This is a genomic window from Micromonospora echinospora (assembly GCF_014203425.1).
Taxonomy (GTDB): Bacteria; Actinomycetota; Actinomycetes; order Mycobacteriales; family Micromonosporaceae; genus Micromonospora; species Micromonospora echinospora_A.
On the sequence record NZ_JACHJC010000001.1, the window covers coordinates 112,387 to 226,452 of the forward strand.

At 72.7% G+C, this 114,066-nt stretch carries 103 protein-coding genes, 3 tRNA genes, 1 other RNA gene and 1 pseudogene (1 of these 108 only partly in view); 51 read left to right on the top strand and 57 right to left on the bottom strand.

Annotated features, from left to right (window positions below; translation table 11 throughout):
• Positions 1-27: 27 nt before the first annotated feature.
• From ftsH to FHU28_RS00555, 3 genes are all read right to left on the bottom strand, one after another.
• Positions 28-2,037 carry an ATP-dependent zinc metalloprotease FtsH gene (gene ftsH, locus FHU28_RS00545; RefSeq protein WP_184679809.1) on the bottom strand — a complete coding sequence of 670 codons (2,010 nt, stop codon included), beginning with the start codon at positions 2,035-2,037 and terminating at the stop codon, positions 28-30.
• Between the two features lie 378 nt (positions 2,038-2,415).
• On the bottom strand, positions 2,416-2,991 hold the full coding sequence (hpt, locus tag FHU28_RS00550) for a hypoxanthine phosphoribosyltransferase (RefSeq protein WP_013288988.1): 576 nt from the start codon (positions 2,989-2,991) through the stop codon (positions 2,416-2,418).
• Between the two features lie 99 nt (positions 2,992-3,090).
• On the bottom strand, positions 3,091-3,228 hold the full coding sequence (locus FHU28_RS00555) for a hypothetical protein (RefSeq protein WP_167435576.1): 138 nt from the start codon (positions 3,226-3,228) through the stop codon (positions 3,091-3,093).
• Between the two features lie 150 nt (positions 3,229-3,378).
• Between FHU28_RS00555 and FHU28_RS00560 the strand changes: the two genes are divergently transcribed.
• Entirely contained in the window at positions 3,379-4,338 is a 960-nt protein-coding gene (locus FHU28_RS00560; RefSeq protein WP_184679810.1) for a GlxA family transcriptional regulator, read from the top strand.
• A 184-nt stretch (positions 4,339-4,522) separates the two neighbouring features.
• Here FHU28_RS00560 and tilS read toward each other — a convergent pair whose 3' ends face one another.
• From tilS to dacB, 3 genes are all read right to left on the bottom strand, one after another.
• Entirely contained in the window at positions 4,523-5,452 is a 930-nt protein-coding gene (gene tilS / locus FHU28_RS00565) for a tRNA lysidine(34) synthetase TilS (protein ID WP_184689060.1), read from the bottom strand.
• 145 nt (positions 5,453-5,597) lie between these two features.
• Entirely contained in the window at positions 5,598-6,665 is a 1,068-nt protein-coding gene (locus FHU28_RS00570) for a zinc-dependent metalloprotease (RefSeq protein WP_073829368.1), read from the bottom strand.
• A gap of 66 nt (positions 6,666-6,731) precedes the next feature.
• Complete coding sequence (dacB, locus tag FHU28_RS00575) at positions 6,732-8,597, bottom strand: D-alanyl-D-alanine carboxypeptidase/D-alanyl-D-alanine endopeptidase (RefSeq protein ID WP_376700567.1); 1,866 nt, start codon at positions 8,595-8,597, stop codon at positions 6,732-6,734.
• A gap of 153 nt (positions 8,598-8,750) precedes the next feature.
• Between dacB and FHU28_RS00580 the strand changes: the two genes are divergently transcribed.
• The gene (locus FHU28_RS00580; RefSeq protein WP_091425759.1) at positions 8,751-9,257 is read left to right on the top strand and encodes an inorganic diphosphatase; all 507 of its coding nucleotides are present in this window, start codon (positions 8,751-8,753) and stop codon (positions 9,255-9,257) included.
• Positions 9,258-9,315: 58 nt separating this feature from the next.
• On the opposite strand, the gene eccD is transcribed toward FHU28_RS00580, so the two are convergent.
• Positions 9,316-10,698 (bottom strand): type VII secretion integral membrane protein EccD, encoded by a 1,383-nt coding sequence (gene eccD, locus FHU28_RS00585; RefSeq protein WP_184679811.1) that lies wholly within the window; start codon positions 10,696-10,698, stop codon positions 9,316-9,318.
• A gap of 104 nt (positions 10,699-10,802) precedes the next feature.
• Here eccD and eccCa point away from each other — a divergent pair, with 104 nt between their 5' ends.
• From eccCa to FHU28_RS00605, 4 genes are all read left to right on the top strand, one after another.
• Positions 10,803-14,741 carry a type VII secretion protein EccCa gene (gene eccCa / locus FHU28_RS00590; protein WP_184679813.1) on the top strand — a complete coding sequence of 1,313 codons (3,939 nt, stop codon included), beginning with the start codon at positions 10,803-10,805 and terminating at the stop codon, positions 14,739-14,741.
• Between the two features lie 109 nt (positions 14,742-14,850).
• Entirely contained in the window at positions 14,851-16,143 is a 1,293-nt protein-coding gene (mycP, locus tag FHU28_RS00595) for a type VII secretion-associated serine protease mycosin (protein WP_184689065.1), read from the top strand.
• Between the two features lie 46 nt (positions 16,144-16,189).
• Positions 16,190-16,987 carry a phosphatase PAP2 family protein gene (locus FHU28_RS00600; RefSeq protein WP_184679815.1) on the top strand — a complete coding sequence of 266 codons (798 nt, stop codon included), beginning with the start codon at positions 16,190-16,192 and terminating at the stop codon, positions 16,985-16,987.
• 30 nt (positions 16,988-17,017) lie between these two features.
• On the top strand, positions 17,018-17,743 hold the full coding sequence (locus tag FHU28_RS00605; protein WP_184679816.1) for a phosphatase PAP2 family protein: 726 nt from the start codon (positions 17,018-17,020) through the stop codon (positions 17,741-17,743).
• A gap of 15 nt (positions 17,744-17,758) precedes the next feature.
• Here the strand turns inward: FHU28_RS00605 and FHU28_RS00610 are convergent, their stop codons facing one another.
• From FHU28_RS00610 to FHU28_RS00635, 6 genes are all read right to left on the bottom strand, one after another.
• Positions 17,759-18,937: a MarP family serine protease gene (locus FHU28_RS00610; RefSeq protein ID WP_184679820.1), complete on the bottom strand. Its 1,179-nt coding sequence runs from the start codon at positions 18,935-18,937 to the stop codon at positions 17,759-17,761.
• 76 nt (positions 18,938-19,013) lie between these two features.
• Positions 19,014-19,706 carry an NUDIX hydrolase gene (locus tag FHU28_RS00615; RefSeq protein ID WP_184679821.1) on the bottom strand — a complete coding sequence of 231 codons (693 nt, stop codon included), beginning with the start codon at positions 19,704-19,706 and terminating at the stop codon, positions 19,014-19,016.
• Positions 19,703-20,308, bottom strand: coding sequence for a TlpA family protein disulfide reductase (locus tag FHU28_RS00620; protein ID WP_184679822.1), 606 nt, complete (start codon positions 20,306-20,308; stop codon positions 19,703-19,705). Before FHU28_RS00620 ends, FHU28_RS00615 begins: the two co-directional genes overlap by 4 nt.
• Entirely contained in the window at positions 20,305-21,084 is a 780-nt protein-coding gene (gene nth / locus FHU28_RS00625) for an endonuclease III (RefSeq protein WP_184679824.1), read from the bottom strand. Before nth ends, FHU28_RS00620 begins: the two co-directional genes overlap by 4 nt.
• A gap of 59 nt (positions 21,085-21,143) precedes the next feature.
• Complete coding sequence (locus FHU28_RS00630; RefSeq protein WP_184689067.1) at positions 21,144-22,283, bottom strand: CapA family protein; 1,140 nt, start codon at positions 22,281-22,283, stop codon at positions 21,144-21,146.
• Between the two features lie 204 nt (positions 22,284-22,487).
• Positions 22,488-23,174 (bottom strand): adenosylcobinamide amidohydrolase, encoded by a 687-nt coding sequence (locus tag FHU28_RS00635; RefSeq protein WP_184679825.1) that lies wholly within the window; start codon positions 23,172-23,174, stop codon positions 22,488-22,490.
• A gap of 220 nt (positions 23,175-23,394) precedes the next feature.
• Here FHU28_RS00635 and FHU28_RS00640 point away from each other — a divergent pair, with 220 nt between their 5' ends.
• From FHU28_RS00640 to FHU28_RS00685, 10 genes are all read left to right on the top strand, one after another.
• On the top strand, positions 23,395-24,072 hold the full coding sequence (locus FHU28_RS00640) for a Crp/Fnr family transcriptional regulator (protein WP_007466162.1): 678 nt from the start codon (positions 23,395-23,397) through the stop codon (positions 24,070-24,072).
• A 219-nt stretch (positions 24,073-24,291) separates the two neighbouring features.
• Complete coding sequence (locus FHU28_RS00645) at positions 24,292-25,035, top strand: metallophosphoesterase family protein (protein ID WP_184679827.1); 744 nt, start codon at positions 24,292-24,294, stop codon at positions 25,033-25,035.
• Positions 25,036-25,140: 105 nt separating this feature from the next.
• Positions 25,141-25,761 (top strand): TetR/AcrR family transcriptional regulator, encoded by a 621-nt coding sequence (locus FHU28_RS00650; RefSeq protein WP_184679829.1) that lies wholly within the window; start codon positions 25,141-25,143, stop codon positions 25,759-25,761.
• Between the two features lie 29 nt (positions 25,762-25,790).
• Complete coding sequence (locus tag FHU28_RS00655; RefSeq protein ID WP_184679831.1) at positions 25,791-26,588, top strand: TIGR03084 family metal-binding protein; 798 nt, start codon at positions 25,791-25,793, stop codon at positions 26,586-26,588.
• Between the two features lie 53 nt (positions 26,589-26,641).
• Positions 26,642-28,318: an acyclic terpene utilization AtuA family protein gene (locus FHU28_RS00660; protein ID WP_184689069.1), complete on the top strand. Its 1,677-nt coding sequence runs from the start codon at positions 26,642-26,644 to the stop codon at positions 28,316-28,318.
• Positions 28,315-29,454 (top strand): acyl-CoA dehydrogenase family protein, encoded by a 1,140-nt coding sequence (locus FHU28_RS00665; RefSeq protein WP_184679833.1) that lies wholly within the window; start codon positions 28,315-28,317, stop codon positions 29,452-29,454. The genes FHU28_RS00660 and FHU28_RS00665 overlap by 4 nt, the downstream gene beginning before the upstream one ends.
• Complete coding sequence (locus FHU28_RS00670; RefSeq protein WP_184679834.1) at positions 29,451-31,058, top strand: acyl-CoA carboxylase subunit beta; 1,608 nt, start codon at positions 29,451-29,453, stop codon at positions 31,056-31,058. The genes FHU28_RS00665 and FHU28_RS00670 overlap by 4 nt, the downstream gene beginning before the upstream one ends.
• Positions 31,059-31,126: 68 nt before the next feature.
• Positions 31,127-33,142, top strand: coding sequence for an acetyl/propionyl/methylcrotonyl-CoA carboxylase subunit alpha (locus tag FHU28_RS00675; protein WP_184679836.1), 2,016 nt, complete (start codon positions 31,127-31,129; stop codon positions 33,140-33,142).
• Positions 33,139-34,302 carry an acyl-CoA dehydrogenase family protein gene (locus FHU28_RS00680; RefSeq protein ID WP_184679838.1) on the top strand — a complete coding sequence of 388 codons (1,164 nt, stop codon included), beginning with the start codon at positions 33,139-33,141 and terminating at the stop codon, positions 34,300-34,302. Before FHU28_RS00675 ends, FHU28_RS00680 begins: the two co-directional genes overlap by 4 nt.
• A gap of 321 nt (positions 34,303-34,623) precedes the next feature.
• The gene (locus FHU28_RS00685; protein ID WP_184679841.1) at positions 34,624-35,076 is read left to right on the top strand and encodes a hypothetical protein; all 453 of its coding nucleotides are present in this window, start codon (positions 34,624-34,626) and stop codon (positions 35,074-35,076) included.
• Here FHU28_RS00685 and FHU28_RS00690 read toward each other — a convergent pair.
• The 7 genes from FHU28_RS00690 to FHU28_RS00720 all read right to left on the bottom strand — a co-directional run bounded on the left by FHU28_RS00690 (position 35,063) and on the right by FHU28_RS00720 (position 42,788).
• On the bottom strand, positions 35,063-36,529 hold the full coding sequence (locus tag FHU28_RS00690) for a serine/threonine-protein kinase (RefSeq protein ID WP_184679843.1): 1,467 nt from the start codon (positions 36,527-36,529) through the stop codon (positions 35,063-35,065). The genes FHU28_RS00685 and FHU28_RS00690 overlap by 14 nt on opposite strands.
• Before the next feature lie 30 nt (positions 36,530-36,559).
• The gene (locus FHU28_RS00695; protein ID WP_116505380.1) at positions 36,560-37,027 is read right to left on the bottom strand and encodes a hypothetical protein; all 468 of its coding nucleotides are present in this window, start codon (positions 37,025-37,027) and stop codon (positions 36,560-36,562) included.
• A gap of 136 nt (positions 37,028-37,163) precedes the next feature.
• Positions 37,164-40,745: an adenylate/guanylate cyclase domain-containing protein gene (locus tag FHU28_RS00700; RefSeq protein ID WP_184679845.1), complete on the bottom strand. Its 3,582-nt coding sequence runs from the start codon at positions 40,743-40,745 to the stop codon at positions 37,164-37,166.
• Positions 40,742-41,536 carry an MBL fold metallo-hydrolase gene (locus FHU28_RS00705; RefSeq protein WP_260412817.1) on the bottom strand — a complete coding sequence of 265 codons (795 nt, stop codon included), beginning with the start codon at positions 41,534-41,536 and terminating at the stop codon, positions 40,742-40,744. The genes FHU28_RS00700 and FHU28_RS00705 overlap by 4 nt, the downstream gene beginning before the upstream one ends.
• Positions 41,537-41,656: 120 nt before the next feature.
• Positions 41,657-42,118: a RidA family protein gene (locus tag FHU28_RS00710; protein ID WP_184679848.1), complete on the bottom strand. Its 462-nt coding sequence runs from the start codon at positions 42,116-42,118 to the stop codon at positions 41,657-41,659.
• 5 nt (positions 42,119-42,123) lie between these two features.
• Complete coding sequence (gene sp36, locus FHU28_RS00715; protein ID WP_013289021.1) at positions 42,124-42,279, bottom strand: Sp36 family protein; 156 nt, start codon at positions 42,277-42,279, stop codon at positions 42,124-42,126.
• A 62-nt stretch (positions 42,280-42,341) separates the two neighbouring features.
• The gene (locus FHU28_RS00720) at positions 42,342-42,788 is read right to left on the bottom strand and encodes a hypothetical protein (protein WP_184679850.1); all 447 of its coding nucleotides are present in this window, start codon (positions 42,786-42,788) and stop codon (positions 42,342-42,344) included.
• Between the two features lie 336 nt (positions 42,789-43,124).
• On the opposite strand from FHU28_RS00720, the gene FHU28_RS00725 reads away from it, so the two are divergent.
• From FHU28_RS00725 to bagB, 3 genes are read left to right on the top strand one after another with little or no spacing between them, the layout of a single operon-like run.
• Positions 43,125-43,712 carry an Rv0361 family membrane protein gene (locus FHU28_RS00725; protein ID WP_184679854.1) on the top strand — a complete coding sequence of 196 codons (588 nt, stop codon included), beginning with the start codon at positions 43,125-43,127 and terminating at the stop codon, positions 43,710-43,712.
• Positions 43,713-43,738: 26 nt separating this feature from the next.
• The gene (bagA, locus tag FHU28_RS00730) at positions 43,739-44,713 is read left to right on the top strand and encodes an ATPase BagA (RefSeq protein ID WP_184679858.1); all 975 of its coding nucleotides are present in this window, start codon (positions 43,739-43,741) and stop codon (positions 44,711-44,713) included.
• Positions 44,714-44,767: 54 nt separating this feature from the next.
• Positions 44,768-45,916, top strand: coding sequence for an ArsA family ATPase (gene bagB, locus FHU28_RS00735; RefSeq protein WP_184679861.1), 1,149 nt, complete (start codon positions 44,768-44,770; stop codon positions 45,914-45,916).
• A gap of 8 nt (positions 45,917-45,924) precedes the next feature.
• Here the strand turns inward: bagB and FHU28_RS00740 are convergent, their stop codons facing one another.
• Complete coding sequence (locus tag FHU28_RS00740) at positions 45,925-46,245, bottom strand: WhiB family transcriptional regulator (RefSeq protein ID WP_043327856.1); 321 nt, start codon at positions 46,243-46,245, stop codon at positions 45,925-45,927.
• Between the two features lie 401 nt (positions 46,246-46,646).
• On the opposite strand from FHU28_RS00740, the gene FHU28_RS00745 reads away from it, so the two are divergent.
• Positions 46,647-49,085 (top strand): transglycosylase domain-containing protein, encoded by a 2,439-nt coding sequence (locus tag FHU28_RS00745; protein ID WP_184679864.1) that lies wholly within the window; start codon positions 46,647-46,649, stop codon positions 49,083-49,085.
• Positions 49,086-49,151: 66 nt separating this feature from the next.
• On the opposite strand, the gene FHU28_RS00750 is transcribed toward FHU28_RS00745, so the two are convergent.
• The gene (locus FHU28_RS00750; protein ID WP_184679867.1) at positions 49,152-49,607 is read right to left on the bottom strand and encodes a GatB/YqeY domain-containing protein; all 456 of its coding nucleotides are present in this window, start codon (positions 49,605-49,607) and stop codon (positions 49,152-49,154) included.
• Between the two features lie 25 nt (positions 49,608-49,632).
• Here FHU28_RS00750 and FHU28_RS00755 point away from each other — a divergent pair, with 25 nt between their 5' ends.
• Together FHU28_RS00755 and FHU28_RS00760 are read left to right on the top strand one after the other, a co-directional pair.
• On the top strand, positions 49,633-50,526 hold the full coding sequence (locus FHU28_RS00755) for a metallophosphoesterase (RefSeq protein WP_184679870.1): 894 nt from the start codon (positions 49,633-49,635) through the stop codon (positions 50,524-50,526).
• Positions 50,527-50,682: 156 nt separating this feature from the next.
• Positions 50,683-50,759, top strand: a tRNA-Pro gene (locus FHU28_RS00760).
• A 37-nt stretch (positions 50,760-50,796) separates the two neighbouring features.
• Here FHU28_RS00760 and FHU28_RS00765 read toward each other — a convergent pair.
• A complete protein-coding gene (locus FHU28_RS00765; protein WP_184679873.1) occupies positions 50,797-51,246 on the bottom strand; it encodes a hypothetical protein in 450 nt (149 codons plus the stop codon).
• A gap of 123 nt (positions 51,247-51,369) precedes the next feature.
• Between FHU28_RS00765 and FHU28_RS00770 the strand changes: the two genes are divergently transcribed.
• Positions 51,370-52,056, top strand: coding sequence for an HAD family hydrolase (locus FHU28_RS00770; RefSeq protein ID WP_184679875.1), 687 nt, complete (start codon positions 51,370-51,372; stop codon positions 52,054-52,056).
• Positions 52,057-52,133: 77 nt separating this feature from the next.
• Positions 52,134-53,237, top strand: a complete 1,104-nt coding sequence (locus FHU28_RS00775) for a calcium:cation antiporter (protein ID WP_221453078.1) — start codon at positions 52,134-52,136, stop codon at positions 53,235-53,237.
• Between the two features lie 52 nt (positions 53,238-53,289).
• Here the strand turns inward: FHU28_RS00775 and FHU28_RS00780 are convergent, their stop codons facing one another.
• Positions 53,290-53,763: a hypothetical protein gene (locus tag FHU28_RS00780; protein WP_184679880.1), complete on the bottom strand. Its 474-nt coding sequence runs from the start codon at positions 53,761-53,763 to the stop codon at positions 53,290-53,292.
• Positions 53,764-53,873: 110 nt separating this feature from the next.
• Between FHU28_RS00780 and FHU28_RS00785 the strand changes: the two genes are divergently transcribed.
• The gene (locus FHU28_RS00785) at positions 53,874-55,163 is read left to right on the top strand and encodes an MFS transporter (protein WP_184679882.1); all 1,290 of its coding nucleotides are present in this window, start codon (positions 53,874-53,876) and stop codon (positions 55,161-55,163) included.
• 96 nt (positions 55,164-55,259) lie between these two features.
• On the opposite strand, the gene FHU28_RS00790 is transcribed toward FHU28_RS00785, so the two are convergent.
• From FHU28_RS00790 to FHU28_RS00800, 3 genes are all read right to left on the bottom strand, one after another.
• A complete protein-coding gene (locus tag FHU28_RS00790; RefSeq protein ID WP_184679884.1) occupies positions 55,260-57,002 on the bottom strand; it encodes a bifunctional metallophosphatase/5'-nucleotidase in 1,743 nt (580 codons plus the stop codon).
• Between the two features lie 315 nt (positions 57,003-57,317).
• Positions 57,318-58,097, bottom strand: coding sequence for a histone deacetylase (locus tag FHU28_RS00795; protein WP_260412818.1), 780 nt, complete (start codon positions 58,095-58,097; stop codon positions 57,318-57,320).
• 11 nt (positions 58,098-58,108) lie between these two features.
• Entirely contained in the window at positions 58,109-58,888 is a 780-nt protein-coding gene (locus FHU28_RS00800) for a phosphodiesterase (protein ID WP_184679886.1), read from the bottom strand.
• 177 nt (positions 58,889-59,065) lie between these two features.
• On the opposite strand from FHU28_RS00800, the gene FHU28_RS00805 reads away from it, so the two are divergent.
• Both FHU28_RS00805 and FHU28_RS00810 read left to right on the top strand, forming a co-directional pair.
• Positions 59,066-60,517 (top strand): GGDEF domain-containing protein, encoded by a 1,452-nt coding sequence (locus FHU28_RS00805; RefSeq protein WP_184679895.1) that lies wholly within the window; start codon positions 59,066-59,068, stop codon positions 60,515-60,517.
• Between the two features lie 80 nt (positions 60,518-60,597).
• Positions 60,598-61,782: a peptidase M23 gene (locus FHU28_RS00810; protein WP_184679897.1), complete on the top strand. Its 1,185-nt coding sequence runs from the start codon at positions 60,598-60,600 to the stop codon at positions 61,780-61,782.
• Positions 61,783-61,815: 33 nt separating this feature from the next.
• Here FHU28_RS00810 and FHU28_RS00815 read toward each other — a convergent pair whose 3' ends face one another.
• Together FHU28_RS00815 and FHU28_RS00820 are read right to left on the bottom strand one after the other, a co-directional pair.
• The gene (locus FHU28_RS00815; RefSeq protein ID WP_184679906.1) at positions 61,816-62,877 is read right to left on the bottom strand and encodes an aspartate-semialdehyde dehydrogenase; all 1,062 of its coding nucleotides are present in this window, start codon (positions 62,875-62,877) and stop codon (positions 61,816-61,818) included.
• 6 nt (positions 62,878-62,883) lie between these two features.
• Entirely contained in the window at positions 62,884-64,149 is a 1,266-nt protein-coding gene (locus tag FHU28_RS00820) for an aspartate kinase (protein WP_030502103.1), read from the bottom strand.
• A 238-nt stretch (positions 64,150-64,387) separates the two neighbouring features.
• Between FHU28_RS00820 and FHU28_RS00825 the strand changes: the two genes are divergently transcribed.
• Entirely contained in the window at positions 64,388-65,146 is a 759-nt protein-coding gene (locus FHU28_RS00825; RefSeq protein ID WP_311773496.1) for a hypothetical protein, read from the top strand.
• A 10-nt stretch (positions 65,147-65,156) separates the two neighbouring features.
• On the opposite strand, the gene FHU28_RS00830 is transcribed toward FHU28_RS00825, so the two are convergent.
• Entirely contained in the window at positions 65,157-66,143 is a 987-nt protein-coding gene (locus tag FHU28_RS00830; protein ID WP_184679908.1) for an ArsR/SmtB family transcription factor, read from the bottom strand.
• A gap of 73 nt (positions 66,144-66,216) precedes the next feature.
• Here FHU28_RS00830 and FHU28_RS00835 point away from each other — a divergent pair, with 73 nt between their 5' ends.
• The gene (locus FHU28_RS00835) at positions 66,217-67,491 is read left to right on the top strand and encodes an MFS transporter (RefSeq protein WP_184679910.1); all 1,275 of its coding nucleotides are present in this window, start codon (positions 66,217-66,219) and stop codon (positions 67,489-67,491) included.
• A 238-nt stretch (positions 67,492-67,729) separates the two neighbouring features.
• The gene (gene leuA, locus FHU28_RS00840; protein ID WP_184679912.1) at positions 67,730-69,475 is read left to right on the top strand and encodes a 2-isopropylmalate synthase; all 1,746 of its coding nucleotides are present in this window, start codon (positions 67,730-67,732) and stop codon (positions 69,473-69,475) included.
• 52 nt (positions 69,476-69,527) lie between these two features.
• Here leuA and FHU28_RS00845 read toward each other — a convergent pair whose 3' ends face one another.
• Positions 69,528-70,952 (bottom strand): MFS transporter, encoded by a 1,425-nt coding sequence (locus FHU28_RS00845; RefSeq protein ID WP_184679914.1) that lies wholly within the window; start codon positions 70,950-70,952, stop codon positions 69,528-69,530.
• Positions 70,953-71,060: 108 nt separating this feature from the next.
• On the opposite strand from FHU28_RS00845, the gene FHU28_RS00850 reads away from it, so the two are divergent.
• Positions 71,061-71,720, top strand: a complete 660-nt coding sequence (locus FHU28_RS00850; RefSeq protein WP_184679916.1) for an HNH endonuclease family protein — start codon at positions 71,061-71,063, stop codon at positions 71,718-71,720.
• Positions 71,702-72,175: a hypothetical protein gene (locus FHU28_RS00855; RefSeq protein ID WP_184679918.1), complete on the top strand. Its 474-nt coding sequence runs from the start codon at positions 71,702-71,704 to the stop codon at positions 72,173-72,175. The genes FHU28_RS00850 and FHU28_RS00855 overlap by 19 nt, the downstream gene beginning before the upstream one ends.
• Before the next feature lie 51 nt (positions 72,176-72,226).
• On the opposite strand, the gene FHU28_RS00860 is transcribed toward FHU28_RS00855, so the two are convergent.
• The 9 genes from FHU28_RS00860 to ffs all read right to left on the bottom strand — a co-directional run bounded on the left by FHU28_RS00860 (position 72,227) and on the right by ffs (position 82,524).
• Positions 72,227-73,330, bottom strand: a complete 1,104-nt coding sequence (locus tag FHU28_RS00860) for an ABC transporter ATP-binding protein (protein ID WP_073829281.1) — start codon at positions 73,328-73,330, stop codon at positions 72,227-72,229.
• The gene (locus FHU28_RS00865; protein WP_184679920.1) at positions 73,327-74,442 is read right to left on the bottom strand and encodes an ABC transporter ATP-binding protein; all 1,116 of its coding nucleotides are present in this window, start codon (positions 74,440-74,442) and stop codon (positions 73,327-73,329) included. The genes FHU28_RS00860 and FHU28_RS00865 overlap by 4 nt, the downstream gene beginning before the upstream one ends.
• Positions 74,443-74,453: 11 nt before the next feature.
• Positions 74,454-75,422: an ABC transporter permease gene (locus FHU28_RS00870; RefSeq protein WP_184679922.1), complete on the bottom strand. Its 969-nt coding sequence runs from the start codon at positions 75,420-75,422 to the stop codon at positions 74,454-74,456.
• Positions 75,419-76,423, bottom strand: a complete 1,005-nt coding sequence (locus FHU28_RS00875) for an ABC transporter permease (RefSeq protein ID WP_184679923.1) — start codon at positions 76,421-76,423, stop codon at positions 75,419-75,421. The genes FHU28_RS00870 and FHU28_RS00875 overlap by 4 nt, the downstream gene beginning before the upstream one ends.
• Positions 76,424-76,501: 78 nt before the next feature.
• A complete protein-coding gene (locus FHU28_RS00880) occupies positions 76,502-78,163 on the bottom strand; it encodes an ABC transporter substrate-binding protein (protein WP_184679924.1) in 1,662 nt (553 codons plus the stop codon).
• A 322-nt stretch (positions 78,164-78,485) separates the two neighbouring features.
• Positions 78,486-79,079, bottom strand: coding sequence for a recombination mediator RecR (gene recR, locus FHU28_RS00885; RefSeq protein ID WP_073829286.1), 594 nt, complete (start codon positions 79,077-79,079; stop codon positions 78,486-78,488).
• Positions 79,080-79,087: 8 nt separating this feature from the next.
• On the bottom strand, positions 79,088-79,396 hold the full coding sequence (locus tag FHU28_RS00890) for a YbaB/EbfC family nucleoid-associated protein (protein WP_221453393.1): 309 nt from the start codon (positions 79,394-79,396) through the stop codon (positions 79,088-79,090).
• Between the two features lie 108 nt (positions 79,397-79,504).
• Positions 79,505-82,327: a DNA polymerase III subunit gamma and tau gene (locus tag FHU28_RS00895; RefSeq protein WP_184679926.1), complete on the bottom strand. Its 2,823-nt coding sequence runs from the start codon at positions 82,325-82,327 to the stop codon at positions 79,505-79,507.
• A gap of 107 nt (positions 82,328-82,434) precedes the next feature.
• Positions 82,435-82,524: signal recognition particle sRNA small type (gene ffs, locus FHU28_RS00900), an RNA gene on the bottom strand.
• Positions 82,525-82,605: 81 nt separating this feature from the next.
• Between ffs and FHU28_RS00905 the strand changes: the two genes are divergently transcribed.
• From FHU28_RS00905 to FHU28_RS00915, 3 genes are all read left to right on the top strand, one after another.
• Positions 82,606-82,690 (top strand) — tRNA-Ser (locus FHU28_RS00905).
• A 128-nt stretch (positions 82,691-82,818) separates the two neighbouring features.
• Complete coding sequence (locus FHU28_RS00910; RefSeq protein WP_184679928.1) at positions 82,819-83,388, top strand: hypothetical protein; 570 nt, start codon at positions 82,819-82,821, stop codon at positions 83,386-83,388.
• Positions 83,385-83,777, top strand: coding sequence for a hypothetical protein (locus tag FHU28_RS00915; protein WP_184679930.1), 393 nt, complete (start codon positions 83,385-83,387; stop codon positions 83,775-83,777). Before FHU28_RS00910 ends, FHU28_RS00915 begins: the two co-directional genes overlap by 4 nt.
• Before the next feature lie 20 nt (positions 83,778-83,797).
• On the opposite strand, the gene FHU28_RS00920 is transcribed toward FHU28_RS00915, so the two are convergent.
• Both FHU28_RS00920 and FHU28_RS00925 read right to left on the bottom strand, forming a co-directional pair.
• Complete coding sequence (locus FHU28_RS00920; protein WP_184679933.1) at positions 83,798-85,018, bottom strand: RNA polymerase sigma factor; 1,221 nt, start codon at positions 85,016-85,018, stop codon at positions 83,798-83,800.
• Positions 85,015-85,347, bottom strand: a complete 333-nt coding sequence (locus FHU28_RS00925) for a YciI family protein (protein ID WP_184679935.1) — start codon at positions 85,345-85,347, stop codon at positions 85,015-85,017. The genes FHU28_RS00920 and FHU28_RS00925 overlap by 4 nt, the downstream gene beginning before the upstream one ends.
• A gap of 198 nt (positions 85,348-85,545) precedes the next feature.
• On the opposite strand from FHU28_RS00925, the gene FHU28_RS00930 reads away from it, so the two are divergent.
• The 6 genes from FHU28_RS00930 (at position 85,546) to FHU28_RS00955 (ending at position 89,729) form a co-directional block, all read left to right on the top strand.
• Positions 85,546-86,883 carry a helix-turn-helix domain-containing protein gene (locus FHU28_RS00930; RefSeq protein ID WP_184679937.1) on the top strand — a complete coding sequence of 446 codons (1,338 nt, stop codon included), beginning with the start codon at positions 85,546-85,548 and terminating at the stop codon, positions 86,881-86,883.
• Between the two features lie 21 nt (positions 86,884-86,904).
• Complete coding sequence (locus tag FHU28_RS00935; protein ID WP_184679939.1) at positions 86,905-87,417, top strand: NUDIX domain-containing protein; 513 nt, start codon at positions 86,905-86,907, stop codon at positions 87,415-87,417.
• 51 nt (positions 87,418-87,468) lie between these two features.
• Positions 87,469-88,083, top strand: coding sequence for a hypothetical protein (locus FHU28_RS00940; protein ID WP_030502123.1), 615 nt, complete (start codon positions 87,469-87,471; stop codon positions 88,081-88,083).
• On the top strand, positions 88,080-88,601 hold the full coding sequence (locus tag FHU28_RS00945; protein ID WP_184679941.1) for a hypothetical protein: 522 nt from the start codon (positions 88,080-88,082) through the stop codon (positions 88,599-88,601). Before FHU28_RS00940 ends, FHU28_RS00945 begins: the two co-directional genes overlap by 4 nt.
• Before the next feature lie 83 nt (positions 88,602-88,684).
• Entirely contained in the window at positions 88,685-89,197 is a 513-nt protein-coding gene (locus FHU28_RS00950; protein WP_184679943.1) for a SigE family RNA polymerase sigma factor, read from the top strand.
• Complete coding sequence (locus FHU28_RS00955) at positions 89,178-89,729, top strand: DUF4362 domain-containing protein (protein WP_184679945.1); 552 nt, start codon at positions 89,178-89,180, stop codon at positions 89,727-89,729. Before FHU28_RS00950 ends, FHU28_RS00955 begins: the two co-directional genes overlap by 20 nt.
• 28 nt (positions 89,730-89,757) lie before the next feature.
• Here the strand turns inward: FHU28_RS00955 and FHU28_RS00960 are convergent, their stop codons facing one another.
• Positions 89,758-90,741 (bottom strand): ABC transporter permease, encoded by a 984-nt coding sequence (locus FHU28_RS00960; protein ID WP_184679947.1) that lies wholly within the window; start codon positions 90,739-90,741, stop codon positions 89,758-89,760.
• A 275-nt stretch (positions 90,742-91,016) separates the two neighbouring features.
• Between FHU28_RS00960 and FHU28_RS00965 the strand changes: the two genes are divergently transcribed.
• Both FHU28_RS00965 and FHU28_RS00970 read left to right on the top strand, forming a co-directional pair.
• Entirely contained in the window at positions 91,017-91,685 is a 669-nt protein-coding gene (locus tag FHU28_RS00965) for a permease-like cell division protein FtsX (protein WP_184679948.1), read from the top strand.
• Complete coding sequence (locus tag FHU28_RS00970; protein WP_311773497.1) at positions 91,682-92,266, top strand: SigE family RNA polymerase sigma factor; 585 nt, start codon at positions 91,682-91,684, stop codon at positions 92,264-92,266. The genes FHU28_RS00965 and FHU28_RS00970 overlap by 4 nt, the downstream gene beginning before the upstream one ends.
• Positions 92,267-92,330: 64 nt before the next feature.
• On the opposite strand, the gene FHU28_RS00975 is transcribed toward FHU28_RS00970, so the two are convergent.
• A tRNA-Ser gene (locus tag FHU28_RS00975) sits at positions 92,331-92,417 on the bottom strand.
• A gap of 75 nt (positions 92,418-92,492) precedes the next feature.
• Here FHU28_RS00975 and deoD point away from each other — a divergent pair.
• The 3 genes from deoD to FHU28_RS00990 all read left to right on the top strand — a co-directional run bounded on the left by deoD (position 92,493) and on the right by FHU28_RS00990 (position 94,416).
• On the top strand, positions 92,493-93,200 hold the full coding sequence (gene deoD / locus FHU28_RS00980) for a purine-nucleoside phosphorylase (RefSeq protein WP_013289061.1): 708 nt from the start codon (positions 92,493-92,495) through the stop codon (positions 93,198-93,200).
• A 113-nt stretch (positions 93,201-93,313) separates the two neighbouring features.
• A complete protein-coding gene (locus tag FHU28_RS00985) occupies positions 93,314-93,952 on the top strand; it encodes a TetR/AcrR family transcriptional regulator (protein ID WP_184679950.1) in 639 nt (212 codons plus the stop codon).
• Positions 93,949-94,416, top strand: coding sequence for an acyl-CoA thioesterase (locus tag FHU28_RS00990; RefSeq protein ID WP_184679951.1), 468 nt, complete (start codon positions 93,949-93,951; stop codon positions 94,414-94,416). Before FHU28_RS00985 ends, FHU28_RS00990 begins: the two co-directional genes overlap by 4 nt.
• A 13-nt stretch (positions 94,417-94,429) precedes the next feature.
• Here FHU28_RS00990 and FHU28_RS00995 read toward each other — a convergent pair whose 3' ends face one another.
• From FHU28_RS00995 to FHU28_RS01010, 4 genes are all read right to left on the bottom strand, one after another.
• On the bottom strand, positions 94,430-94,903 hold the full coding sequence (locus tag FHU28_RS00995; RefSeq protein ID WP_363927069.1) for a nucleoside deaminase: 474 nt from the start codon (positions 94,901-94,903) through the stop codon (positions 94,430-94,432).
• Between the two features lie 148 nt (positions 94,904-95,051).
• Positions 95,052-95,576, bottom strand: coding sequence for a tRNA adenosine deaminase-associated protein (locus FHU28_RS01000; protein WP_184679952.1), 525 nt, complete (start codon positions 95,574-95,576; stop codon positions 95,052-95,054).
• Between the two features lie 122 nt (positions 95,577-95,698).
• Complete coding sequence (locus FHU28_RS01005) at positions 95,699-95,869, bottom strand: hypothetical protein (protein ID WP_184679954.1); 171 nt, start codon at positions 95,867-95,869, stop codon at positions 95,699-95,701.
• Between the two features lie 73 nt (positions 95,870-95,942).
• Entirely contained in the window at positions 95,943-96,338 is a 396-nt protein-coding gene (locus FHU28_RS01010; protein WP_184679955.1) for a hypothetical protein, read from the bottom strand.
• Between the two features lie 110 nt (positions 96,339-96,448).
• On the opposite strand from FHU28_RS01010, the gene FHU28_RS01015 reads away from it, so the two are divergent.
• The gene (locus FHU28_RS01015) at positions 96,449-97,189 is read left to right on the top strand and encodes a M23 family metallopeptidase (protein ID WP_184679956.1); all 741 of its coding nucleotides are present in this window, start codon (positions 96,449-96,451) and stop codon (positions 97,187-97,189) included.
• Positions 97,190-97,246: 57 nt separating this feature from the next.
• Positions 97,247-98,317: a PHP domain-containing protein gene (locus FHU28_RS01020; protein WP_184679957.1), complete on the top strand. Its 1,071-nt coding sequence runs from the start codon at positions 97,247-97,249 to the stop codon at positions 98,315-98,317.
• 3 nt (positions 98,318-98,320) lie between these two features.
• On the opposite strand, the gene FHU28_RS01025 is transcribed toward FHU28_RS01020, so the two are convergent.
• Complete coding sequence (locus FHU28_RS01025) at positions 98,321-99,295, bottom strand: DMT family transporter (protein WP_184679958.1); 975 nt, start codon at positions 99,293-99,295, stop codon at positions 98,321-98,323.
• 72 nt (positions 99,296-99,367) lie between these two features.
• Between FHU28_RS01025 and FHU28_RS01030 the strand changes: the two genes are divergently transcribed.
• Positions 99,368-101,038, top strand: coding sequence for a DUF885 domain-containing protein (locus tag FHU28_RS01030; RefSeq protein ID WP_184679959.1), 1,671 nt, complete (start codon positions 99,368-99,370; stop codon positions 101,036-101,038).
• Positions 101,039-101,083: 45 nt separating this feature from the next.
• Here the strand turns inward: FHU28_RS01030 and FHU28_RS01035 are convergent, their stop codons facing one another.
• Together FHU28_RS01035 and FHU28_RS01040 are read right to left on the bottom strand one after the other, a co-directional pair.
• Complete coding sequence (locus FHU28_RS01035; RefSeq protein ID WP_184679960.1) at positions 101,084-102,682, bottom strand: DUF6114 domain-containing protein; 1,599 nt, start codon at positions 102,680-102,682, stop codon at positions 101,084-101,086.
• A gap of 77 nt (positions 102,683-102,759) precedes the next feature.
• Positions 102,760-103,383 (bottom strand): DUF6230 family protein, encoded by a 624-nt coding sequence (locus FHU28_RS01040; protein ID WP_184679961.1) that lies wholly within the window; start codon positions 103,381-103,383, stop codon positions 102,760-102,762.
• 415 nt (positions 103,384-103,798) lie between these two features.
• On the opposite strand from FHU28_RS01040, the gene FHU28_RS01045 reads away from it, so the two are divergent.
• Entirely contained in the window at positions 103,799-104,533 is a 735-nt protein-coding gene (locus tag FHU28_RS01045; protein ID WP_184679962.1) for a class I SAM-dependent methyltransferase, read from the top strand.
• Positions 104,534-104,618: 85 nt separating this feature from the next.
• On the opposite strand, the gene pgfA is transcribed toward FHU28_RS01045, so the two are convergent.
• Positions 104,619-105,659: a cell envelope lipid trafficking protein PgfA gene (pgfA, locus tag FHU28_RS01050; RefSeq protein ID WP_184679964.1), complete on the bottom strand. Its 1,041-nt coding sequence runs from the start codon at positions 105,657-105,659 to the stop codon at positions 104,619-104,621.
• Positions 105,660-105,794: 135 nt separating this feature from the next.
• On the opposite strand from pgfA, the gene FHU28_RS33200 reads away from it, so the two are divergent.
• The gene (locus FHU28_RS33200; RefSeq protein WP_376700855.1) at positions 105,795-107,261 is read left to right on the top strand and encodes an acyltransferase family protein; all 1,467 of its coding nucleotides are present in this window, start codon (positions 105,795-105,797) and stop codon (positions 107,259-107,261) included.
• An 879-nt stretch (positions 107,262-108,140) separates the two neighbouring features.
• Here the strand turns inward: FHU28_RS33200 and FHU28_RS33315 are convergent.
• From FHU28_RS33315 to FHU28_RS01075, 5 genes and pseudogenes are all read right to left on the bottom strand, one after another.
• Positions 108,141-111,362 (bottom strand): annotated as a pseudogene (locus FHU28_RS33315) (alpha-(1->3)-arabinofuranosyltransferase domain-containing protein); the annotation flags it as partial.
• Positions 111,356-112,804 carry a glycosyltransferase family 4 protein gene (locus tag FHU28_RS01060; protein ID WP_221453081.1) on the bottom strand — a complete coding sequence of 483 codons (1,449 nt, stop codon included), beginning with the start codon at positions 112,802-112,804 and terminating at the stop codon, positions 111,356-111,358. The gene FHU28_RS01060 and the pseudogene FHU28_RS33315, both read right to left, overlap by 7 nt.
• Positions 112,801-113,625, bottom strand: a complete 825-nt coding sequence (locus FHU28_RS01065) for a glycosyltransferase (protein WP_184679966.1) — start codon at positions 113,623-113,625, stop codon at positions 112,801-112,803. The genes FHU28_RS01060 and FHU28_RS01065 overlap by 4 nt, the downstream gene beginning before the upstream one ends.
• 9 nt (positions 113,626-113,634) lie before the next feature.
• Entirely contained in the window at positions 113,635-113,796 is a 162-nt protein-coding gene (locus FHU28_RS01070; RefSeq protein WP_184679967.1) for a hypothetical protein, read from the bottom strand.
• 41 nt (positions 113,797-113,837) lie between these two features.
• Positions 113,838-114,066: the 3' portion of an MmpA family trehalose lipid delivery protein gene (locus tag FHU28_RS01075; RefSeq protein WP_184679968.1), read on the bottom strand. 1,499 nt of this gene lie beyond the right edge of the window; the window shows 229 of its 1,728 coding nt (coding positions 1,500-1,728); its start codon lies beyond the right edge, outside the window; the stop codon is at positions 113,838-113,840.

The window sequence follows — 114,066 nt, forward strand, 5'->3', positions numbered from 1 at the left end:
GGGAGCCGGCCGTCGTCGGATCGCTGTTCAGTGCGTGCCGTCCGAGTTGTTGCTGGCCCCGCCGACGGAGGCGCCGTCAGCCTGGGCCTGCGCCTTCAGCGCCTCCTTCTCGGCCGGAGTGAGCACCGGCGGCTCGGTGGAGGGCAGACGCTTGCCGAAGCCGTGGTACGGCGCCATCGGCGGACGCTTCACGACGCGCGCGCAGATCCGGGCCATGTCGGCGGTGGAGAGCGTCTCCTTCTCCATCAGCTCCAGGACCATGTTGTCCAGGACGTCCCGGTATTCCACCAGGATCTCCCAGGCCTCGTCGTGGGCCAGCTCGATCAGCGCACGCATCTCGCCGTCGATCTCGGCGGCCACCACGTCGGAGTAGTCCCGCTCGTGGCCCATGTTGCGGCCGAGGAACGGCTCGTCGCCGCTGGTGCCGTACTTGATCGCACCGAGCTTGGAGCTCATGCCGTACTGCGTGATCATCGCGCGGGCCAACTGGGTGGCCTTCTCGATGTCGTTGCCGGCGCCGGTGGTCGGCTCGTGGAACACCAGTTCCTCGGCCGCCCGGCCACCCAGCGCGTACGCCAGGGTGTCGATCATCTCGGCCCGGGTCTGGGTGTACTTGTCCTCGGTCGGGAGGACGAGCGTGTGACCCAGCGAGCGACCCCGGGACAGGATGGTCACCTTGTGCACCGGCGCGGCGTGCGGCAGCGCCCAGGCGACCAGCGCGTGCCCACCCTCGTGGTACGCGGTGATCTTCTTCTCCTGGTCGCTCATCACCCGGGTCCGGCGCTGCGGACCGGCGATCACCCGGTCGATCGACTCCTCCAGGGAGTCGTTGGAGATCGCCCGCTGCTCCTTACGAGCGGTGAGCAGCGCGGCCTCGTTGATCACGTTGGCCAGGTCGGCGCCGCTGAAGCCCGGGGTACGCCGGGCGACCGCGTCGAGGTCGACGTCGGGCGTGAACGGCTTGCCCTTGGCGTGCACCCGCAGGATCGCCTTGCGGCCCTCCATGTCGGGGGCGTCGACCGGGATCTGCCTGTCGAACCGGCCCGGGCGCAGCAGCGCCGGGTCGAGGATGTCCGGCCGGTTGGTGGCGGCGATCAGGATCACGCCGCCCTTGGTGTCGAAGCCGTCCATCTCGACCAGGAGCTGGTTGAGCGTCTGCTCCCGCTCGTCGTGGCCGCCGCCCATGCCGGCGCCGCGGTGCCGGCCGACCGCGTCGATCTCGTCGACGAAGACGATCGCCGGAGCGTTCGACTTGGCCTGCTCGAACAGGTCGCGGACCCGGCTGGCGCCGACACCGACGAACATCTCCACGAAGTCGGAGCCGGAGATGGAGTAGAAGGGCACCCCGGCCTCGCCGGCCACCGCGCGGGCGAGCAGCGTCTTACCGGTTCCGGGCGGGCCGAACAGCAGCACGCCCTTCGGGATCTTGGCGCCGAGAGCCTGGTACTTCGCCGGGTTCTGCAGGAAGTCCTTGATCTCGTGCAGTTCCTCGACGGCCTCCTCGGCCCCGGCCACGTCGGCGAAGGTGGTCTTCGGCGTGTCCTTGGTGATCATCTTCGCCTTGGACTTGCCGAAGTTGAGCACCCGCGAGCCGCCACCCTGCATCTGCGACATGAAGAACAGCAGCAGGAGCACGAGAAGCGCGATGGGAAGCAGGTTGACCAGCAGGCTGACCCAGATGCTGTCCGACGACACCTTGGTGTCGACCGGGCCGGTGATCCGGTCCGCCGCCTCGGCCTCGCGGACCTGGTTCCAGACCTGGCCGCCGACCTCGTACGGGAACTGCGCCTCGATCTTGTCGGTGGTGGTGTCGTCGCCGAACTTGGCCTTGTCCTTCAGGTCGAGCTGGAGCGTCTGCTCCTTGTCCTGGAAGACGACCTTCTCGATGCCGCCCTTGTTGAGCTGGTCGAGCGCGACGGAAGTGTCCACCCGGTGGTAGCTGGGACCAGCGGTGAACAGTTGACTGAGCACGACGGCGCCGAGGATGACCAGGATGATCCAGACCACCGGTCGGCGGAAGAAACGCGTACGTTCCATGCTGTTGTCGGGTGCCGAGGCGCCCGCATCCTCCTGATCGACGTCCTGACCGTCTGAATGGTGTCGCCGCCTTGAGCGGCGGCCGGGGCCGCCGTGCGGGCCGGCCCGACCCCCGGGGCACGCAAACTGCCGCACCACGGTCATTCGACGGTACACCGTACGCGCGACGAGTGAGCTTGCGAGCCCGGCACTTACGCGTAGGGCGAACCCGGGTTTGGGGCCGGCGTGGCGGGGAGCTCCGCACCCGGCCCACCCACACCGCACGGTCAGCGGCTCGGGGGGTCGGGCGTGGAGGGTGCCTCCACGTCACCGGCCCCTACCGTAGACCGAAAGGCTGAGAGCCCGCTGAATGTCCGCTGACGAAGGGCTCGGCGGGCTTCACGCCCGGGCGTACACCTCGGGCTTGAGCACCCCGACGTAGGGCACCTCGCGGTAGCGCTCGCCGAAGTCGAGGCCGTAGCCCACGACGAACTCGGTCGGGATGTCGAATCCGACGTACTTGACCGGGACCTGCACCTTGACCGCGTCCGGCTTGCGGAACAGCGCGACCACCTCGACGCTCGCCGCGGAGCGCGACTCCAGGTAGCGCAGCAGCCAGGACAGCGTCAGGCCGGAGTCGACGATGTCCTCGACCACCACCACGTGCCGGCCGGCGATGTCCCGGTCCAGGTCCTTGAGGATGCGGACCACGCCGGACGAGGTGGTGCCCTGGCCGTAGGAGGAGACGGCCATGAACTCCAGCTCGGCGGGCGGACCCTGGCGACCCAGCGCGCGGGCGAAGTCGGCCATGAACATGACCGCGCCCTTCAGCACACAGACGAGCAGGAGGCCGTCCTCGACGTGCGCGTAGTCCGCTGACACCTGCTTGGCCAGCTCCGCGGTCTTGTCGCGGATCTGGGCCTCCGAAATGATCACGTGGTCGATGTCGGCGTCGTACCAGGAGCCGTCAGCCATGCTCCTAGCCTGCCGTACGCCCCACGGCCGCCGTCGGCGGGGCCGCCCCTTTTGGCGCGGTCCCGCCGGGGATTTTCGGCGCGATCTGAACAAATCACCTCAGCAGGTACGGGAGCGCCAGCGCTGCCCGTCGTCGCTCGGCTTCCAGTCGGCCGAGTCGCGGGTGTCGGCGGTGAGCCCGAAGGCGCTGGCACCGACGAGGAGAAGCAGGAAGAGCAGGAACAACAGAACGGTCATGGCGGCGCTCACTTTCGCATGGTTGAGACCTTTTTCGCCGCCGGTGCGCACCGGACACCATTGATTCTGCGAGCCATCGACCGATGGGGACAGTGGCAGGAATGTCATTGGGCATCGATTTCCTGCCACCTGTCGGGTTACCCTCGTCACATGCTCCGCTCGGTCGCCGTCATCGTCATGGACCAGGTCGCCGCGTTCGAGCTCGGCGTGCTCGCCGAGGTCTTCGGCACCGACCGCACCGCCGACGGCTTCCCCAGCTACCGGTTCGACGTCTGCACCGCCGACGGCAGCCCCGCCCGCAGCCGCTCCGGGTTCCTGCTCACCCCCACCGCCGACCTCACAGTGGTCGAGGACGCCGACCTGGTGGCGGTGCCCGCACACGCCGACGGCACCCCGATGCCCGAACCGGTCCTCGCCGCGCTGCGTCGCGCCGCCGACCGGGGCGCATGGCTGCTCAGCGTCTGCGCCGGCGCGTTCGTCCTCGGCGAGGCCGGCGTGCTCGACGGACGGGACTGCACCACCCACTGGCGGTACACCGACGAGCTCCAGCGGCGCTTCCCGGCCGCCAGGGTGCAGTGCGACTCGCTCTACGTGCAGGACGGCCGGCTGCTCACCAGCGCCGGCACCGCCGCCGGCATCGACGCCTGCCTGCACCTGGTACGCCAGGAGCACGGCTCGGCCGTGGCGACCCGGCTGGCCCGCCGGATGGTCGTCCCGCCGCACCGCGACGGCGGCCAGTCGCAGTACGTCGAGGCGCCGATCCCGGAGGCGCCCGAGGCGCCCACCCTGGAACCGGTGCTGGAGTGGCTGATGGGACACCTCCGCCGCCCGGTGACAGTCGACGAGCTGGCCGCACGCGCCGGAATGGCCCCGCGCACGTTCGCCCGCCGGTTCCGCGCCGAGACCGGCACCACCCCGCACGACTGGGTGACCAACCAGCGGGTGCTGCTGGCCCGGCACCTGCTGGAGGACACCACGCTGAGCGTGGAGGGCGTCGCCGAGCAGGCCGGCTTCGGCGACGCGGCGGCGCTGCGCCACCACTTCACCCGCCGGGTCGGCACCACCCCGCTCGCCTACCGCACCACCTTCCGCGAACGCACAACCGCCTGACCCCCGCTCCCCGCCCGCCCCTGACCCACCCGCCCTTGACCCGCCCGGCCCGGCGATCATGAGGTTGACCGTGCATTCCGTCCGTTTCCAGAGCGGGCCGCCAGGTCGCCGGAGTGGCGGCATCAGGGCGTGGTCGATACCGCCACCTCCCCGAAGTGGCGGCGCGAAACAGCCAGATCACCGGTCAGGGCAGGAGGTGACCGGCCTGGCGGCGTACCTGGTGGCCGCCGGGGAGGTACACCGGGCCCTGCCCCCGCCAGGCCGTGACCAGGGCGTCCAGCGCTGCCACGTGCGTGTGGGACAGCGCGGCCGGCGCCGCGCCCAGCTCGCGGGCCCAGGCGTGCAACACCCGGGTACGCACGGCGGCCGGCAACTCGGCGAGCCCGGCTACGGACAGCCCGCCACCCTCGGTCCGGACGTCGGCGAGCGCGGTGTCGGCGAGCGCGTCGAGCGCGGCGTTGTCGGCCGCGAGCAGTCCGGCAGTCCGGGCCAGGTTCGCCACCACCCCCGGCCCGAGCGCGTCGACGAGTGCCGGCAGCGCGTCGGCTCGGACCCGGGCCCGGGCGTACGCGGGATCGACGTTGTGCGGGTCCGCCCACGGGTCGAGCCCGAGCGCGGCGCAGGCGGCCCGGGTGTCGGCGCGCGCGAGGTCGAGCAGCGGACGCAACAGGGGTACCCCGTCGACGTCGCGCCGCTCCGGCATGCCGGACAGCCCTCGCGGTCCGGCGCCCCGGGCCAGCGCCAGCAGGACAGTCTCGGCCTGGTCGTCGCGCGTGTGCCCGAGCAGCACCCCGGCCGCGTGGTGCCGGCGGGCGGCCGCGACCAGCGCCTCGTACCGGGCCTCACGGGCGGCGGACTCGGGGCCGCCGGGCCGGCCGTCCACGCGTACCGGAAGCACCTCGACCGGGTCGAGCCCTGTGACACGGGCCCAGGCGGCGACCGCCTCGGCCTGCTCGGCGGACCCGGGTTGCAGGCCGTGATCGACGGTCACCAGGCCCGCCGGGCGGCCGAGGCGGGGAGCCACGAACGCGGTGGCGGCGGCGAGCGCGAGCGAGTCCGCGCCACCGGAGCAGGCCACCAGCACCGGCTCGGTGCCGGGCAGGCCGGTCAGCATCCGGCGCACGGCGAGCCGCACGGCGGCGACGGCGGGAGCGGGCGACGGGGAGCGGCGCGATCGAGCGCCGGAGTCAGCCCAGCCAGGGCGATCCACCGAGCAGACCGGATCAGCCGAGCCCAGCGGACCAGCCGGGCCGGGCGGGTCAGCCGACGGGCGGGGTGGCACCGGCGGGCCCGTGTACGCGGTTCACCCAGGCGTCCGGGTCGCCCAGTTCGTCCAGGCGGGGCAGCGTCAGCGGAGACGAGAAGATCTTGTTGAAGCCGGCCATGCCGACCCGGTCCACCACGCCGTGCACGAACTTGCGGCCCTCCGCGTACTGGCGCATCTTGACCTCGATGCCGAGCAGCCGCCGGATCGCCTTCTCCAGCGGGTTGCCGGACTCGCGGCGGCGGTTGAACGCCGCCCGGATCGACTCGACGCTGGGGATGACCTGCGGGCCCACGCCGTCCATCACGAACTCGGCGTGCCCCTCCAGCAGCGTCATCAGCGCGGTCAGCCGGTCCAGCACGGCGCGCTGCGCCGGGGTCTGCACGATGTCCAGCACGCTGGCCCGGCTCTCCGGGTCCTTGATCGCGTCGGAGAGCGTCGCCACGCCGCGGCGCAGTCGCTCCAGCAGGTGCTCGCCGCCCTGGGAGGCGTCCACGAACGCCTGCACCTCGCCGAGGAAGTACGCGCGCATCCACGGCACGGCGGTGAACTGGGTGCGGTGGGTGACCTCGTGCAGACACACCCAGAGCCGGAAGTCGCGCGAGTTCGCGCCGAGTTTCCGCTCGACCTCGAGGATGTTCGGGGCCACCAGCAGCAGCTGGCCGGGGTCACCGGCGAAGACCTCGTACTGGCCGAGCACGCGGCCGCTCAGGTACGCCAGCACGGTCCCGGCCTGCACACCCGTCACGCGGGAACCGATCGCCTCGGTGAGCGCGCCCGGCCGCTTGTCGCCGGAGAGGCGCTCGACGAGCGGGGACACCACCTCACGCAGCCCGGCGATGTTCGCCGCGGCCCAGTCCCGGCGGTCGACCACGCGTACCGGCGGGTGGGCGACCTGCGCGCGCAGGCCGGTGTAGTCGGCGACGTGCCCGGCCGCCTCGTCGGTCAGCCGACGCAGGTCGCCGACGACGTCGGTGGCCTCGGCGTACGACACCCGAGGGCCCGACTTGCTCAGCGCCCCCGCTGTCGCGGCGGCCAGATCCCAGTCCACGAACTGCGCCATGAACCCACCGTACCCGCGCCGGAACACCCCTACCCGGGCTCGCGCCCGCCGATCGACGCCCGTCGGTCAGCGGCAGCCGCACCCGGCCAGCGCGGAGGTGATCCGGTCCAGGGCCGCCCGGGTCTCGTCCAGCGAGCCCTGGGTCCGGTCGGTGAGCACGGCGAACGTGAGCAGCCGGCCGTCGGCGGTGGTGACCGTGCCGGCGATGGCGTTGACCCCGCTCAGCGTGCCGGTCTTGGCCCGCACCACGCCCGCGCCCGCACTTGTCGCCGCCGCCCGGTAGCGCTCGTCGAGCGTGCCGGACCAGCCGCCGACCGGCAGGCCGCCGAAGATCGCGGCGAGTTCGGGGTGACTGCCGTTGCCGGCGAGCGTGATCAGGTCGGTGAGCAGCGAAGGGCTGATCCGGTTGGTGCGGGACAGGCCGCTGCCGTCGGCCAGGCTGATCTCGCCGGCCGGCAGGCCCAGTTCGCCGAGCACCTGGCCGGTGGCCGCCGCGCCGCCGACGAACGAGCCAGGCTTGCCCTTGGCGAGCGCCACCTGGCGGGCCATCGCCTCGGCGATCACGTTGTCACTGTCGCTGATCATGATGTCGACCAGCCGGATCATCGGCAGCGACTCGACAGTGCCCAGTTCGGCGCCGGGGGCCGTACCCGTGGCGCCGGACGCGGCCGGCGCAGCGCCGCGGGTCACCTGCGCGGCGCCGCCGGTGAGCCCGAGCAGCTTGGCGAACTGCCGGCCGGCGGTCAGGTCGGGCTGGGGCACCCGTTCGGCGGCGTGGTTGGTCTGCTCGGCGGTGCGTCGCGCCTCCGCCGGGTTCTTCCGGGCACCGTCGGTCATCAGCGCGGTGATCGCCGCGCCGAACCCGCCGGTGGGGATGTCCGAGTCCCAGCCGGGCTCGAAGACCGGGCCGGTGAACAGCGACGAGTCGACGATCACCTTGGTCGGCGCGGTGCCGCCGAGCGCGTTCCGCACCTGGGCGGCGAGGTCGTCCAGCCGGGCCGCGCCCGGGTAGAAGCCGTCCTTGTCCACGGCGAGCGTGGGGTCACCGCCGCCGACCAGGACCACCTCGCCCGGGTTCGCGCCGGCCACCGCCTTCGTCGGAATCCGGTAGGCCGGGCCGCGCGCCGCGAGCACCGCCACGCCGGTCGCCAGCTTGGTCACCGAGGCGGGCACCGTGGGGGTGTCCTGGCCGCTGCCGTAGAGCGCCTGGCCGGTGCTCACGTCGGCCACCGACAGGTGGACCCGGTCGCCGAGCGCGGCGGCGCGTACCAGCGGGTCCAGGGCGGCGCGGATCCCGGCCTCGGTGGGCAGCGGGGCGTTGCCGTCCGGCCCGGCCAGCACGGCCGGCGGGGTGGGTTCGGGCGGTGCGGCGACCGCCGTACCCGAAGCGTCGTCGTCGCCCAGCCAGCCCGCGACCGGACCGGGCCGGAACACGGCCAGCCCGGCGACCGCCAGGGCCAGCACCAGCACGCACGCGAGCGCCGCGACCAGCCGGGAGCGACGGCGCGGTGAGGCCGGGGGTGGGGAGGGCGGAGGCGGCGCGGTGCCGGCCGGCGGGACGGGCGGGCTCACCGGGATCGGACCCGGCGCACCGGGCCAGCTCACCGGCGTCGCGGGATCGTGCGCCGGGCCGACGCGGGCCGACCCGGTCGCGGGATCGTGCGCTTGGCCGGCACGGGCCGACCCGGTCGCGCCGCCGGGGCCGTCGTGCGGCTGCCCGAAGCGGGCGCCGTGCTGCGGTGGACCGAAGCGAGCCTGGCCGGGCCCGTCGTGCGGGCGGCCGACGGGGGCGGAGCCGGTGGCCGGAGCCGGACGGTGGGGGACGTTCGCACCCGGGACGGACACCCGGCCGGTGGCGCCACCGGAACCGGGACCCCCGGAACCGGACCCGTCAACCCTCTCGGGGCGGTAGTGTGAATCTTCCCTCCCCACGGCCCCCTCCTCCCCGCTCGAAATCGCCTTGGGCGACACTACTTCGGTCCGAACACTATGCGGCGGCCGAGGCCGACGGGGGCGTTCCCCCCGCGCCGGGGGTGAGCCGCTGGTTTCCGTTAGCCAGCGTGGGCAAACGAGGGAGCGTGGAAGATGGATTTCGACGTCACGGTTGAGATCCCCAAGGGTCACCGCAACAAGTACGAGGTAGACCACGCGACCGGCCGCATCCGGCTGGACCGCACCCTCTTCACCTCCACGCAGTACCCGGCTGACTACGGCTTCATCGAGGGCACCCTCGGCGAGGACGGCGACCCGCTGGACGCGCTGGTGCTGGTGCCCGAGCCGACCTTCCCCGGCTGCCTGATCCGTTGCCGCACCATCGGCATGTTCCGGATGACGGACGAGAAGGGCGGCGACGACAAGGTCCTCTGCGTGCCCTACGAGGACCCGCGCCAGGAGCACCTGCGCGACATCCACCACCTGGGCGAGTTCGACCGGCTGGAGATCCAGCACTTCTTCGAGGTCTACAAGGACCTGGAGCCGGGCAAGTCGGTCGAGGGCGCGACCTGGGTCGGCCGCGTCGAGGCCGAGGCGGAGATCGTCGCCTCGTACCGGCGGGCCAAGGAGGCCGAGGAGCGCGGCGAGACGCTGCACTGACGCCCACGCTTTCGCCGGAGGCCCGGGTCGCGCGTCGCGACCCGGGCCTCCGCGTGTCTCAGGCGAGCAGGTCGCGGGCCCGGTCGTAGAGGCCCAGCACCGCGCAGGCCACCGGCACCACCGCGACCACCAGCGCGGTGTCGGTCAGGTCGGCCAGCCGGCCGAGGTACGGGGAGACCGGTCGCCGGGCGTACGTGGCGCCCGCGGTGACCGCCGCCAGGGCCAGCGCCAGCCCGCCCACGGCCAGCGCGAACCGGCCGGCCGGACCGGCGCGTTCGGCCAGCACCGCGCCGAGCAGGGCGTACCCGGCGAGCCCGGCGACGATCGCGGGCACCCGGTGGCGTACCGCCACGAAGAGCCGGGAGCGCAGCAGCAGCACCCCGGCGGCGACGGCGGCCAGCAGCAACCCGGCGGTCCGGCCGGCGGCGACGAGCACCGCGACGGCGGCGACCGCGAGCAGCGCGTGGCCGAGCAGCATCCCGGTCAGCACCTCCTCGGCGCGGGCCACCGCGGCGTGCACCTGCCCCCGGTCCGGCAGGTCCCGGGCACCGGCCGGGACGGGCAGCGTGAGCGGCGGCAGCGGCAGCTTGCCGACCCGGATGGCCAGCAACGGCAGCCCGCCGAGCGCGAACACCAGCACGGCGAGCAGGACGGCGGCGGCCCCGGCCGGGTCGAGCAGCAGTCCGCCGAGCGCGGACGCCACGCCGGTCACGCCCACTGTCACCCCGGCCACGAAGACACGGGACCGGCTGGCCACGCCGAGCAGGCCGAGCACCGCCACCAGCAGCAGCGCCACCGAGCCGACGAGCAGTTCCGGGGCGCCCACCCAGCGCAGGCCGGGGATCGGGCCGACCGGATCGCCGGAGGCGACGGCGAGCGCGCCGGCCGTCGCCGCCCAGGGCAGCGCGTATCCGCCGAGGGCGGCGCCGACAGGGCCGTCACCGTACGCCCGGGAGGCCGCGGTGGCGGTGAGCACCAGGATCAGGGCGACCGCGGCGGCGACCGGCCAGCCACGTTCGCCCGGACCGGCCGCGACCACGGCGACCAGCCCGACGGCCAGGGGTACGGCGGCGCCGCCCAGCGCGGCGGCCCGGGTGGCGCGGGCCGACCAGGCGGCGCCCCGGCGCCGGGCTCCGTCGACGATCGCCTCGACCACGTCGTCGTACTCCAGTTCGGGCCACTCGGCACGGGCCGGCACGAGGTGCAGCACCTCGCCGTCGCGGACGCCCTGCGGCAGCAGCGCCTGCGCGGTGGCGAGCACCCCGCCGTCGGTACGGCGCAGCACCCACCCGCCGTGCCGTTCACCGTCGTCTGCCAGCCCTTCCCCGGCGTGCCGGAGCACCTCGGGCAGCAGCTCGGCCAGGGGGACCTGCTCCGGCAGGGCCACGTCGACCCGCCGCCGGGGCGCGCTGATGGTGACCCGGGCGAGCCCGCTTGTCATCGAGGTATCTCCATATCGAGCGGGAACAGTGGGCTGACGGACGAGAGGACTTTACCTACGATGAGCCAGGCTCGGGTTACCCAGAGCCACTTCGGGGAGGGCGAGTGTCCACTGTCGTCATCAAGCGGCCGCCACGCCGCGCGGCACCGGAGATCCCGGTCGGCGAGCTGCCGGTCGAGGCGCCGCCGGAGATCCCCGCGGCGACCGGCGGGCGCTGGCAGCAGGCGCTGATGGTGCTGCCGATGCTCGGCGGGACGGTGGCCATGGCGATGATGTTCGGCCGGGGCGGCGGTGCCTACTCGTACGTGGTGGGCGGCATGTTCGGCCTCTCCTCGCTGGCGATGCTGGTGACCACCTGGGGCAGTGCCGGGCCGAAGAAGTCCGAGCTGATGGCCGCCCGCCGGGAGTACCTGCGGCACCTGGCCACGCTGCGCCGCCGGGCGCGGGAGACCGCCGGCGCGCAGCGGGCCGGGCTGTCCTACCGACACCCCGATCCGGGCCGGCTCTGGTCCACTGTCGACAGTCACCGGGTCTGGGAGCGGCGGCCCGGCGACGCGGACTTCGCCGTGGTCCGGGTCGGTGTCGGGCCGCAGGCGCTCGCCACCCCGCTGGTCCCGCCGGTCACCCGCCCGCTGGAGGAGCTGGAGCCGATGACGGCCGGGGCGCTGCGGCGCTTCCTGGACGCGTACTCGGTGGTGCCGGACCTGCCGGTGGCGCTGTCGCTGCGCAGTTTCGCCCGGGTCTTCGTGCGCGGCCCGGCGGGCCCGGTTCGCGGCGCCGGATCGCCCGCCGCGCAGGCGCTGGCCCGCGCGGTGCTCACCCAGCTCGCTGTCTTCCACGCCCCGGACGAGCTGCTGATCGCGGTCTGCTCCGGGCCGGAACGCCGGGCCGCCTGGGAGTGGGTCAAGTGGCTGCCGCACGTCCACCACCCGAGCCGTACCGACGCGCTCGGGCCGGTGCGACTGGTCACCAGCTCCGCCGCCGACCTGGAACGGCTGCTCCACGACGTACTCGGCGCCCGGTCGCGGTTCAGTCCGCACGGCGTGGCCACGGACGGGCCGCAGGTCGTGGTGGTGCTCGACGGCGGCGACCTGACCGGGGCCACCGACCTGGCCGGCGACGGCGGCATCGACGCGGTCACCGTGCTCGACCTGGACACCCCGCCGCCCCGGCTGCTCGACCGGTACGCACTCCTGCTCGACCTGGTCGACGGCCGGCTGCACTCGCATTCCGCCGAGGGGCACGCCGAGGTGGGCGCCGCCGACGCGCTGGCGACCGCCGACGCCGAGGCGGTCGCCCGGCGGCTCGCGCCGCTGCGGCTCGCCGGCCCGGTACGCGGGCCGGACGCGCCGCCCGGCGCCGAGCCCGGGCTGCCCGAGCTGCTCGGGCTCGGGGACCCGGACAGCTTCACCGCCGAGCAGGGCTGGGCGCCCCGGGCCGCCCGGGACCGGCTGCGGATGCCGATCGGGGTGGGCGCCGACGGCGGGGCGATCGACCTCGATCTGAAGGAGTCGGCGCAGGACGGCATGGGCCCGCACGGCCTGCTGATCGGCGCGACCGGCTCGGGCAAGTCGGAGCTGCTGCGCACGCTCGTGCTCGGCCTGGCCGCCACGCACAGCTCGGAGCAGCTCAACTTCGTGCTCGTCGACTTCAAGGGCGGCGCCACGTTCGCGCCGTTCGAGCGGCTGCCGCACACCGCCGCGGTGATCACCAACCTGGCCGACGCGCTGCCGCTGGTGGACCGGATGGTGGACGCGATAAACGGCGAGCTGATGCGCCGGCAGGAGCTGCTGCGCCGGGCGGGCAACTTCGCGAGCGTGCGCGACTACGAGCGCGCCCGGGCGGCCGGCTCCCCGCTGGCCCCGCTGCCGTCACTGCTGCTGATCTGCGACGAGTTCTCCGAGCTGCTGTCGGCCAAGCCCGACTTCATCGACCTGTTCGTGCAGATCGGCCGCCTGGGCCGGTCGCTCGGGGTGCACCTGCTGCTGGCCAGCCAGCGGCTGGAGGAGGGGCGGTTGCGCGGGCTGGACACGCACCTGTCGTACCGGATCGGGTTGCGCACGTTCTCGGCGCTGGAGTCCCGGACGGTGCTCGGCGTGCCGGACGCGCACGAGCTGCCGCGCAGTCCGGGGCACGGCTACCTGCGTTCCGGCACCGACCCCCTGGTGCGGTTCAAGGCCGCGTACGTCTCCGGCGCGGTCCGCCGCCGCGGCGGGCCGGCGGGCGCGCCCGGCGCCGGTGAGGCACGCGTGCTCGCCTTCTCCACCCATCTGGTGCCGGTGCCCGAGCCGGCCACGCCCGCCGCGCTCCCCGCCGAGGACGACAGCGGCGAGACGCTGCTCGACCTGCTTGTGGACCGGCTGGCCGGGCAGGGCCCGCCGGCGCACCAGGTGTGGCTGCCCCCGCTGGACTCCTCGCCCGCCCTGGACGAGCTGCTCGGTCCGGTCGGCGTCGACCCGGTACGCGGGCTCGCCGTCGCCAACCCGGAGCTGCACGGGGCGCTCCAGGTGCCGGTGGCGGTGGTGGACAAGCCGTTCGAGCAGCGGCGCGACCTGCTCTGGCTGGCCCTGGACGGCGCGGCCGGGCACGTCGCGGTGGTCGGCACCACCCGCAGCGGCCGGTCCGGCCTGCTGCGCACCCTGGTCTGCGCGCTCGCGCTCACCCACACTCCGGCCGAGGTGCAGGTCTACTGCCTCGACTTCGGCAGCGGGACGCTCGGCGCGCTGCGCGACCTGCCCCACGTGGGCGGCGTCAGCGGACGCTCCGACGGCACCTCCGTGCGCCGTACCGTCGGCGAGGTCGCCGGCCTGCTCGCCGAGCGGGAGCGGCGCTTCGCCGAGGCGGGCGTGGAGTCGATGGCCGCGTGGCGACGGCGCCGGGCGGCGGGCGCGACCGACGCCTTCGGCGACGTGTTCCTGGTAGTGGACGGCTGGAACACGTTGCGAGGTGAGTACGAGGACCTGGAACCGCTCGTCACCGAACTCGCCACCCGGGGCCTGGCGTACGGGGTGCACGTGGTGGCGAGCGCGCTGCGCTGGTCGGACTTCCGCCCGGCGATCCGCGACCTGTTCGGCTCCCGGCTGGAGTTGCGCCTGGGCGACCCGGCCGACTCGGTGGTGGTCAAGCGCGCGCTGGCGGCGACGGTGCCGGAGGAGCGGCCGGGGCGGGGCATCACCGCCGGCGGGTTGCACTTCCTCACCGCCGTACCCCGGGTGGACGCGCTCGGCGGTGAGACCGCCGATCTGGTGAAGGCGGTCGCCGGGGCGTGGACCGGTCCGGTGGCGCCCCGGGTACGGCTGCTGCCACCGGTGCTGCCGTACGCCGAGCTGGACCAGAGCGCGACGACCGGGCTGGCGTTCCCGATCGGCATTGCGGAGGCGGACCTCGCCCCGGTGGTGCTGGACTTCGCCACCGAGCCGAACTTCGTGGTCTTCGGCGACGCCGAGTGCGGCAAGTCGACGTTCCTGCGCGCGCTCGCCACGTCGATCGTCAGCCGGTTCAGCCCGGAGCAGGCCCGGGTGATCCTGGTGGACTACCGGCGCAGCCTGATGGGCACGATCGAGTCTGCGCACCTGATCGGGTACGGCACGGCGGCGCCGCACACCGCCGAGCTGATCGAGTCGGCCGCCAGCTACCTCGCAGGGCGGCAGCCCGGGCCGGAGGTGACCCCGGCCCAACTGCGCAGCCGGTCCTGGTGGAAGGGACCGGAACTGTTCGTGCTGGTGGACGACTACGACCTGGTGGCCGGTGGGCCGACCAACCCGCTGCGCGCGCTGGAGGAGCACCTGCCGCACGCCCGGGACGTCGGGCTGCATCTGGTGCTGGCACGGCGGACCGGCGGGGCGGGACGGACCGCGTACGAGCCGATCGTGCAGCGGTTGCGGGAGTTGTCCACGGCCGGGCTGGTGATGTCGGGCGGCCCGGAGGAGGGCGCGCTCGTCGGTCAGGTCAAGGCCGGTCCGCTGCCGCCGGGCCGGGCCCGTCTGGTCACCCGTCGTGAGGGGGTGCGCCTGGTGCAGTTGGCGCATCTCCCGCCCGGGTGATCCGAGGCGCGGAGTTGACCCGTGACGGCCGGGGCAACCGGTAATCTCCGAGCAGCATGTGTCTGACGCGACGGAACGGCTGGGGAATGTGACAGGGGATCGGCAGGGCCTGCCCGGTGCGCCGCCCCGGTGTCTCGCCCGACGCGCGTTGCTCGCGGTCGCGTCGGCGCTGGTCGTCGTCGCCGGTCCGCTGACGCTGCCGGCCCAGGCCGCGCCGTCCGTCCGGGTCGCCGCGCAGCAGCAGTGGGCGGCTCCCGACCATGCGCTCCGTGGCGACCACGTCCGCGACGAGCAGTGGCAGTTGGAGAAGCTGCGGGCGAAGACCGCCTGGCGCACCTCGACCGGGCGTGGCGTCGTGGTCGCGGTGATCGATTCCGGTGTGGACGCATCGCATCCCGACCTGGCCGGTCAGGTCCTGCCCGGTCTCGACCTGGTGACGCCCGACGGTTCGGACGGGCCCGATCCGGTGGGGCACGGCACCACTGTGGCCGGACTGATCGCCGGGCGGGCCGACGACGACCGGGGCGTGGTGGGGCTCGCGCCGGACGCCAAGATCCTCCCGGTCCGGGTGCTCGACGCCGAGAACCGCTACGACGACGCGCTCATCATCGCCAAGGCGGTGCGCTGGGCGGTGGACAACGGCGCCCAGGTGGTCAACCTGTCGCTCGGTGGCAGCAGCGACAGCGCGGCTCTTGCCGCGGCGCTCGACTACGCCTTCGCCCGGGACGTGGTGGTGGTCGCCTGCACCGGCAACCTGGCCACCTCGACGACCACCAAGGTCTGGTACCCGGCCCGGGAGCCCGGCGTGCTGGCGGTCGCCGGGCTGGAACGCTCCGGCGAGAACCTCTGGTCCGGCTCGATCACCGGCCACGAGACGGTCCTCAGCGCACCTGCCACCGCGCTCTACGGCGCGCGGCCGGAGGGCTACTGGCGGGTGCAGGGGACGAGCTTCGCCGCGCCGCTCGTGGCCGCGACTGCCGCCCTGGTCCGGTCGAGGTACCCGAAGATGTCCGCCGGGGACGTCGTCAACCGGCTGATCAGCACGGCCCGGGACCTCGGCCCGACCGGGCGCGACGACCGGTTCGGCTACGGCCTGGTGGACCCGGTGGCGGCACTCACCGCCGACGTGCCGTCGGTGGGTCACAACCCGCTGGACGACAACGATTCCCCCGGCGTAGTGGGCTTCGGGCCGGCCCCGGGCGACGGGCGGGACACCCGGGCCGCGGCGGCGGGCCGCGGCGGCGACCCGCTGGGGCGTGCGCCGGAGGACTGGTCGGCGCTGCCGGCGGGGCAGACCGTCGTCGGCGCCCCGGAGCGGCTCTGGAGCGGCCTGGCCCTGTTCGTCGCGCTGATCACCGGCAGCGCGCTGATGGTGCGCCGGTTCCGCCAGGTCCGTCGCTGACGAACGCGGCGGTCTGACCGAGCCCTTCCCTGGGTAGGGAAGCCCCATGGACGACACCACCGGGGCGACTGTCACGCGGCGCCGGTCGTGGCGGGGCCGCCGCCTCGACCCGGAGCACTCACTGGGTCTGCGGCTCTCCGTGGCCACCGCCGCCGCGTTCCTGGTGCTGATCCCGTTCGCACTGCTCGCGCTGCTGGTGCTCGGCGCCTGGCCGCCCCTGCTCCGGCTGGACGCCTCGGTCACCGAGGCGTTCCACGGGTACGCGCAGGACCATCCCGCCTGGGTCGGCGTGATGACGGTCTGGACGCACCTCTTCGGGCCCGGGCCGCTGCGGGTGGCCGCCGCGGTGGTGGCGGTGTGGCTGTTCCGGCGCGGCGCGTCCCGGCTCGCGGCCTGGGTGGTGGTCACCATGATCGCCGGTGGGCTGATCGGCGCGCTGCTCAAGCTGCTGGTCGGGCGGGACCGGCCGGACCTGCTCGAACCGGTGGCCCGGGCGGCCGGTTACTCCTTCCCGTCCGGTCACGCGCTCAACGCGGCGCTGGCGGCCGGGGTGCTGTTGCTGGTGTTCCTGCCGTTCGCCCGGGACAGCCGTCCCGGCCGGATCACGCTGTGGACCGCCGCGCTGCTGGTCACGGTGGTGACCGGGCTCAGCCGGATCGCGCTGGGCGTGCACTGGACCAGCGACGTCGTGGGTGGCTGGGTGCTCGGGGCGGCCGTGGTGGCCGCCACCTCGGCCGGGTTCGTCACCTGGCGTACCGGGACCGGGCGGCCGTCCACCCGCCCGCTACGGGAGGGGGCCGAGCCGGAACTGGCCGAGCCGGGCGCACAGGACGGCCGGGCGTAACCGGACCGTCGCCGGGGTACAGGCGAGCCCATGTCCGACGTCGTGATCCGAGTCACCCGGCGCGTCCTGCTGCCGCTGGTCCTGCTCTTCGCGCTGATGGTGGGTCTGGGCCTGCTGGTGACCCGGGTGCTGGCCCGCACCTGGCCGTTCACCGTGGAGGACACGGTCAACCGCGAGCTGGCCGGCGATCGCACGCCGGGCTGGAACGACGTCTCGCTCGTCTTCAGCACGCTCGCCAGCACCCAGATGATCGTCGTGGTCACCGTGCTGGCGGCGCTGGTGCTGCGACTGGTGCTGCACCGCTGGCGGGAGCCGCTCTTCCTGTGCGCGGCGGTGACCGCGCAGGCACTGATCTTCCTGTTCACCACTATGGTGATCGACCGGAACCGCCCGGCCGTCGAGCACATGGACGCCTCCCCGCCGACGTCCAGCTTCCCGTCCGGGCACACCTCGGCGGCCACCGCTCTCTACGTCGGTCTCGCGGTGCTGCTGGCGCTGCGGGCCCGCAGCACTCCCGCGAAGGTGGGCTGGTGGGCGCTGCTGGTGCTGGTGCCGGTGGGCGTGGCGCTCACCCGGATGTACCGGGGCATGCACCACCCCAGCGACGTGGTCGCCTCGTTCCTCAACGGCGGCGCCTGCGTGGCGATCATGGCGCGGACGGTGCTCGACCGCACGCTCACCTGGGGTCGCATCCGGCTGCCGCTGTCCCGCTCCGGCGACGACGTGACACCGGCGAGAGCACCGGCGGGCGGCTGAGCGCCGCCGGCCGGCTCAGGTGCACTCGCCGGTGGCCACTCCCCGGGTACGCTCCGCGCCCGCCAACGCCACCGGCCGTGCCTCGGCTGCGGTCACCGCGAAGCCGGTGTTTGGGTCGTCGGCCGCCGCCGCGAAGATCACGCCGAGCACCAGCCCGTTCGAGGAGACGAGCGGGCCACCGGAGTTGCCGCTGCGGACCAGCGCCCGGATCGTGTAGATCTCCCGGGTGACGTCCCCGGCCGAGTAGATGTCCGGACCGGTGATCCGGTCGACGTCCCGGATCCGGGCCGGCCGTGCGTCGTACGGGCCGTCGAGCGGGAAGCCGAGCACGATCGCGTCCGCGCCGGTGGCGGCCTGGCCGGCGGCGAAGCGCAGCGACGGCCCGGGCAGCCCGGGTACGTAGAGCACGGCGAGGTCCCGGTCCGGGTCGTAGACCACCACCTCGCCGTCGTAGCGCTCGCCGCGCATCTCCACAGCCACCGAACGGGTGCCTGCGACCACGTGCGCGTTCGTCATCACCCGGTCGTCGGCGTACACGAAGCCGGAGCCCTCGATGCGGCGCGAGCAGCTCGGCGCGGAGCCCAGCACCTTCACCACCGACCGCCTGCTGTTCTGCACCACCTGCGAGTTGGCCAGCGCCGGGTCGGGCGGGGCGACCTGCCGGGCCCGGGTCGGCGCGAGGTCGCCGAACACGTCCGGGAAGCCGTTGGTGTCGACGGTGTCGCGCAGCGCGGTGGACAGGTCCTGCGCCTTGTCCGGCAGCACCTGGTCGACGACGGTGAGCAGCGCGCTGTTGCGGACCGAGGAGGCCAGCCACGGCACCGAGGAGGAGCCGAGCGGCACGGCGACCAGCCAGGCCACCAGCATGACCGCGATGACCGAGATGAACGCGCCGCCGACGTCGTCGACCTTCCGCCCGGCCGGCCCGGTGATGGCCGCCCGCAGGTTGGAGCCGAGCCAGCCGGCCAGCGCCTGCCCGAGCACCGCGAGCCCGAAGATCGCCACCAGGGAGACCAGCACGCGTGTGCCGCTCGCCGTGAACTGCTGGGCGATCAGCGGCCCGACCTGGAGGCCGAGCAGCGCGCCCAGGAAGAAGCCGGAGAACGACAGGGCCCCGATGACGAAACCCTGACGGTATCCGCTGATCGCGAACACGAGCATGAGCAGGAGAAGGACGAGATCCACGGCGGACACGCCCCAAGGGTACGGGCACCGGGCACGTGCTCGGCTCAGCGCTCGCGGAACGTGACCTGAGGATGCGTACCGGTGATCAACGCACGGGGGTCTCGTCGGCAGGTTCGGTGCCCGCCGACGGCGCGGGTGTGGCGTCGACCGGCGGCAGCTCCACCACGCGCGAGCGCGGCCACGGCCGGGACCAGCCGCCCATCTCCAGCAACCGGTCGATCACGCCGGCGGTGAAGCCCCAGACCAGCATGCCGCGCACGGAGAACGCCGGGCCGATCCAGCCGCTCGGATGGCGGACCCGCATCCGGTTGTCCGGGTCGATCAGCTCGGTGACCGGGAGCCGGGCCACGTGCGCGACCTCGGCCGGCTCGCGCGGGTGCACCGGGTGCGGGTCGTGCCACCAGGCGAGCACCGGGGTGACCACGAAGTCGCTGACCGGGATCCAGAGCCGGGGCAGCTCGGCCAGCACCGTGACGCTGCCGGGGTCGAGGCCGACCTCCTCGTTCGCCTCGCGCAACGCGGTGGCGCGGGCGTCGGCGTCCTCCGGGTCGGCGGCGCCGCCGGGAAACGCCGGCTGACCGGCGTGGTTGCGCAGCGTCGCGGCGCGCTGGAGGACCAGCACGTCCGGCCCGGCGTCCGGCTCCTCGCCGAGCAGCACCAGCACGGCGCTCTCCCGACCGCCGCTGGACGGCGTGACGATCCGGGTGAAGTCCTCCGCCCGTGCGGTGCCGAGCCGGCCCAGCAGCGGGTCGAACCACCCCGGCGGCCGTCGGGTCATACCCGCACCCCGAGGTGGCGCTGGAGCAGCGCGGCGAGGCGGGCGTCGTCGAGCGCGCCGGTGGCGTCGGTGTGCCGGATCCGCCCGTCGGCGTCGACGAGCACTGTGAGCGGGAACGCGTTGCGTTCCAGGGCGCGCTGGAACGCGTCGCCCTGGTCGAGCAGCATCGGGAAGTCGACGCCGTAGTCCTCGCCGATCGACTGCGCGCCGCCGCGGCTGTCCCGGCTGTTCACGCCGATCACCTGGAACCGGCCGTCGGCCCGCTCACTGAGCCGCTGGAACGCGGGCAGCTCCTTGCGGCACGGCGGACACCAGGACGCCCACACGTTGATCACCGCCGGGCCCTTGACGTCGCGCAGCTTCACCGGCGCGCCGCCGGTGAAGCAGTTGAGCGTCAGGTCGGGCAGTTGATCCCCGGCCTTCCCTGCGGGCGCCGGGGACGCCGAGGTGGGCGCGACAGTCAGCGGGGCGCAGTCGGCGAACGGCGAGGGACGCTCGGCCCGGGCCGGCGGCGCGGGCCGCTCCGGTTCCTCGGCCGTGGCGGTGCAGCCTGCCGCCGCGAGCAGCAGCGGGACGAGCAGGTACGCGAGCCGGCGCATCATGGCACGTCCGCCGCGGCGGCCTGCTGCGGCACGAGGTCGGGGTCGAGGCCGACGGCCACCGCCAGGTCACGGGCCCGGGGGCCCTTGAGCAGCTTGGCCGCGGCGGCCGGCTCGGTCGGCCCGGTGCCGTACGCGGGGCAGAGCTTCGCCAGCGTGCACGCGCCGCAGGCGGGCTTGCGGGCGTGACAGACCCGGCGGCCGTGGAAGATGACCCGGTGCGACAGCATCGTCCAGTCGCGCTTCGGGTAGAGCGCGCCGATCGCGTGCTCGATCTTCACTGGGTCGGTCTCGGTGGTGAGCGCCCACCGCTGCACCAGCCGCTGGAAGTGCGTGTCGACGGTGATGCCGGGGACGCCGAAGGCGTTGCCGAGGATGACGTTCGCGGTCTTGCGGCCGATCCCGGGCAGCGTCACCAGGTCGTCGAGCCGGCCGGGCACCTCGCCGTCGTACCGCTCGCAGAGCGCCCGGCCGAGGTTGATCAGGGAGCTGGTCTTGTTGCGGTAGAACCCGGTGGGCCGGATCAGCTCCTCCAGCTCGGCGCGGTCCGCCCCCGCGTAGTCGGCGGCGCTGCGGTAGCGGGCGAACAGCTTCGGCGTGACCTCGTTGACCTTCTTGTCGGTGCACTGGGCGGACAGGATCGTCGCGACCGCGAGCTCCAGCGCGTCGGAGTGGTCGAGTTCACAGTGCGCGTCGGGGTGCGTCTCGGTCAGCACTCGGCCGATGCGCCGGGCGCGGCGCGTACGACCGAGATCGGTCTCGGGGGAGCGCGTGGTCACGTGGGCCAGCCTACGTCGCGGGGCCGACGCTCCGGCCGTGCGGCGCGGTGGTCGTGCGCTCAGCCACCCGCCGGTGCGGTGATCCTGCCGGTCGCGTCGAGCTTCGCGCCGGTGTCCGGGAAGTCGGCCCGGTTCAGCTCGCGGACCAGCCCGAGGCCGCGGTTCTGCCGGTCGACCGACGGGCGTCCCACGCCGTTCATCACCGTGGAGGTGAACGTGCCGCCGACGAACTTCCCCTCGGCGGTGAGCGAGACCTTGAGCACGCCGCCCCAGCCGAGCCGCCCGGAGCTGTTCAGCGACTTCCCGCCACCGGCGAAGTTGCCCAGGCTGTACGCGATCAGCCGCCCCTTGTAGAACTCCATCCCGCGCAGCACGTGCGGGCCGTGGCCGATGACCAGGTCGGCCCCGGCGTCGATGACGGTGCGGGAGAAGCGGATCGGGTCGCCCCGGTTCTCGCCGAAAAACATCTCGGTGCCCGGCTTCACCCGGGTCTTGTCCGACCCCTCGGCGCCCATGTGCACCTGCACCACGACGAGCTGGGCCGCCTCCTTGGCCATCTCGATCACCTGCTTGGCGGCGCCGAGGTCGACCAGGCTGTTCGACCAGGGGTACGACGAGAAGCCCACCACGGCGACCTTGATGCCCTTGACGTCCACCACGGTGATCTCGCCGGGCGCGCCGGTGTGCTTGAGGCCGTGCGCCTCCAGCGCCGACTGGGTGTTCTCGTAGCCCTGCCGCCCGTAGTCGTAGCCGTGGTTGTTGGCCTGGTTGAGCAGCTGGAACCCGGCCGAGCGCAGGTGCGCGGCGTAGCCGGGCGGCGCCCGGAACTGGTAGCAGTTCTTCGGCTGCGGGCCGCACTTGCCGGCGCCGGTGTCGTCGGTGAGCGGCTCCTCCAGGTTGCCCATCACCAGGTCGCCCTTGAGCGCCGACTTCACGTCGTCGAAGAAGCCCTTGCCGCCGTTGGGCGGCAGCCGGTCCGGGGCGTTGCCCATGATCACGTCGCCGGTCGCGGTCAGCGAGATCGACGGCTCGTCGGCGTCGTCCGGCGCCGCGGGCTGGTCACCGGTGGCGGGTCCGGCCGCGCCGGTCGACCCGCCGCCCTGCCCGGCCTGCCACCTCGCGTCGGCGCCGGTCCCACCGGCGTCACCGGCGCAACCGGTGACGAACAGGACGGCGGCGAGCGCGGCGAGCGCGACCAGGCGCCGCCCGAGGGCGCCGCGACGTGGTCCGGGGAAGGCGGGGCGCGGCGCGGGGGCGGTGTGCGGCGCGGCGACGGCGGCGCGGCGGGCACTGGGCACAGAACGGGCGGGAGCGTACATCGTCGGCGACGCTACCGTCCCCGGGACGCGGCGACGAGGGCCGATCGGTCGGAAAACCGGGGCCGCCGGAAATGCCACAGCACGTCAGCCCGCAACCCGGTCGGACCAGGGCACGACGGTTCCGGCGCCACCGGAGCGGACGGCGGCGTGCACGGCCCGGGCCAGCGGCGCGCCCCAGGCCGACCGGGGGCCGCCGTACGGGGCCGGGTCGCCGTCGGCCGGGCAGAGCACCGTCACCGCGTCGGTGGGGGTGCCGGTGGCCGGCAGTCCCAGCTCCCAGATCGCCTGCGCCTTCGCCTCGGTGGCGGTGGCCACGGCGTTGACCAGGGCGGCGTCGCCGAGCCGCTCCGGCACGTACGCGACGATGTTGACTGTGCCGACGCGCTGCGCGGGCGGCGCGGGCTCGGGCGCGGCGGGCGGGGCCGGCTCGGGGGCGGCGGCCCACACCGGCGTGCCCAGGCCGACAGTCGCCCAGACCCGGACGCCGCCGTCGGTGCGGCGCACCACCTCGGTCACGTCCACGCCGGTCAGCAGCCCGACGCCGGGTCCGCCGAGGTCGAGGCCGTCCGCCAGCTCGGCCAGGTGCGCGGCGGGGTCGTCCCGGTGGTACGACATGGGCACTGTCGCGTTCAGCACCCACCCGCGGACGCCGATGCCGCCGCCCAGCGGGGCGGAGCCGACCGCCAGCAGGGGTCTCTCGGCCCGCCAGACCAGCAGGGGGATGTCCCACCCGGCTTCGGACCGGGTGGTCAGGAACGGCTCACACAGCACGCCGGTCACCCTACGATCACAGGTGGGAACGGGTGGCGCCGGCCCGGACCGGAAGCGGGATCTTAGCTGCTCACCGGGTCGGGCGGGTTACGCCCAACGATCAAGATTCCAGGGGTGCACCTCTGATTCCTACTCATGTGCGCCTAGACTGGCGGCGCGCGAGGGGATCAGCGGACGGCGGACCCGGCCGACGGACGGCACGCGCAGGCGGAGGTGCGCGATGGACGAGGTACTGGCCCGCAGCGGGATCTTCCAGGGTGTCGACCCGGAGGCTGCCGAGGCGCTCGCCAAGGAGATGGAGACGATCGAGGTCCGCAAGGGCGAAATCGTCTTCAACGAGGGCGAACCCGGCGACAGTCTCTACATCCTCCTGTCCGGCAAGATCAAGGTGGGTCGCCGCGCGGCGGACGGCCGGCAGAACCTGATCGCCGTGATGGGCCCGTCGGACATGGTCGGTGAGCTGTCGCTCTTCGACCCCGGTCCGCGTACGGCGACCGCCACCGCGGTCACCGACACCCGGCTCGTACGCCTACGCAAGCAGGCGCTGCGGCCGTGGCTGAACAACCGGCCCGAGATCGCCGAGCAGCTGCTGCGGGTGCTGGCCCGCCGGCTGCGCCGGACCAACGACTCGCTCGCCGACCTGATCTTCACGGACGTGCCGGGCCGGGTCGCCAAGAACCTGCTCCAGATGGCCGGTCGCTTCGGCACCCGCGACGGCGGCGTGCTGCGCGTGACGCACGACCTCACCCAGGAGGAGATCGCCCAGCTCGTCGGCGCTTCCCGGGAGACCGTCAACAAGGCGCTCGCCGACTTCGCCTCGCGCGGCTGGCTGCGACTGGACGGCAAGAGCATCATAATCCTCGACCCGGAGCGCCTGGCCCGCCGCGCGCGGGTCTGACCTCCGTACCGGCTTCCCGGCCCGGCCCGCCACCGCGCGGAGCCGGGCCGATGCCGTCTTCTGCGCAGGCCAGGCCGATGCCGTCTTCTGCGCGGGCCAGGGCGGTGCCGCCTTCTGCGCGGGCCAGGCCGGTGCCGTCGCTGACCGGGCCGACCGCCGCCGTCTCTGCCCGCCGCAGAATCGTTTGATCCTCCGGGCCGGTGCCGCCAGGCTGGGGCGATGCCCGATCTTGTCGCCGTCCTATCCGACATCCATGGTGTGCTGCCCGCGCTGGAAGCAGTGCTGGCCGAGCCGGACGTGGCCGCCGCCGATCTGATCGTCCTCACCGGTGACCTGGCGGCCGGCCCGCAGCCGGTCGAGACGCTGGACCGGCTGGCCGCGCTCGGTGACCGGGCCTGCTGGGTCGGCGGGAACGCCGACCGGGAGCTGGTGCAGGCGCGCGCCGGCAAACCCACCCCGATCGCCGTCTCGAGCTGGGGCGCCGGGCAGCTCCGCGACGACCAGGTGGCCCGGCTGGCCGCGTTGCCACCGCACGTCACGCTGCCGGTCACCGGGCTGGGTCAGGTGCTGTTCTGCCACGCGACCCCGCGCGACGACGAGGAGGTCGTGCTCGTCGACTCGCGGCTCGACCGCTGGGCCGAGGTCTTCGCCGACCTCCCGCCCGAGGTCGGCACGGTGGTCTGCGGGCACACACACATGCCGTTCACCCGGCTGGTCGACCGTCGCCTGGTGGTGAACCCGGGCAGCGTCGGCATGCCGTACGGGGGCACGGGCGCCTGGTGGGCGCTGCTCGGACCGGGCGTGCAACTGCGCCGCACGCGCTTCGACGTGGACGCCGCGTGCGCCCGGATCGCCGCCGAGTCCGCGTTCCCGGACGCCGCGGCCTGGGCCGACGAGTACGTCCGCTCCCGCCACTCGGACGCCGACGCGCTCACGGTCTTCGCCCCGCGCGACGGCCGCTGAGGCGTTAACAGGGGGCCCTTCCTCTACCGGAGGCGTTAAGAAGGGGCCCCTCCTTTCAAAAAAGTCAGGCTTGACTGTTTGTTTTGTGGGCGGCAGGCTATTGGCGTGTCCACCGCACCGAGCCGCGTCCCGCAGCAGGAGCGCAGCCGCGCCACCCAGGCCCGGCTGCTGGAGGCGACCGTCGACTGCCTGGTGGAGCACGGCTGGTCCGGCACCACCACGACAGTCGTAGCGGCCCGTGCCGGCGTCTCCCGGGGCGCCCAGCTGCACCACTACCCCACCAAGACCGCCCTGGTCACCGCCGCCGTCACCCACCTGACCGAGCGCCGGGCGGCCGAGCTGCGCGCCGAGGCGGCGGCCCTGCCCTCCGGCCCGCAGCGGCTCGACGGGGTGGTCGACCTGCTCGCCGCCTCCTTCACCGGCCCGCTCTTCGTCGCCGCGCTGGAGCTGTGGGTGGCCGCCCGTACCGACGCCGAGCTGCGGGCCGCGCTGGTGCCGCTGGAGGCGCGGATCGGCCGCGAGATGCACCGGCTCACCGTCGAGCTGCTCGGCGTGGACGAACGCAAGCCGGGCGTACGCGAGTCGGTGCAGGCCACGCTCGACCTGCTCCGCGGCCTCGGCGTGGCCAACCTGCTCAGCGACGACTCGCCCCGCCGCGCCGCCCTGCTGCAGACCTGGAAACGCCAGCTCGCCGCGTTGCTCACCCCCGAGAGCGAGCGGCACTGATCCCCTGACCCACCCCGCCCGGAGGCACAATGGTCGACCTGACAGCCCTGCTCGCGGATCTGGCCGCCGAGTCCGAACAGCTCGACGCGCTCGTCGCGGACCTGCCGCCGGACGGATGGGAGCGGCCGACGCCGGCCCCGGGCTGGACCGTCGCACACCAGATCGCGCACCTGGCCTGGACCGACCACGTCGCCTACCTGGCGGCCACGGACGAGGCCGCGTTCTTCGCCTCGGTGATGGCCGCGCCGGACCCGTCGCGCCTGGTCGAGGACGGCGCCGAGTCCTTCCTCGCGCCCCCGGCCGCGCTGCTGGCCCGCTGGCGCGCGGGCCGGTCCGCGCTCGCCGGGGCGGTCGCCGCCGTTCCGGCCGGGCAGAAGATCCCCTGGTACGGCACCAGCATGTCGCCCACCTCGATGGTGACCGCCCGGCTGATGGAGACGTGGGCGCACGGCGAGGACGTGGCCGACGCGCTCGGCGTCAGCCGTACCCCGACCGAGCGCCTGCGGCACATCGCGCACCTCGGCTTCCGTACCCTCGGGCACGGCTTCGCGGCCCACGGCCGTGCGGTGCCCACGGCGCCGGTGCGGGTCGAGCTGACGGCACCCGCGGGCGGCGACGTGTGGGAGTTCGGGCCGGCCGACGCGGCCGACCGGGTGACCGGCCCGGCGCTCGACTTCTGCCTGCTCGTCACCCAGCGCCGGCACCGCGCAGACCTGGCCCTGACGGCCACCGGGCCGGTGGCCGACGAGTGGCTGGACGTGGCCCAGGCGTTCGCCGGCCCGGCCGGCGACAAGCGGGAGCCCGCGAGTCGGGGAGAGCCGGCATGAGCGAACGCACCGAGCGAAGCGAGGGCCGTGAGCGCATGCCCGATCAGCACAGCATGAGCGTGCTGCGGATCGGGAACGCGTCGGGCTTCTACGGCGACCGCTTCGCCGCCTGGCGGGAGATGCTCGACGGCGGCGATCTGGACGTGCTGACCGGTGACTACCTGGCCGAGCTGACCATGCTCATCCTCGGCCGCGACCGGATGCGCGACCCGTCGCTGGGCTACGCGAAGACGTTCCTGCGCCAGTTGGAGGGCGTGCTCGGCACCGCGCTGGAGCGCGGCGTCACGCTCGTCACCAACGCGGGCGGCCTCAACCCGGCCGGGCTGGCCGACGCGATCCGGTCGCTCGCCGAACGGCTCGGCGTCCAGGTGCGGGTCGGGTACGTCGAAGGCGACGCGATCCAGCGGCCGGACGCGCTGACCGCCAACGCGTACCTGGGCGCGTTCGGGATCGCGGCCTGCCTCGACGCGGGTGCGGACGTGGTGGTCACCGGGCGGGTCACCGACGCCTCGCTGGCTGTCGGCCCGGCAATCGCCCGCTTCGGCTGGACCCGCGAGGACCTGGACGCGCTGGCCGGGGCCACGGTGGCGGGGCACCTGATCGAGTGCGGCGCGCAGGTCACCGGCGGCAACTTCAGCTTCTTCACCGAGCTGCCGGACGGCGGGCGCCGCCCCGGTTTCCCGATCGCCGAGCTGCACGCGGACGGCTCGTCGGTGCTCACCAAGCACCCCGGCACCGGCGGCGCGGTAACAGTCGAGACGGTCACCGCCCAGCTGCTGTACGAGGTGGGCGGGCCGGACTACCTCGGGCCGGACGTGGTGACCCGGCTGGACACGGTACGGCTGGAGCAGGAGGGCCCGGACCGGGTACGCGTGTCCGGGGTACGCGGCACGCCGCCACCGGACACGCTCAAGGTGGGCGTCAACAACCTGGGCGGCTTCCGCAACTCGATGACGTTCGTGCTGTGCGGGCTGGACATCCCGGCCAAGGCGGCACTGGTCCGCGCCCAGATCGAGGAGTCGGTCGGCACGGAAGGGCTGGAGTTCACGCTGGCCCGTACCGACCACCCGGACACCGACGACACCGAGGCGGCGAGCGCGCTGCTGCACGTACACATGCGTGACGGCGACAAGTCGCGGGCCGGGCGGGCGTTCTCGGCGGCGGCGGTGGAGCTGGCGCTGGCCTCCTACCCGGGCTGCACGCTGACCACGCTGCCCGGCGACGCGACGCCGTACGGGGTGTTCACCGCCGACGCGATTGCGCAGGACGAGGTCGAGCACGTGGCGGTGCTGCCCTCCGGCGAGCGGGTGCCGATCCCGCCGCCGACGGTGACGAGCGGTTTGCAGGGGGCCCCTGTACAACACGAGGCGTTAACAGGGGGCCCTTCCTTACCCGCAACCCGGCGGGGGCCGCTCGGCGAGCTGGTCGGCGCACGGTCCGGCGACAAGGGCGGCGACGCCAACCTCGGCGTCTGGGCCCGCACCGACGCCACCTGGCCCTGGCTGCGCGACTGGCTCACAGTGGACCGGCTGGCGGAGCTGCTGCCGGAGACGGCGGCGCTCACCGTCGAGCGGTACGAGCTGCCGAACCTGCGCGCGGTCAACTTCGTGATCCGAGGGCTGCTCGGGCAGGGTGTGGCCGCCTCCACCCGGTTCGACCCCCAGGCCAAGGCGCTCGGCGAGCTGCTGCGCTCGCGAGTGGTCGATCTTCCGGCGGAGGTTCCGGCATGACCATCGTGGACACGCCGGAACGCCGGCAACTACGCGAGCTGACCCGCTCGTTCGTCACCCGGGAGGTGCTGCCGCACCTGTCCGACTGGGAGCGGGCCGGCGAGCTGCCCCGGTGGTTGCACGAGACCGCCGCGAAGGTCGGCCTGCTGGGCATCGGCTTCCCGGAGTCGGTCGGCGGCAGCGGCGGTGACCTGCTCGACTCGATGGTGGTCACCGAGGAGATCATCCGCTCGGGCGGTTCGTCGGGGCTGATCGCCGCGCTGTTCACGCACGGGATCGCGCTGCCGCACATGGTTCAGGCACAGGACGAGACGCTCATCGAGCGGTACGTCCGGCCGGCGCTCGCCGGGACGATGATCGGCGCGCTGGCGATCACCGAGCCGGACGGCGGCTCGGACGTGGCGGGCATCCGCACCTGCGCGGTACGCGACGGCGACCACTACGTGGTGAACGGCGCCAAGACGTACATCACCAGTGGGGTCCGGGCCGACTTCGTCACCACGGCGGTCTGCACTGATTTCCCCGGTTCGGGCTCGCTCAGCCTGCTCGTGATCGACAAGGGCACACCGGGGTTCACCGTGGGCCGGCGGCTGGAGAAGCTGGGCTGGCACTGCTCGGACACCGCCGAACTGTCCTTCGTCGACGTCCGGGTGCCGGTGAGCAACCGGGTCGGCCCGGAGGACACCGGCTTCCTCGCCATCATGCAGCAGTTCGCCGCCGAGCGGCTCTCGCTCGCCACGCAGGCGTACGCCACGGCGCAGCGCTGCGTGGACCTGGCCGTGCGGTGGTGCCGGGACCGCCAGACGTTCGGCCGGCCGCTCGTCGCGCGGCAGGTCGTCCGGCACCGGCTGGCCGAGATGCACTCCCGCACCGAGGCGGCCCGGGCGTACGTGCACGAGGTCGCCGAGCGGGTCGCCGCCGGGCAGCCGGTGGTGACCGAGGTGGCGATCGCGAAGAACGTGGCGGTGTCCGCGTGCGACTTCGTCGTCGACGCCGCGCTGCAACTGCACGGCGGTTTCGGCTACATGCGGGACGCCGAGGTGGAGCGGCACTACCGCGACGCCCGGCTGCTCGGCATCGGCGGCGGCGCCACCGAGATCATGAACGAGATCATCGCGAAGGGCATGGGCCTGTGAGCACGACAGTTCTGCAGAGCACGATCGACCCGTCCGCGCCCGCCTTCACCGCCAACCGGGAGGCGCTGCTGGAACGCCTCGCCGAACTGGAGGAGGCGCTCGACCAGGCCAGGGGCGGTGGCGGCGAGAAGTACGTGACCCGCCACCACGGTCGCGGCAAGCTGCTCCCCCGCGAGCGGATCGAGCTGCTGCTCGACCCGGACAGCCCGTTCCTGGAGCTGTCGTCGGTGGCCGCGTTCGGCACCGACTTCCCGGTCGGCGCCAGCACCGTGACCGGCATCGGCGTGGTCGAGGGCGTGGAGTGCCTGATCGTGGCGAACGACCCGACGGTACGCGGCGGCGCGATCAACCCGTGGTCGCTGGCGAAGACCCGGCGGGCGGGTGAGATCGCGGCTGCCAACCGGCTGCCGATGGTGAACCTGGTCGAGTCGGCCGGCGCGGACCTGCCCACCCAGGCGGAGATCTTCATTCCCGGCGGCCGGGTGTTCCGGGACCTGACACGGCTCTCCGCGCAGCGGATCCCGACAGTGAGCGTGGTCTTCGGCAACGCCACCGCCGGCGGCGCGTACGTACCAGGCATGTCGGACTTCACCATCATGATCCGGGACCGTTCGCAGGTCTACCTGGCCGGGCCGCCGCTGGTGAAGATGGCCACCGGCGAGGTCACCGACGACGAGTCGCTCGGTGGCGCGGCGATGCACGCCACCACGTCCGGCCTGGCCGACTTCCTCGCCGAGGACGAGCGTGACGGTATCCGGCTGGCCCGGCAGTGCGTCCGCCGGCTCAACTGGCGCAAGCACGGCCCGCCGCCGCGCAACCCTCACCCGTTGCCACCCCGGTACGACCCGGAGGAGCTGCTCGGCATCGCCAGCGCGGACCTGAAGGTGCCGTTCGACCCGCGCGAGGTGCTGGCCCGGGTGCTCGACGACAGCGCGTTCGACGAGTTCAAGCCCGGCTACGGCACCGCCCTGGTCACCGGCTGGGGTGAGCTGCACGGCTACCCGGTCGGTGTGCTGGCGAACGCCCGGGGCGTGCTGTTCAGCGAGGAGGCGCAGAAGGCGGCGCAGTTCATCCAGCTCGCCAACGCGGCGGACACACCGCTGGTCTTCCTGCAGAACACCACCGGCTACATGGTCGGCACCGAGTACGAGCAGCGCGGCATCATCAAGCACGGCGCTCTGATGATCAACGCGGTGTCGAACTCGAAGGTGCCGCACCTGACCGTCAACCTGGGCGCCTCCTACGGCGCCGGCAACTACGGCATGTGCGGCCGGGCGTACGAGCCGCGGTTCCTGTTCACCTGGCCGAACTCGAAGTCGGCGGTGATGGGCCCGGCGCAGCTCGCCGGGGTGCTGTCCATCGTGGCCCGGCAGGCCGCCGCCGCCCGGGGACACGAGTACGACGAGGACACCGACGCCGCCATGCGGATGATGGTCGAGCAGCAGATCGAGTCGCAGTCCGGCGCGCTGTTCCTGTCCGGGCGGCTCTACGACGACGGGGTGATCGACCCGCGGGACACCCGTACCGTCCTCGGGCTGTGCCTGTCGGCTATCCACAACGGACCGGTGAAGGGCGCCGACGGTTTCGGCGTCTTCCGGATGTGACCTGTGAGCGCGAGGAACGCAGCGAAGCGGAGTCCCGCAGTCGCGAACGAAAGGCAGGCTCAGCGCCTATGATCACGAAGCTCTTGGTTGCGAACCGCGGCGAGATCGCCCGCCGGGTCTTCGCCACCTGCCGCGCCCTCGGCGTGGCCACCGTCGCCGTGCACTCCGACGCGGACGCCGACGCGCCGTTCGTGGCCGACGCCGACCAGGCGGTACGGCTGCCGGGTAACACGCCGGCCGAGACGTACCTGCGCATCGACGCCGTCCTGGACGCGGCCCGCCGGTCCGGCGCTGACGCCGTCCACCCCGGTTACGGCTTCCTGGCCGAGAACGCCGAGTTCGCGGCGGCGGTGACCGACGCGGGCCTGACCTGGGTCGGTCCGTCCGCGAAGGCGATCGCGGCGATGGGCGACAAGATGGCCGCCAAGGCGCTGCTCGCCGACGCGGGCGTCCCGATGCTGCCGACCTGGACCGACCCGGCCGAGGTGACCGCCTTCCCGGTGCTGGTCAAGGCCGCGGCGGGCGGCGGCGGCCGGGGCATGCGGATCGTCCGCGACGCGGCCGGGCTGGCCGAGGCCGTCGCTGGCGCGCGCCGCGAGGCGGCGGCGGCGTTCGGCGACGGCACCGTCTTCATCGAGCGGTACGTGGAACGCGGCCGGCACGTCGAGGTGCAGATCTTCGGCGACACCCACGGCACCGTCGTGGCGCTCGGGGTACGTGACTGCTCCATCCAGCGCCGCCACCAGAAGATCGTCGAGGAGGCGCCCGGCGTGCTGCCCGACGACGTGCGCGCGGAGCTGCACGAGGCGGCGGTGGCGGCCGGGCGGGCTGTCGACTACGTCGGCGCGGGAACTGTGGAGTTCCTGCTCGCGCCGGACGGGCAGGTGCACTTCCTGGAGATGAACACCCGCCTCCAGGTGGAGCACCCGGTCACCGAGCTGACCACCGGGCTGGACCTGGTCCGGCTGCAACTGCTCGCCGCCGAGGGCGAGCCGCTGCCGGTCGCCACCACACCGCCGGCCGACGGCCACGCCATCGAGGTACGGCTGTGCGCCGAGGAGCCGGCCCAGGGCTTCCGCCCGGCCACCGGCACGCTGCACCGGTTCGCGATCCCCGGGGTGGCCGCCGAGTTCGGTCCGGCCCGTGGCCTGCGTCTGGACTCCGGGGTGGTGGACGGCTCGACGGTGAGCGTGCACTACGACTCGATGCTCGCGAAGCTCGTCGCCTGGGCGCCCACCCGCGCCGAGGCGGCCCGCGCGCTCGCCGGCGCGCTGGCCCGCGCCGAACTGCACGGCGTGGCCACCAACCGGGATCTGCTGGTGCGCGTGCTGCGCAGCCCGGAGTTCGCCGCCATGGACGTGGACACCGGCTTCCTGGACCGGCACCCGGAGGTGTTCGAGCCGCTGCTGCCGGCCGAGCAACTTCCGGTGGCGGCACTGGCGGCGGCGCTGGCCGGCGCCGCCGCGCGCCGGGCCGCCGCCCCGGTGCTGGCCGGGCTGCCGTCGGGCTGGCGCAACGTGCCGTCCTTCCCGCAGGTCACCAGCTTCTCCGTCGGCGACGGCGCGGAGATCGAAATCCACTACCGGCTCGACCGCACCGGCGGCCTCGCCGAGTGGGGAAGGAAGGGCCCCTTCTTAACGGATCCGGTAGTGGAAGGGTCCCCTGTTAACAGCGAGCTCCCGCAGGTCGAGCTGGTGACAGCCGCCCCGGGCCGGGTGGTGCTCGACGTCGACGGGGTGCGGCGGGCGTTCCGCGTACACCGGGTGGGGTCGTCGGTCTTCGTGGATGGCCCGGACGGGGCGGCGAGCCTCACCGAGCTGCCCCGCCTGCCCCTGCCCACCGCGGAGCTGGCGGCCGGGTCGCTGCTCGCGCCGCTGCCCGGAGCGGTGACCCGGGTGCACGTCGAGGTCGGTCAGCGGGTCGCCGCCGGTGACCTGCTGCTGACGCTGGAAGCGATGAAGCTCGAACATCCCGTGCTCGCCCCCGCCGACGGCGTGGTGACGGAACTGCCGGTGCCCGCCGGCGGTCAGGTCGAGACGGGTGCCGTACTGGCCGTGGTGGACCCCGAGGAGGACCCGCAGTGAATTTCGACCTCACCCCCGAACAGGATCAGCTCCGCGACGCGGTACGGGAGCTGGGACGCAAGTACGGCCATTCCTACTTCGTGTCGAAAGCCAAGTCCGGCGAGCACACCACCGAGCTGTGGCACGAGGCCGGCCGGCTGGGCTACCTGGGCGTCAACATCCCCACCGAGTACGGCGGCGGGGGCGGCGGCATCACCGACCTGACGCTGGTGTGCGAGGAGTTGGCCGCGACCGGCTGCCCGCTGCTGCTCCTGGTGGTCTCCCCCGCCATCGCCGCCACGATCATCGGCAAGCACGGTACGGAGGAGCAGCGCAAGAAGCACCTCCCCGGCCTCGCCGACGGCTCCGAGAAGATCGTCTTCGCGATCACCGAGCCGGACGCCGGTTCGAACTTCCACCGTCTCTCCACAGTGGCCCGCCGTGACGGCGACGACTGGCTGCTCACCGGCCGGAAGATCTACATCTCCGGCGTCGACGAGGCCGGGCACGTGCTCGTGGTCGCGCGCACCGAGGACGCGTCCACCGGCAAGCTCAAGCCCGCGCTGTTCATCGTGCCGACCGACGCGCCCGGTCTGGAAAAGTCCAAGCTGGACATGGAGATCCTGTCGCCGGAGAACCAGTTCCTGCTCTTCCTGGACGACGTCCGGCTCCCCGCCGACGCGCTCGTCGGCGAGTCACTCGACGCCGGGCTGCCGGCGCTGTTCGCCGGACTCAACCCGGAGCGCATCACGGTGGCCGCGATGGGCGTGGGCACCGGCCGGTACGCGATCGACAGGGCGAGCGACTACACCGCCACCCGCAAGGTGTGGGGCGGGAACTCGATCGGCTCGCACCAGGGCGTGGCGCACCCGCTCGCGCACGCGGCCGTGCAGGTCGAGCTGGCCCGACTGATGATCTACAAGGCGGCGGCGCTCTACGACGCGGGTCGCGACCTGGAAGCGGGCATCTCCGGCAACATGGCCAAGTACGCGGCCGGTGAGGCCGCCGCGCTCGCCGTCGACACCGCCGTCCAGGCGCTCGGCGGTGCCGGCATGACCACCGAGTACGGCGTGTCGACGCTGCTCGGCGCGGTACGCGCCGGCCGGATCGCCCCGGTCAGCCGCGAGATGATCCTCAACTTCGTCGCCCAGCACGTCCTGGGCCAGGACAAGTCCTACTGACCCGCAGCGTTCGCGCGTGCCCGCCGTGCGGGGACCACGCGGCGAGCGGGCGGCCCGGGGTACGGCGGGTGCCCGATCACCCGCCGTACCCCGGGGGTCCGTCAGTGGGCGGTGTGGTCGAGGAGACCTCGGCCCTCGCCACTCCCAGGATCGACGCTCACGGTAGCGGCTCCCCGACGCGCAGCGATACGGCAGACAGCCAAAGGATGTAACGATTTTTATTCGATCAGCGCTTCTGGCACTCCGAAGTGGAAGGTCACTGACGGGAAACCGTCTCAGCCCGCAGGTTGACAGGTCGCCGCGCTGGGCCATGCTTGTCGGGTGAGATCGTTCCCGAAGCCCGATGCGCGGGCGAAGGCCGTCGTCGCGTCCATGGCGACGGTGGCGGCTGTGGTGGCTCTCGCGGTGTGGCGCCCGCCCGGCATCCTGTCGGTCGTGCTGGCCCTGGTCTGCGTCGTGCTGGGCATGATCGCCGGGGTAACGATCACCGCGGCCCGCCAGCCCGACGGCGGTGGTGAACACCCCCCGTCGTCCGAGAACTGGCTCCCCGAGGCCGGGTACGGAGTGGACGCCGACACGCTCGAGGCGATCGACCCCCGGGCCGTGCGGAACCTGCGCGCCCCGGGCGGCCATCCGGTCGACGCGGACACACTCCAGGCGCTGGACCCGCGGGCGGTACGCGGCCTGCGGACGCAGACCGCGGTGGACGCGGACACGCTGGAGACGCTCGACCCGCGGGCGGTGCGGCAGGGCCGAGGGGTCAGCGACCGGTGAGGGTGGGCCCGGCGAGCGCGTTCACGCCCCGGCCGGCCAGGCACCGGTAGGTGCGGTCGGCGTCGGTCTCCGGCGGCAGCACCTCGAGATTCCAGCCGTTCGCCGGATCGGCGCCACTGACCACCCGGAACGTGTCCGGGTTGCACACCTTGCCGACGACCGGATCGGCGGCGACCGCGTCGTGCTCGGCGCCGGCGAGACCGGCCGGCAGGTCACCCGCGGCGTAGGTCTCCCACGTGTGCTGGCCGTCGCAGGGCACCCGGCTCGCCTCGGCCCGGTCGCGGCGCAGCCGTACCGGACCGAAGCACTCCAGCTCGGAGGCGCACCGCGCGCCGGCCGGGAGCCGCACGTCGGCGGACGCGCAGCCGGGCACCGGCCCCCCGGCCACGCCACTTGCCACCGGGATCGGCGGAGCGGCCGGCGCGTGACCGGCGGCCAGCCAGCCGCCACCTGCCGAGGCCGCCAGCGCGAGCACCCCGGCGCCGCCGAGGAACCAGCGCTTGGGCCAGCGCCGGGCCCGCGACGCCACGGTCGGGTGGTCGTCGTCGGCGGGCGGGCGCGGGTTCGGGCCCCCGCTGCGGCGGTAGCGCTCGCCGCCGTCGTAGAGCACGCCGCCGGCCGGGGCGCCGTCCAGCGGCAGCCCGGCGAGCAGGCCGCGCAGCTCGACCGCGGAGGGACGCTCGCCCGGGTCGTTGGACATCCCCAACCGGAGTACGTCGATCAGCTCGCCGGGGACCCCGGGCAGCCCGGGGATGGGCTGCTGGAACATCTCCAGCACGGTGACCAGACTCGGGTTGCGTTCCGAGTGCCAGCGCGGCGGCCGGCCGTACATCACCGCGTAGAGGGTGGCGCACAGCGAGTAGACGTCGACGGCCGGAGTGGGCGGGCTGTGGTTGAACGTCTCCGGCGGCGCGTACGCCGGCGTGAGCGCCTCCAGCATGACCGAGGAGTCACGGAACTCGGCGAGCACCGCCAGGCCGAAATCGGCGAGCACCGCCGAGTTGAACTCGGAGTGCAGGATGTTGGCCGGCTTGACGTCCCGGTGCAGCACGCCCGCCGCGTGCGAGTGGACCAGCGCGTCGGCGATCTTCACGCCGAGGTCGCGGGTCTCCTCCGGGCCCAGCGGCGAGGTGCGCATCCGCTCCGCGTACGAGCCGTCGCACAGCTCCATGATGAGGTAGGGGTGCTGGTCGACGGTGACCCCGACGTCGAAAAGGTCCACCACGTGGGGGTGCGACGACATCCGTCCGGCCGCGCGGGCCTCGCGCAGGAAGCGGGCCTGGTCGCGTTCGCTGTCCAGCGTCCGGTTCTCAATCTTGACCGCCACCTCGCGTCCCACCGAGATCTGGGTGGCCCGGTAGATGGTGGCGTAGCCGCCCCGGGCGAACACCCGCAGATCGGTCAGACCGGGCACGATTGGCAGCCGCACGGCGCCGGGCGGGGTCTCGGTCACGGTTCGAAAATACCCAACTGGTCCGGCCGGTCAGCGGGCCGCGTCAGTGGCCGGCACCGGATCCGGCGCGGAGTCGCCGGGCCCGGCCGTACCGGGAGCCGCTCGGCGCGCGTCCCACCACAGGCCGACAGCTGTCGCGACCGCGCCCAACCCTTCCCACGCGGCGACCGCGAAGAAACGGTCCGGCGCGACGTCGGACAGCACCGCGATGGTGAATACGGTGAACGTGACCAGGCGGAACCAGACCGTGAACCGGTAGAACGGCCGCCACTCGGTCGCGACGGCGAGCAGGTAGTAGACCCCCATGTTGAACGAGGCCATCGACGACGCGGTGAGGAACGTGCCGGTGTAGTCGCCCGGGGCGCGTTCGGCCGGCACCTCGAAGCCGAGCAGGCGAAGCTGTGTCTCCGGCCAGATCAACCCGAGCGCGCCGAGCAGCAGCGCGAGGAGCCCGAAGACCGCGATCGTCCAGCCGGCGCCCGAGCGCGGCAGCCTCATCGTCCCTCCCCAGCATGGTCCGCCGGTTACGCGCGCGCGTAACCGGTGTGCGACAGTCGATCCACGACGGACGCCGCCCCACGCTAACCGGCCCCACCGACGAGCACATCCCCGGAACCGGTAGAACAACAGCCGATCAGCCGCCGGAGAGACGGACCCGCAACGCGTCGGCCACCATCCGCTCACTGCGCTGTTCGGTGGCGTACGCGAGTCGTACCGCCTCCTCCGCGCTGGCGAGCGCCTCGGCCCGGCGGCCACAGGCGTCGAGCGCCTCGGCCAGCACCAGCCGCGCCACCACCTGGCTGCGCACGTCCTCGGCCGGCGCGGTGATCGACCGCTGCGCCCAGTCGAGGGCCTGTTCGCGCTGGCCGTGGGCGAGCAGCGCGGCGGCGTACCGGGCCATCGTCTGCCGCCGGGAGAACAGCAGCGAGGGCGCGTTCGCCGGGCCGGTGGCGACCGGAGCGAGCAGCCCGACGGCGGTGCCCGCGTCACCGGCCGCGAGCCGGGCCATGGCGAGCAGCACCCGCGGCGCGACCTGGGCCGGCGCCTGCGGGTTGTGCGGCTCCACCCGGGTCAGCACCGACCGCGCCTCCCGCTCGGCGGTCTCGTGGTCGCCCATGTCCAGCGCGACGAAGCCGCGCAGCGTGCCGGCCATGCCGGTGAGCAACGGGTGGTTGGTCCGGTCGGCGTACTCGAGCGCGTCGGTGAACAGGTCGGCCGCGTGTTCCGGCTCGCCCAGCCCGCGCGCCACCACCCCGCGCACCACGAGCGCGAAGCCCTGCCCCCAGTCGTCGCCCACCTCGGCGAAGTCCCGGTACGCGCGCCGCGCCGCCCGGTCCGCCTCGGCCAGGTCGCCCAGCTCGGCGGTGGCGTACGCCTCGACCGCGCGCAGCGTACCGACCGCCCACGCCTCGCCGACCCGCTCCCCGAACGGCAGGAACACCCGCGCCATCCGGCACGCCTCCCGCAGCCGTCCGGCGAGCAGCCGGGCGAACGCGGTGGTGCCGCGCAGCCAGGCCCTCCCGTACGGGTCCTTCAGCTCGGCGAAGAGCCGGGCGGCCCGGCCGAGCACCGCGTCGGTGCCGGCGAAGTCACCCCGGGTGGTGGTCACCCAGGCCAGGTTCTGCAACGACCAGGCCTGCCCGCGCGGATCCCGCGCGGCCAGGCTGACCTGATAGGACGCGGCCAGCCGGCTGCTCGCCTGCCCGAGCCGGCCGGCGATGAAGTCGGCCATGCCGAGCCGCCGCATCGCCGACGCCCGCATGGTGGGCAGGTCGGCGTCGGTGGCCACCTGCAACGCCTCCCGCCAGCTGCGCTCGGCCCGCTCGGCGTCACCCAGCGTCTGCTGGGCCTGTCCGGCCAGCAGCAACGCGGCGGTCCGGGTGACCGGGTCACCGGTGTTCGCGGCGATCTTCTCGGCGAACGCGAGCGCGTCGGCCGGGCGGCCGATCTGGAGCAGCGCCCGGGCGTGCGTCACCCGGTCGGCCGGCGGTACGCCGTCGCGGGCCAGCTCGGCCGCACGCTCGGCGTACTCGACCGCGAGAGCCGGCTCCCCCGAGCGCAGTGACCGGCGGGCGGCCCGGCCCAGCGCGGCCACGCCCAGCGGGGTGACGGCCCGGGCCGGCGCGTCCGGGCGCAGCTTGACCGCGTCGGCGAGCGCTGTCGCCCGCTCGACGTGCTCGGCGACGAAGTCGTCCCGGGCGGCCTCGGTGAAGGCGCCCGCCGGGGCGCTGCCCGTCTCGGCCACGCTCTCCGGCGCGGCCCAGCGGGCCAGCGCCGCGTGCCGTTCGGCCAGCTCGGCCTTGCTCACCCCGGCGTACGCGGCCTCCCGCATGAGCGGAGTGGCGAAGGCGAACCCGGTACGGGTGCGGTGCAGCATGCGGCGTTGCAGCAGCTCCTCCACGGCCCGGTCCAGCTCGACGGCGGCGACCGCGGCGGGCCGGCCGTCCTGCCCGAGCCGCTGCTCCCGCAGCGCCTCCAGCGCGCCGGCGGGCACGGTGTCGCCCACCACCGCGGCGTCACGCAGCGCCGAGCGGGCATCCGGCGGCAGCGCGTCGATACGCGCGGCGAGCACCGCGGCGAGGTCCCGGGAGAGCAGCCGGCTGCCGAGCGAGCCGGGGGCGAGCCGCCAGCCGACGTCCGCGCCCCGGCCCGGTCCGGCGGTCAACGCGCCGCGCTCCATCAGCAGCGTCACGAGTTCGGCCAGGTAGAACGGGTTGCCCTGAGCGGTGGCGAGCAGCCGGTCCGCGTCGGCCTGGGGCATGCGGCCACCGACGAGATAGCTGGTGAGCAGCCGGGAGGCGTCCGCGCCGCGCAGCGGCGGCAGCGCGTGCACCTCGGCGTCCGCGACCCGGGTCAGCGCGCCGGCGGTCCGCACCAGTTCGGGGCGGCCGAGCAGCAGCACGAGCACCGGCCCGCTGAGCCGGTTGAGGGTCAGCGCCAGCGCCTTGAGCGTCTCGGCCGTGGCGTCGTGCAGGTCGTCCACCACGATCACCAGCGGCGCCTCCACGGCGAGCGCGGTGAGCAGGTCGGCGACAGCGGTGGGCACGGCTTCGTCGTCCGGCGGCGGTCCGGCCGCGTTCCACTCGCCGTTCTCCGTGGCGGGCGGCAGTTCGGCGTACCCGAGCAGGGCCAGAAGCTGGTCCACGGCGATCGGCGGCGGGTCGCCGGGGAGCCGGGACAGGCGCTGGCCGAGCCGGCGCAGCCGCTCCTCGACGGCCGGGCGGGTGACTGCGGTGGCCGCGTCGCCGGGCAGGCCGACGGCGGCGCGGACCAGGTCGGCGAGCGGGGCCAGGCGGCGGCGCTCACCGAACGCGGCGCACCGCACCGAGAGCACCCGGGCGCCGGTGTGGGCCGCGTACCGGCCGGCCCCGACGTCGTATCCGGCGGCCAGGCGTTCCACCTCGGCTGCGAACCGGGACTTGCCGATCCCCGCCTCGGCGGTCATCAGCAGCACCCGGGGCTCGCCCCGGTCGATCACCTCGGCGAGCCGGCCGGCGACCCGGCCGATCTCCGTCTCCCGGCCCACGAACGGCGCCTCGTCGCCGAGACCGGACCGGGTGCCGGGCGCGTCCAGCAGGCCCAGCAGCTCGTACGCCTCGACCGGCTCCCGCTTGCCCTTGAGCCGCAGCGGGCGCAGCGCCCGCCAGGAGGCGACGTGCCGGGTGGCCGCCGACGTCCGGGCCCCGGCGTAGACCGCGCCGACCGCGGCGGCGTCGGCCAGGCGCGCGGCGGTGTTCACCGTGTCGCCGATGACCGTGTACTCGATCGCGGCCTGGATGCCGGCGATCACGTCGCCGGTGTTGAGGCCGACGCGCAGGCCCAGCGGCGCGCCGCCGCCCCGCTCGTCGTCGAGCACCCGCCGGACGGCCCGCTGCATGGACAACGCCGCGCGCACCGCGCGCTCGGCGTCGTCCTCGTGCGCGACCGGCGCGCCGAAGACCGCCATGATCCCGTCGCCGGTGAGCTTGTCGACGTGCCCGCCGAACGTCTTGACCGCACCGGCCAGCGCGGCGAGCACCCGGTCGGTGACCGCGCCGACCCGTTCCGGGTCCAGGTCCTCCGACCAGGAGGTGAAGTCGGACAGGTCGCCGAAGAGCACTGTCACCACGCGGCGCTCCGCGGCGGGCAGCGTGGCGGCGGCCGGCAGCGCCGCGCCGCAGTTGTGACAGAACCGCGCCCCGGGTACCGCTACCGTCCCGCACACCGGGCAGGTCACGGCTGCTTCACCCCGAGGTGTTCGAGCTGGGCGCGGACGGACCACTCGGCGGCCCACCACAGCGACCTGTCGACGTCGGCGTAGACCACGGCGACCACCTCGGGCGCGGTGGTGGCGCCCGCGGCCACGGCGGCGCGCACCTGGTCCAGCCGGGCCCGCCGGTGGGCCAGGTAGAAGTCGGCCGCGACGCCGCAGTCGGCGAGCGCCGGGCCGTGGCCCGGCAGCACCGGGATCTCCCGGTACGTGGAGAGCAGTTCCAGGCTCGACAGGTAGTCCCCGAGGTGCCCGTCGGGGTGGGCGACCACCGTGGTGCCCCGGCCGAGGATCGTGTCGCCGGTCAGCACCACCCGATCGCCGTCGTGCTCCGCCAGGAGGCAGACCGAGTCGGCGGTGTGCCCGGGGGTGGGCAGCAGCCGCAGGCCGAGCCCCAGGTCGAGGCGCGTGTCGGCGGTGAGCGGCTCACCCCCGGCGGTGTGTGCCGGGTCGGCGGCCAGCACCGGCACGTCGCCGAGCAGCTCACGCAGCCGGGGCGCGCCGTCGGTGTGGTCGGGGTGCCCGTGCGTGATCAGCACGCACCCGATGCCCCCCTGCGCCGCGATCGCGGCCAGGTGCCCCTCGTCGGCCGGTCCCGGGTCGACCACCAGGGCCGGCGCGTCCGGCCCGGCCCGCAGCACCCACGTGTTGGTGCCGTCGAGCGTCATCGGCCCCGGGTTCGGCGCGCGCAACAGCGTCACCCACCCCGGCAGTTCCTCCGCAAGCGCCCCCGCGGCCCCGGACATACGCCCACCCATGGCAGCGATCGTACGACTCCCCCGGCCACTCCCCGCGATCTTGCAGCTCCCGCCGCTGGTTTGTCCCCGTCTGGGGCTTCTTTCAGGGCGGCAACCGCAAGATCGCGGGCTGGCGTGGGGTCAGGCGACCTCGACGATCAGCTCTACCTCGACCGGGGCGTCGAGGGGGAGTTCGGCCACGCCCACCGCGCTGCGGGCGTGGCGGCCGGCCTCGCCGAACACGGCGCCGAACAGGTCCGAGGCCCCGTTGATCACGCCGGGCTGGCCGGTGAAGCCGGACGCGCTGGCCACGAATCCGGTCAGCTTCACGACCTTCACCACGTTCTCCAGCCCGACCAGCGCGTCGATCGCGGCGAGCGCGTTCAGCGCGCACCGCTGCGCCAGGTCCTTCGCCTGCTCGGCGGAGACGCCGTTGCCGACCTTGCCGGTGGCGAGCAGCTTGCCCTCGGCCATCGGAAGCTGGCCGGAGACGTAGACGTGCTGCCCGGACTGGACGGCCGGCACGTAGCTGGCCACCGGCGGCACCACCTCGGGCAGTTCGAGGCCGAGCTCGGCGAGCTTCGCGTGGGGTCCGTTGCTCATGCGGCTCAGCCCTTCGGGCGCTTCAGGTACGCGACGAGCTGCTCCGGGTTCGGGCCGGGCACCACCGAGACCAGTTCCCAGCCGTCCTCGCCCCAGTTGTCGAGGATCTGCTTGGTCGCGTGGACCAGCAGCGGCACCGTGGCGTATTCCCACTTCTGCATCGGAGGAGGGCTCCCTTGCCTGACTTGGACTTCGGTCAGGCACAGCCTACGGTCCGCCGTCGTCACCGGGACGCGGGACGCGGCTCCGGCGCGGACGGCGGCTCGCCGCACGGGCCCTCGTGCTCGAAGCGCTGCGGACACCGGCTGCGGTCGGGCAGCAGCAGGTCGCAGAAGACCCGGTGCCTGTTGTTCTGGTCGTCGGTGGTGGAGACGGTGGTCTCGCCCGCGTCCAGCTCCACCAGGAAGCCCAGCGAGGTGGCCACGGTGCCGGCGAGCGCGGTGGCCGCGGCGAGGTCGGGCACCCGGACCGGCAGGTGGATGACGTAGCCGGGCTCGTCCTCCTCCCGCCCCTTAGCGCCGGGGCGGGACAGCGTCCGGACCACCTCGACCGGAAGGCGGTACGACCGCTCGTTGAACGAGGCGCCCTCGCCGGGCGCATCGGCGTCGCCGGGCCGTCCGGACCGGTCACCGGGGAACTGGGCTCGGGGGGTGTTCTCCGCGTCGCGCATGCGTCGCCTCCGGGCGTCGTACCTGTTCACTGACACCGCCATCCGCCTCGGCGTCGTCCGGCGGGTCCGGCTCTCCGTGTCGGGACGAACGTAGGACCTCCAACCAGTCCCGGCAACGGGACGCGCACGCTTCGTCACGCCCAGTCACATATGCGACACAAGCCTGGTCCGGAACGCGACGGCGAACTCACCTCCGGCGGGTGTGTACGCGGGGCTGGCAAGCGCCCCGCCGACCGCTACCCTTCCGGACTGGGCACGCGCGGACGCGCGCCCGACCACCTCGACCCGTGCCCGTCGCCTGGGGCGGCGACGGGAGCCGCAACCCGGGGGAGACAGATGACCCAACCGCCCGCCGGTGGCGACACCGGCATACCCGGCGACCCGCATTCACAGTCACCGCCCGACGGCGGCACACCGTCGGGCTCCCTTCCCGCCGCCGGGCCACCGGGCCATCCGCCCGGTCCGCCGGGCGGCCAGCCACGCAAGCGATCGGCCCTGCTGATCGCCTCCCTGGTGCTGGCCGCCGCGGTCCTGCTCTGCGGCGGTGGGGGCACTGCCGCGTTCCTCGTCCTGCGCGACACCGAGGACGGCCAGGGAGCGAAGGAGCCGCAGGTCGCGGTGGACGGTTTCCTCAAGGCCGTCTATCAGGAGCGGGACGCCGAGAAGGCGGCCACGTTCGTCTGCTCGGCCGCACGCGACGACGAGAAGATCATCGCCAAGGTCGCCGAGGTCCAGAAGTACGCCGGGCAGTACCAGAACCCCCGGTTCCGCTGGAGCAACCCGACCGTCGACAACCAGACCGGGGACCGGGCCACGGTCTCCGCCCGGGTGACCATGACCACCGCCGACGAGAAGGTCGCCGAGCAGTCCCTGCGCTTCACGGTGGTGCGGAAGACGGGATGGTGGGTCTGCGAGGTCGGCTGATCCGGCCGGCTGGTTAGGCTCGACGGGTGGCAGCGAGTGAGCAGCCGGCCGAGTCCGCCGGCAGATGGCCGGCCCGCCTGCATGTGGTGACCGGCAAGGGCGGCACAGGCAAGACCAGCGTGGCCGCCGCGCTGGCCCTCGGCTTGGCCACCGAGGGCCGGCGCACCCTGCTGGTCGAGGTGGAGGGCCGGCAGGGCATCGCCCAGCTCTTCGGCACCGACCCGCTGCCGTACGAGGAACGGCACCTCGCCGACGCGCCCGGCGGCGGTGAGGTGCGGGCGCTGGCGGTCGACGCCGAGGCGGCGCTCCTCGAATACCTGGACATGTTCTACAAGCTCGGCGCGGCCGGCCGGGCGCTGCGCAAGCTCGGCGCGATCGACTTCGCCACCACGATCGCGCCGGGCCTGCGCGACGTGCTGCTCACCGGCAAGGTCAAGGAGGCGACCACCCGCACGAGCGGCTCGCGCCGGACGTACGACGCGGTCGTGCTGGACGCGCCGCCGACCGGACGCATCGGCCGCTTCCTGAACGTGACAGCGGAGACCGCCCGGCTGGCCAAGGTCGGCCCGATCAAGACCCAGAGCGAGGGCGTCTCCGCGCTGCTCCGGTCGCCGATGACAGCTGTGCACGTGGTCACGCTGCTGGAGGAGATGCCCGTCCAGGAGACGCTCGACGCGGTCGCTGAGCTGACCCAGCTCGGCTTTCCGGTCGGCCGGGTGATCGTGAACGGCGTCCGCCCGCCGGTGCCGGCCGGCCGGGCCGTGACCGCGGCCGAGCTGAAGCGCGGGCTGGCCGCCGCCGGCCTGCCGACCGACGGCCCGACCGTGGCCGGGCTCGTCGAGGAGGCCAACGACCAGCGGGTACGCCGGGAGCTGGAGGACTCGCTCCGGGGCGACCTGGTGGAGCTGGGCCTGCCCATGATCGAACTGCCGCTGCTGCCCGGAGGAGTCGACCGGGCCGGGTTGGAGACGTTCGCCGAGACCCTCGTCCGGGCGGATTGACTCACACCTGCGACCGGCACGGAGCAGAGTGCCCCTCGGGACCGATACGCTCGATTGGTGCCTTCCGAAGACGCGGCGCCTCCGCTTGACGTCGACCAGATCCTCGCCGACGACGGCGTACGGATCGTGGTCTGCTGCGGGGCGGGCGGCGTAGGCAAGACGACCACCGCGGCGGCGCTGGCGCTGCGCGCGGCCGAGCGGCACGGCCGCCGGACCGTGGTGCTCACCATCGACCCGGCCCGCCGGCTGGCGCAGTCGCTCGGCCTGACCGAGCTGGACAACACACCCCGCCAGGTCAAGGGCATCGACGTCGAGGCCAGCGGCGGTGAACTGCACGCCATGATGCTCGACATGAAGCGCACGTTCGACGACGTGGTGCTCCAGCACACCGACCCGGCGAAGGCGGCGGAGATCTTCGCCAACCCGTTCTACCAGGCCATGAGTTCCACCTTCGCCGGCACGCAGGAGTACATGGCGATGGAGAAGCTGGGCCAGTTGCACGCCCGGGGCGAGTGGGACCTGATCGTCGTGGACACGCCCCCGTCGCGGTCCGCGCTCGACTTCCTGGACGCTCCGGCCCGCCTGTCCCGGTTCCTGGACGGCCGCATGCTGCGGCTGCTGCTGGCCCCGGCGCGCAGCGGCGGGCGCAGCATGTTCAACCTGGTGACGGCGAGCTTCGGGATGTTCTCCAAGGTGGTGCAGAAGGTGCTCGGCGCCCAACTGCTCACCGACCTGTCCGGCTTCGTCGCGGCCCTCGACTCGATGTTCGGCGGGTTCCGGCAGCGGGCCGAGCAGACGTACCGGATCCTGCAGGCCCGGGAGACGGCGTTCCTGCTGGTCGCGGCACCGGAGCCGGACGCGGTCCGGGAGGCCGCGTACTTCGCTGGTCGCCTGCGGGAAGAGCAGATGCCGCTGGCCGGGCTGGTGCTCAACCGGGTGCACCGGCCGACGGCGGACCTGTCCGCGGCGGAGAGCCTGGCCGCCGCGGAGCGGCTGGCCGCGGAGGGCGGGCACGAGGGCACCGTCGAGGTGCTGCGCGCGCACGCCGCGCTGGCCCAGCAGGCGGTACGCGAGGAGCAGGTGGCGGCCCGGTTCACCGAGGCGTTCCCGGCGGTGCCGGCGGTGTCGGTGGCCGCGCAGCCCGCCGACGTGCACGACGTCGACGGGCTGCGGACGATCGGCGAGGCGATCAGCCGGCGCTGACCGGGCGGTCAGGTGGCAGTGGTCACCAGGACCTTGTCCTTACCGGCCTTCTCCTTGGCGTTCTTCTTCATGGCCGCCTCGAACATCTTGCGCCAGCTGGTCACCTGCGGGTGACGGCGCAGCAACGCACGGCGCTCGCGTTCGGTCATGCCACCCCACACACCGAACTCGATCCGGTTGTCGAGCGCGTCGGCCAGGCACTCGTACCGAACTGGGCAGCTCCGGCAGATCCTCTTCGCCACGTTCTGTTCGGCGCCCTGTACGAACAACGCGTCCGGGTCTCCGTTCTGACATGCCGCCAGTGACGGCCAGTCAGTGATCATGCCCATCTGTACACGTCCCCCCTTGCAGTACCTACCGACTTCGTGCGAGCAGCCCTCGAACTCCCCCCGGTCGTTCGCGCCGGCCTCCCCAGGGCGGCACAAACGACGCATGGCTGCCTTCGCCGCCACCATCATGCTGTGTAGTCGCCCGATTACGCAACGTTGTCGGCGAAATCCATCATTCCGGACACTCCCGGCTTCCCGGGCTTTCGCCCGCGTCTACCCCGCCCGGGTACGTGAAAACGCTGCGCCCCTCCCAGACTTCGGACAGACTTCCGCCGGATCTCACGCAACCTCGGACCAGGGCTCGTGCGTTTAGCACAACGAGGCCGGCGCATGCAGGAAATGGGGAAAGTTCCCCGCGCGCCCGCCGATCCCTGCTCGCGTACCCTGTCGAGGTGACCTGGATGCGGAAACGTGACCACAACGTGCTGACCAACGCCGCATCGCTGCTGATCTGCGGCCTGTTGGCCGGAGTGGTGGTCGCTGCGGCGGCCTTCCCCGCGGTGGCGATGACCGGACTGGCCGCGAAGGCCGGCTCGGAGACATTCGGCGCGCTGCCCAAGGAGCTGACCGTCGCCCGGTCCCCGCAGATCACCAGGCTGCTCGCGGCCGACGGCAGGACCGTGCTGGCCACGATGTACGACGAGAACCGCAAGGACGTCAAGCTCAAGGACATCTCGCCGCACATGCAGAAGGCCATCATCGCGGCCGAGGACCACGACTTCTACAAGCACAACGGCGTGGACCTCAACGGTGTGGCACGGGCGTTCGTCAACAACCAGGCCGCCGGCTCCTCGCGGCAGGGTGCGTCGACGCTGACCATGCAGTACGTCCGGCTGGCCATCTCCTACTCGGCCACCCACCCGGCCGACGTGGTCGCCGCCACCGAGGACACCAGCGCCCGCAAGCTGCGTGAGATGAGCCTGGCGCTGCAGATCGACAAGGAGCTCTCCAAGGACGAGATCCTGGAGCGCTACCTGAACATCGCCGCGTTCGGCAACGGCGCGTACGGCATCTGGGCGGCCAGCCAGGTCTACTTCAACAAGCCGCCGAGCAAGCTGGACATCCAGGAGTCGGCGATGCTCGCCGGCATGGTGAAGGCGCCCACCGCGTTCGACCCGACCACCCCCGCGGGCTACCCCGAGGCGGTCGGCCGGCGCGACTACGTCATCGGCAACATGGTGCAGATCGGCGCGATCACCCAGCAGGAGGCGGACGCCGCCAAGAAGATCAAGCTCGTCGTCAAGGGCAAGCGCACCCCGAACGGCTGCACCCAGACCACCACCCGCTCCTGGGGCTTCTTCTGCGACTACCTCTACCGCTGGTGGCTGCAGCAGGAGACGTTCGGCGCCACCTCGTACGACCGGGAGCGGCGGCTCAAGAGCGGCGGCTACACCATCGTCTCCACGCTCGACGTGCAGGCGCAGAAGGCCGCCGACAAGGCCGTCCGCAAGAACCTGGGCGAGAGCAGCAAGGCGGCCCGGATGGTGGCCGCTGTCGAGCCCGGCACCGGCCGGGTGCGCGCCGTCGCGGTGAACCGCAACTTCAAGCTCGACGACCCGGACGACCCGCAGAACAAGATCTCCAGCGACCCGAAGAAGGCCAAGAAGAAGATCCGGGGCAACTACCCCAACACGGTGAACCCGCTGATCACCGGTGGCCCCGGCATCGCCGGTTACCAGGCGGGCTCGACCTTCAAGATCTTCACGCTGGTGGCCGCGCTGGAGAAGGGCTACCCGCTCAGCTACCCGATCAACGCGCAGCCGGTGTTCAAGTCGAACTACCCGGTCGAGTTCAACTCGCCGGCCGCCTGCCCGGGCACCAACAAGTACTGCCCGAAGAACGCCAACGCCTCGATGGCCGGCATGCACAACATGTGGAGCGGCTTCGGCTTCTCGGTGAACACGTTCTTCATCGACCTGCAGCAGCGGGTCGGCGCGGAGAACGTGGTGAAGGCGGCGCAGAAGCTCGGCATCTCGTTCCGCTCGTCCGGCGACGCGCTGCTCGCCGCCAACCCGCACCAGTGGGGCGCGTTCAGCCTCGGCGTCTCGCAGACCACGCCGCTGGAGCTGGCGAACGCGTACGCGACGCTCGGCGCCGACGGCAAGTACTGCGAGCCGATCCCGGTGCAGGAGATCCGCGGCCCGGAGGGCGAGAAGCTCGACGTCGCGAACCCGCGCTGCGAGCAGCGGGTCAGCACCGAGGTGGCCCGGGCCGCCGTGGACGCCGCCCGCTGCCCGGTGGGTGACCGCTCCTCGACCACCAAGTGCGGCACCGCCACCGCCGGCAACGTCCGCAACATCGTCAAGGCGCCGGTGGCCGGCAAGTCCGGCACCACCGACTCGGAGAAGACCTCCTCGCTGGTAGCGATGACCAAGCAGTACGCGGTGGCCGGCATCATGGCCGACCCGGACTGGCCGCAGACCAATCAGAAGATGGGTCACGACGTGCCCACCGGCATCAACCCGGCGGTCTACGAGACGCTGCGGGACGCCATGGCGGGCAAGGACCGGAAGAACTTCACCCCGCCCAGCGGCAAGATCGTCCTGGGTGACCAGCGGTCCATCCCGGATGTGAAGTGCGCGTCCATCGAGAGCGCGAAGTCCCGGCTGAAGGGTGCCGGCTTCGAGCCGGTGGTCTCCAGCAACAAGGTGGCGTCGGAGTGCCCGGCGGGCACCGCGGCCGGCACCAGCCCGGACGGGCGCACCATCAAGGGCGGCGTCGTCATGATCGAGGTCAGCTCCGGCAAGGGCGACTCGGACCAGGGCGGCACCGCGACGCCGGACCGACCAGGTGGCCCGGGCGGACCGGGTAACGGCCGACCAGGACGACCAGGCAACTGATCCCAGACAGAGCGACGGCCACCTCCGTGAAGGAGGTGGCCGTCGCTTGTCAGGTCTACGGGACGCTCAGAGACCGAGCTGGCGGCGTACCTCGGCAGCCACCCGGCCCCCCTCGGCGCGGCCGGCCACCGCGGCCTGAGCGGCCTTCATGGCCGGGCCCATCTGCGCCTTGCCGGTGAAGCCGCCCGCGGCGAGCGCCCCCGAGACCAGCTCGGCCAGTTCCTCGTCGGGGAGCTGCTTGGGCAGGTAGCGCTCCAGCACCTCACCCTCGGCGGTCTCCTTGCCGGCCTGCTCGGCGCGCCCGGCGTCGGCGAACGCCACGGCCGCCTCGCGGCGCTTCTTCGCCTCCTTGGTCAGCACCGCGAGCACCTCGTCGTCGCTGAGCTCGCGCTTTTCCCGACCGGCGACCTCGGCGTTGCCCACGGCTGCGAGGGCCATGCGAAGCGTGGAGGTGGTCAGTTCGTCGCGCGCCTTGAGGGCGGCGCGCATGTCGGCGGTGAGGCGGTCCTTCAGCGTGCTCATGGACGGTGAAACTACCCTGAACGCCATGCGAAAGCGCACACTATTCCGTCTCGCGGCCGGAACCGTCGCCGCCGGGGCGGCCACCCTCGCGTACGCGTCGCTCATCGAGCGCAACATGTTCACCCTGCGCCGGTACGACGTGCCGGTGCTCCCGACCGACGCCGAACCGTTGCGGGTGCTGCACCTTTCGGACCTGCACATGATGCCTGGCCAGCAACGTAAGCAGGACTGGGTGGCCTCGCTGGCCGCGCTCGACCCGGACCTGGTGGTGGTCACCGGCGACAACATGGCCCACCCGGAGTCGGTGGCCGGCGTGCTGCGCGCGCTGCAACCGCTGCTCGACCTGCCCGGCGCGTTCGTCTTCGGCTCCAACGACTACACCGGCCCTGTCCTCAAGAACCCCTTCACCTACTTCCTGCCCGACCGGGAGTACACCGAGGGCGTGCCGCTGCCGTACGAGGAGCTGCGCGACATCCTCACCGGCGCCGGCTGGGTGGACATGAACAACGCGCGCACCTCGCTCAAGGCCGGCGGGCGGGAGATCGAGTTGATCGGCGTGGACGACCCGCACATCGAACGCGACGACTACGACGCCGTGGCCGGACCGGTCAGCGGCGACGCGGCGCTGTCCATCGCGCTGTCCCACTCCCCCGAGCCCGCGGTGCTGGACCGGATGGCGGCCGACGGCTTCGGCCTGCTGCTCGCCGGGCACACCCACGGCGGCCAGGTGTGCGTGCCCGGGTACGGCGCGCTGGTCACCAACTGCGGGCTGCCCCGCTCGATGGCGCGCGGGTTGCACCGCTGGCCCGGCTCGGACTCCTGGCTGCACGTCTCCGCCGGCCTCGGCACCCACCCCACCGCCCCGATCCGCTTCGCCTGCCCGCCCGAGGCCAGCATCCTCACGCTGATCTCCCGCTGACCGCTCCTCGCCGCAGATCTTGGTACGCGCCCGCCCCTCGGAGGGCTGTTCAGTCCCTCGGAGGGCCGGTTCGTACCAAGATCTGCCGCCCGCACGGGGCGGGGGGTACCGAGTTTGACCGTGCGGGCGGGTGGGCTACTATTTGTCGGCACGCCTCGGGGTGTGGCGCAGCTTGGTAGCGCGCTTCGTTCGGGACGAAGAGGTCGTCGGTTCGAATCCGGCCACCCCGACCAGAGGTAAGAGGGCACATCCGATCGATGGATGTGCCCTCTAGTGCTTCCAGAGGTCCTCCGTGCGGAAGTATTTGGCGGTGAACTCCTCTTCCAGGGAGCCGGTGTCCGTCTCGTCTGTCCACCAACCTGGCCAGACATCGACACCGGAGGGCGCACTGATGGCCGTCAGGACGGCGGAGCACCGATGGCAGCGCCGAGGAGCCGAGTCCCGGAACCGCCCGCCACAGTCGCACCGTCGTAGTCGCGCTTCAAGTGCGTCCATCAGCGTGGAACGGGTGCCGTCTCGGGCAGGAAGCGCATCCACGATGGCGATACAGGTGCTGTCGTAGCAACTGATATCCACCCGCATCGGGCAGCCGTCGCAATAGAAGAAGTAGCAGTGCAGCAGCGGTGAGTGATCGAGACGGTAAAGGCGTTCGTGGCACGCCGAACAGGTGATCTCCTCGCCGTTGAGCCAGTTGTCGTCGAGTTCGTCCGCGTGACCCACATCATGATGATCCCACTGTCGAGGCACTGCGCCGGTCGAGCGTCCTCAGGTCGTGGCCTGGCCGGCCTCAGTTCCGCTTCAACGATTTCCCAGCCCTGGTCACCGTCGCAGTAGGATCCCGGCATGCCACGGCCGGTGGTCTTCGACCTCTTCCACACCCTGGTTCACGGTGCCGACGACGAGCGGGACCGGGTGGTCGGCGAGATGGCGCTCCTGGTCGGGGTGGCTCCGGCGGCGCTCGTCGCCGCGTACCACGCGACCTGGCGGGACCGCCTCGTCCGCTGGAGCGCGGAGGAGACCGTCCGCACCCTCGCCGGACGCCTCGGCGGCGCGCCGACGGACGAGCAGGTGACACTGGCCGCCGCGCACCGGCGTGACCTTGCCCGCCGCGTGCTGAACCGCGTCCCGACCGGCACCCTGGAGGTGCTCGACGCGCTGCGTCAGCGCGGGCACCGGCTGGCTCTGATCAGCAATGCCACCTCCGAGACCGCCGAGGCGTGGGCGGCCGGCCCACTCGCCCGGCGCTTCGACGTCGCGGTCTTCTCCTGTGCCGTCGGGCTGGCCAAGCCGGATCCGGCGATCTACCGCACCGCAGCCGAGCGGCTGGGCGTCGCGCCGGCGGAATGCGTCTACGTGGGGGACGGCGCGGACGGCGAGCTGGCCGGCGCGGCGGTGGTGGGCATGACGGTGCTACGGACCACGGAGCACCAGGACACCGATCCGGGCTGGGCCGGTCCGGTCATCACCGCCCTCCGCGACCTGCCGGCCCGCCTGGCGGAACCGACCTATTTCCCCGGCACGGCCGAATAGATCGACAGGACTGCCCGAAGCCACCCCGCCACGCGGCGTTGACGCTGCCTCCTGGCAAAGTTATGCGCATGCCGCCGATGATCCGATCCCGCCTGACCGATTGGACCACCGTCGCGCCCCTGGTCGCCGTGCTCGTGCTCGTGATGACCTGGGGACGGGAGCTGCCCGGCTCGCTCATCTTCGTGGTGGCGGCCCTGCTCGCGGCGGCTGTGCTGGCGGCCGTGCACCACGCCGAGGTGGTCGCGCACAAGGTCGGTGAGCCGTACGGGTCACTCGTGCTGGCGGTGGCTGTCACGGTGATCGAAGTCGGTCTGATCGTGACGCTGATGATCAGCGGTGGGGAGAAGACGCAGGCGCTGGCGCGGGACACCGTCTTCGCCGCCGTCATGATCACCTGTAACGGCATCCTCGGTCTGTCGCTGCTGCTCGGCGCGCTGCGCCGGCAGGTGGCGGTGTTCAATCCGGAGGGCACCGGCGGGGCGCTGGCGACAGTGGCGACGCTCGCCACGCTCAGCATGGTGGTGCCGACGTTCACCACGAGCCGGCCGGGCCCGGAGTTCTCCCCCGCCCAGCTCGCCTTCGCGGCGGTCGCCTCGCTGGCCCTCTACCTGCTGTTCGTCATGGTGCAGACCGGTCGGCACCGCGACTACTTCCTCCCGGTCACCCAGGAGGGCAGCATCCTCGCTGAGGACAAGACCGGCGACGGGCACGCCGAGCCGCCGTCCACGCGTACCGCCCTGGCCAGCCTGGCCCTGCTGGTGGTGGCGCTCGTCGCGGTGGTCGGTGACGCGAAGACGATCTCCCCGGCGATCGAGACCGCGGTCAGCGCCGCCAATCTGCCGCAGGCGTTCGTCGGCGTGGTCATCGCGCTGCTGGTGCTGCTGCCGGAGACGCTCGCCGCCGCCCGGGCGGCACGGCGGGACCGCGTGCAGATCAGCCTCAATCTCGCGCTCGGCTCGGCCATGGCCAGCATCGGCCTGACCATCCCGGCCATCGCGATCGCCTCGATCTGGCTGGAAGGGCCGCTGATGCTGGGCCTGGGCGGCACCCAGATGACGCTGCTGGCGCTGACCGCCGTGACAGCGGTGCTCACCGTGGTGCCGGGTCGGGCCACAGTGCTCCAGGGCGGCGTGCACCTGGTGCTGCTCGCCGCGTTCGTGTTCCTGGCCGCGAGCCCGTAGGCAAGGCCACCGCCGCCAGCCCGTAAGCAGGCCATCGCCGCCGGCCGAACCGTCAGTCGTGCGTCTCCGTGCGCGCCACCTCGGCGAACGCGGCGGTCAGGTACTCGGCGAACGGTCGTCCGGTGACCGCCAGCAGGTCGGTCACGAGCAGCGGCGCGTGCCGGGCGATCGCCGCCTGGTCGGGCGGGTTGTCGTCGTCACCGGGGTCGTAGACGCCGAGCGCGCCGGCCAGCAGCACCAGCAGCACGTGCGGGTCGACGTGGGGCCACCAGGACGCGGCCGACCGTACGCACTGTTCCAGCACCTGGCGTACGTCGTCGCCGTCCAGCCCGTCCGGATGCCCCTCCTCCAGCAGCAGCCGGACCACGCCGCCGAGCACCAGCCCGGACCGGTCGGCGGCGGCCAGCCGCTCGACGGCCGGGGCGTACGCCTCGGCGTCGCGGACGCGGGCGGCAGCGACCGCGTCAGTGGCCGTCTCGGCGATCTCGCGGGCCGGTGCGGGCAGGTGCCGCCAGGTCGTCGTCACCGGGTCAGCATGGCAGAGCGCGTGCGCTCGCTCACCTTCCGGCCCGGCGCCCGCGCCGGTAAGGGGTAAACGGGTCGCGGTAGTCGTACCCACCGCACAGAATCCCTGCCATGCTGCGCCGCGCCCTGCCCGCCCGTCCCGAAGCCCGCCGGATCCTCCTCGGCACCCTGTTCTCCGCTGTCGGGCGCGGCCTCACGCTGCCGTTCCTGTTCATCTATCTCACCGACGTACGCGGCCTGACCGACACCCGGGCCGGGCTGGTGATCGGCTGGTTCGGCGCGGTCACGCTGGCCCTCTCGCCGCTGGCCGGCACGTTCATCGACCGGTTCGGCGCGCGCCGGGTCGTGTTGCCGTGCCTGGTGATCGAGGCGATCGGCACCGGCTCGCTGGCGCTCGTCGACTCGACCGCCTCGGCGTTCGGCGTGATGACGCTGGTCGCTGTGGGCAGCTCGGCGATCTGGGCGGGGCAGAACACGATCCTCGCCTCGCTCACCGGTGACGGCGAGCGGCAGCGCGTCTTCGGCCTCAACTTCGCGCTGCTCAACCTCGGCATCGGCACGGGCGGCCTGATCTCCGGCGCGGTGGTCGACGTGGCCCGTCCGATCACGTTCGAGGCGATCTACCTGCTGGACGCGGTGAGCTACCTGACGCCGGCCCTGATCCTGCTGACGCTGCCGCACGTGGGGCGCCGGCCGGTCGCGGCCGCGGGGGCGACGGCCGCCGACCGGAGGACCGGCGGCTATCTCACGGTGCTGCGGGACCGGCCGTTCCGCCGCCTTGTCATCTTCGGCCTGGTGCTCACCACCTGCGGGTACGCGCAGATCGAGGTGGGCTTCGCGGCGTACTCGGTGCGGGTGGTCGAGGTGACGCCCCGGGTGGTGGCGTGGGCGCTCGCGGCGAACACCGTGATGATCGTGCTCTCCCAGCTGCTGGTGATCCGGCGGCTGGAAGGGCGCAGCCGGACCGGCGCGCTGGCCGCTGTGGGCGCGGTCTTCGCCGGTGCCTGGCTGGTGCTCGGCGCGGCGGGCGTGGTGGGCAGCGGCAACGCGCTGCTCGCGGCGCTCGGCGTGGTGGCCTGCTCGGCGATCTTCGGGTTCGGCGAGACGATGCTGTCGCCGGTCATGCCCGCCCTGACGAACGCGCTCGCCACCGACGAGCTGCGCGGCCGGTACAACGCGATGAGTTCGATGATCTTCGGGATCAGCGGCGTCGTCGGCCCGGTCACCGCCGGTCCGCTGATCGGGGCGGCGCACGGCCGGGTGTGGGTGGCCGTGGTGGTGGGCGGCTGCCTGGCCGCCTCGGTGCTCGCGCTGTCGCTGCGTCCGCTGCTCACCGCCGCGCAGGACGGCCGCCTGACGGCCGTCGCGACGCCGGAGCCCGAGCCCGCCCGGACGACCTGAGACGAAGAGCAGGCGGCCCGAGAACGAAGCAGGCTGCCTGAGAACGAACAGGCCCCGGAGCGTCGCTCCGGGGCCCGTCGGCGGTGCGGTCGGCCGTCAGCCGGCGGCGACCTCGGTGGTGGTGCGGATCCGGTCCAGCGCCGGCGGGGACACCGGCGACTTCTCGGTCAGGTACGCGGTGAAGGCGTCCAGGTCGATCTGGCCGGTCACCGCGTTGGTGCCGCCGGTCAGGACGCTGAAGCCGTCGCCGCCACCGGCGAGGAAGTTGTTCACGGTGACCCGGTAGGTGGCGGTGTCAGTCACCGGAGTGCCGTTGATGGTGAGGCTGCCCCGGACCACCCGGGTGCCCGCGCACGGCGTGCCGGCCGGCGCGGTGGTGCCGTTGACGTCCACGACGTAGTTGACGGTCGAGGACGCATAGAGCACGCGCGCCACTGTGAACTGCTGCTCCAGCATGCAGTAGAGCTGCGCGCCGGTCAGGTTGAGCGTCACCAGGTTGTTGGCGAACGGCTGCACGGTGAACGCCTCGGCGTAGGTGACCGGGCCGGCGTCGAGGTCGGCGCGGACACCACCGGGGTTCATGAACGCGGCGACCGCGTTCTGCTCGGTGTCGGTGGCGGCGAGCTGGGCGTCGGCGATCAGGTTGCCCAGCGGCGACTCACCGGTCTGGTACGTCGGATTGCCGTTGGCATCGACCCCGGTCTGGTACAGGTTCTCCTGGGTCTTGGTGATCGCGGCGGTGGTCTCGCCGACCACCCGGTCGGCCACCGGGCCGAGCGCGGTCTTGTACCGGTTGATCAGCGCGGTCGAGGCCGGGTCCTTCTCGACGTCCCGGGTGACCACCACGTTGTTCGCGGACGCGGTGACCACGTCCCGGGTACGCGGGTCGATCTTCAGGTCGATCTGGGTGACCAGGCGGCCGAACGAGCTGGCGCTGGTGACCAGCTTGCCGTTGATGTTGCAGTTGTACGCGGCGTGGGTGTGCCCGCTGACGATCACGTCGATGGACGGGTCCATCCGGTTGGCGATGTCGACGATCGGGCCGCTGAACCCGGTGCAGTCGTTGATGCCGCCGCCGTTCTGCACGCCACCCTCGTGCAGCAGCACGACGATGCTCTTCACCCCGAGCAGGCGCAGGATCTTGGCGTACTTGTTGGCGGTGTCGGCCTCGTCGGTGAACCGCAGCCCGGCGACGCCCTGCTGGCTGACGATGTTCGGGGTGCCCTCGAGGGTCATCCCGATGAAGCCGATCGGCACGCCCTTGACGATCTTGATGCCGAACGGCTGCATCAGCGGCAGGCCGGTGGAGGTCTTGAACGCGTTCGCCGAGAGGTACTTGAACTTGGCGCCACCGAACGGCGTGCCGTCGGCGCAGCCGTCCACCGGGTGGCAGCCGCCGCGCTGCATGCGCAGCAGCTCGGCCGCGCCCTCGTCGAACTCGTGGTTGCCGACGCTCGCGAACTCCAGCCCGGCGAGGTTCATCTCCTCGATGGTCGGCTCGTCGTGGAACGCGGCGGAGAGCAGCGGGGACGCGCCGATCAGGTCACCCGCGGCCACGGTGACGGTGCCCTTGCCCTGATTCTTGGCGGCGGCGCGCATCGCCTTCAGGTGGCTGGCCAGGTATTCCGCGCCACCGGCCGGCTGGCCGTCGATGGTGCCGCTGGACCCGCTCGGCGGCTCCAGGTTGCCGTGGAAGTCGTTGATCGCGAGCAACTGGACGTCGACCGGCTTCGGGCGCGCCTCGGCCTGGTCGGGGGTGACGGCGACAGCGGTGAACGCGGTCGCGGCGAGTGCGGCCAGGCCGACTACGGCCCGGCGTCGCATCCCGGTGACGGACATGGAACTCCTCGTGAGATACCGATGCTGGTGTCCGGGCGATGGTTCGCCCGGTGGCCCTGGTCCGTGCCATGACAGGGGTCGATCGTGGGAGGCGGCAATCGGGGGGCGCCACCCCGCTCCGGGGTAGCTTCTCATCCACCGGCCCTCAGGTCGACCGGGGCCGCATTCGGAATCGTCGACGTCGTGAGCGAGCCGCACCGGTCCGCCGGACGAGTCGGACATGCCGGTCTGGTGAATTTCCGCGCGGCGCACGCTGTCGATGCCTGGCGTCGTGAAGGGCGCCGGCTCCCAGGGACAGGGAGCCGGCGCCGACGCTCATGTCACGCGGAATTCCTTGCGCTGGCAACCGTCCTCACCGGAATCCGCACCTGGCGGACACCCATCGTGAGCCGAACGGTCGTTCACGTCCGACGGATCGACATCCGCAGCGGACTGTCCGAATTCGACCGGAGCCCCGGAGGGCCGGTTCGACGGCCCGGTGTGCGTGGCGCCGACGAGCCCGCGCAGCGCCCGCCGGGTCCACCGCCCGGCGACTCCCGGACGGCCCGCCAGATAGCCGACGATCCGCGCGGAGTCCCAGCCGTGCGCCTCCCGCAGACCGCGCGCCAGCATCCCGAGATAGAGCGGGGCGGGCCGGGTCCACGGCACCTCCACCGCGCGGTGCGGCGCGGTGAACGTGAGCATCGGCAGCCCGTCCCGGACGCCGACCCGCAGCAACGTCTCGTAGCGGCCCGGCCCGAGCTTCGCCCGCCCGGTCTCGGCCGCCACGCGGATCCCGGCCAGGTCGGCGCCGGGCGGCCGGTACATCTCCTGCGCGGCGATGTCGGCGAACTGCTCGACGGTCACCAGGTAGCCGCGCGCCGCCGCCCGGCCGGGCAGTTGCGGGTCGTAGAACGCCATGCCGCCGGTCCAGGCCCGCGACTCGCCCGCGAAGTAGACCCCGCCGGGGATCAGCGCCGGAACCGTCCGGCGCGGTGGCCGGCAGTCCCGGCAGCCGGGGTACGTGCGCAGCCCGCCCGGTGGGCGCCCGCCACGCAGGTACCAGTCGAGCCGGGCGGCGTGCAGGTTCGAGCCGTACGCGACGTACCAGAGCATCGGCGTCGCCGTCAGAACCAGCAGGTGCGCCCGGCGGCGTGGCTGACCTGGACGGTGTGTGTCACGCAGCCGCCGTCGGCGATCACGTGCAGCAGGAAGGCGGTCGGCTCGGCGACGAACCCGGGCTCCTCCTCGTCGGTCATGGTCAGGCTCACCTGGATCCAGGTGCTCGGCGCGGTGGTCAGCACCGTACCGGCGAACGCGCTCGTCACCGGGCGGTGCAGGTGCCCCGCGGCGACGCGTACGACATGGGGGTGACGGCTGACCACGGCGGCGAGCGCGTCGGCGTCGGCGAGACCCATCGCGTCCATGCCCGGTACGCCCACCGCGACCGGCGGATGGTGCAGGCACACGACGGCGGGCGCGTCGGTACGCCCGGCGAGCACGCCGTCGAGCCAGGCGAGCTGCTCGTCGCCGAGCCGTCCGCCGGGGCTGCCCGGGGTGAGCGAGTCGAGCACCACGAGCGTCGCGTCCGGCAGGTCGACGTGGTAGTGCGCCGAGAAGCCGCCGGCCAGGTAGGGGGTGCCGCCGAACGTGTCGAGCAGCGACTCGCGGTCGTCGTGGTTGCCGGTGGCCAGGTGCACCGGCAGCGGGAAGGCGCCGACGATCTCGCGCAGCGCGAGGTATTCGTCCGGCCGGCCGTTGGCGGTCAGATCGCCGGTGATCACCACGCAGTCGGGCCGGGGACGCAGCGCGAGCACCGCGCCGAGCGCCCGGTGCAACCCCGACGCCGGAGCGGCCGCGAGCGGGCCGGTGGTCACGTGCGGGTCGCTGAGCTGGGCGATGAGCATCGCGCGCCTCCTCGGGTTCCCGGGCCCTCACGCTATCGCCGCGCGCCCTCCTCGCGCAGGTCCGATCCCGCCCACAGGCTTCGTCCACAGCCTGTGGATAGCACATGTGTACGAAGGTCGGTGGCGGTCGCGCTGAGTACGCTTGATCGCGACCTACCCCCTCCGAGCAGGAACGACGTGGATCACGAGCGAGTCCTCCGCGACATCACGGTGCGCCTGCCCACGGCGTCCACCGTCCCGGAGGCGTGCCAGTGGACCGTCGCCGCGCTCGCCCGGCACACCCCGGCGACCGCTGCCGTCCTGCTCCGGGTCCACGACCGTCTGCGCTGCGTCGCCGCCACCGGCGCGTGGCAGGTCTTCTCGCACGTCCCGGCGACCGTTGACGCGCCCGCCCGCCACCGCCCCGAACCCTCGGTGGTGCGGCGGGTCTACGCCTCCGGCGTGACAGCCGTCGTGCCCGACGTGAGCGCCGACCCCGACTACCTGCCGGTCCGGCCGGACGTCACAGCGGAACTCTGCGTGCCGGTACGCGACCCGGCCGGCCGGCCCATCGGCGTGCTCGACCTGCAGTGGAGCGAGCCCGTCCCGCTCGCGGCGTGGCGGGAGACCGCCGAGCTGGTGGCCGACCGCCTCGGCGGGCGGATCGCCGCGCTCGGCGGGTCACCGGCCGAGAGCCGCAGCGAGAAGCTGCTCCGGCACGCCGCCGCGTTCACCGCCGCCCCGACCGACTGGGACCTGATGACCGCCGCGCTCGCCGCAGCCCGGGACGTGTCCGAACTCTCCGCCGCCGTGCTGGTCCTCACCGGCCGGAGCGGCCCACGCCTCGGCGCGCCCACCGACACCCCCGGCGAGCTGGAGACACGCATCCGCGCCGAGCTGGCCGAGGCCGGCCCGGCCGCGCTGGACCGCGTGATCGACCGGGCCCACCGGTACGGCTCGGCGTACACGCTGGGCGAGGCGGGGCACCCGCCGACCGAGGAGTACCTGCCGCTGACCCGGGCGGGCGCGCGCACCCTGGTGGCGGTGCCGGTCGGCACGGTGGCCGCCGGTGGCGTGCTGCTCGTCGCCGACGAGCGGCTGCTGCGCCCCGACCCGACCACTGTCAACCTGATCGAACTGCTCGCCGGGCAGGCATGGACCTGCCTGGACCGGCTGCGTACGCTCGCCCGGCTGCGCGAGCAGGCCAGCTCCGACCCGCTCACCGGGCTGCGGCACACCGGCCCGTTCGGGCAGCGGATCGCCACCGCCACGCCGGGGCGTACCGCGCTGCTGGCGATCGACGTGGACGGGTTCAAGGACGTCAACGACACGTACGGCCACCAGGCCGGCGACCGGCTGCTGGTGGGGCTGGCCCGGGCCCTCGAAGGCGCGCTGCGCCAGGGCGACGAGCTGTACCGGACCGGCGGGGACGAGTTCGTGGCGGTGATCGAGGTGAGCCGCCCGGAGGAGGCGGTCCGGATCGCCGAACGGCTCACCGAGGCGGCCCGCCGGACCGGCCGGACGATCAGCGTCGGCATCGCGCTGCCGAGGCCCGGCGAGTCCCCCGAGCGCACCCTGCACCGAGCCGACCAGGCGCTGTACGCGGTCAAGCGCCACGGCCGAGACGGCGTCCACCTCTCCGCCGCCTGACAAAATATAGACACGTGTAAATCAGTCGGATATCGTCCGTCGGACATGCATCAGCCTCTCGACCCCCCCTGGGAGAGGACATGATCGATACGCGACGCCGACTCGGCACCGCCACCGCGATCCTGCTCGTTGCCGCAGTGATCGGCACCGTGCCGGACGGCGCCCAGGCCGCACCGGCCGACGACGTCACCACCGTCGTACGACACAAGCTGATCGAGGAAGCCGTGGTCGCGGCCGACCAGGAGATGCGCGCTGCCGGGTTGGCGGACACCCGGGTGACAGTCACCCGCCGCGACGGCCGGGCCTGGGCCTTCGGCACCGCCGTGCTCGTCGCCCCGCAGAAGGAAGGGCTGCACCCGTCCGGCTGGATCTTCATCGCCCGCCAGCAACGCGGCGACTGGCAGGTCGCTCTGGAGGGCGAGGCCACCTTCGCCGACCTGGCCGCGGCAGCCCCCGCGTCCGTCCTCGCCCGTGGAGAGCGGGACGCGTTCACCACCCGTGGCACGCTGTCCGCCAACGGGGACTACCGCACCGGCATGCGCCTGCCGTTCGCCCTCGGCCAGTCGTGGACCCTCAGGGGTGGCCCACACGGCTGGTCCGGCTCCCCGCGACCGTTCAGCTCGATCGACCTGTTCGGCGGTGACCAGCGAGTGCTGGCCGTGCGTGCCGGCACCGCGTACACGATGTGCAAGGGCTGGATCCGGGTGGTCCACGACAGGGGCTACACCACCGACTACTACCACCTGTGGAACAACATCAACGTCGACGGGGCGTCGGTCAGCGCGGGCTCCTACCTCGGCGACACCGGCACCGACATCACCTGCGGCGGCTCCGCCAGCAGCCGGCACGTGCACCTGGGATTCCGGCAGAACGGCGCGTACGTGGCGATCGCCACCCACAATCTGGGCAAGTGGGTGCCGAGAGAGGGCAGCACGGCCTACGAGGGCTACGCGCTGCACGGCTCGAAACGGGTCAACGTCGGCGGATCGCTGTACAACTACGGGGCGCTCGGATTCACCGAGGGCATCGTCGACAGCTACGGGGGCACGTCGGTCAGCCGGCGGTCCGGGCCGGGCACCGGGTACGGGGTCGTCGGCTCGATCGCGGACGGCGCCACGGCGGCCATCGCCTGCTCGTCGAGCGGCACCTCCGTGACCGGCCGATGGGGCGCCAGCACGCTGTGGAACAAGCTCACCGACGGCACCTGGATCCCCGACGCGTACCTGTACACCGGATCGGCCAACCCGGTCAACGGTTCGTGCTGACGCATCGCGCCGGTCGCCGCGAACGGACACCGCTCAGGGGCGCGTCAGATCCTTGGCCAGCAGTTCGGCGATCTGGGCGGTGTTGAGGGCGGCGCCCTTGCGGAGGTTGTCGCCGGTCACGAAGAGGTCCAGGGCGCGGGGGTCGTCCACCGAGCGTCGGATGCGGCCCACCCAGGAGGGGTCGGTGCCGACCGCGTCGATCGGCATCGGGAACTCCCCGGACGCCGGGTCGTCGACCAGGATCACGCCCGGCGCGTTGCGCACCACCTCCCGGGCGCTCTCGGCGTCCACCTCGGTGGCGAAGACGGCGTGCACGGCGACCGAGTGGCCGGTCACCACCGGCACCCGTACGCAGGTGGCGGAGACCTTGAGGTCGGGCAGCCCGAGGATCTTGCGGGACTCGTTGCGGAGCTTCATCTCCTCGGTGGACCAGCCGTCGTCGGCCAGCGAGCCCGCCCACGGTACGACGTTGAGCGCCAACGGCGCCGGGAACGGACCCAGCTCGTCACCGACGGCCTGGCGCACGTCACCGGCGCGGGAGCCGAGCACCCGATCCCCGGCGATCTTGCCGAGCTGCAGGTGCAGCGCGTCCACGCCGGCCTGCCCCGCCCCGGACACCGCCTGGTACGACGCGAGCACCAGCTCGCGCAGGCCGTACTCGCGATGCAGCGGGGCGATCGCCACGATCATCGCCAGCGTCGTGCAGTTGGCGTTGGCGATGATGCCCCGGGGCCGGTTGCGTACCTGGTCGGGGTTGATCTCGGGGACGACGAGCGGCACGTCGCGGTCCATCCGGAACGCGCCGGAGTTGTCGACGACCACCGCGCCGCGCGAGACCGCGACCGGGGCCCACTGCGCCGATACGTCGTCCGGCACATCGAACATGGCCACGTCGACGCCGTCGAGGGCGTCGGCGGTGAGGGCCTGGACGGTCAGCTCCTCGCCCCGGCACTGCACGCGCCGGCCGGCCGAGCGCTCGGAGGCGAGCAGCCGGATCTCGCCCCAGACGTTGCGCCGGGAGGAGAGGATCTGGCACATCACCGTGCCGACGGCACCTGTCGCCCCGACCACGGCGAGGGTGGGCAGCGACGCCACGGCGCGTTACCGCCCGGTGCCGGCGTAGACGACGGCTTCGGTGTCACCACCCAGCTCGAAGGCGTCGTGGATGGCGCGGACCGCCTTGTCCAGATCGGTGTCCCGGCAGACCACGGAGACCCGGATCTCCGAGGTGGAGATCATCTCGATGTTGACGCCGGCCGCGCCGAGGGCGGCGAAGAAGCCGGCGGCCACGCCCGGGTGCGAGCGCATGCCGGCGCCGATCAGGCTGACCTTGCCGACGTGGTCGTCGTAGAGCAGGCCCTTGAACTTGACCGTCTCCTGGATCTTGCTGAGCGCGGTCATCGCGGTCGGGCCGTCCGCCTTGGGCAGCGTGAACGAGATGTCGGTGCGGCCGGTGCCCTCGGTGGACACGTTCTGCACGATCATGTCGATGTTGATCTCCGCGCCGGCGACCGTGTCGAAGATGCGCGCGGCGGCGCCCGGCTCGTCGGGCACGCCGACGATCGTGATCTTCGCTTCGCTGCGGTCGTGGGCGACGCCGGTGATCAGTGCCTGTTCCACAGGAAGGTCCTCCATCGATCCGGTGACCATCGTGCCGGTGTTGGTCGAGTATGACGAACGGACGTGGATCGGCAAGCCCGCGCGCCGTGCGTACTCGACGCTGCGCAGATGCAGCACCTTCGCGCCGCAGGCGGCCAGTTCCAGCATCTCCTCGTAGGTGATCCGGGTGATGTGCCGGGCGTTCGGCACGATCCGCGGGTCGGCGGTGAAGATGCCGTCCACGTCGGTGTAGATCTCGCAGACGTCCGCCTCCAGCGCGGCGGCGAGCGCCACGGCGGTGGTGTCCGAGCCGCCCCGCCCGAGCGTGGTGACGTCCTTGGTGTCCTGCGAGACGCCCTGGAAGCCGGCGACGATGACCACCGCGCCCTCGTCCAGCGCGCCCTTGAGCCGCCCCGGGGTCACGTCGATGATCCGGGCCCGGCCGTGCACCGAGGTGGTGATCACGCCCGCCTGGGAACCGGTGAACGAGCGGGCCTCGTACCCCAGGTTGTGGATGGCCATGGCGAGCAGCGCCATGGAGATCCGCTCCCCGGCGGTGAGCAGCATGTCCAGCTCGCGGCCGGGCGGCAGCGGGCTGACCTGGTTGGCGAGGTCGAGCAGCTCGTCGGTGGTGTCGCCCATGGCGGACACCACCACGACCACGTCGTCGCCGGCCTTGCGCGCGGCCACGATGCGCTCGGCCACCCGCTTGATCCGCTCGGCGTTGGCGACGGAGGACCCGCCGTACTTCTGCACCACGAGTGCCACGACGGTGCACTCCCTCCCAGCGACGACCCTGAGCGTGCCGACGCCGCCGGGTTTCTCGGTCCGGCGGCGCGTGTCAGACCGCCTCAGCCTATCGGGCGGGCCACGACGCCGGGTCGGGTGATCCCACCATCCGGCCCCGGCGTGGGGCGGCTCACCAGCCCGGGAGTACGCGACACGCCAAGCGGTACAGCCGTACGGTGGGCTGTCCGCAACCGTCCGCACGACGGAGAATGAGTCGGTGCACGCTCATCGTCGCGCGGCCCGCCGGGTGACCGGCGCGCTCGCGCTCATCCTGCCGACGCTGCTGGCCGCCTGTGTGAACGACAGTCCCGAGGCGGCGCCCACCGGCGCCGCCGACCCGGTGCCGGTGCAGGTGGACGCCGCCCGCGACGAGCTCGCCGGGCTGGCCGCCGCCGCGCAGGACCGGCACCACACCGCCGCGTACTCCTTCACCCCGGCCGAAGGCGCTCCCCGCACGGTGGCGGTGACCAGCGCCAACGACGGCAGCTGGCGGGTCGACGTGCCCGGCTGGGGACGGGACGGCACGGTGGACGTCTCGCTCGCCGCCACCTCCGACGGGCTGTTCCAGTGCGCGCTGCCCTCGGCCGGCTGGACGCAGGCGGCGAGCTGTGTCCGGCTCGGCGACGCCGACGACGCGGTACCCCGACGGCTCGACCCCCGCGTGCAGCACCCGTTCACCGACTGGCTGGAGGTGCTGACCGACAGGCGCGCGCCGCTCGCGGTCTCCCCCGCCGCGCCGCTGCCCGGCGTCACCGGCCGGTGCTACTCCGTCGACACGACCTCCGCCTCGCTGAACGCCCCGCTGGACGTGGGCATCTACTGCTTCCGGGAGGACGGCACACCGGCGGCGGTCCGGGCCGGCTTCGGCACGCTGACGCTGACCGGCGAGCCCGGCGCCGCGCCCGGCACCGTCGAACTCGCGGGCGCGGTGACCGAGGGCGACCCGGTGGGGCAGGACGCGCCGCCGACCTCGTGACGCCGCGCGCTCAGCCGCCCCGTGCCGCGCGGAGCAGCGCGGCGCCGACCTCGGTGTTGCGGTAGAGCACGTGCCGCCCCACCCGGGAGCGGGTGACGAGACCGGCGGCATGCAGCGCGGAGAGGTGCTGGGACACGGCCCCGGCGGACAGCCCGGTGAGCCGGGCGAGGTCCGTGGTGGTGCACGCCGCGTCCAGCAGGCGCAGCAACGCGGCCCGGCCGCCGCCGACCACCCGGGCCAGCGCGTCGCCGGCCGGTTCGGCTCCGCGCTCCCACAGCGTCCCGACCGCCCGCACCGGGTACGCCCCGACGGGTGGCGAATCCTCCAGCAGGTTCCACAGCACCCGCCGGTCGCTGAACACGCTCGGGCTCAGCGCCAGTCCCCGCCCCCGCAGGTCGAAGTCCCGCTCGAACGGGTCGTCGCTGACCACCCGGTCACCGAGCCACCGCAGGCTGGGGTGGAGCCGCTCGAACAGCTGCCCCGCGCCGCCCTCGGCGAGCTGGGCCGCCCGGTACGCCACGTCGGCGTCGAGCAGCGCCCGCATGCGCGGCCAGTCGGGAGCGATCGCCTCGTCGTACCAGACCCGCACCGCCTCGACGAGCTGCGGCAGCAGCCCGGCCGGGTCGGCGAGCAACGCCTGCCCGTACCGGCCCAGCGGCCGGCGCGGGACGGTCGCCAGCAGGTCCTCGACCACCACGTCCGGCGGCGTCGCCGCGATCCGGTCGAGCTGGCCGTCCATCTCCACCCCGGGCCGGGCGGCGGGGGTGAGGAAGTCCGGCAGCCAGCGGCGCGGCCAGGCCAGCTCCACGAGCGGGCGGACCCGCTCGGCCACCTCCGGGCGGCGCAGCGTCGTCCGGGCCCGGTCGATCCACCCCAGGTGCACCGGGTAGCGGGCCGGGTCGGCGAGCGCCCACATGCTCATCACCGTCTCGTTTGCAGGCGAGACACCGAACCGCACGCCCGCGACGTCGGCCGGCGTGAACCGCAACTCGGACATCGCACCCCCCCGGGATTCGGCTCAGACTAAAAGGTTCGACCGGCGCGTGGGGAACACGATGTGCTCACCGGTCATGGGGGCCAGAGAGAGCATCCGCACCGCCGTCCGTCACGTCGTACCGCCGGCCGGCCTGACCCGCGCCCTGGCCGTGCAGGCCATGGTGTTCGCCGTCGGTCACGGCGTCTTCCTGGCCGGCAGCACCGTCTTCTTCACCCGCGCGCTCGGGCTGAGTCCGGCCCAGGTGGGGCTCGGCCTGTCACTCGCCGCCGGGGCGTCCCTGCTCGGCACCGTGCCGCTGGGCGGGCTCACCGACCGGTACGGGCCGCAGCGGGTGTGGGTCGTCTGCCTGCTGCTCGACGCCGGGCTGTTCGCGGCGTACCCGTTCGCCGGCGGCTTCGCCGGGTTCCTCGCCGTGGTGATGGCGCTGGCCGTGACGGGCGCGGCGACCGGCGTGGCCCGCCAGGTCTACTCGATCAACGTGCTGCGGCCGGAGGAACGGGTCACCGCGATGGCCTACCAGCGCTCCTCGAAGAACGTCGGCTTCGGGATGGGCGCGCTGATCAGCGGCCTGGTGCTGGCCGTCGACACGATCTGGGCGTACCGCGGGATGGTCTGGTTCATCGCCGTGGTCCTGCTGGTGACCGCCGTCTTCGTGCGCCGGCTGCCGCGGCTGCCGGAGGTGACCCGCCCGACCGAGCCGACGAGCCGGCTCGCGGTGCTGCGGGACCGGCCGTTCATGACTGTCGCGCTGCTGTCCGGGCTGCTCAGCGCGCACCAGACGCTCTACGTGACGGTGCTGCCGCTGTGGATCCTCACCCGTACCGACGCGCCGAAGGCGATCATCGCCGCGCTGGTGCTGCTCAACACCGTACTGATCGTGCTGTTCCAGGTGCGGGCCAGCCGGGGCGCGGACACCGCGCCGGGCGCGGCCCGGGCCTCCCGCCGGGGCGCGGTGCTGATCGCCGCGTTCTGCGTGGTCCTGCCGGTCTCCGGCGCGACCCGGGGAGCGCTCACCGTGGTGGCGCTGGTGGCCGCCGCGACGGTGCTCATCCTGGCCGAGATGATCGAGTCGGCGGGCACCTGGGGACTCACCGCCACGCTGCCGCCCGCCGCCCACCGCGGCGCGTACGTCGGCGCGTTCGGGCTCGGCTCCCAGGTGCAGCTCCTGATCGCGCCGGCCGGGCTGACCGCGCTCGGCGTGAGCACCGGCGGCTGGGGCTGGTACCCGGCCGCGGCGATCTTCACCCTGGTCGGACTGGTGATCGTGCCCGCGGTGGCCCGGGTGGAACGGACCCCCCGGCTACCGGCAGTGGCGACGTCCACCGGATCAGTGACACTGGTCCCATAGTCCGGACCATCCTTCCCGCCGCCCGTCCCACCACGTAGGGTGACCTTGTCATGTGGCGCGCGTACCTTCTCCTTGGCTGCCGCGACGAGGCCTGACCGGCCGGCACCTCGTCGCGGAGTCGCTACGCGCCGTCCAGCACATCCGATCTTCTTCTCGGCACCGCCGCGCACCGTCGCCCGGCATCTGGCCGACACCTTTCCGATCTGCTGACGCCACATGTTCCAGGGAGCACTCCGAGATGGCTCAACCTGTCACTGAGACCGATCCGTTCGCCCGCCAGCGCCCCAGCCGGATGCCGGTCCACCGCTACGTCCCGTACGACAGGCAGTTCGACATCGACCTGCCGGACCGCTCCTGGCCGACCCGCCGCGTCGAGGCCGCGCCCCGCTGGTGCGCCGTCGACCTCCGCGACGGCAACCAGGCGCTGATCGACCCGATGTCGCCCGAGCGCAAGCGGCGGATGTTCCAGCTCCTGGTGCAGATGGGCTACAAGGAGATCGAGGTCGGCTTCCCGTCGGCGAGCCAGACCGACTACGACTTCGTACGGCAGCTGATCGAGCAGGACCTGATTCCCGAGGACGTCACCATCCAGGTGCTGACCCAGTGCCGGGAGCACCTGATCGAGCGGACCTTCGAGTCGCTGCGCGGCGCCCGCCGGGCCATCGTGCACTTCTACAACTCCACCTCGACGCTGCAGCGCCGGGTGGTCTTCGGCCTGGACCGCGACGGCATCACCGACATCGCCACCCAGGGCGCGCGGCTGTGCCAGAAGTACGCGGAGATCCACACGCCGGACACCGACATCCACTACGAGTACTCGCCGGAGTCCTACACGGGCACCGAGCTGGAGTACGCGCTGGAGGTCTGCTCGGCGGTGATCGACGTGATCGACCCGACGCCGGACCGCAAGCTGATCATCAACCTGCCCGCCACCGTCGAGATGGCGATGCCGAACGTCTACGCCGACTCCATCGAGTGGATGCACCGGCGCCTGCCCCGGCGGGACAGCCTGGTGCTGAGCCTGCACCCGCACAACGACCGGGGCACCGGCGTGGCCGCCGCCGAGCTGGGCCTGCTGGCCGGCGCCGACCGGATCGAGGGCTGCCTGTTCGGCAACGGTGAGCGCACCGGCAACGTCGACCTGGTCACGCTGGGCCTGAACATGTTCTCCCAGGGCATCGACCCGATGATCGACTTCTCGAACATCGACGAGATCAAGCGCGCCGTCGAATACTGCAACCAGCTGCCGGTGCACGAGCGCCACCCGTACGCGGGCGACCTGGTCTACACCGCGTTCTCCGGCTCCCACCAGGACGCGATCAACAAGGGCTTCGCCGCGCTGAACGCCGACGCGACGGCGGCCGGCGTACCGGTCGACGACTTCACCTGGGCGGTGCCCTACCTGCCGATCGACCCGAAGGACCTGGGCCGCACCTACGAGGCGGTCATCCGGGTCAACTCGCAGTCCGGCAAGGGCGGCGTCGCGTACATCATGAAGACCGAGCACCAGTTCGACCTGCCGCGCCGCCTCCAGATCGAGTTCTCCGGCGTGGTGCAGCAGGTCACCGACCACGACGGCGGCGAGGTCGAGCCCGGCGCGATGTGGGAGATCTTCGCCCGCAACTACCTGGTCGACCACCAGGTGGACCCGGCCGTGAAGCTGGCCGAGTACACGATCGGCACCGTCGACGGCAAGGTCGAGATCGACGCCCGCGTCGGCTTCGGCGGCGAGACCCGCGCGCTCACCGCCGTCGGCAACGGCCCGATCGACGCGTACGTCAACGCGTTGCAGTCCCTGGGCGTGGCGGTACGGGTGCTCGACTACCACGAGCACGCGCTGTCCTCCGGTGGGGACGCGCAGGCCGCCGCGTACGTGGAGTGCGAGGTGGACGGTCGTACGGTGTGGGGCGTCGGGGTGGACGCGAACATCGTCACCGCCTCGATCAAGGCGGTAACGAGCGCGGTGAACCGCACCCGCGCCTGAGGTGTAAGGAAGGGCCCCTTCTTAACGCATTCTGCATAGGAGGGGGCCCTTCTTAACGCCCGCGCCGGGGGCGGTGGATGAGCACGGCGGCGAGCACCGCGCCTGCCAGCAGCAGCCCCGCGCACCACGCCAACGCCCCCCGGTACGCGTCGGCCAGCGCGCCCTTCTGCTCGTACCCGGTGCCCGACAGCCCGACCAGCAGCGGCAGCGCGGCCACCGCGAGCAGGCCGCCGGCCCGGGACGCGGCGTTGTTGAAGCCGCTCGCCACCCCGGCGAACCGGTCGGAGACCGCGCCGAGCACCGACGTGGTCAGCGGCGCCACCACGAGCGTGAGCCCGGCGCCGAACAGCGCCACGCCCGGCAGCACGTCCACCCAGTACGACGCGCCCGGCCCGACCCGGCGCAGCAACAGCAGACCCACGGCGGCGAGCACCGGACCGACGGTGAGCGGCAGCCGGGGGCCGATGCGGGCCGACAGCGCGCCCGCGTGCGGCGAGCCGACCAGCAGCAGCACCGTCATCGGCACCGTGGCCAGGCCGGTGAGCAGCGCCGACCAGCCGACCACGTTCTGCAGGTAGACGGCGAGGAAGAAGGTGAACCCGCCGAGCGCGGCGTACACGACCACCGTGAAGATGTTCAGCACGGAGAACAGCCGGCTGGAGAACAGCCCGGTGGGCAGCATCGCGGTGTCGCCGCGCCGCCGCTCGACCAGCACGAAGGCCACCACGGCGACCACCCCGAGCACCGCCGCGACCAGCACCGCCGGGGAGGCGCCCTGCGCCGGGGCGTCGATCAGCGCATACGTGACTCCGCCGAGCGCGAGCGCGCCGAGCAGCGCCCCGGTCACGTCGAACCGCCGACCGCCTCCGGTACGCGAGATCTCCTCGTCGCGGCTCTCCGGCACCCAGCGCAGCGCGGCGAGCACCACGCCGACCGCCAGCGGCAGGTTGACGAAGAAGATCCACCGCCAGGAGAGCGTGTCGATGAGCCAGCCGCCGAGCAGCGGACCGAGCGCTGTGGACACCCCGGACAGTCCGGACCAGGTGCCGATGGCCCGGCCCCGGTCGTCCGGGTGGAAGCTGGCCTGGAGCACCGACAGCGACCCGGGGGTGAGCAGCGCGCCGCCCGCGCCCTGGAGGAACCGGGCGGCGACGAGCCAGCCGGTGTCCTGGGCCAGCCCGCAGAGTACCGACGCCACCGCGAACCAGACCACGCCGAGCAGGAAGATCCGCCGCCGGCCGAACCGGTCCCCGAGCGCGCCGCCGAGCAGCACGAACGCGGCCAGCATGAGCAGGTAGCCGTTCACGGTCCACTGGAGACCGGCGACTGTGGCGTCCAGCTCGGCGCCGAGGCGTGGCAGCGCGACGTTGACGACCGTGCTGTCCAGGAACACCATGCCGGAGGCGAGGATCGCGGCGAGCAGCGTGCCGCGTCCGGCGGCGGAGCCGGTGCGCAGCGCGGGAGCGGGTGCGGTCACGTCTCACCACTCTGCCCGCCGCCCATCCTCGACGCCACGAATCGCAGAAACCGCCGCCGGGTACTGTGCGGACTCGCCCGGAGCACGCAAGCTGGAGAGGTGTCGTCTGTGCGTACGAGATCAGGAGCCCGAGCCGGGCTGGCCGCCGCGCTGAGCGCGGTGCTCGCCCTCGGCGTGGCCGGCTGCGAGGTGTCGGTCACCGAGCCGGAGGCGACGCCGAGCGCCTCCGGGAACATCAACAAGCAGCTCGGTGAGCTGACCGTGGCATCCGCCGGGTCGATGAAGGGCTACAGCCGCTCACGCTTCCCGCACTGGCGGGGCACCGGCAAGAACTGCGACGTACGCGACAGCGTGCTGCAGCGCGACGGCGAGGGCATCAAGCTGTCCGGCTGCAACGTGGTGGGCGGCCGATGGGAGAGCGTCTACGACGGGGTGGTGCTGACCGACCCGTCGGGCGTGGACATCGACCACACTGTGCCGCTGGCCGCCGCGTGGCGTTCCGGGGCGGAGGAGTGGGACGACTCGAAGCGCGGCGACTTCGCCAACGACCTGACCCGGCCGCAGCTCATCGCGGTTTCGGCGCGGTCCAACCGGGCAAAGGGTGACCAGGATCCGTCCCAGTGGAAGCCACCGAACCGGTCGTCCTGGTGCCAGTACGCGGCGGACTGGGTGACGGTCAAGCACTACTGGCGGCTGACTGTGACAAGTGCCGAGAAGGCCGCTCTCACCGACATGCTGGAGGGCTGCACATGGGCGAGCAAACCGTGACCGGGCCGGACGCGACACCGGCGCCGGAGGCGGCCGCGGCACCGGCCCCGGAGCCGGGCGCCACGCCGGCCCCGGAGGCGGCGGCCGGCCCGGCCTCGGCCGGGATGACGGCGGACGGCCGGCAGCCGGAGCCCGCCGACGTCGCCGGGGCGGGCATGACCGCCGACGCGGTGCCGGGAGCACCGGCCGGGGGCGCGCCGGCCGGACCGGCGGACCGGACCACCGACATCGTCCCCGGTCCGGGTGGGGTCATGACCGACGAGGTGGGCGTGGTGACCGGCGAGCTGACGCTGCGCACCGAGCACGCCGACGGCCGGGTGACGCTGCGGGTGCAGTACAAGGACGCCGACGAGTGGTACGCGGTCACCGGCGGTTCCGCGCCGCTGGCCGACCCGGCCGCGCTGGACGCGGTGCACACGATCGCGGTGGGCCTGCTCAACCGCCCCGAGGGCTGACCGACGTACAAGCGCGTCCCCACCCGGTCCGGTGGGGACGCGCTTGTCGTGTCAGACGTACGAGCCGGGCTCGCTGGGCGCGGAGACCACGCCGGGCTCCTCGCCCTCGCCCTCCGGCCGGGTGATCTTCGCGGTGACCTCGTGCGGGCGCAGCTCACCGGCGGCGATCTGCTCGGCCCAGTGGCAGGCCACCCGGCTGGCGCCGATCTGGCGCAGTTCCGGCCGCTCGTCGGCGCAGCGGGTCGGCTGCGCCCAGGGGCAGCGGGTGTGGAACCGGCAGCCCGACGGCGGGTTGGCCGGCGACGGCAGGTCCCCGGCGAGCAGGATCCGCTCGCGCCGGTCCTCCACGTCCGGGTCCGGCACCGGGACCGCCGACATCAGCGCCCGGGTGTACGGGTGCAGCGGCTCGGTGTAGAGCCGGTCGCTCGGGGCCTCCTCGACCAGCGCGCCCAGGTACATCACGCCGACGATGTCGGAGATGTGCCGCACCACCGCCAGGTCGTGCGCGATGACCAGGTAGGTCAGGCCGAGGCTCTCCTGGAGTTCGTCCAGCAGGTTCACCACCTGCGCCTGGATCGACACGTCGAGCGCGGAGACCGGTTCGTCGGCGACGATCAGCTCCGGGCCGAGGACCACCGCGCGGGCGATGCCGATGCGCTGGCGCTGGCCGCCGGAGAACTCGTGCGGGTAGCGGGACAGCGCCCACTTCGGCAGGCCCACCGCGTCCAGCGTCTCGCCGATGATCCGTCGCCGGTCGTCGCGGTTGGCGCCGATGCCGTGCGTCTGGAGGCCCTCGGTGAGGATCGACTCGACGTTCTGCCGGGGGTCCAGGCTGGACATCGGGTCCTGGAAGATCATCTGCATCCGGCGGCGCATCGTCCGCAGCTTGCCGGCCGGCAGCGTGGTCAGCTCGACGCCGTCGAACTTCACCTCACCGGCGGTCGGCGGGGTGAGCTGGAGCAGCGCCCGGCCGAGCGTGGACTTGCCGCAGCCCGACTCGCCCACCAGCCCGTACGTCTTGCCGCGCGGGATGCTCAGGTCGACCCCGTCGACGGCCTTGACGTGCCCGACGGTCCGGTCGAAGAACACGCCCCGCCGGATCGGGAAGTGCACCTTCAGGTCGCGGACCTCGACGAGGATGTCGTTGTCGCTCATGGGGTCTCCTCCTCGCGCGGAGCCGGTCCGAAGCCGGGCACCGCGGGCGGGTCGGCCGGCTCGGCCTGGGCCGGCACCGTACCCGGCTCGGCCGTCGTCGGCTCTGTGGCGCGGACGTCCGCCTCCGGGGTCAGGCCGGGGATCGGCACCGGGTTGACGCAGCGGTAGCTGCGCGCGTCGTGGGTGAGCACCAGCTCCGGCGGCTCGCCCACGCACTCGTCGACGCGGCGGGCGCAGCGCGGGGCGAACGCGCAGCCGTCCGGCCAGGGCAGCACGTCGCGTACCGAGCCGGGGATGGGGTTGAGCCGTTCGCCGCGGCCGGCGTCCAGGCGGGGCACCGAACCGAGCAGACCTTCGGTGTACGGGTGCCGGGGCTGGCGGAACAGCGGACGGCGGGTGGCCGTCTCCACCACCCGGCCGGCGTAGAGCACGTTGATGGTGTCGCACATGCCGGCCACCACGCCGAGGTCGTGGGTGATCATCACCAGCGCGGTGCCGGAGTCGCGGACCAGGTCCTTCAGCAGTTCCAGGATCTGCGCCTGGATGGTGACGTCGAGCGCGGTGGTCGGCTCGTCGGCGATCAGCAGCCGGGGCTGGCAGGCGACCGCCATGGCGATCAGCGCCCGCTGCCGCATGCCGCCGGAGAGCTGGTGCGGGTACTCCTTGAGCCGGCGGCGCGGGTCCGGGATGCCCACCCGGTCGAGCAGCGCGGCGGCTTCCTTGGTGGCCGCCTCGCCCTTCATTCCCCGGTGGCGGGTCAGCACCTCGGTCACCTGGAGCCCGATCGGGATGACCGGGTTCAGCGAGGAGAGCGGATCCTGGAAGATCATCGCCACGTCCCGGCCGCGGATGTCGCGGCGGGACCGGTCGTCGAGCTGGAGCAGGTCGGTGCCGTCGAAGACCGCCTTGCCGCCGACCCGCAGGCCCGGCTGCTTGGGCAGCAGCCCCATGATCGCCAGCGACGTGACGCTCTTGCCGCAGCCGGACTCGCCGACCAGGCCGACCACCTCGCCGGCGTCGACCGAGAAGGACACCCCGTCCACCGCGTGCACGGTGCGCTGCCCACGCCGGGCGAACGTGACGGAGAGGTCGTCCACTTCGAGCAGTGCCATGACTGACTGACCTACTTCCGCAGCTTCGGGTCGAGGGCCTCGCGCATCGCCTCGCCGAGCAGGGTGAAGCCGAGCGCGGTGATGATGATGCCGAGCGCCGGGTAGATGGCCAGGCCGGGCCGGATGCCCAGGTACGGCTGCGCGTCGGCGAGCATGACGCCCCACTCCGGGATGGCCGAGTCGGGGTTGCCGAGGCCGAGGAAGGAGAGCGCGGCGGCCTCGATGATCGCGGTCGCCAGCGTCAGCGTGGCCTGGACGATGACCGGGGCGATCGAGTTCGGCACCACGTGGGTGAGGGCGATCTTCGACCGCTTCACGCCGAGCGCCGTCGCCGCCAGCACGTAGTCGCTGTTGGACTGCGCGATCATCGAGCCGCGCAGCAGCCGGGCGAAGATCGGCACGGACACCACACCGACAGCGATCATCACGGTGGTGAGGCTGGCGCCGAGCAGCGCCGCGATGCTCACCGCGAGCAGCAGGCTCGGCATGGCCAGCAGCATGTCGATGAAGCGCATCAGGGTGGTGTCGATCCAGCGGCCCCAGCGTCCGCCCAGCCCGGCCGCCGCGCCGGCGACGCCACCGATCAGCGCGCCGACCGCGAGACCGATCAGGGTGGAGACCACGCCGACGAGCAGCGTCTGCCGGGCCCCGACGATCAGCCGGCTGAACTCGTCCCGGCCCTGGTGGTCGAAGCCCAGCCAGTGGTCGGCGGAGACGCCCGGGATGATGCCCTGGCCGGACTTGACCAGCCCTTCGCGGATGCCGATCGAGTCCGTCGGGCTGTACGGGACGAAGAACGGCCCGACCACCGCGACCAGGACGAAGATCGCCAGGATGACCACGCCGATGATGGCCGCCGGGTTGCGCCGCAGGCGGCGGAACGCCTCCTTCCAGAGGCTCACGCCCTGCTCGTCCTCGCGGGCGGACAGCTCGGCGAGCCGGTCGATCTTCTCGCGCTTCTTGCCACCGGTGATGGTCATCGCACCCTCACCCTCGGGTCGATCACGCTGTAGGAGAGGTCGACCAGGAGATTCACCAGCACGTACACCACCGCAATGATCATGATGAAGCCCATCAGCACCGGGTAGTCGCGCTGACTGATCGACTCGGCGACGAACGCGCCGATGCCGCTGAAGGCGAACACGGTCTCGGTGAGCACCGCGCCGGAGAGCAGGAGACCGGCCTGCAGACCGATCGAGGTGGCCACCGGCAGCATGGCGTTACGCAGCACGTGCCGGCGACGGACGGTCCGCTCGGTCAGGCCCTTGGCCTCGGCGGTCCGGACGAAGTCCTCGTTGAGCACCTCCAGGACGCTGGCCCGGGTGATCCGGACGATGATCGCGAGCGGGATGCTCGCCAGCGCGATGCCCGGCAGCACGAGGTGCCAGAGCGCGTCGGCGGCGGCGTCCCACTCGCGGGTCATGATCCCGTCGAGGACGAAGAAGTTGGTGACCCGGGTCGCCCCGATGGTCGGGTCCTGCCGGCCGCTGGAGGGGAACCAGCCCAGGTTCTCGGCGAAGATCGCCTTGAGCACGTACGCCAGGAAGAAGACCGGGATGCAGATGCCGATGAGCGATCCGCCGACGGAGGCGTGGTCGAGGAACTGGCCGCGGCGGCGTGCGGCGAGGTAGCCGAGCGGGATCCCGATGCCGACCGCCAGCACCAGGGCCATGACGGTCAGCTCGACGGTGCCGGGGAACCGCTCCACGAACTCTGTGGTGACAGCCCGCTTCGTGCCGGTCGAGGTGCCCAGGTCGAGCCGGATCATCCGCCGCAGGAAGCGGGCGTACTGGACCAGGATCGGCTCGTCGAGGCCGAGGTTGCGCCGGATCGCGGCGCGCGTCTCGGGCGTGCCCCGTTCACCGAGGATCGCGGTCTCGGGTCCGCCGGGAAGCCGGCGGAGCCAGATGAACAGCAGGACGGAGAGCCCCAACAGCGTTGGTATCAGCTGTAGCAGGCGTCTGACGATGAACCGGAACACGGGCGCCTCGGAGGGTGTGCGGAGGGGTGCGGGCGGGCGCTGTGGTCACAGCGCCCGCCCGCGTACGGTGCCTTCAGATCACTTGAACTCTGCGCTCGAGTACCGCTCGTCGGTGAGCGGGCTCGCCTTGACCCCGGTCACGTCCTTGCCGAACACGATCGCCGGCGGGGAGTGCGAGATCGGCACACCTGGCAGGAAGTCCATGATCGTCTTGTTCAGCGCCTTGTACTTCTCCGTCCGGGCCGCCACGTCGGCGGTGGTGTCGGCGTCCTTGAACTGCGTGAAGAGCGCGGGGTTGTTGAAGCCCCACTCGTCCTTCTGGCGGTCGAAGAAGGTCCCGATGAAGTTGTACGCGTCGCCGTAGTCACCGGTCCAGCCGAGGAAGTGCAGGTCGTGCTTGTTGCCGGAGGTGGTGGCGTTCAGGTAGTCCGGGCTCCACTTCAGCGGGATGGCCTGGACGTTGATGCCGACCGCCTTGAGGTCCGCCGAGAGCAGCTCGAAGATGTCCTTCGGGTTCGGCATGTACGGCCGGGTGACCTCGGTCGGGTAGTGGAACCGCAGCGTCAGGTTCGACGCGCCCGCCTCGGCCAGCAGAGCCTTGGCCTTGGCCGGGTCGTAGTCGTACTTGGTGACGTCGCCGTTCCAGCCCTCGACGGTGTCCGGGAAGAAGTTCATCGCGACCTTGGCGCCCGGGGGCAGCTTCGAGTCGACGAGCGCCTGCCGGTTCAGCGCGTGCGCGATGGCCTGCCGGACCTTCAGGTCGGCCAGCTTCGGGTTCCCCTTCTGGTTGATCGCCAGGTAGAGGATGTTGAAGGCGGGCCGGGTGAGGACGTTGAAGCCCTCCTTCTTCAGCGGCTCCACGTCCGCCGGGCCGACCAGGTCGTAGCCCTGGATGTCACCCGAGCGGAGCGCCTGCTTGCGGGCGTTCTCGTCCGAGATCGTCTTGAAGATGATGGTCTTCAGCTTGGCCTTGTCGCCGTGGTAGTCGTCGTTGCGCTCGATGGTGAGCGTCTTGTTCGCGATGTCCCACGCCTTGAACTTGAACGGACCGGTGCCGGTCGGGTGCTCCATCGCGTACGCCGGGTACTTGATGTCCTCGGCGGTGCCGGTCACGTTGCTGGCGTCGTACTGCTCCATCGCCTTGGGGCTCTGGATCGAGAACGACGGCAGCATCAGCGCGGCCGGGATCTTGCTGGAGACCCGGGTGAACGCGAGGTCCACAGTGGTGGCGTCCTTGGCGGTGCAGGACTTGAAGAGGCTCGGCCCCAGCTCCGGGTCCTCGTTCTTGGCGAACCCGCCCATGACGTCCTGCCAGTACGCGGTCACGTCCGGGCTCTGCATGAGGCCCTTGGCGTTGTACCAGCGGTCGAAGTTGGCGCAGACGGCCTCGGCGTTGAAGTCGGTGCCGTCGTGGAACTTCACGCCCGAGCGGAGCTTGAAGGTCCAGGTGGTGCCCGCCGCGTCCGGGGTCCAGGACTCCGCGAGACCCGGCGTCACCTTGGTGCCGCCCTCCTCCGGACGGACCAGCGTCTCGAAGACCTGGCGCGCCACGCGCAGCGACTCACCGTCGCTGGCGAAGCTGGGGTCGAGCACCTTCGGGTCTCCGGCGACGCCGAAGACGAGGGTGTCCTTCTTGCTATCTCCGGAGCCACTCTCACGGTCGCTCTCGGCGCAGCCTGCAACCGCGAGGGCCGCGACCGCGATGGCCGCGATTGCGACCTTCGGCCTGGATGCACGCATGGTGCTTCACCTCGTCCTTGGGGGTACGAACAACGTGGTGACAGGGTCACCGATGTGCGCAGACCTTAGCCCTCGGTTGGACGGCGCGGAAACGGGCGGGGGGCGGGTTGGTATCGAATCGTGTCTGTTCTGGAGCGAGGCAATCGATTCGAAGGAGAACACTGTCCCGTACCGAACTTTCGTCGGTTTGAAGGCCGAATTTGTTACGTCGATCCGGTCCCGGACGCACGTTCGTGTCAGATCGGCGGGCGCCCGGGTCCGGCGTGGAAACGCGTCCGGCGGGCACCCCGCAGGGCACCCGCCGGAAGCGACGCGGCACAACTCAGACGGCTCGGCGCCCCTCGAAGGCCCGGCCCAGCGTGATCTCGTCGGCGTACTCCAGATCGCCGCCGACCGGCAACCCACTCGCCAGCCGGGTCACCGCGATCCCCATCGGCTTGACCATCAGCGCCAGATAGGTGGCGGTCGCCTCGCCCTCGGTGTTCGGGTCGGTGGCGAGGATCAGCTCACGCACCGAACCACTGCCGAGGCGGGTCATCAGCTCACGGATCCGCAGGTTGTCCGGGCCGATGCCCTCCAGCGGATTGATCGCGCCACCGAGCACGTGGTAGCGCCCGCGGAACTCGCCGGTCCGCTCGATCGCCACCACGTCCTTGGGCTCCTCGACCACGCAGAGCACCTCGTCGGTACGCCGGGCGTCGCGGCAGATCCGGCACTGCTCCGACTCGGCCACGTTGTAGCAGGTCGTGCAGAACCGGACCAGGTCCTTGACCTTGCGCAGCGCACCGGCCAGCCGGTTCACGTCGGCCGGATCCGCCGACAGGACGTGGAACGCGATCCGCTGGGCGCTCTTCGGGCCCACGCCCGGCAGCCGGCCCAGTTCGTCGATCAGATCCTGGATGGCACCCTCGTACATCTGCCGGCTCAGAACCCGGGCAGGCCGAGGCCGCCCATGCCGCCCGCGAGCGGGCCCATCTTCTTCTCGGTCAGCTCGCGGGCCGCCTCGGCCGCGTTGTGCATGGCGGCGACGACCAGGTCCTCAAGCGTCTCCACGTCCTCCGGGTCGACCGCCTTCGGGTCGATCTTGATCGCCTTCAGCTCACCGGTGCCGGCGACTGTCGCGGTGACCAGGCCACCGCCGGCGGTGCCGGTCAGCTCCGCCTCGGCCAGCTCGGCCTGGGCCTTGGCGATCTGCTGCTGCATCTTCTGCGCCTGCTTCAGCATCTGCTGCATGTTCGGCTGTCCACCTGGGCGCACGGACCGCTCCTTCTTCCACTCGTCTGCTCGGCCGCGCCCAGCCTAGTCGGGCCGCGGCGCCGCTTCCTCACGGTCGGCGCGCGCTCAGCGCGCGTCCACCTCGTCGATCTTCTCGGCCCCGAACGTCTCACGCAGCAGCTGAACCGCCTGCTCCTCGCTCGACTGCCGGGCCGTCCGCTCGTCGATCACGTCGTCAAGCGGCTCGTCGCCCGGGTCGAACCCCTCGTAGGCCGGCGCCGCGGCGGGCGCCCGCCCGCCCCGCACCGGGCCGTCGAAGTCCGGGTCGTAGGGCGGCTCGCCCGCCCACTCGGCATCGGCCGTCTTCCGCGCCGGCTGCGCCGCGCGCGACCCCTTGCCGGGGCCGCCGCCCGCAGCAGCCGCCGCCGCAGCCGCACGCGCCGCCGCGATCGCGCTGTTCTTCGGCCCGCCGCCCGCCGGCCTCGCCCCACCGGCCGGCGCCGTCGCGGGTGCAGCAGGCTTGGGTACGACGACAGGGGCGGTTGCGGTGGCTGTGCCCCCGCCCGGACGCGCCGCCGCCGGCCAGTCCTCCCCGTCCACGGCCGTCGCCGCCGAAGCGGCACTGGTGGCCGCGCCACCGGGGCGGACCGGCTCCGGCCAGTCGTCCTCGTCGGCCTGCCCGCTCGCGACCTGGCTCCCGGTGGTTCGGTTGCCCGTGGCACCGGCCGAGCCGGTCCCGGCCCGGCCCGCCGGTCCCCCGCCCTGGCTCCCGGTGGCCTGGCTTCCCGCGCCCTGACTCCCGCTGGTCCGGTCGGCCGTGGCATCCGCCGAGCCGGACAGCGGCTGCCCCGGGGCGTCACCGAGACCGGCGGATGCCGGACGACCGGCAGCACCGGAGTCGGGACGGCCCGGTCCGGCGTCCGCCGAGCCGGGACGGCTCGCGTCGGGTGCGGTCGAGTGGGAGAAGTCGGCCGCGCTGCCGGAATCGGAGCGCGCCTGAGCGGTGCCGGCCGCGCCGGAGTCCGGTCGGCCGGACGCCGAACCCGTCGGATCGGACGCCGGGCGGGCCGGGGCCCGGTCGGGCGCGGAATCGCTTGGCCGCGCCGTGCCGGACGGGCGGGACGGGCCACCGAGCGAGGCTGCGCCACGCTCGCCCGCCACCTCGCAGCGGATCTGCCAGCGACCGCCGAACTCCTCGTAGAGCGCGTCGGTCAGCACGGCGGCGTGGTCGGCCATCATCTTCGCCAGCACCGTCGACTTCACGGTCAGCACGAGCGTGTCGCCGTCCAGGTCACGCACCACCGCGTCACGCATCAGCGCGGCGATCCGCTTGTTGCTCCGGTTCACCTTGCCGACCACCTCGGGCCAGACCCGGCGCACCGCCACCGCGTCGAGCGCCCCCGGATTCGCCGCGCCGGGGCGGGGCGGCTCGGGCGTGGCCGGATCCGGCATCACCGCGGACGGCGGCACCGGGCGGCGGGCGGGGGCGTCCGAGGCGACGGCCGGGTCGTCGACGGTAGCCCGATCGGGCACGGCCGGTGCCGGGGAACCTGCTGGTTCCGCCACTGCGGGGGCCGGACGGGAACCGGGTGCGGCGCTGCGGGAACCGGCGGCAGCGGCGCGGGCGGCAGCGGCACCAGTCGGGGCACCGGGAGCCGCCGGCATGCCGGCGGTGTCCGCGTGGATCGCGGCGGCAGCCGCGCCCGGGGCGGGAGGCGCCGGGCGTACCTCAGAGGTCGGGGTGGGGTGTGCGGAGTCGGCGGCGGCCGGCGGCAGCTCGGCGCCGCCCAGCGTCAGCCGGCGTTCCATCCGCTCCAGGCGCTGGAGCAGGCCGCCGGACGAGTCGTCCGCGCCGGGCAGGAGCATGCGGGCGCAGATCAGCTCCAGCAGCAGCCGGGGCGCTGTGGTGCCGCGCATCTCGACCAGGCCGTTGTGCACGATGTCCGCGCAGCGGGACAGCGTGGCCGGGCCGAGGCGCTGCGCCTGCGCGGCCATCCGCTCGATCTGGTCGGCCGGGCCGTCGATGAGGCCCTTGGCGGCGGCATCCGGCACCTGCTGGAGCACGATCAGGTCGCGCAGGCGTTCCAGCAGGTCGGAGGCGAAGCGGCGCGGGTCGTGGCCGGCCTCGGCGACCCGGTCGACTGTGGCGTACGCGGCGGCGCCGTCACCGGCGGCGAGCGCGTCGCACATCTCGTCGATCAGCGCGGAGTCGGTGACGCCGAGCAGCGCGGCGGCCCGCGCGTAGCCGACACCCTCCGGGCCGGCGCCGGCGATGAGCTGGTCGAGTACGGAGAGGCTGTCCCGGGCGCTGCCGCCACCGGCACGGACCACCAGCGGGAAGACGGCCGGGTCGACAGTGACGCCCTCGGCCTCGCACAGCTGCTCAAGATAGGGGCGGAGCACCTTCGGCGGGATCAGCCGGAACGGGTAGTGGTGGGTCCGCGACTTGATCGTGCCGAGGACCTTCTCCGGCTCGGTGGTGGCGAAGATGAACTTGACGTACTCCGGGGGCTCCTCGACCAGCTTGAGCAGCGCGTTGAAGCCGGCCGACGAGACCATGTGCGCCTCGTCGATGACGTAGATCTTGAAGCGGCTGCGGGCCGGCGCGAAGAACGCCTTCTCCCGCAGCTCACGGGCGTCGTCCACACCACCGTGGCTGGCCGCGTCGATCTCGATCACGTCGATCGAGCCGGCGCCGTCGGTGGCCAGCTCGCGGCAGGAATCGCACTGCCCGCACGGCTCGGGGGTGGGGCCCTGCTCACAGTTGAGCGAGCGGGCCAGGATCCGGGCGCTGGAGGTCTTGCCGCAGCCCCGAGGGCCGGAGAAGAGGTACGCGTGATTCAGCCGGCCGCTGCGCAGCGCCTGCGACAACGGCTCGGTGACGTGGTCCTGGCCGATGATCTCGGCGAACGTCCGCGGCCGGTACTTGCGGTAAAGGGCCAGTGCCACCCGTCCCGCCTCCTCTCGACCGAGCCATTCTGCGCCGGTCGGCCCCGGGTGACCACCCACCACCCCGTGACCCGACCCGCAGCGACGTTACCCGGCCCGGGAGACAGAAAGGCCTCCCGTGCACCCGGCAGAGCTCGCTTATCCTTGCTGCCTTCCGGCCCTGGGGAGGTTCACGAGGTACCGCCGCACGGGAGGTGACGCCAAGCCTACCCGAAGCCTTGTGGATCTTCCGGGAGGGTGGGGTGGCCCGCCGTCGGGAGACCTGTATCCTGGCTCGCGGAGGATTCGCCTAGAGGCCTAGGGCGCACGCTTGGAAAGCGTGTTGGGTTTACACCCTCACGAGTTCGAATCTCGTATCCTCCGCTCGCTTGAGCAGCACGTACGCGAGGGCCGGCCCCGTCAGGGACCGGCCCTTCGTCATCTCTGCGGTCGTTCCGGCTCGCCGCCCTGTCCTCAGCGCTGCCCAGAAGCCAGGCTGATACGTTCCGTCGATGGGGCAGAGCCTGGATGGGATTGTCCGGTCAACCTTCCGCCGCACCATCGAGTTCATGCCCGGCGAACTCCGACGGGCGCCGCTGGCCAGCTGGAACGAGTCGGTCTTTCGCTATTTCTTCTGCCGGCATGTGCCTGGCGTCGACGAGGGCGTGGAGCCGTTCGTGGAGTGCGAACGAATCGACCTCGTCTTGCATAGCGGCGACGAGAAGGCGTTCGTCGAGTTCAAGTTCTACGTGCACCCGCAGCGGTTTGACCCCTATACGGGCGTCTCGTCCGGCTTCAAGGGTGGTCCCAGCCTCCAGAACCTGCACGAGTTCCAGAGGTGCGTTCAGCAACTCCACGATCGAAAGTCGGTCCCAGGGCTGTCCAAGTACGTCGTCCTCGCCTACGCCGACCCTGTCGTTGCGGGCGCCCCAGGGAAGCGTTACTCGGATTACTACGACGACTACCGGCACTCGGACGAGAAAATCGCTCTCGACGTCCAAGAATCCGTCGGACCCTTCGACATTCTCAAGGATCGAATTCAAGCCAAGCTCTTCACCGTCCGGACACCAGGCGAGGGTTGAGCGAGATCGGCGGTCATGAGGTCGCACAGACAGCCTTGCGGCCCCGGCTCACCACTCACCTGGTCGGTTCATACGAACACAAGGCATGGAAAGAGGAGCTGCGGGAACTGCTGGCGGCGCGTGTCGTTCCGGCCGACCCCGGCCCGGTATGGATGCAGCTAAGTCTCACCACCGGCCCTGGTCGCACCTGGACCAACCTCTGGAAGCCGTTGCTCGACTCCTTCGGTCCAGTGTTGGGGGCAGACCTCGCCAATCCGTTCAGCCCACACGACGATCGCATCGTCGACCTTGGCCTGCACCACACCGTGGATGCCGGCCTGGGGCACGGTGTCAGCATCGAGGCATGGTGGGGCGTGCACGGCTTACCGCATGCCAAGGAACTCGGCTAGAAGCCGTTCGCGCAGGGCGCTCACCAGCCGCCCAACTGGTCCCGCCGCCGCCTCAAATACGCCGTCTCCGCGCTGTTTCCCGCCAACTCGATCGCCCGGTCGTACGCCTCCCGCGCCTCCCCGCCCCGCCCCATCCTCCGCAGCAGCTCGGCCCGCGTGGCGTGGTACGCGTGATAGCCGTCCAGCGGCAACCCCTCCACCTCGGCGAGCGCGACCTGCGGCCCGTCCAGTTCGGCGACCGCCACCGCCCGGTTGAGTCGCACGATCGGCGACGGGTCGACGCGTACCAGATGGTCGTAGAGCGCGGCGACCTGCGACCAGTCGGTGTCCCGCGCGTCGCGGGCGTCGGTGTGTACGGCGTTTATCGCGGCCAGGATCTGGTAGCGGCCCGGCGGCCGGCCGGTGGCGATGCACGCGCGGACCAGGGCGTGCCCCTCGGCGATGAGGTCGCGGTCCCAGGCGCTGCGGTCCTGCTCGGCGAGGACGACGAGTTCGCCGGTCGCGGAGACCCGGGCGGGCCGGCGGGCCTCGGTCAGCAGCATCAGCGCCAGGAGCCCGGTGACCTCGTGGTCGTCGGGCAGCAGCGTGCGGACCAGCCGGGTGAGCCGGATCGCCTCGCCGGTCAGGTCGGCACGCACCGCCTCCTTGGCGGGGTCGGAGGTGAGGTAGCCCTCGTTGAAGATCAGGTAGAGGACGGCGAGCACGCCGGTGATCCGGGCCGGCAGGTCGTCGCGGGACGGCACCCGGTACGGGATGCCGGCCGCCTTGATCTTCGTCTTGGCCCTGGTGATCCGCCTGCTCATGGCGGCTTCCTGGACCAGGTACGCCCGGGCGATCTCCGGCACGGTGAGTCCGCCGACCAGGCGCAGCGTCAGCGCCACCCGCGCTTCCACGGCCAGCGCCGGGTGGCAGCAGGTGAAGATCAGGCGGAGCCGGTCGTCGTCGATGACACCGAGCGGTTCCGGGGTGTCGGCCAGCATCAGCGCCTCCCGGTGCTTCTCCTCCCGCCGGCTCTCGCGCCGGATCCGGTCGACGGCCCGGCGGTACGCGGTGGTGGTGAGCCACGCTCCGGGGTTCGGCGGTACGCCGTCGGCCGTCCAGCGTTCGACCGCGGCGGCGAACGCCTCGGCGGTCATCTCCTCGGCGACGTCGAGGTCGCCGATGCGCCGGGCGAGCGTGGCGACCACCCGGGCCCACTCCTCGCGGTGGACCCGGGTGAGCACCTCGCGGACGTCGGTCACGCGCTCAGGAACGGCCGCAGCTCGACCCGCCTGTTGCACCGCTGCGACGCCAGCGCGGCGAGTGGGAGCGCCACGTCGAAGTCCGGCGCCTCGATGATCCAGAACCCGCCGACGTACTCCTTCGTCTCCAGGTAGGGGCCGTCGGTGAACACCGGGTTCCCGTCCCGCGCGTCCACGACTGTGGCCGTCTCGGGTGCCGCGAGGCCACCCGCGAAGACCCAGTGGCCGCCGGCGCGCAACCGCTCGTTGAACTCACCGATCGCGGCCATCTCCGCCTCGGTGGCCGAGCCGGTCGTGTCGTCGAGTACGGAGATCAGATACTGCGCCATCGATTCCTCTTTCGCCTTCCGGGCCGCCGCTCGGGCCACTGTCACTCCTGCTACGAACGCCGCCGCCCCGATACGACAGCCTCCGACGAGGTCGATCACGCGATTCTCGTACGTGGGACGTCAGAGCTCTCGTCGTAGTCATGACCGGTTATGCGTTGTACGTATAACCGACAGTCACGGAACGGGTTGAATAAGCGAGTGACCGCCGCGTCGAAGCGAACCAGTTGTACTCGCTGCGGAGCCAGCCTGGCCGCCGACAACGACTCGGGACGGTGCGCTCCCTGTCAACGAGCGGAGCGGGACCGCATCGTCGCCGCCCCTGACGTTCCACGCAGCTTCTGGTCCCACGAACCGCTTCACCAGGCGCTTGCGGATCGTCACCTCGGTCGCGTTGTCCGCGCCTACCGTCACCACCCTTACCACGGGCGACAGCCGCTGCCGCAGGCCACGGTCGCCGGCTGGTTCGGGATGACACAGGCGCAACTGAGCCGTATCGAGAACGGACCAGCGGTGGTGCACCTCGACCGACTGGCACATTGGGCCCGCGTGCTGCGGATACCCGTGCACACCTTGTGGTTCCGACTACCGGCCACGCCGGGCGACGCCTCGGCGCCGGCCGATGTCGTGGAGGTGGGTCCTCACCTGATCCGCGCACTCCGGTCCGCAGATCGTCAGGTTGGCGGCAAGAACCTCTACAGCACCGTACTGGCGCACCTCGCCCTCTTCTCCGTGCCGGCGGGTCGCCCTCCTGCCGTCTCCCCGCAGGTGCTCATGGCGACCGCTGCCCTCCACGAGATGGCCGGTTGGATGGCTCACGATTCCGGGGACAGCACGACGAGTAGACGGCACTTCCTCGACGCCTTGGCGCTCGCCGTCGACAGCAGAGACGCGCTGTTGGTGGCGCAGGTGCACGGAAGCCTGAGCCACCTCGCCTGCCACGGCGGAAACGCGGAGGCCGCGATCTCACACGCCAGGGACGGGCTCGGGGCCATCGCTCAAGAGGACGCCGGTGCTCTGATACGCGCCCGTCTTCTCGCCTTGCAGGCGCGCGGCCTCGCCGCAGCAGGTCTCACCGCCGACTGCCACGCTTCCCTTCACCGGGCTGAGGCCGCCTTCGCGGAGGCGGCACCTCCACCCACCGAATGGCTGAGTCCGTTCGACCGCACCTCATTCGAGATCGAGTCGGCGCGGTGTCTGCTTCGCCTCGGTGACGTCACGGCCGCTCTCGGAATCCTCAACGGCAGCGCCGCCGACCGGCCGGCCCACCGCGTGCGGAGTCAGGCGCTCGCCCGGATGCTCCTGGCCACCGCGCTTGTCGGACAGGCACGGATCGAGGAAGCGTGCGACCTGACACACCAGACCGTCGAACTCACCCATGGTCTGGGCTCGGCAGTCGTCCTCGACCAGCTCAGACATCTCGCACTGCTGCTGCGGTCGCATGCCGTCGGGTGCCCGGACGTGCCACGGCTTCTGGACCGGCTTCGCGACACCATCCGGGAGCGGCGATGGGTGGCGCTGCCGCTGCCGACGGCGTGAGGACGGCCGACAATCGTCGGTATGGCCGACGAGCGTCCCCTGTACGAGCGAGATCCAGCAGCCTGGCAGGTCCACCTCGCCGAGGGCAACGCGCGGCAGCCCCGGAAGCGGGTGGGAGCCGACGTACTGCTGCGCAACGGTGACGGCGACGTCCTGTTGGTAGATCCGCGCTACAAGCCGGACTGGGACCTGCCGGGCGGCATGGCGGAGGCGAACGAGCCGCCGCACCTGGCCGCCGAGCGGGAGGTGCGCGAGGAGTTGGGTCTCGAACTGCGCGTCGGACCGTTGCTGGTGGTGGACTGGGTCTCACCGCACGGCCCGTGGGACGACAGCCTGATGTTCATCTTCGACGGCGGTGCACCGCCTCCCGCCGAGCCGTTGAAACCGGCTGACGGCGAACTGGCCGACGCACGATTCGTTGCGCTCGATGATGCGCAGGCGCTGCTTCGCCCGTACGTTTGGCATCGGCTGCGTCACGCGGTGGCCGCGCTGAGCGACGGACGCCCGAGGTATCTGACCAACGGAACCACCTGAGACCGTCGTACACATGTTCCATCCACAGCCTGTGGACGCCGAGAGGACCGGATGAGTTACCAGCTCAGCGCCGTGGTCGCCGACGTCGAGCTGCTTCGCGAGCAGACCGCCGACCTGGACCACGCGGTGCTCGCCGCACTCCGCCAGGACTTCGCGCTGCTGCCTGTGACCCCGCAACTGGTGCAGGAGCTGACCGGCGGGCTGCCGGACTTCGCCACCGACGAGCCGCGCGCCGAGCGTCCGTTCCGGCTGGTGCTCTCGCCGCCGCTGGCGGAGGTGCTGGCCCGCTGGTCGACCAGCGGCCCGGTGGCGTACCTGGAGGCGGAGTTCGCGGGCGGGCTGGGCCACCAGTCGGCGGTGGTGTGGCTGGGCGGCGAGGTGAGCTGGGGGCCACGGTACGACGCCGCGCTGGACCGGCCGCGTGCCGAGTGGCCGATCAACACGGCGCTGGCCAGGCTGGGCGCGGAGCCGGGCGCGTGGATCGACCCGTTCGCCGAGCTGGGCCTGCACCTGGAGCGCGACACCGACGGCTGGCTGACGCACGGCCGGCGCGGGCTGTCTGCCGACTACTGGGACGAGCTGGCCGAAGAGTGGGAACTTCGCCAATCCGGCCAGCACCAGCAACCTCATCGCCCCGGTCCCGTTGGTGACTGGGGGATTGCATGAAATTACGACAATTCGGCTTTATCGCCGCACTGCTTGCTGCCGCGTCCGTGGCGGGCAGCGGCGTTCATCCACAGTGGCCGGCCCGGCCCGTCGGCGCCACCCAGGTGGTCAGCCTGGAGGGCCTGCGCGACGCGGAGTTCGGCGCCACCGAGGCGGACCTGACCCGCCGCGGCGTGCTGCGCGCCGACGAGGAAGCATGCGGCCACGCGCTCGTCGGGCACGGGGCGGTCAGCCCGATCTTCGTCGACGACCGGCTCGTCCTGCTCTGGCTGGACGACCCGATGAGCACACCCGAGGGCATCAGCGCCGGCACACCGATCGGCGAGGTCCGCGCCGCGTACCCCGGCGCCACCGACCTGCCGGCGCCGCCCGGCAGTCACCGCTTCGCCGGGCTGCTCGCCCGCGACGGCGACCGCGCGTACCTCTTCCTGCACGACGGCGTCACCGTCCGCGAGATCATCGCCGGGTACGCGGACTGGGCCCGCCGCCTCTTCGACGAGGGCTACGGCCCCTGCTGACATTCGGCTCGACCACCTGGCTGTAACCGGTGGCCCCCTGGCGGTGTGTGTATGTGTGACGGCCAGGGAGAGGGACGGTGCGAATGGGCACGAGCGACGACTTCGACGCCTTCTACGCGGCGACCTCGGCCCGGGTCCTGCACCAGGTCTACGCGGTCTGCGGCGATCTCGGCGAGGCACAGGACGTCGTGCAGGAGGCGTATGCACGCGCCTGGACCCGCTGGTCGTCGCTGTCGAGTTACGACTCGCCCGAAGCCTGGGTACGGACGGTTGCGTGGCGGCTGGCCGCCAACCGGTGGCGCAGCGTCCGGCGCTGGCTCACCGCCCGGGCGAGACTCGGCCCGCCGCCCGAAGCTCCGGAGCCGTCGCCGGACCGGGTCGCGGTGCTGGCGGCGCTGCGGCGGCTGCCGGAGTCGCAGCGGCGGGTGGTGGTCCTGCACTACCTCTCCGACCTGCCGATCAGCGAGATCGCCGAGACCACCGGAATGCCCGCCGGCACCGTCAAGGTCTACCTGTCCCGCGCGCGAACGGCGCTCGCCCCGCTGCTCGCCGCCGACGACGAGCGGAAGGATTCCGATGTCAGCACGCATCCGTGAGGCCATCGCGGCGCTGGAGGACGACACCGCCGCCCTGAACCTGGCACCGCCCGAGCGGGTCCGCGCCCGCGGCGAGCGCCTGCGCCGACGACGGACGGCAGGTGGCGTGGCGCTCGTCGCGGTCCTGACAGTGGCGACAGTGTCAGCCGGCGTGGCCGCGACGAACAACGGCGGTACGGACGCCCCGTCCCCCGTCGGCGCGGGAGCCACAGCGAACTGCGGCGATCACATGCTCGGGCTCATGGACCGCATACCGGAAGCCGCGATCACCTGCTTCCTCGACGCCGTCGAGGCGCACCGCCCCGCCCGCCTCGCCGTGACCTCGCCGACGACCGAAGGCGACCCGATCCCGACCCTCTACGTCGTCGGCGGAGACGGCACGGTGGAGGTGACCACCGACTCCCGCCAGGACAGGTTCGGCGGCGGGCAGGGTCTCCTGCTGAAGAGGTGCACCGGCCCCGAGGTCACCAACGGGAGAATCATGTTCCGGCAGTGCTCGTCGCCGGTACCCGCGCTGACCGCGTCCCGGTAACAGAAACGCCCGGCCGAACTGACAGCGGTCAGTACTTTCGCAACGGCTCGGCCGGCCCGGCGCCCGGCACGCTCGCGGGCAGTGCCGGTTGCAGGGCCTCCAGCGCCCGGCTGACGCCCAGGCCGACGAGGATCGCCAGCGCGAAGACGACCGTCGACAGCCACCGGGGGCCGTCCGCGACGAGGATGGTCATCTGCACCAGGCACAGCAGGGTGACCCCCAGCACGGTGCCCGCGAAGCCGCCCCGCCCGCCGGCCACGCTCACGCCGCCGAGCAGGACGGCGCCGGCCACCAACGTCAGCAGGCCGATGTCGGCCGATGGGGTTGCGCCGCCGATCCGGCCGGCCAGCAGGACTCCGGCCGCGCCCGCGATCAGGCTGGAACCGCCCAGGCCGATGACCGCGCCCAGCAGCCGTGCACCGAACGGCGACGGCGGCTCCCCGGCGACGACCCGGTTGCCGCTCAGCGCCCGCCGCACCGCCGGGATCGACCACACCACCGCGCCGCCGATCGACAGCATGAGAAACAGCACCAGCCACCCGGCCCCGGCACCGTCGGACCGGATCCAACCTTCGCTCGCGAGCCGCCGCGGACCGCCGCTGCCGGTGGTGGCGAGCAGAATGCCCTGCGTCAGGGCCAGCCCGCCCAGCGACACCGCCCACCCGGGCGCCCGCAGCAGCCCGGCGATCAGGCCCATCCCCAGACCGAAGAACGCCGCGGCGGCGATCGCGGCGACCGCCGCGACGAGGACCGGGGCGCCGGCGTCGAGCACCTCCGCGTACGTCAGGCCGGCGAGTGCCGCGACGGCAACTACTGCGAGGTTGGGCGTGGCGGTGCGCAGCGACAACGCGAAGGCGGTCGCCAGCAGGCCGGCGGAGGCGATGTTGAACACCAGCGGCGACAGCCGCGACCCGTCCTGGGAGGACCACACCACCGCGGCGACGACGGTCAGCGCCAGCAGCACCGCCTCCCAGATCAGGTGCGGACGAAAGGAGCCACCGGAACGGGACATGACCGGTCCGGCGGGTGCCAACGGTTGTTCAGGCGTGAAAACCACAGCGATTCCTCCCTTGTGCGGACGCTGACACTAACCCGCAGGACACCGCAGATACACGAGCCCGGATACCTAGGGGCCGAGTACTCAGCTCCGCCCGGACGCCCGCCGCAGCAGCCAGGCGCTCACCAACCCGCCGGCCACGATCGCCGGGTACGCGGACTGGGCCCGCCGCCTCTTCGACGAGGGCTACGGCACCTGCTGACCCGGCCGCCGGAGCTCCGGTGTGACCGATGCGGCGACTCGACCGGTCCCTAAGAGAGGACGCCGTCGGACACCAGGAGCGAGTTGTGGACCAGAAACTGCATGTGCTCTTCGAGCGGGCACTCGGGGTGGAACCCACACCCCCGGCCGGAGACCTGGCCCAGGAGGCCATGGCCGGGGGCGCCGCGCTGCGACGCAGACGCCGGCTGGTCACCGGAAGCGCGGGGGCCTGTCTCGTCACGATCGCCGCCGTCCTGGTCGCCCTGAACCTGACGCCGGCATCGAGGGAACCGGTGCCGCCGGTGGTGGCGGCCGGCGCGCTGATGCCCTCCGCCGACCCAACCTGTGAGCGGCAGTGGGGTGACGAGCCGGTCGACATTCGCGTCTTCCTGCAACATGACATCACTGATCAGCAGCGACTCGACCTGCGCGACGCGCTCCGGTCGGCTCCGCTCGTGCGGAGCGTGACGTTCCAGAGCCGGGACGAGGCGTACGCCAGATTCAAGGAGATGTACCGGAACAACCCGGATCTGGTCGACGCGGTCAAACCGGAGCAGATGCCTGAGTCCTTCCAGGTCGCACTGACGAAGGCGAAGGACTACTCAGAACTCGTGGCGAACTTCCACGACCGGGACGGCGTCGATCAGATCCTGGGCGGTCCGTGCCCGGCGCACTCGGGCTCCGGGGAGGGTGAGTGACCAGCGGGCAGATCGACGTACGCGCAACGCCGTCCGCCGAACGCCCGGCCGGACCGCTGGCCCGGTGGAGCGCCGCCCGTCGCCGTGAGCGCAGCACCCGGGACGAGGACTTCAGCGCGTTCGTCGCGGCGACTGCGCCCCGGCTGAGACGCACCGCCTACCTCATGTGCCGGGACTGGCACCTCGCCCAGGACCTGACCCAGATCACGTTCACCCGGATGTACGCCTCATGGGCCCGCATCCGGCACGCCGCGAACCTCGACGCGTACAGCCGCCGGGTGCTCATGAACGCCGTCTTCGACCAGCGGAGCCGGCGCAGCGGCACCGAGGTGGTCTGCGCCGACCTCCCCGAGCGGCCGGAACCGGCGGCGACGACGGACCTGCACGTCGCGTTGATGACCGCGCTGGCGACGCTGCCGATTCGGGACCAAGCGATCGTGGTGCTGCGGCACTGGGAGGACCAGAGCGTCGCCACCGTCGCCAAGATCCTGCGCATCTCCGTGTCGGCGGTGAAGATGCGGGATGCCCGGGCGTTGAGCCGGATCCGCGCGCTGCTCGGCGAGGACTTCGCCGGGAGTTGACCCGGAACGCGGAACGCCCGGTGCGATCCTCGCGGATCGACCGGGCGTTCTCGCTGTTCACGAGCGGTGGCGGAGGGATTTGAACCCTCGGAGGGCGTAAACCCTCACACGCTTTCGAGGCGTGCTCCTTAGGCCGCTCGGACACGCCACCGCCGACGAGGGTACAGGACCGCCGGCTTGGACGCCGAACCGGTATCCCTCGGCCCGGCCTGGCAGGATCTTTGCCATGAGTACGCACATCGGCGCTGAGCCGGGAGAGATCGCCGAGCGGGTCCTGATGCCGGGCGACCCGCTGCGGGCCAAGTGGATTGCGGAGACCTACCTGGAGGGGGCCCGCTGCTACACGACGGTGCGCGGCATGCTGGGCTTCACCGGCCGGTGGAACGGCGTCGACGTGTCGGTCCAGGGTTCCGGCATGGGCATGCCGTCCGCCTCCATCTACGCCCACGAGCTGGTGAACGAGTACGGCGTGAAGTCGCTGATCCGGGTCGGCTCCTGCGGCGCGCTGACCGAGGATCTGCAGCTGCGCGACGTGGTGGCGGCGATCGGCTCGTCCACCGACTCGAACATGAACCGGATGCGCTTCGACGGGCTGATCGACTACGCCCCGGTGGCCGACTTCGGGCTGCTGCGTACCTCGGTCGAGGTGGCCGAGCGGCGCGGCATCAGCATGCGGGTGGGGCCGATCCTGGCGGCGGACGCCTTCTACACGGACCGGCCGGACCTGTACGACAGGCTCGCCGACTACGGCGTGCTGGCGGTGGAGATGGAGTCGGCGGCGCTCTACACGATCGCGGCGCGCTTCAAGGCCCGCGCGTTGACCATCCTGACCGTCAGCGACCACATCAAGACCGGTGAGAAGACCACGTCGCAGGAGCGTGAGCAGACGTTCGGCCAGATGGTCGAGATCGCGCTGGACACCATCATCGCCTGACCCTGATCGATTCTCGACCGCCCCGTCACCGCAAGGTGGCGGGGCGGTCGGCGTTACCCGGGTCACAAAAATAAATACGACCGGTCGTACTTGTTTCCCGCTACGCTGCCCGCATGACCTCTGACGGCCGCATCGCCCGCGGCGACCGCACCCGCACCGCGGTGCTGGACACCGCCGTCGCGCTGGCCACCGAGGTCGGCCTGCACGGCCTCTCCCTGGCGCAGCTCGCCGACCGGCTGGAGGTGAGCAAGTCCGGCCTCTTCGCGCACTGGCGCTCCAAGGAGGCGCTGCAACTCGCCACCGTGGACCGGGCCGTGGCGCAGTGGCAGGAGCGCATCCTCGCGCCCGCCCTGGAGGCGCCCCGGGGCGTACGCCGGCTGCGCGCGCTGCACGAGGCCCGGATCGACTTCTATGCCGCGCGGGTGCTGCCCGGCGGCTGTTTCTTCGCCAACACCGAGTTCGAGTACAACGCCCGCCCTGGCCCGGTCCGGGACCGGCTGGCCGAGGCGTTCGGCAGGTGGACGGCGCTCCTCGAACGCCTCGTCCAGGAGGCCGTAGACCTCGGCGAACTCCCCGCCGACCTGGACGTGCCACTGCTCGCGTACGAGATCGACGCGCTGGGGATCAGCGCGGTGATGCGGTCCCGGCTGCTCGACCCGGACGCCACCTACCGGCACGCCCGCCAGGGCCTGCTGAACCGGCTGCGGGCGCTCTGCCCGGATCCGACCCTGCTACCGGAAGGCCAGTCATGAGCCACACCACAGTCGAGCGGCAGGCCGCCGAGTTCGGGCACGTCGCGCACGTGCCGGTGCACTTCGACGACCTCGACGCCATGGGTCTGCTGCACAACGCCCGGTACGCGGTGCTGCTGGAGCGCGCCCTGACGCCCTACTGGGCCGAGCGCGGCGTCGTCTTCCGCGGGGACGTGCACGCCGCCCCCGACGTGTTCCACGCGGTCCGCGAGTTCACCATCACCTACCAGGCACCGGTCACCGGCGTCGGCACGGTGGCCGTGCATTTCTGGCTGGAGCACTTCGGCACCAGCAGCGCCCAGTACGCCTTCGAGTTCCGCTCGGTGGACGGCGCCACCGTGCACGCCCGGGGCACCCGGTCGATCGTCCGGCTGGACCCGGCCACGCTGCGCCCGACCGCCTGGACCGAGGTCGGCCGCGCGATCGCCGCGACGCTGCTGCGCCCGGCTCCGACGAGCGCCTGAGGGCCGGGGACGGTCAGCGGAAGAACGCGCGCAGCAGCGCCGCGCTCTCGCGTTCCAGCACACCGCCGTACACCTCGGGGCGGTGCGTGACGCGGCGGTCGCGCAGCACGTCCCAGAGCGACCCGACCGCGCCGGTCTTCGGTTCCCAGGCGCCGAACACCACTGTCGAGACGCGAGCCAGCGCGATCGCCCCGGCGCACATGGTGCACGGCTCCAGCGTGACCACGAGCGTGCAGTCGTCCAGCCGCCACCGGCCCAGCCGGTGCGCGGCGCGGCGCAGCGCCAGCACCTCGGCGTGCGCGGTCGGGTCCCCGGTCAGCTCCCGCTCGTTGCGCCCGATCGCCAGTTCGGCGCCGTCGGGGCCGTAGAGCACCGCGCCGACCGGCACGTCGTCGGCGTCCCGGTCCGGGGTCGGGCTGTCCGGGCCGGTCACCGCTACCTCCAGGGCACGGCGCATCCAGAGTTCGTGCCGCTGTCGGCGGCCCACCGCGCCCGGGTCGGCGAGCGCCTCGTCGGCGCCGGGGCCGACGCGCGCGGCCCGGCCGGGAGTGGGCTGCCCCGGGCGTACGGTCTCCAGCGCCGGATCGGTCGCGTCGGCGGGTTCGGCGGCGCCGGGCGTCCGGGACTCCCCGGGCTCAGACCTCACGCAGCTCCTCGACCTCGTCCACGCAGCCGAGTACCTGGCAGACCTCGGCGGTGACGTCGGCCGGCATGGAACCCTCGTGCGCGCAGAGCGCGAGCAGCTTCTGCGCCGGGATGCCCAGGTCGGCCAGCAGGTCCGCGTCACCCACCGGGTCGGCCTCCGGGTCCACTGCGGGCTGCTCGGTCTCCTCGTCCCCGCCGGACTCGCGCGGCTCGTCGACGTCCTCCAGCCCGGTCACCGACGTCTTCAGGTCGCCGACCAGCAGCGCGCCCAGGCGGGACTCCTCCGCGTACGCCGAGTCGGAGCCGAAGACCCGCAGGTCCTCCCCCTCGTCCAGGCGGAGGACGACCAGGTACGTGTCGTCCGCCTCGACGAACAGCAGCGACAGGTCGGCGTCCGGCTCGACGTCGCGCAGCCGGTCCGCCACCTCCTCGATGTCGGTGACGCCCCGCAGGCTCACCTCGCCTGCGGTCCAGTCGCCGTCGACGCGCGCCACGGCAGCAGCGAAGTACGACACGGTCCCCCCAAATTGGCCTCGGCAGCACGCCGACAGGTCACGCGATGCACGTTAACCGGTCGGGTCGGCGGGCGACCGGTCAACGCCCCGTAAGGGCCGGCCGTTCTGGAAGAGAAAGCCGGTCAGCCGACGACGCGCCGACGGGTGGCGATCAGCTGGCGCAGCCGTTCGGTACGCGCGCGCTGTGGTCGCTGGCGCTGCTGCACCGCGCGGGCACCGGCCAACTCGGCGAGGAGTTGCAGGCGACGGCGGCTCCGCTCCGGGTCGAGCCGCGGCGGTGTGGTCGAGGCCATACCGCCGAGCGTGGACCGTCACCGCGCGTACGTCAAGGTGACCTTCGCTACGCAGCGAAACCGGCACCCATGGTCACCAGAGCGGCCAGTCGCCGGTCTGCGCCCACCGCGTCGCGACGATCGCGGCGGCGATGCTCCAGCCACCGGCGGTGACGATCGCGACGCCGGTGGCGATCCCCCGGTCCCCGTGGCGGACCAGCACCGCTGCGGCCACCCAGGCCAGCCCGCCGGCCAGCAGCGTCCACCAGGCGTAACCTGCGACGTTGCGGCCGAGCAGCCCGAACAGCAGCAGCCAGGCGAACGCGACGAGCGCGCCGACCGCGACCCCGGCGCCGGTGACCGGGTACGGCTCGCGGTAGCTGGGCCGGATCGGCGCGTTGGACGGGAAGAGTCCCGAGGGGGTACGCGGCGGAGGCGGGAACGCCCCCGGACCGGCCCTCTCGGATCCGCCGTGCCAGCCGTACGTCACCGCCGCCCCCTTCCCCCGAACCATCCACGTCGACGTCACGCACCGTGACCGGCGGGTGTGACGCGGTCGCGGCGTTCGTCCCTACGGTAGTGGTCTGTCAGGATGACCGGATGCGCTCGCCATCGATCGGACGCCGAACGCGGCAGGCGTACCCGGTCCTGCTGCTCGTCGGGGCGCTCGCGGCAGGGTGCGGCGCCCCGGCCGGGCGGGCCGACAGGTGGCAGGAGCCCAGCCCGGTGGCGACCGCCGCGCAGCCCGCCGACCCGGCTCCGCCGGCCGCCTCCTCGTCCGCCGCGCCGTCGCCGGCCGGCACGGACGTGAAGCGCGTCTTCCCGGTACGGGCCGGCAACGTCGACTACCACCCGACGCACGGCGGCTACCCGGGCACCGACGTGTTCGCCGACTGCGGGGAACCGGTGGTGGCGGTCACCGACGGGGTGGTGCTGGAGGTGAGCCGGGTCGACCGGTTCGACAAGCGCGGGCCGCTGGGCCCGAACAACGGCGGGCTGTCCGTCTCGCTGCTCGGCGACGACGGGGTGCGTTACTACGGCTCGCACCTGAGCGCGATCGCGGCCGGCATCGACCCGGGGGTACGGGTCCGGGCCGGGCAGCAGCTCGGCAAGGTCGGCCGTACCGGCAACGCCAACAATGTCTGTCACCTGCACTTCGGACTCTCCCCGAAGTGCACCGGCGCCGACGACTGGTGGATCCGCCGGGGCGTGGTCTGGCCGGCGCCCTACCTGAACTCGTGGCGCAAGGGCGGCAACCGCTCGCCGGTCGCCGAGGTCACCGCCTGGCAGCGCAAGCACGGCTGCCCGGCGTCGCCCGGCCGGTCCACCCGCAGCGGCTGACCGACTCGCGGTTGCGGGGTCACGCGGCGGACGGCGCGAGCGCGTAGGTTCCAGGACATGAGTGCCCGGGATCCCATCGCCGACCTGCGCCGGATCGCGTTCCTTCTGGAACGGGCGAACGAGGCCACCTACCGGGTCCGGGCGTTCCGGTCGGCGGCCAAGACGCTCGGCGCGCTGTCCGCCGCCGAGGTGGCCGAACGGGCCCGCACCGGCAAGCTGACCGAGCTGTCCGGCGTCGGTGACGTCACCGCCCGCTGCGTGGCCGAGTCGCTGGCCGGCGAGGAGCCGGTCTACCTGCGCCGGCTCCTGGCCACCGAGGGCACCGACCTGGACGAGGCGGCGGCGAAGCTGCGGGACGCGCTGCGCGGCGACTGCCACACCCACTCGGACTGGTCCGACGGCGGCTCACCGATCGAGGAGATGGCGCTGGCGGCGGTCGAGCTGGGCCACGAGTACCTCGTGCTCACCGACCACTCGCCCCGGCTGACTGTGGCCCGGGGCCTGACCGCGGAGCGGCTGCGCAAGCAGCTCGACCACGTCGCCGCCGTGAACGAGGCGCTGCCGAAGGGCTTCCGCATCCTCACCGGCATCGAGGTGGACATCCTCGCCGACGGCTCGCTGGACCAGGACGAGGACCTGCTCGCCCGCCTCGACGTGGTGGTCGGCTCGGTGCACAGCGGGCTGAACGACGACCGCGCGAAGATGACCCGCCGGATGCTGGCGGCGATCGCCAACCCGCACCTGGACATCCTCGGTCACTGCACCGGCCGGATGGTGTCCTCCCGGCCGGCCGGCGTGACCGGGCCCGGTGACCGGGGGCATCGCGCGCGTACCCGCAAGGAGAGCGAGTTCGACGCGGACGCCGTGTTCGCCGCGTGCGCCGAGCACGACGTGGCCGTCGAGATCAACTCCCGGCCGGAACGGCAGGACCCGCCGAAGCGGCTGATCCGGCTCGCGCTGGAGGCCGGGTGCCGGTTCGCCATCGACACCGACGCGCACGCCCCCGGCCAGCTGGACTGGCAGCGCTTCGGCTGCGAGCGCGCCGCGCTGTGCGGGGTGCCGGCGAAGCGGGTGGTGAACACCTGGACGGCCGACCGCCTGGTGAAGTGGACGGCCGGCCGGAGCTGAGGGTCAGCCCTGGGTGGCCGGTTCGGCGGTGCGGGCGGCCGGTGCGACCGCCTCCGGGCGCGGGCGCCGCCGGCCGAACAGGTTCTGCGCGACCGCCACGCCGGCCAGCACCACGAGCGCGCCCACCGGCTGGTGCCAGTTCATCCGCTCGCCGAGCACCACCGCGCCGACGAGCACCGCGAACACCGGGACCAGGTACGTCACGGTGGACGCCGTGCTCGCCCCGGCCAGCCGGATGTTGCGCATGTTGATGACAAAGGCGAGCCCGGTGCCGAGCGCGCCGAGCGCCAGCACGCTCGCGATCACGCGCGGGGAGAGGCCGGCCGGGGACGGCGGCGTCCCGACGAACGGCGCGACCAGCGCGAGCTGCGCGGTCGCCACCAGCAGCTGGGCCGCCGACAGCGACAGCCCGGAGTACGCGCTGCCCGCGACGAACTTCTTCTGGTACGGAATGGCGAGCCCGTAGCAGGCCGCCGCGCCGAAGCACATGAGCTGGCCGACGAAGTGGGCGCCGCCGACGCCCTCCCAGACGCCGAGCACCACGAGCACACCGGCGAAGCCCAGCCCCAGCCCGACCGCCCGCCGCGCGGTCAGCCGCTCGGTGCGGAACACCAGCACCGCCAGCGGCAGCACGATCAGCGGCGTGGTGGCGTTCCAGATGCCGGCGAGCATCGACTCGACCCGCTGCTCGCCGTAGCCGAACAGCGTGAACGGCACCGCGACGCCGAACGCGGCCACCACGAGCATGTGCCCCCAGACCCGGGGGTCGCGGGGCAGCCGGTCGCGCAGCACTGCGAGCACCACGAGCAGGGTGACCGCGCCGGTGGCCACCCGGTAGAGAGTGAGGTGCACGGGGTGCAGCTCGGCCACGCCGACCTTGATGAACAGGAAGCTCGAACCCCAGATGGCGGCAAGCGCGACAAACCCCGGCAGCCAGCTCCGCAGCGGCGCACGGTCAGGAGTGAAATCGACTGTCACCCCTGACACTCTGCCCCAGGGGCACGACGATGTCGTGCGGAATTCGGCTGCGGGGTCACGTAGGGTCCCCTCGTGGGACGAATCGATGACCTCGCCAACCGGTACGTGGCCGAGTGGGCTCCGCTGAGCCCGACCGGGGCCACCTACGTCGGCATCGCCGGCTACGACGACCAGCTCGACGACCTGTCGCCCGACGGCTACGCGGCCCGTGCCGACCTGGCCCGGCGCACGCTCGGCGAACTCGACGTGACCGAGCCGGCGACCGAGGCGGAGCGGACCGCCAAGGAGGCCATGCAGGAGCGCCTCGGCCTGGAGCTGGCCCGGTACGAGGCCGGCGAGACCGGCAGCGAGGTCAACGTCATCGCCAGCGGGCTGCACGAGATCCGGATGGTCTTCGACCTCATGCCGACCGACGGCGAGGAGGCGAAGGCCAACATGGCCGCCCGGCTCAACCGCTTCGCGTCGGCGCTCGACGGCTACAAGCGCACGCTGCGCGAGGCCGCCGCCGCGGGACGGGTCAGCTCGCAGGTGCAGCTCGTCGAGGTCGCCAAGCAGTGCGACGTCTGGGTCGACCCGGAGGGCGACAACTTCTTCCACGGCATGGTCGAGCGGCTCGACGCCGACGGCGCGCTCGGCGCGGAGCTGCGCAAGGGCGCGGCCGCCGCGACCGCCGCCACCGCCGAGTTCGGGCAGTTCCTGCGCACCGAACTGGCGCCGGCCGGGCGGGAGAAGCAGGCCGCCGGGCGGGAGCGCTACGAACTGGCCTCGCAGTACTTCCTCGGCGCGAAGGTCGATCTGGACGAGACGTACGCCTGGGGTTTCGCCGAGCTGGCCCGGCTGGAGGCCGACATGCGGACGGTGTCCGCGCGCATCGCCGGTCCCGGCGCCTCGATCGACGACGCGGTACGCGCGCTCGACGCCGACCCGGCGCGGACGGTACGCGGCAAGGAGGCGTTCCGGGACTGGATGCAGGCGCTCGCCGACCAGGCGGTCAGCGACCTGGACGGCACCCACTTCGACATTCCCGAGCAGGCACGCCGGATCGAGTGCTGCCTCGCGCCGACGAGCGACGGCGCCATCTACTACACCGGCCCGAGCGAGGACTTCTCCCGGCCGGGACGGATGTGGTGGGCGGTGCCGCAGGGCATCACCGACTTCTCCACCTGGCGCGAGGTGACCACCGTCTACCACGAGGGCGTGCCGGGTCACCACCTCCAGGTCGCCCAGACCGCCGTCCGGGCCGACCTGCTCAACCGCTGGCAGCGGCTGCTGTGCTGGGTCTCCGGGCACGGCGAGGGCTGGGCGCTCTACTCCGAGCGGCTGATGGACGAGCTGGGCTACCTCGCCGACCCCGGTGACCGGCTCGGCATGCTCGACGGGCAGGCGCTGCGCGCGGCGCGGGTCGTCGTGGACATCGGCATGCACCTGGAGCTGGAGATCCCGAAGGACAACCCGTTCGGCTTCCACCCGGGCGAGCGGTGGACGCCGGAGCTGGGCTGGGAGTTCATGCGGGCGCACTGCCGGGTGCCGGACGAGAACCTGCGCTTCGAGCTGAACCGCTACCTGGGCTGGCCCGGGCAGGCCCCGTCGTACAAGGTGGGCGAGCGGATCTGGTTGCAGGCCCGGGAGGAGGCGAAGGTGCGCAAGGGCGCCGACTTCGACCTCAAGGAGTTCCACCGCCAGGCGCTCGACCTGGGCTCGCTGGGGCTCGACCCGCTGCGCAAGGCGCTGGCCCGGCTCTGAGCCGGTTTCCGGGTGCCGGCGGTGGCTCCGCCGGCACCCGTCGCGTCAGGCGCCGAGCGTCAGCCGCAGCGTCGGCCGGCCGGTGAGCGTGTTGCTGGTGACGTACGCCAGGTCGATGACCGGGTCGGTGAACGTCACCGGGATGGGCAGCGTGACCGGCAGGCCGTCCGGGAAGGGCAGGTCCGGGGTCAGCGTCAGCTTGATGCCGGCGAGCTTGCCGACGAACCGGGTGCAGTAGAACGCGACGTCGTCGCGGACGGTGAGACGGTCGGTCGCGTACCGCTGGGTGCGGCCGCGCGGGCCGTCGGCGACCAGCAGGAAGTCGTCGGTCACGGCTTCCTTCATGCTGAACTTCAGCACCTTGAGCACGCCCTGCTCGGTCCGCAGGTCGGTGATCCCCTCGAACCGCAGCCCGGTCATGGTCACCTTGGAGCCGGTGAGCTTCGACGGCTGCTGGGCCACCTTCGGCAGGCTCGGGTCGGCGGCGATACGCGGCAGTGGCTTGCCCGGTTCCACCTTTCCGGGCTTCGCCGGTTCCTCCTTGCCCGGCTTGCCCGGCGCCGGGCAGTCGGTCGATCCGGGGCGGGTCGTCGGCTTGCTCGTCGGGGCGGCCGACTCGTCTGCGGTCGGTGTGGGCGAGGGCGTAGCGCTCTTGCCGCTGCCGCCTCGGAACAGGTCGCCGATCCCGTCGAAGAAGTCGGTGATGATGTTCCCCTCCCGCGTCGGGCTCGCGCTCGGCGTCGGGGTGGGCTTCGCCGTGGGTGCGCCGGGCGGCGGCGTGGCGGGCTTCGTCGGGCAGGCGCTCGTGGCGGGCCGGCTCGGGGCGGCCTGCACCGCTCTCGGCTGTACGGCCAGGCCGGCGGCGGCGAGACCGAGCACCACCAGGACGATGCCGAAGGCGCGCGGGTCCGCCGAACGGCCCGCCCACTCCGGCGGGCCGCCGTCGGATCCGGCCGGCTGCCCGTTCACCGACTGCCGAGGGACCGGCCGCTCCCCGCCCGGTCGCTCGGCAGTCGGCTGCTCGACGGCCGGCCGTACGGCGGCCGGCACCTCGACGGTCGGCCGTTCCCCGGCCGGCTGCTCGTCGGCGGGTTCCGTGCCGGCCGGCCGGCGGGTGAGCAACTGGTCGACGCCGACCTGCTCACCGCCGACCGGGCCGTCGCCGTCGGGCTGGCCGGTGTCCCGCGGGTCCACCGTGGTGTCGCGCTCGTCGTCCGCCTCGGTGTCGCGCTCGTCAGCGGCGGGACCGGCCGGACGGGTCGGCACCCAGGCGAAGGCGAGCGCGCTGCCGACGATGCCCAGCAGCAGGCCGAGGAAGAAGCCGCCGAGGTTGAGCCCGATCAGCGAGTAGATGGTCGTGACCGCCGCGACGATCGAGTAGAACAGCCGCTGCGCCGGACTGAGCCAGAGCAGCACGCCGCAGGTCACGAGGATGGCCGGGATCAGCAGCGAGAGCAGGCCGGTGGCGCCGCTGCTGAAGCTCAGGCCGTTGAGGGTCAGCCGGGTGGAGGCGAGCATCTCCACCCCGGCCAGGATGATGAACAGGCCACCCCAGAACGGCCGGCGCCGCTGCCAGCGGCGGAAGGTCCGCCACGTCCGGGCCGCGGTGCCGAGCCGGGCGTGGGACGGTTCGACGGTTGTCACGTACTCCTCCTGGCGGAGCGGGGGCGGGGACGGTGGGGCGGGCCCGCGGTGGTCGACCACCGCGGGCCGTGCTCAGCTCAGAAGCACTCCTTGCCCTTGGCGTCGTCGCCCACGTTGACCTTGAGCCGCAGCCCGACCAGGTTGAACGTCGAGGACGTGGTGTAGCGGGACACCTGCTTCAGGTCGCGGATGGTGACCCGGTCGGAGTTCTGGCCGAACGAGCCCTGCTGGGCCGTCGGGTTCAGGTCGCTGGCGTCACGGCCGATCTTGATGTTGGTGAACGTCGCGTTGCCTTCGAGCGAGTCCATCGCGATCACCAGGTCCTTGGCGCGGGCCGGGTCCTTGCCCTCGCCGGCGTTGATGGTGAGCACCACCGGCAGGCCGGGCAGGTCGGCGCGGACGGACTGGCAGAGGTTGTACAGCTCGGCGCTGCTGATCTCGGCCATCGCGACCGGGCGGGTCGCGCCGGCCTTGCCGTCCTCGCCCTTCTCGCGGACGATGCCGCCGTACTGCTTGAAGCCCTCGCCCTCCAGGCGGTCCGCGCCGATCTTGAAGGTCTGCCCGGACACGGTGATGTCGGAGGCGATGGCGCCGGTCGACATGCCGAACAGGATGGCACCGGCGGCGGCCGTGGTGGGCACGATCATGGCGGCGAACCGCCGCCACCGGGTACCACCCTGGTTGTCGAGCCGATTCTGCACGGGTTCCTCCTCGAGCGAATGTGCGCGGCGGCCGGTTGTCGAACCGGCGGCCCGCGCCGGGCCCCGCCCTCTGTTACCGACGGGTAACGATCGAGCCTGATCGTGCACCCGATGCGGCGCAGCTCACAACCCCCTCGTGTACCCGGTGGTAACACGAGTGGGCTGCGAAGGCGGCTCGCCATCACCAGGCGTCGACCATCCGGAGCAAGGAAAGGCCGCCAAAATGGGCAAAAGCACCGTCATCGAGCACCCGATCAACCCACAGTGATGAAATATCGAGGGATTACAATCGAGTAACAAATGTACAGTGCGTCGAGCGCGATGGCCGTTCGGGGCAGTGTCGTCGGCCGAACATCCGAGCCCGAGACTGACCGGGTCGATCCAGCCGGACCCCCGGATGTCCTAGGGTTTCGGCGTGAATCTCGACGACGTACGGCGCGACTGGACCAAGCTGGGCGCCGAAGATCCGCTGTGGGCCGTCCTCGTCCAGCCGGGTAAGCGCGGCGGACAGTGGGACGTCGAGGAGTTCCTGGCCACCGGCCGCGCCGACGTCGAGGAGACGACCGGATGGCTGAGCCGGCTCGGCCTGCCCACGCGATGGGAACGCGCGCTGGACTTCGGATGCGGGGCCGGTCGGCTGTCGCAGGCGCTCGCGCCGCACGCCGACGAGGTCGTCGCCGTCGACATCGCCCCGTCGATGCTGGAGACCGCCCGGCGCCTGGACCGCAGCGCCGGGAACATCCGCTTCGTCCTCAACGACGCGCCGGATCTGAGCCAGTTCCCCGACGGCCACTTCGACCTGGTCTACAGCGCGCTCGTGTTGCAGCACCTGCCGCGCCCGGCGATCGACAGCTACCTCGCCGAGTTCCTGCGCGTCCTGCGGCCCGGCGGGGTCGCCGTCGTGGGCCTGCCGACCGAGCCGGCTCGTACGGCCAAGGGCGTCATCTGGAAGCTCGCGCCGTTCCGCCTGATCAGCTGGGCGCAGCGCCGGCTGCTCAAGTACCCGGCGCCGATGAAGATGACAGCGGTGCCGGACGCCGACATGGCGCGGCTGGTGGCCGCGAACGGCGGGGAGATCGTCGGGCAGCGGCCCGACCTGCCGTACACCGAGGACTGGGTCTGCACCCGGTACGCGGTGCGGCGCCTCTGACCCACCACCTGCCGCAGACACGAGCAGGCCGGCCGTCCCTGGTGGGTCGGCCGGCCTGCTCGTGTGGTGGTGCGACGGTCGGCGGTCAGGACTCCGCGCGCTCCGCGGCATGGCGTCCGCCGGCCGGCACGGTCGGGTCGTCGACCGGCTCCCCCGACCGCTGCGACGGCACGTCGTCCACCGGTCCGTCGCCGGCGTCCACCGGCGTCGCGTCGGGCCGGCGGCGAGCAGCGCGGACGATGATGAACAGGCCGAGCAGGAGCAGGAGCAGACCCACGAGGCCGAGGACGATCGGCAGCACCGTGGTCAGCAGGTTGATCTGCTGACGCGCATCCTTGGCAGCCTTGGCCTGCTGCTCCTGGGTGTCCTCGGTGAAGACGAGCGTGGCGTCGATGATCTTGATCTTGTCCGCGCCGGTCTCGTCACGCAGGGTCTGGAGCTGCTTCTCCTGCCCCTTGACGATGACGCCGCTGTCCGGCTCCACCCAGAGGGTGCGGGTGTTGGCGTAGAAGCGGCCGGCGGTCACGGTGGGCTGGGCCGATCCGACCAGGTTGCCCGGCACGTCGATCTCGCTGATCTTGATCGGTTCGGCCGTCATCTCGAACTTGTAGACGGTCAGCCCCTGCAGCTTCTCGGTGCCCACGTACTCGGCGGGGTACGCCTTCCGAGCGGTGTTGTCGAAGTACTGGTACGTCTTCTTCTCCGTACCGAACGGGAAGGTGTAGGTGAGCCCCTCGTGCTTGAAGGGCGCGCCGTTGACCGCCTCGGCACAGCAGGCGACCGACTCCGCGGTACGCCGGTCGAGGGCGACCCGGTCCGTACTGACCGTGATCTCCTTGCCGGCTTCGTCGATCACCCGGACACCGACGTTGAAGACCGTCCGGTCGGCGTTGCCGGCGTTGACATCGCCCCGCACAGCGCGGTGGGCGGTGAGGTTGACGCCGCTGCGCTCGGCCAGCGTGCTGAAGTCAAGAACGGTCGCGTTCTTCGCCTCTGAAACCGTTACCGAACTCTGGTCAAGGGGCACCTTGACCAGAGCGGGCGCGACGGCCAGCGGCGTCGCCACGGCCCCGACGATCAGGAACGCGCCTGCCGCCACCAAGATGGCACCCGACGTGGGTCGCATGAAACTCCTCCCCTTGTAAAGACTCGACTAGTCGGCTGACAGTACATGACGAGGCCGATTTCGGATATGGTCCGATGCGACCTCCCGAGACGTACTGACTCCGGGGGTACGCAGCCCACCGGGCTGCGAGATCAAATGGATGTTGAGGGAACTGTGAGCCGACCCGACAGACCGGACTCGAGCAACGGACAGGTTGGCCTGTCCGCACCTAATACTGGCCGTTCGGATGGCTGGCTTCCCGCTTTGGAAGGACTGCGGGCCGTGGCGGTGATCGGCGTGGTCGTCCACCATGTCGCCTTTCTCAGCGGACTGACCAACTCCTTCGCTCGCCTCGCAAGTTTGCTGGCCAGGCTGGATGTGGGGGTGGCGATCTTCTTTGCGCTGTCCGGTTTCCTCCTCTATCGGCCATTCGCAGTCGCTGCCATTAACGGACGATCAGGTCCGTCCGTTCGGCGATACCTCTGGCACCGCGCGCTGCGCATTCTGCCCGGGTACTGGGCAATGGCGATCGTCGCACTGACATGGCTCAACATCGACTACCTGAAGTCCGTCTGGGACTGGGCGATCCCCCTTCTTCTGGTACAGATTTATGAGCCATTGCGACTTCCGGTCGGCATGGAGCAGACCTGGAGCCTGGCTACGGAGGCGACTTTCTACCTTGCGCTGCCGCTGATAGCGGTGCTCGGCCGCCGAATGGGCGGTCGTACCCCGCTCGGGCGAGCCCGGCGCCAACTTGCGCTCGGAGCCGTACTCGTCCTTGCCGGCCTCTTCTGGAATGCGTACGCACACGGTCCCGACGCGCCTCTACCGGGACTCGCGGTGCTCTGGCTGCCCGCCTTTCTCGACTGGTTCGGCATCGGCATCATGCTGGCCGTGCTCGCCTCGTGGCCCGCCGGCACGACCTCGACCCCGCTCCTCACCGGACTGACCGGTGACGGGTCTGGGCGGGGCGACGAGGACCTGTGGTCCGCCACGCCGCGCGGCCTGCGCGTGTTCACCTTCGCCCCGGGAACGTCCTGGCTCATCGCCGGCGCGCTGCTCTGGATCGCGAGCACGCCCATCGCCGGCCCGCGCGGGGTCGAGCCCGCCAAGCCGGTCGAGTCGGTCACCGAGCACGTGCTGTTCCTGCTCGTCGCCTGGTGCCTGATCGCCCCCCTCGTCGGGCCGGGGCCGGGCGGGGTGCCCCGCGCTCTCCTCGGCCACCGGGCGGTCATGTTCCTCGGCCGGATCTCCTACGGCATCTTCCTCTGGCACCTCCTCGCGCTCGAGGCCTGCTTCCGCCTGCTCGGATTCACCCGGATGAACAGCTCGTTCTGGGTGCTCCTCGCGGTCACCCTGGCCCTCACCGTCCCGGTCGCGACGGCCAGCTACTACCTCATCGAACGGCCCGCTCGACGGCTGCGGCGGCTCGGTGGCCGCCGCCGGCCCGTGGCTGTCGAGCCCGATCTCCCGCTCCGGGTCGCGACGCCGGAGCCGGCGCTGCAGGGCGCCGGCCCGGTCGGCCTCGGAAGGGGCCTCGTACCGGCCGCGGACCCGGCGGAAGCGAAGCACGAGAGCGGCGACCGCGACGAGGAGCAGCCCGCTCGGCAGCAGGACCAGTAGCTCCGCCACCCGTTCCGCGCCGACCCGGGGCAGCCACAGACGCTCGGTGCCGTAGACCATGAGACCCAGCGCGGCCGGTACCCAGATCCATGCCGGGCCGGGCGTGCGGCGCCGGTGCAGCGCCACGACCACGGCGGCGCAGCCGAGCCCGAGCGGACCCCCGAGCAGCGCCGGCACCGCCACCGCGAGCAGCGGCGCGGTCGGCATCGACGTCGGCACCACGGGGTACGCGGGTCGATGGCGACGCGCGGGAATCAGCGCCCCGACCATCAGCAGCACCAACAGGCCCCCGGCGACGAACAGGACGATCCTGTAGTGCTCGCCGGGCGTGAAGACGAGCTCGACGCGGGCGGCGGGACCGGCCGGCACGAACCATCCCTGCTTCCAGCCGTCCAGGCGGGCCGCGATCAACTCCTGCCCGTCGAGCGTCGCCCGCCAACCGGAGTTGGCGTTCTCCGGAACCATCAGGTAGCTGCCGCCACCCGCGCCGAGATCGAGCGACCGGCGCTGGTCGTCCCAGTCGACCACTGTCACCGCCCGGCGCGGTGACGCGGCGACGGCAGGACGTTCCGCCGGCTCACCGCTGAGGATCACGCTGTCCACGACGAACCGGTCCGCCGGGGCGGAGACCTCGTTGCCGCCGGCCCGCAGCGTGACCTGGTCCGCGCCCGCCTTCGGGGCGGCCCGGCCGGACGACGTGCCGGGAGGACACGCGCGGTAGCGCATCGGCCGCAGGTCGCGCAGGTCGCGCAGGGTGCCGGTGGCCGTCGTCGGCACCTTCACCCCGTTGACGACGATGGTGGGCCCCGCACCGCACGGGAGCGTCACCTGACGGCCGGGGTCGCGCGGCTGGTTCAGTTCCGGCACGCCCTGCACGTCCACGCCGCTGAGACCGACCGGCAGCGACTGCGGCTCGAACAGCGCCGTCGACCGGCTGACCCTCGGCACCGTCGAGGTCACGGCCACGGTGAGCCCACGGGTACGCAGAGCCGGGAAGCGGGCGACACCGTCCAGGTCGACAGCCACCTCCCGGATGCCGTCGTCACCGGTGATCCGGACCGTCCGGGGCGGCGCCGCGACGAGGCTCTCGGGGAACCGCAGCCGCACCCAGCTCACCTTGCGCACCGTGCCCCAGCGCGTCTTCACAGTGGGTTGCGGATCGCTCGGGTCCGCCCACCACGCCGTGCCGTCGTCCCCGTCCCCCAGCGACCGCGACGAGGCGACCGGGTCGGTGAACCACGAACTCGACGTCGTGAACGTCTCGCCGCCCGTCATCTCGTCGTACGTCGCGAGCGCGGTGGCGGGCGTGGCCCGGGCCAGGCCGGTGAGCTGGGTGGTGATCGCGGCCGGCAGGTCGAAGCGCCGGGGCACCAGCCCGGTCTCCTCGCCCTGCTGGATCAGATCGGGAGCGCACAGGTAGTGGTCACCGGAGACCACGCAGGCGGACCGATCGGTGGCCTTGCGGGCCAGCGCGACGACCTCGGGCGCGACCGCGTCGGCGGGCACCTTCGGCAGTCGTAGGTAACGCTCGGGCTTCACCCCGGCGACACGCAGTTCCCGGATGCCCGCGCGGCGGCCCGGAACGTCGGCGTCCGCGACACTCTCGACGGTCACGCGCAGCCAACTGCTCCGGCCGGCGGGCAGCGGCAGCCGCGTCGTCGACCGGCTCGCGTCGGTCACCGGGTGCACCTGGGAACCGCCCTCGGTGCTGACCCGCACGGAGGTGACCGGCGCGCCGATCACCTCGTCGCCCACCACCTGCAACTCCACCGAGCCGGCTTCGATCTCCTCGGCGAACCGGAGCTCGACCCACTGGCCCACCGGTTTGCGCGCGCCGTCGGACAGCCATGAGGTGCCCGGGTCGCCGTCCACTGCGGCGAAGGGCGTGGCCGACGGGTCGCGCAGCCCGGCCGGGCCGGTGACGTCCGCCGCGCTGGAGGACGCCCGGACGTCGGCCACCCCGGCGTACGCCGACGAGGTGATCGACGACCGCCACGCCGGGTCGAGGATGTCGTGTTCCAGGCGCTCCAACTGGGTCGGGTCCTGCTCGGTCAGGGTCCGCGAGGTGTTGCCCCGGACGAGACCGAAATCGACCTCCCGGTCCCGGAGGCTGTCGGCGAGCACCGTGCCCCCGTCACTGACCAGCGGGGGATCGCCGTCGAGGATCACCGGCCGGTTGCCCAGCACCCCGGCGTCGCTGAGGTCCAGCAACGTCTCCGGCGCGCCGACCAGGTTGAGTGGCAGGGCGGCGTCGGTCAGCGTGGCCCGGGGCGTCGGCCGGTCCACCTCGTAGATCTCCACCGCCGGGTACGGCTCGTGCAGTCCGTAGTCCCACGCCCCGGCCAGGTCGGGCTTCACCCCGACGGCCGGACCGAACGCGGCGACCCGGAACAGGCCCGGAGCGCTGTCCAGCGTGCGGTGCACGAGGACCGGCCGGGCGATGCCGCCGACCGGCTGGCGGAGATCGTTGCGGACGAGCAGGTACCGCACGCCGAGCCGGCTGAGCACGTCGGCCAGGCCGGGCGAGGCGGTGCCCGAGGCGAGCCGCTCGTCGATCGCGGAGAGCAACCGGGAGTTGCCCGCGGATCCGCCCGGCACCAGCGCCCGCACCGCCCACGGCGAGTCCAGCAGGGGCTGCACCGGCTCGTCCAGCGGACGTCCCCAGTTGTACTCGGCGAAGTTGGAGCCGGGGACCAGCAGGGTCGTGCCCGTGCCGGCGTGCCGGTCGAGCCACCCGGTCGCCTGCCGCCAGTGCTCGGGCAGCGCGTGGAAGCCGCCGCCCGGCGCGAGTCCCGCCATCCCCGCGCCGCTGGTCACCGCCACGAGGGCGGCGGCGGTCGCGCCCAGCGCCACCCGCCGGGGCGCCATGTTCGTGGGCCGCGTGAAGCGGCGGATGAGGGCGATCCGGCCGACGGTGTCCAGCATGTGCGCGGCGGCCAGCGCCAGCGGCAGGCGGAGCACGACGTCGAACTTGTGCAGGTTGCGGAGGGCGGCGAGCGGACCGTCGAGGACCTCACGCACCGGCGACGCGAACGCGGCGCCCCCGGTCGACAGGTTTCCCGCGGTCAGCGCCAGCAGGCCGACCAGGGAGCCGACGAGCAGGAACCGCCGTTCCGGCAGGTCCCGGCGGGCCAGCCCGGCCAGGCCGACGCAGGCGATCAAGCCGGTGAGCACGACCATCCACGGCGTCGTCACCAGCGCCCATCCCGAGCGCCACCACGGCACGCCGTCGACGGCCAGGTAACCCACCCAGTGGGTGCTGCCGCGTACCGCCGACGGGAGCGACGTCACGCTGGTGGTGACCGCCGCGCTCTCGGTGTACGGGAGGAACGGGAAACCGTAGCGTTGCAGCAGCAGCAGCGGCACCAGCCACCAGAAGGTGGCCGCGACCATCGCCGCCGTCCACCAGGCCAGCAGGCGGATCCGCCGCCGGCCGGCCGCACGGGTCACCACGTAGAGGAACGCCGGCAGCACGGCGCACGCGACCGCGGCGCCGTTCGCGCCGCCCATGCAGACCACCGCGAGCCCACTGAGCGCCGCGGCCCGCCGCAACGAGCCGCCGGCGGCCCCCTTGACCAGGGGCAGCAGGACCCACGGGGCGACGCAGTACGGCAGCAGTTCCAGCGAGACCGTGCCGACCAGGGACAGTGCCCGGGGGGAGAGCGCGAAGATCGCGCCGGCCACCAGACGCGATCCCGGACCACCCAGGTCGAGGGCGCGAGCCAGCCGCACCACGCCGGTGAGCGCGACGCAGAGCAGCGTCGCCATCCAGAGCCGCTGCACCAGCCAGGCCGGCAGGCCCACCGCCTCACCGAGCAGGAAGAACGGGCCCATCGGGAAGAAGTAGCCGACCGCCTGGTTCTGGAGCGTGCCGAACTGCCAGTCCCCGGTCCACAGGTGGGCCGCGCGGGCGAGGAAGCCGCCCGGGTCCAGGGCCATGTCCAGCTTCGTCTCGGGCACGATGAGCCCGGGCTCCTGGGTGACGCAGAGACCGATCAGCGCGAGACAGACCAGCAGCTCGCGCAGGCGCCACACCGCCAGGGACACCGTGGCGCTCGGAATTCCGGGGGTACGGCGAGCGGTCGACCAGGCGGTCAGCACTGCCGTACCGGAACGCCGGTGAGCAGTTCGTCCGCTCCGGCGTTCCGCTCGTTGATGTCGTCGGCTCCGGCCCCCGCTCGGAGCAGCGCCTGCCGGACCGCGGCCGGCTCGGCGGCCGGCACCACAATCAGCAGATCCGGTCCGTCGATCGCGACGTGCCGGGTGCGCGGCAGAAGCGGCGCCACCCGCGCCAGGAGGCTCTCCGGCTGGTCGGTCCGGACCACCACCGACGTGTTACCGGCGGCCCAGGGCACCGGGCGCGGCGTCAGCAGATCCCCGAGGACCGCACGCACCCGCCGGCCGGTGTCGGTCCAGCGGAACGAGCCGCTCCACCGCCGGCACTCCGCGGCCGTCCGGTCCCGCTCGCCGGGCGTCGCCAGACAGTCCAGCGCGCGGTCGAGGCCGGCGGCCAGGTTCTGTGCCGGATCCTCGCCCTCGTCGACCAGCCATCCGGTGCGGCCCGGCCGGACCGCGTCGCGCAGCCCGTCCACGTCGAAGGCGACAGTGGGCAGCCCGGCGGCGGCCGCCTCCACCACCACGAGACCCCAGCCCTCACCCCACGAGGCGGAGACGTGCAGCCAGGCCGCGGCCAGCAGCGCGTCCCGCTCGGCGGCGGGCAGGTGCCCGTGGACGGTGACCATGTCGTTCAGTCCACGCTCGTCGACCAGCCGGCGGACGCTCTCCACGTCCGGCCCACCACCGACGATGTCCAGACGCAGGTCGGGCCGTTCCGCCCGGAGCCGGGCCACGGCGTCGATCACCAGGTCCACCCGCTTGTGCCGGGTCACCCGGCCTACGCAGACGACACGTGGCCGGTCGGCACGGGCCACGTCCGCGACGGCCGGCGGGGACGCGTCCGCGCCGTTGGGCACCACCACCACCGGGCCGGTCCAGCGCAGCCGCTCCCGGATCGCCACGGCCGTCGAGGGGGAGACCGCGAGCGTCACCGCCCGGCGGTAGACCCGCCGCGCGACCGGTCCCTCCAGCCACGCGCCGAAGCGACCGACGACCGGGCCGAAGTACAGCCGGAACTGCCGGTCGTGCACGTGGTGGATCACGCAGATCACCGGCACTGCTGCCGGCAGGACCGCGGGACTGAAGAACGGGATGCCGTTCTGGCAGTCCACCACCGCGTCGAACTGCCGGCGGTGGCGCGCCAGCCAGCCCAGCACCCGGGGGTAGATGGTCCACCGGCCGCCGACCCGGACGATCCGGATGCCCTCGCGGACCTCGTCACCGGGCTGCCCCTTCGGGCGCGCGGTGACGAAGGTGACCTCCGCGCCGGCGGTCACCAGATCGCGGGCGACCTGCCAGGCGTACACCTCGGCGCCCCCGGCATCGGGATGCCAGGGGTCCTTCCAGTTGAGCACCACGACCCGGCGGCCCACCACCGTGGCGTCGGTGGTGGGTGCCGCGTCGGTGGAGGGTGTTCCGACACTCACGGCCGCATTCCAACGGCGGCCGTGCCGCCGGTGACGTCCGGCGTGACCGGAAGGGTGACGAGCGGCATCACCGGGGTGACGTCGGCACTGCGGAGCCGCCAGTTGATCTTCGCGACGTCCACGAAGCTCTGCCAGCCGTGCCGGACCGGTGAGAAACGCGAGCCGGGCACGTCCACCCAGCTGACCGGAATCTCCACCAGGCGGGCACCGGCCCGCTCGGCGCGGCCCAGCACCTCGACGTCGAACGCGAACCCACCGCACCGCAGCGGCGCGAAGACCCGTCGGGCGACGTCGTTGCGGAAGAACTTGAACCCGCACTGCGTCTCGCTGACGCCCCGCACCACCTGCCGGACGGCGCCTCGGAACGCCACCGCGCCCCAGCGTCGCAGCACGCTGTGCCGCTCCTCGACGACCGACTCGGGGTGGGCCCGCGACCCGACCACCGCGTCCGCGCCGTCGTACAGGAGCTGAAGCACCTGGGCGAGGGCGGCCGGCGCGGTGGCCAGGTCGGCGTCACAGAACCCGACGTAACGGGCGTCGCTGGCAAGCACACCCCGACGCACCGCGAAACCCTTGCCCGGCTCGCCGCACCACAGCAGGCGGACCGGAACCGGGCCGGGCGGCGCGTTCACCACCACGGCACTGGTCCCGTCGTCGCTGGCGTTGTCCACCACGGTGACCCGGCAGGGCACATCGAGTTCGGCCAACGCAGCCCGGAGCAGGACCAGTGTGTCGGGCAGCCGGAGTGCCTCGTTGTACGCGGGCACCACGACGTCGAGTACGACCAGATCTGACGAGACGTCAGGAGGGGGGACCTCCATGCCGCACCGTCAGCGCTCGCCGTACACGATGATGGGCTGCTCCACGCTCGCTGGCTTGCTGTTGCTGCTGCCGAGGGTGGACGCCCCGATAGAGACGGCCAGAATTCCCAGCACGGCACCCACCGCCGCGGCGACTACCGCGGTCAGGAGGGGATTGAAGGATGCCTTCATCGATGATCCCTTCGGAGAAAGGTACCGAAGAGTAACATGCGTCACTGGCGCTTGACCCGGTGCGAAAGGGCGATCACCAGGGTGGCCCCCAGTACCGAATACCCCATCAGGGGAATTATGCCGATGCGGCTGGACGAGCCGGAGAAATCGGAATCCGGCAGACGCAACAGCGTCAATGCCCCGTCCCGCCGGACCAGCTCGGCGCTCACGAAACGGCCCTCCACCTGCGCGGCGTCCGGCTGGTCCGTCTGCACGAGCACATACCGCACC

Bases quoted from the DNA above. Each gene is read 5' to 3' on its own strand.
- ftsH (WP_184679809.1), bottom strand. From the start codon at position 2,037: ATGGAACGTACGCGTTTCTTCCGCCGACCGGTGGTCTGGATCATCCTG.
- hpt (WP_013288988.1), bottom strand. From the start codon at position 2,991: ATGGCTGACGGCTCCTGGTACGACGCCGACATCGACCACGTGATCATT.
- FHU28_RS00555 (WP_167435576.1), bottom strand. From the start codon at position 3,228: ATGACCGTTCTGTTGTTCCTGCTCTTCCTGCTTCTCCTCGTCGGTGCC.
- FHU28_RS00560 (WP_184679810.1), top strand. From the start codon at position 3,379: ATGCTCCGCTCGGTCGCCGTCATCGTCATGGACCAGGTCGCCGCGTTC.
- tilS (WP_184689060.1), bottom strand. From the start codon at position 5,452: ATGCTGACCGGCCTGCCCGGCACCGAGCCGGTGCTGGTGGCCTGCTCC.
- FHU28_RS00570 (WP_073829368.1), bottom strand. From the start codon at position 6,665: ATGGCGCAGTTCGTGGACTGGGATCTGGCCGCCGCGACAGCGGGGGCG.
- FHU28_RS00580 (WP_091425759.1), top strand. From the start codon at position 8,751: ATGGATTTCGACGTCACGGTTGAGATCCCCAAGGGTCACCGCAACAAG.
- eccD (WP_184679811.1), bottom strand. From the start codon at position 10,698: ATGACAAGCGGGCTCGCCCGGGTCACCATCAGCGCGCCCCGGCGGCGG.
- FHU28_RS00600 (WP_184679815.1), top strand. From the start codon at position 16,190: ATGGACGACACCACCGGGGCGACTGTCACGCGGCGCCGGTCGTGGCGG.
- FHU28_RS00605 (WP_184679816.1), top strand. From the start codon at position 17,018: ATGTCCGACGTCGTGATCCGAGTCACCCGGCGCGTCCTGCTGCCGCTG.
- FHU28_RS00615 (WP_184679821.1), bottom strand. From the start codon at position 19,706: ATGACCCGACGGCCGCCGGGGTGGTTCGACCCGCTGCTGGGCCGGCTC.
- FHU28_RS00620 (WP_184679822.1), bottom strand. From the start codon at position 20,308: ATGATGCGCCGGCTCGCGTACCTGCTCGTCCCGCTGCTGCTCGCGGCG.
- FHU28_RS00640 (WP_007466162.1), top strand. From the start codon at position 23,395: ATGGACGAGGTACTGGCCCGCAGCGGGATCTTCCAGGGTGTCGACCCG.
- FHU28_RS00645 (WP_184679827.1), top strand. From the start codon at position 24,292: ATGCCCGATCTTGTCGCCGTCCTATCCGACATCCATGGTGTGCTGCCC.
- FHU28_RS00655 (WP_184679831.1), top strand. From the start codon at position 25,791: ATGGTCGACCTGACAGCCCTGCTCGCGGATCTGGCCGCCGAGTCCGAA.
- FHU28_RS00660 (WP_184689069.1), top strand. From the start codon at position 26,642: ATGAGCGTGCTGCGGATCGGGAACGCGTCGGGCTTCTACGGCGACCGC.
- FHU28_RS00665 (WP_184679833.1), top strand. From the start codon at position 28,315: ATGACCATCGTGGACACGCCGGAACGCCGGCAACTACGCGAGCTGACC.
- FHU28_RS00675 (WP_184679836.1), top strand. From the start codon at position 31,127: ATGATCACGAAGCTCTTGGTTGCGAACCGCGGCGAGATCGCCCGCCGG.
- FHU28_RS00695 (WP_116505380.1), bottom strand. From the start codon at position 37,027: ATGAGGCTGCCGCGCTCGGGCGCCGGCTGGACGATCGCGGTCTTCGGG.
- FHU28_RS00705 (WP_260412817.1), bottom strand. From the start codon at position 41,536: ATGGGTGGGCGTATGTCCGGGGCCGCGGGGGCGCTTGCGGAGGAACTG.
- FHU28_RS00710 (WP_184679848.1), bottom strand. From the start codon at position 42,118: ATGAGCAACGGACCCCACGCGAAGCTCGCCGAGCTCGGCCTCGAACTG.
- sp36 (WP_013289021.1), bottom strand. From the start codon at position 42,279: ATGCAGAAGTGGGAATACGCCACGGTGCCGCTGCTGGTCCACGCGACC.
- FHU28_RS00720 (WP_184679850.1), bottom strand. From the start codon at position 42,788: ATGCGCGACGCGGAGAACACCCCCCGAGCCCAGTTCCCCGGTGACCGG.
- FHU28_RS00725 (WP_184679854.1), top strand. From the start codon at position 43,125: ATGACCCAACCGCCCGCCGGTGGCGACACCGGCATACCCGGCGACCCG.
- FHU28_RS00740 (WP_043327856.1), bottom strand. From the start codon at position 46,245: ATGGGCATGATCACTGACTGGCCGTCACTGGCGGCATGTCAGAACGGA.
- FHU28_RS00745 (WP_184679864.1), top strand. From the start codon at position 46,647: ATGCGGAAACGTGACCACAACGTGCTGACCAACGCCGCATCGCTGCTG.
- FHU28_RS00750 (WP_184679867.1), bottom strand. From the start codon at position 49,607: ATGAGCACGCTGAAGGACCGCCTCACCGCCGACATGCGCGCCGCCCTC.
- FHU28_RS00755 (WP_184679870.1), top strand. From the start codon at position 49,633: ATGCGAAAGCGCACACTATTCCGTCTCGCGGCCGGAACCGTCGCCGCC.
- FHU28_RS00770 (WP_184679875.1), top strand. From the start codon at position 51,370: ATGCCACGGCCGGTGGTCTTCGACCTCTTCCACACCCTGGTTCACGGT.
- FHU28_RS00775 (WP_221453078.1), top strand. From the start codon at position 52,134: ATGATCCGATCCCGCCTGACCGATTGGACCACCGTCGCGCCCCTGGTC.
- FHU28_RS00785 (WP_184679882.1), top strand. From the start codon at position 53,874: ATGCTGCGCCGCGCCCTGCCCGCCCGTCCCGAAGCCCGCCGGATCCTC.
- FHU28_RS00790 (WP_184679884.1), bottom strand. From the start codon at position 57,002: ATGTCCGTCACCGGGATGCGACGCCGGGCCGTAGTCGGCCTGGCCGCA.
- FHU28_RS00795 (WP_260412818.1), bottom strand. From the start codon at position 58,097: ATGCTCTGGTACGTCGCGTACGGCTCGAACCTGCACGCCGCCCGGCTC.
- FHU28_RS00800 (WP_184679886.1), bottom strand. From the start codon at position 58,888: ATGCTCATCGCCCAGCTCAGCGACCCGCACGTGACCACCGGCCCGCTC.
- FHU28_RS00810 (WP_184679897.1), top strand. From the start codon at position 60,598: ATGATCGATACGCGACGCCGACTCGGCACCGCCACCGCGATCCTGCTC.
- FHU28_RS00830 (WP_184679908.1), bottom strand. From the start codon at position 66,143: ATGTCCGAGTTGCGGTTCACGCCGGCCGACGTCGCGGGCGTGCGGTTC.
- FHU28_RS00835 (WP_184679910.1), top strand. From the start codon at position 66,217: ATGGGGGCCAGAGAGAGCATCCGCACCGCCGTCCGTCACGTCGTACCG.
- leuA (WP_184679912.1), top strand. From the start codon at position 67,730: ATGGCTCAACCTGTCACTGAGACCGATCCGTTCGCCCGCCAGCGCCCC.
- FHU28_RS00855 (WP_184679918.1), top strand. From the start codon at position 71,702: ATGGGCGAGCAAACCGTGACCGGGCCGGACGCGACACCGGCGCCGGAG.
- FHU28_RS00860 (WP_073829281.1), bottom strand. From the start codon at position 73,330: ATGAGCGACAACGACATCCTCGTCGAGGTCCGCGACCTGAAGGTGCAC.
- FHU28_RS00865 (WP_184679920.1), bottom strand. From the start codon at position 74,442: ATGGCACTGCTCGAAGTGGACGACCTCTCCGTCACGTTCGCCCGGCGT.
- FHU28_RS00870 (WP_184679922.1), bottom strand. From the start codon at position 75,422: ATGACCATCACCGGTGGCAAGAAGCGCGAGAAGATCGACCGGCTCGCC.
- FHU28_RS00880 (WP_184679924.1), bottom strand. From the start codon at position 78,163: ATGCGTGCATCCAGGCCGAAGGTCGCAATCGCGGCCATCGCGGTCGCG.
- recR (WP_073829286.1), bottom strand. From the start codon at position 79,079: ATGTACGAGGGTGCCATCCAGGATCTGATCGACGAACTGGGCCGGCTG.
- FHU28_RS00890 (WP_221453393.1), bottom strand. From the start codon at position 79,396: ATGCAGCAGATGCTGAAGCAGGCGCAGAAGATGCAGCAGCAGATCGCC.
- FHU28_RS00910 (WP_184679928.1), top strand. From the start codon at position 82,819: ATGGGGCAGAGCCTGGATGGGATTGTCCGGTCAACCTTCCGCCGCACC.
- FHU28_RS00925 (WP_184679935.1), bottom strand. From the start codon at position 85,347: ATGGCGCAGTATCTGATCTCCGTACTCGACGACACGACCGGCTCGGCC.
- FHU28_RS00935 (WP_184679939.1), top strand. From the start codon at position 86,905: ATGGCCGACGAGCGTCCCCTGTACGAGCGAGATCCAGCAGCCTGGCAG.
- FHU28_RS00940 (WP_030502123.1), top strand. From the start codon at position 87,469: ATGAGTTACCAGCTCAGCGCCGTGGTCGCCGACGTCGAGCTGCTTCGC.
- FHU28_RS00945 (WP_184679941.1), top strand. From the start codon at position 88,080: ATGAAATTACGACAATTCGGCTTTATCGCCGCACTGCTTGCTGCCGCG.
- FHU28_RS00950 (WP_184679943.1), top strand. From the start codon at position 88,685: ATGGGCACGAGCGACGACTTCGACGCCTTCTACGCGGCGACCTCGGCC.
- FHU28_RS00955 (WP_184679945.1), top strand. From the start codon at position 89,178: ATGTCAGCACGCATCCGTGAGGCCATCGCGGCGCTGGAGGACGACACC.
- FHU28_RS00960 (WP_184679947.1), bottom strand. From the start codon at position 90,741: ATGTCCCGTTCCGGTGGCTCCTTTCGTCCGCACCTGATCTGGGAGGCG.
- FHU28_RS00965 (WP_184679948.1), top strand. From the start codon at position 91,017: ATGCGGCGACTCGACCGGTCCCTAAGAGAGGACGCCGTCGGACACCAG.
- deoD (WP_013289061.1), top strand. From the start codon at position 92,493: ATGAGTACGCACATCGGCGCTGAGCCGGGAGAGATCGCCGAGCGGGTC.
- FHU28_RS00985 (WP_184679950.1), top strand. From the start codon at position 93,314: ATGACCTCTGACGGCCGCATCGCCCGCGGCGACCGCACCCGCACCGCG.
- FHU28_RS00990 (WP_184679951.1), top strand. From the start codon at position 93,949: ATGAGCCACACCACAGTCGAGCGGCAGGCCGCCGAGTTCGGGCACGTC.
- FHU28_RS01005 (WP_184679954.1), bottom strand. From the start codon at position 95,869: ATGGCCTCGACCACACCGCCGCGGCTCGACCCGGAGCGGAGCCGCCGT.
- FHU28_RS01015 (WP_184679956.1), top strand. From the start codon at position 96,449: ATGCGCTCGCCATCGATCGGACGCCGAACGCGGCAGGCGTACCCGGTC.
- FHU28_RS01020 (WP_184679957.1), top strand. From the start codon at position 97,247: ATGAGTGCCCGGGATCCCATCGCCGACCTGCGCCGGATCGCGTTCCTT.
- pgfA (WP_184679964.1), bottom strand. From the start codon at position 105,659: ATGCGACCCACGTCGGGTGCCATCTTGGTGGCGGCAGGCGCGTTCCTG.
- FHU28_RS33200 (WP_376700855.1), top strand. From the start codon at position 105,795: ATGGATGTTGAGGGAACTGTGAGCCGACCCGACAGACCGGACTCGAGC.
- FHU28_RS01065 (WP_184679966.1), bottom strand. From the start codon at position 113,625: ATGGAGGTCCCCCCTCCTGACGTCTCGTCAGATCTGGTCGTACTCGAC.
- FHU28_RS01070 (WP_184679967.1), bottom strand. From the start codon at position 113,796: ATGAAGGCATCCTTCAATCCCCTCCTGACCGCGGTAGTCGCCGCGGCG.